Here is a 115,343-nt window from a genome sequence, read left to right as displayed (position 1 = left end):
ACCCGGCTCCGCGAGGCCGGCATGCGCGTGAAACTGCGCCACGCTCCCTCGGGTGATGTGCTCGGCTACACCGTGGCGCTACCCGGCGACCGCAACCGCGACCGCGAGCCGGTCTGGTTCGCGGGCTCCACCCTGGCTCCCGACCTGTCCCTGCCCCGTATCCGCCGCCGTCTCGCCAGTGGAAATCTCGGCGAGGATGCAGCGCCTGAGGCAACCGCCGGTCGGCCGGAGTGGTCACCGCCCGCCCGGGTACGACGCACCGCCACCAGCATCGCCGAGCGCGCCGCGATCGTCTTGGACAGTGGGGACGACGAAGCGGCAGCGCAACTCATTGGTGTCGGTGAACTCCTCGACGCCGTCGCCAAGACCTCTCCGGCCGCCACCCGAGCCGAAGTGTCGGCTGCTGCACGCGCCTTCGAACGCGCTACCCGCAGCCACGTCCGCGCCGAGAACGCCGACACCCGCGCGATCCGCTCGGCGGCACGGGGCATCATCCAGGCCGGCAGCGCCCTCGGCCGGGGCGAAGACGGCGGCACCACCGCCATGCTCCTCTCAACCCTCGTCCTGGTCGCCCTCGCAGCCGCCCGCTGGCACTCCGCCCACGGCCACGCCCAGCAGGCAGCCGCCTCCCGACAAACCGCAGAACACCTGCGCGCCGCCTACCACCAGGCCGCTACCGCGCCCCTGCAGGCCCTGCGCGACCACGGCCGCGCCATGCAAGAGCCCGAACGACGCAAGCACCAAGCCACGATCCGCGCAGCCCTCCCCACACAAGCAGGCGGTACCGACAACGAAGCGGACCAGGACGCATTGGCCGCCACCCTCGCCCAAGCCGAACAAGCAGGCCACGATCCCGAAGCGCTGCTCCAGCAGGCCATCGGCCAGCGTGAACTGGACAGCGCAGACGATGTGAACGACGTCCTGGTCTGGCGTCTGCGCCGACTTGCCCAGCTCCCCGCCCACCCCGGCGCAACGGCCCGCCACCCGCGGATCGCTCCCGGTCGCAACCAGCATGTGGCTGACCGGTCCGCCGGTCGCAGCACTCCTCCGGCAACTCAACGGGCTTCCGGAACGGACCCGCTCAATCGGCCACCGCGCCGATGACCCGGCCAGCCCGACAGGCTCAAGCCTCAGCCTGTCGGGCTGGCCGAAACCCATGGACAGCCGATCTCACCAGCTGTTATGGATGAAGAGAGCGACCTTGAACGGGAGATGACGCGCATGCCCAGAACAACCGACCGACGTGTCGAGCCGGACTGCGCCCCGCTTCCGGCCTGCCCAGCCAACAGTGATCCGCTGTTGCAGTTGCAGTACGAGGCACAGCCGCCCAGCGGACCGGGCGCCGTCCGTTGCGCCGGCTATCCGCGCGAACTGGCGATGCGGGGCATCCCCGTTGTCTGCACGGCCTGTAGGGCACGCCGGGACTGGCTCCTGATCAATCAGAGCCGCCACGTCTGGGTTCGATGCCGTTGCAGCAACCAGTGGCTGGAGCCCGAGATTACCCGTGCCGACTTCGACGCCATGCTCACGGGACCGCACTTGACGAGTTACCCCAGCCTTGAACAGGCGATGGTCGCGCTCGGATTCGACGGCGCATTCTCCGGCTCATACCTCGAATAATGAGCGAAGTTGCGTTGCATGCAACATTGGTAACGGGTCGGCGGATCTTCCCAGGGCCGCGCGCGTGGTGCTGGCGTCAAGTCGGGAAATCAGTAGATGGCGCCGGAGCTGACCGGCTACCGTGGGTGACTGGCAGACCTTCGGCCAACTAGCCGCTCACTCACCCAGTTGAGGACGATTGCATGCGCCTCGTCAACGTCAGCGTGAAGAACTTCAGGGGCCTCCAGGAAGCTACGCTTCCAGACCTTGGGTCGATTACGCTGCTCACCGGGCGAAACGGCACTGGTAAGTCGAACCTCCTGGAGGCCCTCCAGATCCTCACGGGGTGCTTGGGAGGCGGCCCATCGAGGCGATCGGTCTTCGACCTCATCCACCAGGGTGCTCGGACGGCGCACTTGGGCGTGGACTTCACTCTGAGCGTCTCGGAGTTCAATGACGTTGACCGATTCTGCCGTAGCCGGACCGGCCGCCCGGCACGAGAGCAGGAGTCCTATACCCGCGAGGTCGTCATTCATGAAACCGGTCGGCTCTCGGCGACGGGGTCGCAGGTCGCCCAAGCGCTCTTTGACCCAGCGTTTCAGGAGAGCCGACGCACGCCGAGCGTGCACATGGTGTCGACCGCCTGGGCTTATCCGGTAGGGCTGGCTACTGATCGTATCGATTCATCGGATGCGCTGTCGGCTGCCCTCGCCTCGCTCGATCACCGCTGCCTCAGGGACCGTCGCCATGACCGCGGGTCTCCCGGCGACTATTCCGAGGTGGTGGAGCGGTTCCGGCAGACCACTGGAATGCATCTGTCCGAACCGGACGTCACTCACGGCGTCAATCGCTTTCACGTTGACCTTGGCCGCGGACAGCGGCACGGCCTTTCAGGTCTGTCCAGCGGGGAACAAGGCTTGCTTCGCTTGCTGTGCGAGCTCTACGAGACCGCTGCGACCGGAGGCATCCTCCTCCTGGACGAGCCCGAAGTGCATCTACACCCCTCGTTTCAGAGCGCTCTGCTGAGTGCGGTGCGCGCCCTGTCGGGCCGAATGCAAACCCTGCTGGTCACCCACTCTCCCCAGATGGTTTCCGGTGTGCAGGGTGCGGACGTCTACGAGGTGCGGAAGGATCCGCCTCAGGCCCTTCGCCGCGTATCGGCGAGCGACCGCCTGAGGGTCTTCGGCAGCAGTAGAGCAGGTGCACTGACTGCTTCCGCGCGGCTGATCGTCGAGGGACCGAACGACAAGGACCGCCTTCGCGCGCTTTTCCCCGAAGAGACGGGGAAGATCCACATCGAGGTCGCTGGCAATCGCTCTAGTGTTATGGATCATTACAAGGTACTTGCCTCCGACGCGAACTTCGGATTGCGCCCGTGGCTTTGTTTGATCGACCGGGACTTGCTATCTGCAGCCGCCATTGTGCGTTACGCGGAGACGCACCCTCACCTGCATATCTGGCCCCGCCGGGCGCTTGAGAGCATGTTGCTCGATCCGCAACTACTGGCCGCGCTGTTGACGGACCTCGGACGGTCCGTGACGGTCCGCCAGGCGGAGGAGATGCTCTTCAATGCGGTTGATGGACTGAAGGCAAAGGTCAGCCCAGTCATGGTGAAGGAGGGGCTCAGCAAGCACGCACCGATGCCGCGCCTGGGTGCGGCCCAGACCATCGCCGAGTTCGAGGACTTTCATGCGCGCTGCGCCGATGTATACCTGAGCCGGCGTGACCAGGTCGCAGATGCCTTTCGACTCGCCAAGGCGGATGTGGAGGAGCGCTGGGCGGCTGAACGATTCGAACTCGTCGATCCCAAGGAGGCGATGGGTCGCCTGTCAAAGATCGTCAAGCTCAACCAGAGCGACCTCATCGGCGGCCTCATTCGCCGGGCGAGCGTGGACGCCGCCGCGCGCCCGAAGGGTCTGGAAGCGCTGCGGATCAGGCTGGAGGCACTGACCGGTAACGAGTGAACGAGTTTCCGGTAGCAGATGCCGCAGTACCGTTCAGGAGGGCGCCGACCATCGGTGCACACATAGCGGCATGCTTGAGCCTGTTGCTCCCTGATTCACGAACATCCTGATGCGCGGTGAAGCCGTCCCGCCGACTAGCAGCCCGGGACACGGCACGGTCCCGGAGCAGCACCGGTCTGCAGCAGAGCTGACGCAGTTGCTGGGTTAGGAATACGCCACTTCGGAATACGACCGCTCCGCCAGCTTGAGTAAGGGGACGTAGTTCCCAGCCCCCACAGGCTCCGGGCGCATCGCGAAGTGACGAGGAGCGCCACTTGAACATCGGTGGCGCTCCTCGTTATTGGGTCAGCCGCGCTTGCTGCGCTTGGGGAGATCTCCTCGGAAGTCGCAGCCGGGGCACTCGTTTTCGCCTTGAATGTGGCCCTCGTACCAGCCATGGGCAGCCGCGTGGAGGACGGCTTCGCGCCAGTTGGCCTCGCCGTTCTCGACCGAGGCGATGGCGTTGGCGACGATCACCCGCAGCACGGCCTCGTCGGGAGAAGGAAACGGCGGGGACGGCATCGGCGCATTGGTCATGGATCGAGCCTAGGGGCAGCGAGATTCAGCGGTCAGCCGGACGCCGTACGGGCTCGCTAGCTGGAGGTGTGGAGGTCGCTGCGGAATCCCCGGCCGAGAGGGGTCCAGTTGTGCAGGGTGGAGGGTCTCCATCTGGGTCGGTCCGGGATGGTGGTGTCGTCGGGTTCGGGCAGGCTGCCCCGGCTTTTGCGGCTGCGGGTGGCCTGAACGCTGATCCCCAAATGCGCGGCGACCTCCGGGTAGCCCCATAAGTGCTGGTCGTCGGCCATGGTCCCCTCCTGGTGTTGTGTCGGTGATGAGCGTACGCAATCGCCTGTTCGGCGGGCATGCGGCAAGGCCGCCCCTGCCGATGCCTGAATCCAGGATCGGTGTGGGGCGGCCTTTTGCGGGTGGGGTCAGCGCTCGGCGAGGTGGTTAAACAGGTCGAGGGCGGAGGTGGCGATCGAGAGGGCAGCGCACAGACCGGCCACCTCGTAGAGGGTGGGGTGGATCAGGCGGGGCCAGTCGTCGGGGGCGGAGGGCCAGGAGGCGAGGTGGACTTCGATGGCGGCCAGGCCCAGGTGAGCGGTGATGTTCCAGCCGGTGCGGGAGGCGGGCTCCCAGTACAGGCGGATGCGGCCGAGGGGGAGTCTGGGAGCGGGGGCCGGGAGCAAGGAGACGTCGAGTGGTCCGTCGGAGCGGTCGGAGATGCGCTGGACGAGCGCGCCTGCCGCACCGTCCGGCATGGGCCGCAGCGCAACGCTGTGCAGGGGGAGCGTTACGGCAGGTCGTGAGGGGTTCGGAATGAGGGGTCTCCTGTTGGGCGGGGGTGGGTCAGGTCCAGGCGAGGGCGTCGCGGACGGTTGCGGGCAGGTAGTCCTCTTGGCCGTCCTCGGCTATGAACGCGACGCCGTCGCGGACGATGACGTCGGTGCCGAGGTAGTGGGTGAAGGGCCAGTCGGGGTTGACGGCGAGGCGGACCAGCAGATCGGGGTTGAGGTCCTGGAGTTGGCGGAGCAGGTGGCCGACGGTCAGGTCCTGGGGCACGGGAACCTCCGGTGAAGGGGAAAGAGCGGATCGCGGTAGGGGCGTCAGGGCGTGTCGAGGCGAAGGAGGTCGCCGAGCACCTTCGGCCCCGGCGGGGTCGGCTTGGGGTGGCTCGCCAGGTGCCGTCTACGGGATTCGTTGACGTAGCCCTTACCGGCGTCCTTTATCTGCCAGTTGCCGCACGAACAGCGGGCCTGCGCGTAGGCGCGGCCGGGGCAGCCCTCTGTGAGTGGCTTGCCCGAGGTGGTGTGCTTATGTTCGGGCGGGCAGGTGGAGTCGTCGGCGTGGTGGGAGGTCAGCGGAGCACGATGCATCGTGGATCCCTTCCGAGAGGGGCGAGGGGGATGGGGGCCGGTCGGCCCGAAGACCGGGCCGACCGGTGGAAGGGTGGGATCAGGAGGACAACCGGTAGGAGCGGGCGAACGGAGTCGTGTCGCCGGTCTCCACGATCACCAGGCCATCCAGGGCAAGACGCTGAAGGGAGCTGCCGACACGCTCCTCGTTGAGACCGGTGGCCTTGCTGATCTGAGGGAGACCTGCCCCGGGGTGCTTCGCGAGGTGGACGACGACCTGGGTGTCGCGTCGGCGCAGGTAGTCCTGGAAGTTGCCTGCGGTGAAGGCCAGCGCCGCACCGCAGCGGGCCAGCGTGAAGGCGCGCGAGAACATCTCGGGGCCGGTGACGGCCTCGTGGACACCGATCGCGCCGATGGCCAAGCCGCCGATCCAGTGTGTAGTCCTGACGAGATCGTCGGAGTAGAGGGTCATCAGCGGTGACCTTTCAGGTGCATGAGCGGAAGGGCTGTCCGGCCGGATGGCGGAGCTGGTCAGCGGCAGGTGAACAGGGCAGGCGGGCGAGTTGAGCTGGCTCGCTTGCCGGTCGGTTCAGCTGGAGGGGTTGGCGATGAGGGCGGCGATGAACCCGGCGACGGCCTCGGAGGGGGTGTAGGGACCGAACTCCTGAACCCAGGGCTCGGCGTCGGTGGGGACCACTCGGACCTGCCAGACGATGTTCCGCTTCCAAGCGGCGGTGTCCTCGGGGAGCCAGCCGACGTAGACGCGGCCGTCCGGGCTGGTGCAGTGCACGTTGGCCTCCGGGGTGTCGACGATCGTCCAGCCGAGCGCGCCGACCAGTTCGAGCACCGGGCCCGCGCAGTGGTCGCAGGAGAGCCAAGCGCGCTCCTCCACGGCGGGGCGAACGACAGCGGGCAGGAGGGTGCTGGAGACGTTCACGACTAGGCGGTCCCTTCGTTGACCTGCGATTTTTCCCGACATCCGTACGTTGACATGCTGTGTGCCGAAGTACGTAGTCCATTGCCGAGGTTGGATGTCTGCCGTGGGCGAACTGCCCGCCGGAGGCCGGGAGGGGGAATGGATTGGTGCGGCCGGTTGTCGCTATGAAGCTGCGGCGCACGACCGTAGGGACCGAAGGGGGAAGCCGTGAGGGAGCCGAGCAGACGCTGGGACGGGGCCGCGATGGAGCGCAAGATCCGCAGCGCCGGGCGGGCGTGGACGGTCGGCGACATCGCGATGGTCTCCGACGGCCAGTGGGCGGTGCGCACGACCACCGCCGTTGACACCGGGCGCGATGACGACATGGCCGTGCAGATCCGGGCGGTGGATGGACGGCGTGTGGAGATGACGGTGGAGGAGCTGGCTCGTGCGGCGGGCTCGCAGGTTCTGGATCCCCGCCGCGACGAGGACAACTAGCCACTATCGGTGAGGCACGGCCCGGGCGACGGCTGGGCCGGCAACGATTGACGGGGCTTCCTGCGCGAGGGGTTGGCTCAGGGCGTGCGGTGCGTGCGTGGAGCGGGCGACGGCGGCCTGGGCCAGCCGGGCCGCCGGTGCTCGGTCCGCGGTCGCGGCGGATGCCCGGGCGTCGATGACATGGCTGATCGCCTGCAGGCCGGTGCGGCACTCGGCCTGGGCGACCCGCAAGTCCACCGCCGAGCTGGTGATCCGCCCCAGGTCGTAGAAGGCCGGCACCTGGCCAGGCCGGGTCAGGGCGTGCAGCCGGTCCTGCTGGACGGCGACGGCGTTGTCCGAAATGACGAGCGAACAGCGGATCCGCATCACGGCGCGCAAGAGCGGGTCCTGCACGGGGCGGCGCACGGCGAGGGATTCCAACTCGGCGATGGGGTGGTCCCAGGCTTTCTCGATCATGGCGTCGGCCTGGTCGAGGGCAGTGGCATCGGACATGGCTGGCTCCGGAGTGAGGAGAGAGTGGGTCAGCGGCGGTGCCCCGGACGCGAGGCCGGGGGAGTGCTGGGTACGTAGGAGGCGGGGTTAGAGGCGCGCGCGCCGGGAGCTGGAGGAGCCGTGGTGGAACGGGCGTTGGCGGCCTGGGCGCGTCGGACGTCCAAGGGAGTCGGTGCCGGAGCTTTGATCGCCGTTGCGGTGGCCTGTGGGGGAAGCCGGCGCAGATCGTCGCCGTAGCGGATGACCGGGGCGGGGTCGGTCAGCGCGGTGTTCATCGCGGCTACCAGGCTCTCAGGGGTGAGGGAGGAGGCGGTGGCGTACCACTGGTTGCCGTACGGACCGGCCAGGGTGAGCCACCGCTCTTTGTGACCGGTCATCTCGGCTTTGTGGTCGAGGTAATTGCGGCGTAGGTGCACCTCGGCCAAGCCGTCCGGGGAGCGGAAGGAGACGTTGTTCGTAGCGAAGCGGTGGCTCCAGCCTGCCGCTGCCAGCGGTGTACCCACATCGAGCGCGGCCAGCGTGCTGTTGCCGTAGTAGAGGTAGGCGTCAGGTCCCTCGGTGTAGGCGGCGGCGAGCGCGGTGGTGAAACCGGCGACGATCTCGGTCGGGGTGCTGTCCTGGAAGGTGACCAACCAGCGCGGCATCGCGAAAGGATCAGAGAACGCCGTGATCTTCCACAGGGCGTCATCGTCGCCTTCGGGCAGGTAGCCCAGGCGGACGGTCTGGTCCGGGGCGTTCACATACACGTTGCCCAGATCGTCGTGATTCAGCTTCCAACCCATGTCGAGCAGGGGTCGCAGGGCGGGATCGCCAGTGAAGGTCGATCCGGCGAGGTAGCGGGGGGTGACGTGGTATTCGCGCCACCGCTCAGAGTCCTGCTGATCAGACATGACATCTCCGTAAAGGGCGTGGTCAGTGGCGACGTGGCGTTGCGGGCCGGGGCGGATTCGCGGCGGCTGAAGCTGCGAGATCGACCACACGGGGCCCTGGGGGGTTCGGGGTGCGAGCCAGGGCGGCTGACCGGCGCGGGTCGGGAGCCTCATCGACGGGCTGGATTTCGACGTACGGCAGGTGTCGTTCGGGGATCTCGCCCCTGGTGCGCTCGACCGGTTCTGTGCTGGTGAGGGCGACTACGGCTGCCCGCACTAGGTGCAGGGGGGTGGCGCTGGTGAAAGCGGCATGCCAGCTCTCATCATCTGCCTGATCGACACCGCCGTACATCGACCACAGGGCATGCTCGGGCCCCTCGAGTTCGGTGTACGGGTCGAGATGGTTCTTGCGCAGGGCGAACGAGGCGTGTCCGTCAGGGGAGTCCTGGTACAGGTGCTGGGCGGTGTCGGTGGTCTCCCATCCGCAGGCGGCCAGCACGAGGGCGGGGCTGTTCGGTGACTGGTAATGGGGGCCGCCGGCCAGGAAGCCGTGATGAAGACTGGGCAGTCCCTTGGCGAGGGCCACGGTGAAGGCGGCAGTGATCTCGGGTGGGGTAGCGCGGGTGAAAGTCGCCGACCAGAGCGGTATGCCGAGCGGCTCGCGGTACTCCACGGCCTTCCACTCGTCATAACTGCCATCGGGCAGGCGGGCGATCTGGGCGTTCTGGTGTGGGCTGGTGAACATCTGGCCGCTGTCGGTGGCTGCTGTGGCCCAACCGTGCGCGGACAGGGTGGCGTAGATCTGTGCGTTGTCTCCGCGACCTGCGAGGTAGACGGGGCGGACCCGCAGAACGGCGTCTGGGGCGAGGGCGCCCGGAGCGGACGTGGTCACGGACATGAGGAACAACTCCTGGAGGAGGCGGCGGGGAGCGGGCCCGCGCGGCGTGGTCAGCCTTGGGCGCGGCGCGCGGGCCCGGAGAGGACGGGAGAGGGGCTGCGGATCTGTCCGGGGAAGCCATGCCGGTCACCGGCCGCGACCTGGGGCGGACCGGGCGGTGATGGACGCCGGCGCAGGGTCGCTGACTCCCGGAGCCGCTCCTGGGTGGCTGCGGCTGAGGGCGGCGGATACGCGCGGAGCCGCGGACCGCCCTTCTTGGAGGGCCGCCTCGCCTTGTGCGGTGAGGGATAGGAGCTGCCCCTGATACGGCGACGTGCTGGTGTCCTTGACCAGCAGTCCGTCTGCGACCAACCGTTCGGTTGTCTGGACCCAGACCTTCGGCCCATTGCCGGTCCCGTCGGAGAGGTAGAGGTCGTTGTCGTGCAGGGCGCTTTGGTGGAATCGCAGGCCGCCCGCTTCGACTGCCTCCAGGGCCGCGAGCTGCCGGCCTTTCGCCAGGGTCCAGTCGTCGTCCTGGCCCGGCTTCTGCTCGGGTGCGTGCTCCAGGACTGTTGCCGGTCCGGGCAGGGTTGCGTTCTGCCCTGGCAGCAGGCGCTGGTAGGTGGTCAGGGCGCGGCGGAGGTGTTCGTAGGCGGCACCCCGACGAGCGACGAGCAGCTCGATCTGGGGGCCCGTGGTGCGCAGAAGGCCGTCCGAGCCGCGCATATCGGCGCCGTCGCCCCGTGCGAGCGGTTCGAGGAGTTCGATCGCGGACCGAGCTGTGCGGGTCAGTTCTGCGTGCAGCTGGTCAACATCCTGGGCGGCTGCGGCGACCATCCTGCCGACGAGATCGAGCGGGTCGCGCAGCGGATGGCCGTCGCTCAGGGCCCAGGGGTCCTCGACCCCGAACGCCTCGGCGACGAGGTGAGTTCCGGGCTGTTCGGAGGGGTCGTGGGGGCTCAGGTGACTGCCCCCATGCGGGCGAGCAGGGAGCGGACCAAGGTGGGCAGGCTGTCGGGCTCCTCGCCGATCCAGGCATGGTTGGTGGCTTGTCCCAGCACGAACTGGGCGTCCTGATCTAGGCCGCTGGCGATCTCCAGGCAGGCGTCGGTGATGCGGGCGGCGGCCAGCAGCGACTGGGACAGCACCTGGACGTACTCCTCGGAGGGCAGCCCGGCCTCGTCTGCGGCGGTACGGATGGCGGCCAGTTCCAGCGCGCTGAACCCGAAGTCGAACGCGTCCCCGTGCCGTTCCTGGGGCGGGACTATGGGCAGTGCAGGGATCGGTGGAGTGGTGGGGATGCCCACGTGGGTGCAGATCTGGTCGACGCTGGCCGTCAGCTCGGCGAGGGATTCCGTCAGCCAGCCCAGTGCGGAGGCGTAGGAGGCCAGGGCGAACAGACCGGCGCTGCTGGCGGGGAGGGGTTCGGCGAGGAACCCTTCGAGCCGGTCGGTCAGCTCTCCGACTACCTGGGGGCCGGCAGACAGCATTCCCAGGACGGGGTGGAGGTAGGAGCGACTGGGCGGAGTGGGGTACTCGGTCAGCAGAATCCCGGAGACACTGCGCGCGGCCTCGGTGAGCAGCCCGGCCAGCTCAGCGCGGGCCACAGGGGTGTGGACGGCAGTCATCGCAGCGACGCCTTTCGAGAGTCGGTGGGAGCAGCCGTGCTGGCTGCAGCTGGGATCGCGGGCGCGGTCCTGGAGGTGAGCGCGTCCGCATGGGGGGAACGGGAGCGGGCAGCGTGAACACGGGCCTGGACCGCCGAAGAGGTCTCGTCGTTCTGCGCGAGGCCGGTGCGGAACTGGGCTGTGCGGTAGACCGCGTAGTCCTTGCGGGCCCCGGCCGCGACCAGGTACACCTCGCGGACGTGGACGGAGTCGGGAGGCGCGCTGCGGAATTGGACCACCAGCCGGTGGGTGGCGAACGTGGTGCCGGTGCCGAGGTAGATCTTGTGGAAGCCGTCGAGGCGTCCCTCCAGCCGTTTGGCGACCCGCTCCCCGTGGACCAGGTCCTGCAGGTGCAGCAACGCCTGGTCTCGGATCGGAGCGGGCAGCTCGCGCAGATCGGCGATGGCGTCGGGGTGCGCGGCGAAGGCGAGGCGGGCGCGGCTCACAGCGACCTGCCCGGAGCCGGACGCGGACCTACGGGCGGCGTGGTGCCTGTGGTGAGGCTGGCCTGCGGGTCTGGGACGGGTCCGGTGGAGCGGGACAGCGCGGCACGAGCGCGCAGGGCCGCCGCATCGCCGCGGTATTCGGGCGGCTCCGGCAGCGGCCCGTCGCGCTTATCCAGCCAGTCCCGGGCGGCGTGTGCGTCGTTGAAGGCGCCTTCGCGCATCGTGTAGGTGCTGGTGTTCAGGTCCCCCGTGTCGAGGAAGACCCGGATCGGCGCCTGGGCCGCGCCGGAGTCACGGACCAGGGTCCATGACTCGCACGGGTCATCCCAGCACTGGGAATCGAGAACCTCGTAGCGGTCCGCCGAGGCGCGGATCTGCTCCTCGACGCGAACGGTGAGGTCATCGGCCGGTGTCAGGAAGCCATCGCCCTGCCCGATTGCATCGGGCGGGCAGCCGCGCTCGATCAGCCACTTCTGTGCGAAGGGGACGCAGGCGTGGCTGGCGGTCTCGAAGGTGTACAGCCGCTCGTCGAGGTCCCGCTGGATCTTGATCGCGACGAGTTGCGGTTCTCCGGGTACCCCCCACGTCACCGAGCCGTCATGAGTCACGAGAAAGCTCTGCGAACGGGCCCCGTCGATGTGGTGCTCGGCTAGAACTGTCAGGTCCGAAGCCCACAGAAGGTTCCTGCTGCGTGCGGACTCGGGGTCGGCGGGATGGAAAGCAGCGAGGCCGAAATCGGTGTCCCTGTTCATGCGGTGGCCTCTTCCAGCTGGGGCGCCGGGGTGGTCAGCAGCCGGTGGTTGGGTCGGTTCGGGCTGGTGGTGCAGGCGGCGAACGGACCGTCGGGGGCCCGCAGGTGGGCCAGGGCCTGGTCGAGGTGGTCGCGGTGCCACGTCGAGGGGCCGGACAGGCCCGCTTCTGCGTCGGTGAGCTGCTGCCAGGCGAGCCACAGGGCGTGCAGCCGGGCGACGGCCTCAATGTGTTCGTGCCACTGCTCGCACCAGGGGCGGGTGGTGCTGATCTCTCGGCCGTAGACCGGCAGCAGTAGGTGGTTCACCCAGTTGCTGAGCGCCGCCAGTTCTACGGTGTGTGCGTCGCCGCCCAGGGCGAGGATGAACACCGAGGCGGGAGCGTCGAGCGTGACGACGTCACCGGTCGCTACTCCTGGGGCATCGCTGATGGGTGTGGGGGCGCCGGCCTCGGCGTCGAGGCGTTCGAGGGTGACACCGTGCTGGCGGACCTCGGCCATGGTCTTGGCCAGGGCGCTGACGAGGTCGTCGAGGTCCTCGTCGGGGACCCGGAAGGGTTCGGGAGCGCGGAAGGGTTCGGGGGTGGCGTGGACGGGTTCTGACATGGCGGTTCCAAGGGCTGGGAGTGGTCAGGGCGGGGCTCTCGGGGCTCTTCTGCAGGTCACGTCAGGACTCCGATCCGAGAGGGGGTGGCGTGGGAATGAGGATCCGGAGATTCCGGGATTTGGTGAGACCGGGAAACGGCGGTAGAAGCCGTTACGGCGTGCTGCACCGAGGGCAGCGGGGGAACGGAGCTGCCAGCAACTGGACGGCCCGGGTCGCCTGTTGCGGAACAACGCCGTTGCCGAGAGCGGTCAGTTGGGCGGGGCGGCCCAGCCCGGGGGTCTCGGTCACCCAGCCCGCCGGAAGGCCCTGCATCCACTCCACGAAGTCCGCGCGCAGGCGGCCTGCCGCGTCGGTGGGCGCCGGTGCGGGACGGGTGAGGTTCTCCCATCGGGTGATGGCGGCGGAATACGGACCCCACTGCCTGTCGTTTGCCCGGCCTCCGGTGCAGGCTCCTCCCAGAGAGGCAGGGGCACTGAGGTCAGGGTCGCGTTCCTGCTCGTGGTTGGGCGGTGTCCAGAGCTGCCTGTACCGCGCGTCCTCGGGGTCGGGAGCAGAGAGGCTGCTGCGGACGGGAGAGTCAGGTCGCCGTTGCCGTGCCGCTGGTTCGGCGAGCCTTTGATCCCGTCCGATGCCTTCGGGGTCGGCAGCAACAGCCACTCCACCTCGTCGGCCAGGTTCGGCCCGTGCCCGCCCTGTTTGCGCTTCGTCGGGTGCTGCGACCCGCCGTTGGTGCCGATGTTGCTCGTCGGGGTCTTGAGCAGGGCTTTCGGTGGGCCAGGCGGCGAGGAAGGCCCGCTCGCGGCGGTGCGGGGCTCCGACGTCGGAGGCACGAAGCACGAGCCAGCGCGCGTCGTACCGGAGGTCGGCCAGGGAGCCGAGTACGGCACCGAGTGCTCGCAAAGGAGGCTGGCCTGCGGTGTCTCCCAGACACCACGGGCAGAATTCCACGTCGCCAGGGGAACCGGCGGGCGAGGTGAGGAGGCCGCGGACATTCTCGATCACCACCAGGCAGGGGCGGAGGGCTTCGACCGCACGCGCGACGTGCAGCCACAACCCGGAGCGGGTGTGGGCGTTGAGCCCAGCTCGACGGCCGGCAACCGAGACGTCTTTGACAGGGGAAACCCGCCGTCAGGACGCACACCCGCGGAATCAGGTCCCAGTTGACGGCGGTGATGTCACCGAGGTTGGGCACACCGGGCCAGTGCCGGGCCAGGATGCGGGAGGCATCGGGGTTGATCTCCGCATGCCAGGCAGCCCGCCCGCCCACAGCGGCTTGGACGCCGAGGTCCAGGCCGCCGTACCCCGAGCACAGGCTGCCGATCAGCGGACCGCCCCGCAGGACGCCCACGTCAGCGGCCCTGTCGGCGGGTACTGGACGGTACCGGCAGCCCGGTGGCGACGGCCGCGGATGACTCTGGTGCGGCGGCGCGGCCACGGCCGGTGCTGCGGTGCAGGGCTACTTGCACGCGGTGCGGGTCGACCCGCAGGCGGGTGCTTGCGGCGTTGAGCCCGTCGGCGGTCTCCCGCAGCGCCTCGGAGGCGGTGTTGAGATTCTCCTCGATGACCGTGTCGGCGGACCGCAGAGCATCGCGCAGGTTGGGCGAATCCGGCCAGCGGGACGTCTCGTCGCGGAAGGCGACCTGTGTGTAGACGGCGCCGAGTGCGCTGATGGCTCGGCCGAGGGGATCAACGGCGCTGGCGAAGGCGCCAATGGCGCGGTGGCGTTGCGACCCGGTGGGGCCGGGCTGCACCGAGCGGAACAGCACTTCGTCGCTGAGATGGGTCACCAGGTCGCCGAGGCCGGAGAGCTGGCGGGAGACCGTGACGAGATCAAGATCTTGGTAAGGGGGCCCGTCCAACGGCAGCTGGGCCCGTACGGTGTCGCAGGCTGTGGCCAGAGCGGTCAGTGTGGTGGCGTCTTCGGCAGGATCGATGATCACGAATGGCTCCGTTGCTGGTGGGGGTGGTCAGGACTGGCGGCGGGAGGGGTACGGGTCGCAGGCCGGGCGCGAAGGGATTGCATGGTGGCGTCCGGCCGGGCCGGGTGCCCCGGTTGGCTTCGGGCCAGGGCCGCGTCGATCCGCGTAGCGGGCGGAGGGTCGCCCGGTGCTGGGCCGGGAGTTGCAGTGGGCTTGCCGGTGGCGGTTCGCCAGCGGGCCCGGACCTCGTCGAGCGGGCCCAGCGCGTGCAGGGCGTGGTTGATGAGCCGGCCTGGCGCCAGTGCCTCGTCCTGGGCCAGGGCCCTGATCGCGGCGGCGGAGGAGGCTGCCGTCCGGGTCAGCGAGGATCGCAGGGTCTGCTCGCCGAGGTACTCGGCCGATCCTGCGCCGAGTCCGTTGCAGATGTCGCGCAGCTGCTCGTCGGTGAGTGTGCCGTCGGTCAGATGGCCACGCCGTTGGGCCTCCCACAGCACGGTGAGGTGGTCAACGGGTTCGCCGCGATGGTGCAGCGCGCCAAGACAGCGGTAGAGCTGGTCGTGTCCGTGCCCGGCGAAGTCGGCGGGCCGTAGCCAGCCGACGACGTTGTCCATAGCGGGGGCCTGGTTCACCAGAACGGAGAGCAGGAACCGTTCGTCCTGGACTGTCTGCTCGGTAGCGGCCGATGCGGGCAGGACCGTTGCCGTCGAAGGCCCGACGGTTGCCAGGGGCCGGGGTTCGGTTCCCCAACGGCGAGCGAGGTCAGTGAGAACGTCAGCCAGAACATCCGCCTGGTGCAGCGCGCCGTCGACCTTGCCCTCCAGCACGTCCGCGCGTGCGGCCTGATGCAGACGGACGGCATGCTCGGTGACAGTGCGGTGAATGGCGCCCTCCAGCACCATCCGCCCATACACCGCCGCGTGCCCGGGACGCGGGCACGCCGCGATCAGCGTGTGGGCGTACCCGGCGCTGAGTCCGCGAACGTGCCGGCTGGCCTCAGCCACCGTGTCGGTCACCCACTCCACCGCCACTCCCTCCTCGGCGGCGGCGGTGTGGCCGTCGGCGTGGAGCTTGCGCATTGCGGCGAACAGCGCCCGGTGTGCGGGACGGTAGAAGTGGCCGGGATCGAGCCACGTGAGCGAGGCCAGCTGGCCCGGGTCAAGCAGGACGGCACCGAGGACCGCCTGCTCGGCCAGCAGAATGGGCTTCATCGTCGGCCCCGACGGCGCGACCCGCGCTTCTTAGGGTGTAGTTCAGCGACCGCCAGGTCGGCGGCTGTCATCGCGGCGGCGAATCGGTCCAGCTCGCGGGTGAAGGCCAGGTCAGTTGAGAGAACGGAGCCGCTGCCGGAGACCAGCCACCACTGGCCGTCGCGCCGTACGACAGACGAGCCGACCAAGCGATCGGAGCGGGTGATCGACGGGGCCGAAGTGTTCGGGGACATACGGACTCCTGAAGGAAGAGGGAGAGACCGGGAGCTCACGCTGCGAGGCCGGGGCCGTCGGCCGTCGAGGCGCCGGATGGACTCCGGCTCCCAGCCAGAGGACCTTCAGCGTCGGGGCGCTCATGCCGACAACCCGAAGTCGTCGCGGTCACGGGACTTGGCGAGAGCACGCGCGGTGATGGCCTTGGTCGCACGGGCCGAGGCTGGGCCGACCGTCTTGGCGGAGGGCTCCGTGTACCAGGGCCGGAGGTCGAGCATGGCCACCCGGATGCCGGTGGCGAGCAGTAGAGCCTTCCCCTTGGGCAGGGCACGGATGGCGTCGGGCGGCAGGATCCGCTCGGTGCGCATGCTCACCGAGGTGGACTTGCCGCTCTCGCTGGTCGACACGGACGTGGTCTGAACGTCGTGGTCACCGACCTGCCTGCTGAGGCGGTCGGCGAAGTCGGCGTCGTCGATGCCACTTCCGATGATCTTGATGGTGGCGGCGGACCACAGGGCGTCCATGCCGGCCTCGCCCCAGCACCGCTGGCCCTGCCGGTAGGACTGCAGGATCGTCATCGGGATGACCCCCCGCGAGCCGAGGTGGCTGTAGAGGTCGGGCAGGTCGGAGATCTTGCAGACGTTGGCGGCCTCGTCCAGGACGCACAGGGCGGGCGGGTCGAGCCGCCCGCCGGAGCGCTCGGCGACGACGACGGCCGCGCGCATCACGGCGTCGGCGGCTGCCGCGATGATCGCCGAGGCCGAGCCGCCGCCGTCCTTGCTGAGCAGGTACAGGGTGTCGCGGGAGGTGGCGAACGCGAACGGCTGGAACTCGGGCAGGAGCTTGGCCGGGGTGACCCAGGCGGCGACGTCCGCGTCGAGCAGGCAGCTCGCGTACTGCCGGGCGGTCTCATAGATGCCGTCCCGGGTTTCCGTCGCCCCGCTGACGGTGCCCTGGAGCTGGGCGGCGACCGCGTCGTGGCCAGCGTCGGTGAGCAGGTCGACCGGGGTGCGATCGGCGGGGGAGGCGAGCCAGGCCAGGACGTCGGTGATCGGGCGGCGGTGGCTGGCGGCAGCCAGGAACAGCGCGCCGAGCGTGTTGCTCGCCGCGGTGGACCAGAAATCGGAGCCGTTCGACTCGTCCACACTGGCGGCGACGAAGTGCCCGGCCAAACGTTTCGCCCCGGCCAGGTCGCGGGCGTCGGCCAGGATGTCCCACCACATCTCGCGGGGGTGGTGAGCGATCTGCTGGGGGTCGAGAGTCCAGATCGTGCCGACCTGAGCGCGAGCCTCGACCGTCGCGGTGAAGGCATCGTTCGCGGCCTTGTTGGAGGTCAGGAGCACCGGTCCGGGCGCCGCGAGGATCGCGGGGATCGCCAGTCCGGAGGTTTTGCCGGAGCGCGGCGCCATGATCGCGACGATCACGTCCTCCCACGAGGCACGGGCCTCGGCGCGGCCTGGGGAGAGGGTGCCGACGAGGATCCCGCGGTCGGCCGCGGCGACCTCATTCGCCTTGAGATCTGCCAGGCTCGGCCGCAGGCTCTGGGCCTTGGCGGTGATTTCCTTGTCCAGCAGCGGGGCGAGGTCGGCCTTCCGGGCGAGACCGTTGTTTGCTCCGCCGCGCAGCCGAAGCCACAGAACCAGGCCGAGGATGGTGAGGCTGGCGGACAGCAGGCCGGGGATGATCCGCGCGCCGACCAAGAGTGCAGTGGGGCTCAGGTGTGGCCACAGCGCGGCGGGATGAAGCAGCGCCTCGGTGGACTTGAACGGCGCCCCAGGACCCGTGCCGACGAGGGCGTTGGTGAGGTTGCCGCTCAGCCAGGCCAGGGAGCCGAAGGCGATGGCGATGGCGAGGAGGCCGAAGAGGAGGTAGAGGAGCGCGTCGGACCCGGCGGTGGTCGAGGGCGCGCTGGTACGCGGTGCGGGCATGGTTCGTCCAGGGAGTGAGCGCAGGCGGGCGATGGAGGTGGGGCGCGCGGCGCTCTTCTGCTGGTCATCGGTACAGTTCCTGTTCGGGTAGGTGATCGGTGGTGGGGATCATCGGGTGCGTGGCGACCGGGCAGGCGAGGCGCGGTTCGATGGCTCTGACGTGGTGGCGGAGGGTGTCGCGCGCCGGGCGGCGACGACCTGTGGGGAGGAGGTGCGGGCGGCGTGCTGCCGGGCTGTCTTCGGATCCGGGGCGACGGACGGTGCGGAATCGGCGAGGGGGCCGGCACCGAGGACGTCGCTGAGAAGTTCCCTGGTCCGTAGGACGTTCACCATCTCGTGGTGCCGGGAGTCGCTAAGTTCCGCAGGGCACGCGGCGACCAGGTCCTCGGCGATCTCCAACTGCTCCTGGGTGTCGCGGAGCATGACGTGGGCGGCGGACAACCGTGTCCACGCCTCGAAGGTCGGATTGTTGTGGGGGTCGTCGAAGTCCAGGCGGACACGTACCCAGTCGGCTGCGGCAGCGACGAGTTCGGTCAATTGCGGCAGGGCTCCGACCAGGGCACCGTTGACCTCCTCGATAACGCAGGCGACCTCACGTGGCGTCGCGGTCTCGTTGAGGCGGGCGATCATGCCCGGCACGGAGTACGGGTCGGCCGATGGATGGGGCAGATGGCGGACCTGCAGAGGCGTGTCGGAGAGCGGTGGCTTCCCGTGAGCGAGCCGGATGTTGTGGTGCATCGCGGCGCCAACGGCCTCACCGATGCTCGGATAGGACTCGGACACGGTTCCTCCTCGCTGGTTGTCCTGGACGGTGCGAGCCGGTGGGGAGCCCATGGCTGCGTGTGCTCCCCACCTGGCCTGGAGAGAACCTCGGCACTGTGTGTCTGCTGGCGCAGGCCGCAAGCGCTCGGATCACGGAGCGACCGCCAAGGTCAGACCCTCGGTGAGGGACGCGAGCCGCTTCTGGGCGGTAGAGGGGCTGTCGGCGGTGACGATGAACAGGCCGATCCGTGCGCTGTCGACGTCGCCCTCGGGCGGCAGAGCAACCTGGTCCCCGACCTCGCGCAGCCACGCCACCTGGTGCAGCCACGGGTTCTGGTCCGGGCCGGTTCGCAGATGGCGAGCGGTGAGAGTGCCGCTGGCCGGGGGATACAGAACCTGGATCGCGGCAGTGCCGTGTGCGGTAGGGACCAGATCGGGAGCGTTGCCGCAGGCGATGTCGGCGGCGATGCGGGGCAGGTCGAGGCCGGTGGTAAGGCGAACCAGCTTGCCGATCAGGTCGCCGCCGATCCGCGCGTTGACCTCGATGATCCGTGGACCGCTGGCGGTGAGGCGCATTTCCACGTGCTGGACGCCGTTGGCGATTCCCAGCGCGCGTACCGCCTCAACGGCGACGGGAGCCGCCTCAATCAGCAGCGGGTCGTCGGAGGAAACGGTATGGCCGACTTCCTCGAAGTACGGTGCGAAGGCCACCTCCTTGCGGGTGACGGTCACCGCCGTGCTGCGACCGTGCTGGGTGACGCACTCCACCGATATCTCGGGCCCGTCCAGGTACTCCTCAACGAGCACGCCGCTGCCCTCCGGCCCTTGCTCACTGGCCCCGGCCCCGGCGAACTCCCAGGCGTCAGGCAGCTCTTCGGGCCGGTCGACGCGGATCACGCCGATGCTTCCCGCGTGCGAGGACGGCTTGAGGACCACGGGGAAGCCCGTGAGCTGCGCGGCGGTCGTCGCCTGGGCCAGGGTGTCGACGCGGGTGGATACCGCGGACGGGACGCCGTGCTCGGCGAAGAGCCGGCGGCTGGTCGCCTTGTCCCGGCAGGCGTTCATCGATGCCACGGTGTTGCCGGGCAGCCCGAGACGGTCGGCGAGTGTTGCGGTCGGGACTAGGGCGTATTCGTCCCAGGTGACGGCTCCGGCGATGGAGTGGCGTTCGGCGAGCGCGAGACCGGCAGCGGTCACGGCGGCAGGATCGCGGATATCGGCGACCTCGTAGTCGACGATCAGGCACTGCGACCAGGTCGGCGGCTTGGCGTCGATCAGCAGGAGTGGGTGGGCGGCGGCTGCCTGCTCGACGCAGTAGCGGCGGAAGACAGGGTCAGTACCGCCGACGACGATCAGAACCGGACGGGTCGATCGGGACATGGGAAGCCTCCAGGAAGGGAGAAAGAAGGGTGGGAAGGAGCGGACCGTTGTGCGGCAGCCGTAGGTGGGCGCCGCTTTCACGAAGTGGTGGCCGTGGGCGCGATGGATCCGCTGGTACGCGGCGCGGGAGATTGGGTGTGCGGCGGGTCACAGGCAGCGCGGTGGCGGCGTAGGCCGGTGAAGCACGCGCCGAGCACGATGCCCTGCAGCACAGCGCACACCAGCATCAGGTGCGGAAGGCTTCCACTGGAGACGGCCGCGACCAGGACTCCGGCCAGGGGCAGCGGCAGCAGCACCAGGATGATCGTCACCGACAGGGTGGAGCCGAACGCCCTTGCCGGGATGAGGCGGCTGCGCAGCGTCCGCAGGACCACGGTCAACGCACCCTCGGCAGCCATCAGTACAGCCACCGCCGCGATGTAGGCGTAGAAGACCGGCGCCAGCGCGATAGCTAGGCAGGCTGCGGTGGACACGGCGGCGGCTACCGCGCCTACTGGCCACACGTGCCAGCGGTCGATGGCCCGACGGGCGGCCCAGACGGCGAGCAGGGAGGCGACTGCTGCCGCACTCCAGATCGCGCCGACGGCGGCGGGGGAGTGGCGGAACTGGTGGATGACCGTGATCGGAGCGGCAGCCTGCAGCACGCCGAAGGCCAGGTTCGACGAGGCCAGGCCTCCGATCAGCCAGACCAGCGCGGGTGTTCGGCGCAAGGTCTGCCATCCGATCAGCAGGCTGCTGGCTTCGAGGTGGTGATCTGCTTGAGGCCCGTGGTCTCGTGCGGTTGCGGCTGCGGTCAGGGCCAGCACGGCGACGACGGCTAGCAGTGCGCTGGGGCTGATCAGGAGCAACAGGCCGCCCAGGAGGGGACCGACGAGCATCGCGCCTTGATCAATGCCCGTCTGTACGGCCTGGACGCGATGGGCGTCCGAGCCCAGGCGACGGCTGGTGTCGGCACCGAGGGTTTCCACCGCCACGTAGGAGACCTCCGTCAGCAGCCCGGACGCGGCACCGAATCCCAGGACGACCAATGTGGTGGCCGTCCCGGCGGAGGGCAGGGCTATCAAGACCGCACCGGTCAGGGCGACGAGCGTGGCACGGACGAGGTTGGCTGTGCGGAAGATGCGGCCGGCACCGTAGCGGTCGACCAGGGACCCGGCGAAGGTGAAGGCGGCCAGCCGGGGTGTCCATTCCAGCAGGAACGCGATGCCGGTCAGAGCGGTGGACCCGGTGGTGATCAGGACCAGGAGCGGGATGGCGTAGGTGGCCGTCGCACTGGCCAGGGCATCGGTGGCCCGCATGAGATAGGTACGCGACACGTGATCCGACGAGGTACGGGAGGTGGGCATCGACAGCATCAGTGATCACCGGGCCCGTGGGCGGAGGCCCAGGGCGGGGGCCGCGGTCGTGGCCGCCGCGCTGCCCGGAGTCCGGTCGCTGGATTCTGGTGCCTGGGCGGCAGCGGGTGAGGTGGCGCGGGCCGCGCTGGTCACGGCCGTCGCGTAGTAGGTGGCGGTCTGCTCCTGGTAGCTGCGGCCGTGCAACGGGGAGGCACCGGCGAGGGCGCGCACCTGAGCGGGGGCACCGTCTAGTTCTTCGACGGCTGCGGTGAGGTGTTCGCAGGCGAGCGTGAAGCGGTCTGCCAGCTCGAAGGCGTCTTCGTCGAGATCAGTGATCGTCTCGGCGGCGGCTTCGAATGCCTCGTGCAGCCGGATCAGGACGCCGTCAGTGGGGTCCAGGAGATGGTCGACGGCGTGAGCTGCCACAGCGGGGTTCGCCGCGCCTTTGATCCGGTCGGTCAGCCGCAGGACCTTGCCGCCGGCCACCCGAAGCCCGTGAGGATCGGTGGGGGTGGTCAATCGGCTGGTGTCGAGATCCGGGTCAAGATCGACGCTGTAGCGGGCGGCCTGGAGCATCTCCGCCGCGTGGGAGGCGATGGCGGAGCGATCCGCCTGCGGGGTAGTGGTCGGCAGGCGATGACGGCGGCCGTGCCAGTCCTTGATCTGCTGAAACCCTGCGTGCTTGAGGAGTGTGGCGGACAGATCGTCGGTGGCCCCCTTGGCTGAGACGCTGCCACTGGGCTCGATGGCGATGGTGATGAACGGGGCAGGCACAAGGAACTCCTGAGCGACGGACGTGGGACCTCGGTGGCCCTGCGATCGGGCTGACACAGAGGATCCGGAGATTCCGCGATTTGGCTCGGCCGGAGTTGCCTGCTAGAAGCCCGGCGGGCAGGAGGCGCGGCCGGATGCGGCCGCCAAAGATGCAAGGTCAGATTGACCAACCGCCGGACCAGTCACGCAGGACGCCACCTCGCGGGTCACGACCACCGAGCGACGGTGCAGCTGCCACAGGATGGGCGGAAGGAATACCAAATTCCATATTCGAACTAGAATCGAACTATGGAGAACGGGCAAGGTGGATTGGCACCCGAGACCGGGCCTCTGGCGACCGTGCAGCTACCAGATGGCCAGAGTGTGAGGGCGATGATGATCCGGCGGATCCGGGACGCCGACGGGTCCTGGTGGTACCAGCTAAACGTGGCGCTTTGGGCTCGGGTCGAGACCCACCACCGGACCGCTGACCGGATCACGGGCGAACCAGCGCCTATCCTGTTCCTCGCCCCAGCTGCCACCGTCACACCCATCAAAGGCCAGGATTACCGGGGTGTCTCCACCTGGCGACACCCCGCCACCTTGCGCCGCACCTGCAGAAAGCGGCTGGAAGTCCCAGGAAAGTCCCAGGGGGATACCGGGGGTGATGGCCACCCTCCAGCTTTGCAGCGGCTCGCGACTGGCGAGAAACGTGGAGTCGGCGCGCCCGAGAATGGCACCCGTGCTAAGGCGGGGGCATGGCCTGCTACTCGGTCGAGAAGGCAAGTGAGCTGCCCCGAGTTTCGTAGCGGCCGGCTTGTGTGGTTTCAAGCGGCGTTCGTGGTCGCCTGGGATCGGTGGTGCTGGGCCTCGAATTCCTCGGGTGACAGGTAGTCGAGGGCGGAGTGTAGTCGCTCGATGTTGTACCAGCCGACCCACTGGACGACGGCGCGTTCTACCTGGTCAGCGTCCCGCCAGGACCCTTGGTGCTCGATCAGCTCGGCCTTGAACGAGCCGTTGAGGGCCTCGGCCATGGCATTGTCGTAGCTGTCCGCGACGGAGCCGACGGAGGCGGTCGCGCCGGCCTCCAGCAACCGTTCGCCGTAGCGGATTGATACGTATCGGGCGAGTTCAACCAGTCGTTGCAACACTGGGCTATTGCAGCAAGCGTAGCTGCTCTTCGAAGACCTCGGCTGGCGTCCGCCAACCGAGGACCTTGCGGGGCCGGTTGTTGATCGCCATGGCGACAGCTTCGAGGTCTGTGGACGACCACCGGGAGAGGTCAGTGCCCTTCGGGAAGTACTGGCGCAGTAGGCCGTTCGTGTTCTCGTTTGTCGGTCGTTGCCAGGGCGAGTGGGGATCGGCGAAGAACACCTTCGTCCCGGTTGCGACGGCGAACTGGGCGTGGCCCGAGAGTTCCTTTCCGCGGTCCCAGGTGAGGGTTTTGCGTAGCTGCTCGGGCAGCTGTGCCATCGATGCCGTAAGCGCCGTGTTCATCGCGATTGCGCCATAGCCCCCGAGCGAGGGTCCGTTCTTCACGGGCGGATTCTCGCTCCAGCCCTCGAGCCGAGGCAGGTGCACCAGGAGTGTGGAGCGGCTGCTGCGCTCGACGAGCGTGCCGATCGCGGATCGTCCCGTCCCGATGATCAGTCGGGTAGCGGGGACGCATTACTACGTCCCCGCCCCCTCAGAACCGTGCAAGCAGCTTTCACCGCACACGGCTCAAGCAAGCCCCAAAGGCTCGCCGGCAGGCAAAAGTGCTGGATCTGTCATATCGGCGGCTCTATTCCGCCGTTGACAATGGGTGTGGAGGAGACGGAGTCGTTGACCGTCCGGCGTGCTGCCATCCGGGAACGCGATGTATTGCTTGGAGATCGCCTTCCGGATGACTGCCCGCCACGTTTCCCATTCCTGCGGGCTTTGCGGCGGGTGGTCGGCGTGCAGTAGACGCCCTCCGCAGATCGGGCAACGGCCGTGTTGCGCCTGTAGTAGACGCACGGTCATAGCGTCGACTGGTAGAGGGGTTCCCTTGCGTCGCCGCTGAGCCCAATATGATTCCAGGGCAGGGTCGTCCGGGGACGCCTTCCCCTTGACCAGTTGGTGCCGGACTATCTTCGTCCAGGAGAACTTGAGCAGGTAGGCGCCGCTGTCGCGGTCACCGAAAACCCACCGGTCCATCCTGGCTTTGTTGAACCGGCCGAAGTACTTGGCGGATATCCAGTGCTTCGGCTTGTTCGGGTGGCTGTGCTTGGCCCACTTGTAAGCGAGCTTCCACATGTGATTGTCCAGCGCCGTGAATATCTCGCTGGACACCACCGTCCGGTAGTAGGCCGACCAACCCCGCACGATCGGATTGATCTTCTTAAGTACCGCACCGGCGTTGGCCCCTCGCAGGGCCACCATTTCGGTGCTGAGCCGTTCCCGGATCCGTCGCTGTGCCGCTTTGCTCGGCTTGATCAACAGTTTGCCGTGATAGCGGCGGACGTTGAATCCCAGGAAGTCGAATCCGCTCTCCGCGTGGACGATTAGTGTCTTGTCCTCATGGAAAGCGAGTCCCCTGGGCGTCAGCCATGCAGCCAGCCGTTTCTTGACCTGCTCGGCCTGTTCACGGCTGGTGCACATCGCGACGAAATCATCTGCGTACCTCACCAGTACAGGGCTACCGCTTTGCGCACTCCCGGCATCTCTGCCAGTGGTGTAATAGCGGACCCCTGCGGCTTCCTCCATTCCGTGCAGGGCCACGTTGAAGAGCAACGGGCTGATCACCCCACCCTGCGGAGTTCCCTCCTCGGTCGGGGCGAACCGGCCGCGATCAACAACCCCGGCCTTGAGCCACTGCCGGACCAGTCCCCGGGCGGGGAAGGTGCCGAGAGCGGCCATGAGCCGGGCGTGATCGATGCGGTCGAACGCCGCCGTCAGGTCCGCGTCGAGTACCCACGCACGCTGCGGGTTCTTCCCGTTGAGCGTGGAGTAGATGGCCCCGATCGCGTCGTGACAGCCGCGGCCGGGCCGGAAGCCGTACGACTTCGGCTCGAACCGCGCTTCCCACTCGGGTTCCAGTGCTCCCAATGCCACAGCTTGCAGGCACCGGTCAACAATCACGGGAATCCCGAGTCCGCGTTTCTTCGTGGTCCCCGGTTTGGGGATGAACACCCGCTTGACGGGCTTGGGAATCCACGGCCGGGCACGGTGCTGAACCCAGTGGGCCAATGCGGCCTTGGACTGGGAAAGCAGCACGACCTTTCCGTCGACTCCCGCCGTCGCGCGTCCCGCGTTGATCTCTGTGACCCGCCGTACGCTCAGGAGCGTGTTGGAGCGGGACCGGAGCATCAGCTTCTGCAAATTGCGGACCTTCTTCAGATCCCCTGCCTGCGATGCCGTGAAGATTCTCTGCCGCAGACGCCGTACGTCTTCCTCGACCCGCCGCCAGTCAATCGACGCCCAGTCCAAGTCTTCGCCCTCGGGTCCGTTCACCGGAACAGAAACAGCCGGAAGGGCCGGGGCCGGTCCGTCCGCTATCTGCATGGTGTCCAACTTGTCCCTCGGTTCCGTCGTCGTCGTTCAGTGATTCTGCACAGGCTCACCCGGCCCACGTCAGCACCCTTTCGGGTCCGGGTAGTTCACCCGTATCCGGACGGTTATGCGGGGCGACCGGCGGAGAGTCCGATCGTCTGCCCCGGGTTCCCGATTCCTTTCGGCTTCCGGCATTGGCTTCTTGGGCCGTCCTGTTCCCGCTGGGGAGTTGAGCCTTCCTCGCGGTCGGCTGACCGAGCCAAAGCGGCCCGGACCCCAATGGGGTTTCCACGTTCCACACGAATGAGATACGACCGGGTTGGGTGCTCCCTTTACCCCGAGGCGGCGGTGTCCACCTGGCCGGAGTGACCTCTACCAGCCAGCGCCTACCGCTTCTCAACGGCTAGCCATGCACCCCACTCACGCATTCCATCGGCGGGGCTTGGGATCACGAGGCATCATCGGGAGTTCATGTACTTCACCCGTCCGGCCTTCCCCTTGCCGGTAACTCCCGGATGGAACGGAAGTCCTTGGGCTTTCCCCTGAGCTTCGCACCACGCCGTTACCGGTATCGCACGTCAAGGGCGGGGACGGGTCATACGGACACGGACCCGTGACTGCACCTACAGCTTCATCAACTGCCTCTCCAATCGGTCAGTCCACTCAAATTCGTGCAACTTCGTGTCGCACAGTCTCCTTCCCAGTGTCCGGGAACCGCGCGGTCTGCGGCTTCGGCGGGGCGTTCGCTGAGGACGACGTCCGCGGTCACGTGCCCCTGCGGTTTGTTCTGCGACCGTGCGCGGGGAGTCCGCAGTGCCCGGCCGGTGCGCAGACATGCCACCAGTTCCCGCTTGAGCGCGCCGCGGCCTTCGATGAACAGCGCCTGGTAGATCGCTTCGTGGCTGATGCGCATGGACTCATCATCGGGGTAGTCGGCACGAAGCCGGTGCGAGATCTGTTCCGGGCTCCAGGCCGTCGCCCATCGCCTGTCCTGCCGATGCGGCTTGTTCAACCCCTTCCAGGCGCGCGTCTCAGGCCCCGTGATGATCGTGCCGTCGGGTCGATGGACACTGCCGGCGAGCCGATCCTGCACGTACTCGCGCAACCTGTCGTTGCCTGCGAGCTTGGCGGTCTTCGGACGCTTCGTGGCCTGCTGCGCTTTCCACTGCGCCACCAGGGCCCGGTAGACCGACTTGCCGCTCCGGGTCGCCGCGTTGCGGCGCAGTTCGCGTGAGATCGTTCCCGCGTCGCGTCCGATCCTGCGGGCGATCTCGCGCACGCCGAACTCCTGGGCGCGCAGCAGCGCAATCTCCTCACGCTCAGCGAACGACAGATAGCGGCCGGTGGGCTCGTCCAGGCTGATCGGTGGCATGCCGCCAGCGTGCCGGAACCACCGGGCTGCGACCGGACATGAAACGCCAACAGCCAGCGCGGCCTCTGCCGTCGTCACTCCCGACTCGATCCGCCGCCAGAAGCGGCGCTGCACCGCACGAGACGGCTCCGGCCGGCCCGGCGAACGCATCGACGGTCGCATCGCCCGATCCGCCGCCCACTGCCGACGCGCACCCGCAGGCACCTTCTGCTTCTGGTCTCGTCCCATCGCACACCTTCGTGATCAAGGTGTTGCGACGACCAGTTGAATCCGCCTCGCGAGCCGCGGTCGCTGTGATGAATCAGGCCCCAGCCCTTCTTGATCCCACGCCGCCACAAGGCCATCTCCAGGGCGTTGAGTGGGAGATCGGTGCGCATGTGGGTGGCGAGCTGCCATCCGACAATCATCCGTGAGTACACGTCCAGGACGAAGGCGACGTAGACCCAGCCCGACCAGGTGCGGATATAGGTGAGGTCGGCGACCCACAGCTGGTTGGGGCGGTGGGCGGTGAAGCGCCGGTTGACCAGGTCCGGCGGCCTGGGAGCGGATGGCTCGGGGATGGTGGTGCGGCGCCGCTGCCCGCGGATCGCACCTTCCAGGCCATCTGGTCGAGCTCCTTCGCGAAAAACACCGAGGCGGCTTTCAGGATCTCGTTCGCCCGCCGCAACTCGGCTATCTCCTTGCGGAGTTGCGTGAGCTCAGTTCGCTCGGTGCTGGTCAGAAGATCGGGCCGGCTGCCCTGGTCGGCCTCGGCCTGACGGACCCAGTTCCGCAGGGCTTCCTTGTGAATTCCAAGGTCACGGGCCACATGAGCCACTGGCCGTCCCGAGGTCTGGACCTCACGGATCGCTCGCTCACGCAGTTCATCGGGGTACTTCCTTGGTGCAGGCTCGGACCTGTGTTCTTCCATCAGGCAAGACGATCATGCCTGGCTTCGGGGCCGCTACAAAATCCGGTTCAGCTCAGTCTTTACCGGGCCGGGATGCGCCACGACATACGGGCCACAGCAAGACCATCAGATTCGTGACACCGCAGCGGAAGCCGGAAGGGCTGCCGAGTCGTGCAGTGACACTAGGTACTCACACCGCCGGCACAGGGGCCGGGCCTTGACGGCCACACTCGCACGAACGGGTGCGCACACGTGCTCAGCCGCATCGGGAGCCTCCTCCGTGGTGCCGGCGTACCGGCGGGAAGGCGAGAGGTTATCCAGTGATTCTGACTACCCCTCACTGTCCTCTGACGCTGTGGTGGACCCCGGTCACTCCATGTCGAGCACTCCGGCGATCTCCGGGCACAGCCGTGCGGAGAGCGCGATCATGTCATCGGAGAGAGCGACGACTTCATCGAGATACTCGGGGATGTTGTGGCGCCAGGTGCACAGCGCGGCGACGAGGCGGCTGACGCTCACCTGTCCGACGATCGCCTCCTTGTTACGGAGTAGGCGGAGGTGCCAACGCTTGCGGGGATTGGTCTCCTGTGCTGCGGCGAGCACCAGGGCGAGCAGTTCCTCCACCGACTCCTTGATCATCCACTGGGTGGTTTCCGCATCTCCGTCTATCGCGTAGGAGAGGGCCGAGCGTAGCCTGGCACGGTGCCGCATGAGGTGTAGGACCGCCAGGTAGCAGTGCAGACGATCGGCGCGCAGCGCCTCACGCCATGCCTGGGCGATGGAGGGATTGAGCAGGCCGTAGCCGACGCGCACCTCGTGTAGGAGAAGTCTGGTGTCCTCGTACAGGCGGGGGATGCGGGCCAGCGCGGCCGGCTCGTACAGCGCCTCGTCGAACCGCGATGTGGTCGTCGCGATCTGTTCGAGCGCTTCGGTGGCGAAGAATCGAACCTGCACCGAGCGGCCGACCCCCAGGGTGTAGCTCGCCGAGGTTGCGAGGGCTGCACCCGTCGTGGACGGACGCGTTCCCGAGCCGATCAGCAGCATGTCGAGAACCGAGTTCCGATGAGCAAGCCCGCCGTTCACAGACCCGGTCAGCAGCAAGGTATCGGACGGTCTGATCGCTGGCATCAGGTCCCCCAACTCTTCGAGGGTCATACCCCATGAGTCAAGGAAATCAGTGACTGTCGACCTGGCCGTTATGACGGATGGCCTCATCAATACGCCCCCCATCGTCGAGTAATGACAAGAAGTCCGTCCGGTCCTCAGGATATCTATGAAATCGCAGATCTCTTCGCGGTTGATCACAGAATAGGACCGCTTGAATTGCCGCTGGAAGGACAAAGCCCCCAAGTTAATACGGGAAGAGGATTTCAGTGGCCGTCGATCTTGTCAACCTCAATCCTTCGGTGAGGTGTCACGTCTGTGAGGCGATCAGTTCACCCCGGGTTGCCCTCGTGGGGAAGTGCGGGGGCGTCACGTGTCGCCGCGGGTCCCGGGTGGTGCGGGTCTTCTCCATTCTGGCTCCAACCGGGTCGGATGTTCAGGCCGGTCAACCCGGCGACGGGGTAGCCCTCCTGGGGGCTGCTGTCCTGGTCAAGTGAGGTCGCCCACGCTTGCTTGGGCAGGCGCGCGATGACCTTCCGGTCGGCGTCGGTGATGGTCCAGCCGGTGATGAAACCGCACGGTGCAGCGACGGGTACTCAGTGCGGCGAGGTGCGCGTGGAGTTCGTGGGTGGCCCCGGCGCCGTCGACACGAACGAGGATCTTGGCGGTGGTCTGGCCGGGGACCTGGGCAAGTGCGTCGGACGAGACCCGTAGATGGTCGGAGACGGTGTTGGAGCCGGCGTTGCCCGGACTCAGCCGTGTGGCCAGGCACCTGCCGGTGTTCGTGCGCCGCGCGGCCAGAGGCGATGGCCGAAGGTTCGCAGATCAGGGCACCTTTGGGGTCAACCCAGGTCATCGGCACGCGAACTCGGGCGAATGTCCGGGGCAACGATTGTGCGGTCTGCGGCGTTGCCAGGACATCGAACACCAAAGCCCCTCAATGATGATTGATCACCTATATGACACCACGGCAGTGAATATTGGACATGCTGTCCCCTATTCGCGTGATGTGGATCACAATCGAGTTGCTTGCCAATTTCTCTGGAGTGTTGTTGGTTTAGTTAAAAGTTGTCATCAGGTGTCTGCGAGGTGGCCCGCTTAAACGGGTTGCGGCCACAGAAATACAGGGTATAAGGGGGACGCTTGCCTGATTCAGCTGCTCATTCCTTGCCGCGCTTCCCTGCAGTCTGTCTGCTTCCTGAGAAACCGCCTCGGGTCATTCAGGTGTCGCTGGGAAATTCCGGCCCCGGATGTGCCCTATGAATCGAGACCGCCTGTCTGCGTGGCTGACTGCATGCGAGAAACTTCTCGGTGCCGGCTCGGTCAACGCTCCCCTAAGGCCCGGGCCGGGCAACGGCGGGACCAACGTCAGTCTGTTCCGGTCCAGGTGTGCTCCGGCCACGGTGCAGCCGACGACCGCCGCACAAGTGCGGCACGTGCTGCGCACGTTGAGCGAGGAGGCGCCGGGAGTATCCGTCTATCCCGTCAGTACAGGCCGGAACTGGGGCCTCGGGTCGGCGGAGCCCGTGGACGACGGTGCCGTCGTCCTCGATTTGTCACGCATGGACAGGATTCGATCTCTCGATATTGAGCTCGGCCTGGCCGTGGTTGAACCCGGAGTCACCCAGGGCCGGCTCGCCCGCGCCCTGCAGGACACCCCCGTGATGCTCAATGTGACGGCGTCGTCGGCGCACACTAGCGTTGTCGGCAATGCCCTAGACCGGGGCGTGGGCCTGCGCCGGCAGCGATGCGACGACATCATCGGCCTGGAGGTGGCACTCCCCGACGGCACCGAGGTTCGGGTGGGTGCCTGGCCGGACGAGGAGACCCCGCGGGCGCCCTATCCGCATGGGCTGGGACCCGGTCTTGTGCCCCTGTTCCTCCAGTCGAATCTGGGTGTCGTCACGGCGGCGGTCGTCAAGCTCCTGCCGAGACCGGAGCATTCCAGGGTGGTGGCCGTGCGCTTCGCCGTCGAGGATGTGGAGTCGGCCGTCGACGGGCTGCGGCACCTCTACACGCGGGGACTTGCCCATGGCGTCCTCAAGATCTACTCGGCATCCGCGGTGGGCGTCTACGGCGGGCCACCGCGCAGCGAGTACGTCGCCTATATCTGCGTCGACGGCGTGGCTTCCGTGGTGGCCGCCGCGCTGGCCGAGGTGGAGCGTGTGCTCGGTGACAGCGGTCTGTTCACCGATTTCCGCTACCTGTCACCGACGGACCAGGGTGCCGACGTGGTCGAGGACGTCGTACTACACGCTCTCATCGGTGATCCCAGCCGAAACGACGCCATGCTCCGGGCCATCTTCGGTGTCGACGCGCACGAGGTCGACGCCACTGGCGACCAGGGCTGGCTGTTCTTCCTCCCGATGATCCCCTTCACCGGCCGGGCTGTTGCCCAGGCGCGCGCGCTGCTCGACAAGGTGAGGGAGGCAACGGGCGTCGACTGCGGGATGACGGTCAACGCGATCACCACCGATTCGATCGACCTTGTCGTCAGCATCCGGTTCACCCGGAACTCCGGCGAGGCGGAGACCGCTCACAGAGCCCTGGATCTTCTGTACGAGTGGTTCCCCGCGCAGGGATTCGTGCCCTACCGGGTCGACATCGATCACATGGGCCGGGTGCCAGCCCTGCGCTCCCATCCGGGCCAGTCACGGCTGATGGAGCTGCTCAAGACCGCACTGGACCCGCAAAGCCTTATCTCACCTGGGCGATACCCGGCCTTCCCGCATCACTGATACCCGGAGACAGATCCGTGCCAACGGTCAGTACCCCCACGCGCTTTCCGTCCGACCTGGTGTCGGTGCGCGACCTGACGTCCGACCACGTACACGCGTTGTTCCAGACCGCCGAAGAACTGCGCGGCATGCCTCACCGGGAGCGTCGGCACATCCTTGACGGCACAATCCTCGGCGTCATGTTCTTCCAGCCCAGCACCCGGACCCGCTTGGGCTTCGAAGCCGCAGCGATGAGGCTCGGCGGACAGGTGCTCGGCTTCGCCGACGCGGCGACCACGCGGGCGGTCGAGTTCACCGCGGAGACACTGGAGGACACGGCCAAGGTGGTCGGCAACTTCTGCGACATCGCGGTAATGCGCCACTTCATGCCGGGCAGCGCCCGGCGAGCCGCGGCCGTGTGCTCCGTTCCGCTCATCAACGGAGGAGACGGTTCCAACGAGCACCCGACTCAGGCCCTGAGCGATGTCTGGCTGATGAGCGGGCGCCTGGGCGGCTTGGGCGGAGCGGTTATCGGAATCGTCGGCGACCCCGGCACCCGGGTGTTCCGCTCGCTTCTCCTCCTGCTTGCTGGCATGGGCGTCGGCAAGATCTTGTTCCTGGTGCCACCGGTTTTGCCTTTCGGGCTGGCAGGAGGAACGGACTTCGTGCACACGAGCCTGCCGCAGGATTTGCACAAGACCCTGAGCCGCCACGGCGTGGGGCTGGAATTTCGCTCGACTATCGACGAGCTGCTCGAAGAATGCGACGCGATCGAGATGATGCCCGTCGACATTCCCAGTCTGGAGGCGGACCCGAAGTCGCTGCAGAAGCACGGACACGCCACTCCGGAGCGTTTCCGGATGACCGCGGAGAAGATCGACCGTACCGGCTCGAAGGCACTGGTGCTCCACCCGGGACCACGCTCCGACGAACTTCATTCGGACACGGACGGCTTGGAAAACAGCCTCTACTTCGAGCAGGCATCGGAGTCGGTTTACCTCCGTATGGCCGTAATGGCCTCACTTCTCACGGAAAGTGTCTAGGGAAATGACGACAGCGCCGACCGTGTCCCTTCCCGCAGGGGATGATTACCTGGACGCAGACGAGATCATGAACCAGGTCCGCAAGGTCCTGCCTGTGATCAGGGCTCGCGCCTCCGAGGTGGAGGCGAACCGCCGACTTCCGCCTGATTTCGTGGACATGCTGCGGTCTACCGGTGTCTTCCGTATGAACGTGCCCCGCTCCTGGGGCGGTCCGGAAATGACCTCGTCGCAGCAGGTACGCATCATCGAGGAGATCGCCACGGCCGACGCCTCAACCGCCTGGTGCGCCATGATCGGAACCGATTCCGGCATCTATTCCGGGTTTCTGGACGACGACGTGGCCCGACGGCTCTTTCCTCGCCTCGACATGATCACCGCGGGTTGGGTCTTTCCCGCCGGCCGGGCCGAACGAGTCCCCGGTGGCTATCGGCTGAGCGGCCGCTGGCGATTCGGCAGTGGTTGTACGCACGCGGACTGGATCGTCGCAGGGTGCACCGTGTATGCGGACGGCGAGGTCCAGCTCACCTCCGACGGGAAACCGGAGTGGCGTATTTTCGTCGCCTCACCCGATGACTACGAGATCATCGACACGTGGCATACCACCGGGCTGCGGGGCAGCGGCAGCTGTGACTACGCCACCGAGGGCCTGTTCGTGCCCGAGGAACATTCCTTCAGTTTCTATGAGCCGAAGCGCAGCGGTCCTATCAACGCACGGGCCGACGCGGTCCTGCGCAAGATGTCGGGCGTGCCGCTCGGGGCGGCGCGTGCGGCGATTGACTATGCCCGCACCGTGGCCGCCGAGCGGGTGGCTGCCGGCCGGGGGCCGGCAGCCCGATTTTGGACCACGTTGAGCCGCTGCGAAATGGAACTGGGTGCCGCGCGGGCCTATGTCTACGAGTCGCTGGATCGCCAGTGGGAACGGCTGAGCCACGGTGAGCCGTTGACGGTCGAGGAGAGAATCGCCGTCTCGCTCTCCCGCTACCATGCCTTCCGAACCGGGCGCGCCGTTGTCGCCAGGTTGTGTGACCTCGTGGGCGGCGCGTCCGTCTACGCCGAACGCACGCCCCTGGAAAGGTATCTGCGCGATCTGACGACCGCCTGTCAGCACGCGGTCGCACAGGACGAGAACCTCGAGTTCGCGGGAGAGCTGATGCTCGGCGGTCACCCCAACGCGCCCTTCCTCTGATTCGTCTTCGGCTTCTGGCATAAGGGGTGGAAAAGCGTGTCCTCAGCTCTGAACGCACCCGACTCGACGTGTGAGAGTGACATCCAGCTCATACGGGAGGTCGCTGGCCAGATGATGGCAGGTATGAACACGCGGGTGGAACCGTTTCCGGCCACCCCCACGGGGTGGGCCGCAACGTACCGGATCCACGTCGCGGGCTCTGCCCCGGACAGGGTGGCGCGCGTGGTGAACCCGAGACTGTCCACGCCCGAGAGCATCCGTGCCGAGTTCGAACTGGCCCGGGAACTGGGCGCCGTGGGTATCGGGCCGGCGATCCTGTACGCCGACCACCGCACCGGGCTGGCCGTCATGGAGCATGCCCCGGGCGGGCATCTGACAGGATCGGCCACACCACGACAGGCGGAATGGACGGCCGATCTGCTCAAGCGGCTGCACGGTCTGCCGAACACCGGCCGGCCTCGTCTTCAGGACTCCAAGGTCTCCGAGTCTCTTGCGACGGCGCGTCAGCGGATCGACGCCCATCCGTCGCTCGACATCTATACCGAGGCAATCGGCCGGTATGCCGAGGCCAGCCAGTTCCTGAAGGAGACGACGCCGGTCGAGAAACTGTGCCACAACGACCTCAATCCCACGAATATACTGTTCGGGGAGTCACGTTCCTGGATGATCGATTTCGATCATATGGGACTTGGGGACGTTTTCTTCGACCTCGCCACGGTCATTCTCTCCCTGAGACTCCGGCCCGGCACCGAGGACCATTTCCTCCGGCATTACTTCCAGCGCCCGCCGACTGTTGCTGAATCGCGGCGACTTGAGTCGACGAAGAGCACCGTACTCCTCCGCTATGCGCTGATGACGCTGGCGCTGCTGCCGCTGTCCTTCGATTTTGCCAAGGCGGCGGTCAGCGAGAAGGAGCTGTCGCGACCGTTCGTCTTCCGGCGGAACAAGAACGAAAGTCATGAAGCAGCCGTCTACCGGCTCAGTCGGGCCTTCCTAGCCGGCGGTCTGAATTGGTAGTCCCACAGAAAAGAGAGTCGTATGCCCCTAATTGAGTTCGTCGGATACAGCCAGGGCGAAGCCATGGAGCGGGTGGAGAAGTACTCCCAGCTCTTCAAGGAACTGGACTTCGCCAACGACTACATCTTCGTCATCGATCAGGGGAGTAAGGTGATCGGGCTCAACGGCATCGAGCAGCCGCTGGTACGCGTGCGCAGCCGCTTCCCCGAGCGAAACGAGATCACCCAGAAGATCCTCGCTAAGTACGAGGACGTGGAGATGCTAACCATCACCTTCCAGCAGCGTGAAGCCGAATAGTTTTCGAACCGCGCGATACGAAGGGGCAGAAGGATGAGGATCTGCGGCATCAAGACCACTCACGACGGCGGAGTGGCATTGATCGACGACGGGAAGCTGATCTTCTCGTACGAGATGGAGAAGCTCGACAACCGTGAGCGCTTTGCGAAGATCGACGATCTCGGCATAGTCTTCGGCCTGCTCGCCGAGCACGGATACGCACCGGGCGACATCGACCACTTCGTCTTCGACGGCTGGTACAAGACCAAGAAGTCCTTGAAGTGGTTCGGCCAAGAGGTCGAGGTCACTCTGGCTCCGTACCGCCGGGGCCTGCTCGGCGACGACGTGTTCCAGGAGTACTCGGGCACCGTCGTGGACTTGGCGTACCTCAGTTACACGCACTACGCCGGCCACGTGGCCTCCGGCTACGCCACGAGCCCCTTCGCGCGCAGCGGCGTGGGCTCATATGTGCTGAGCTGGGACGCCTGGATGTTCCCCTATCTGTACTTCATAGACGGCGAGACGGGTAAGGCGCGCAACCTCGGGGTACTGTTCCATCTCATCGGCGACTCGTACTTCAGCCTGTGCCAGGGGTTCAAGCCCTTCGACGGGCCGATGAAGTTTCCGGAACCGCTCAGCCTCGCGGGCAAGATCATGGCGTACATCGCCCTCGGCACTCCACGGGCTGAGGCGATAATGCATCTGGACGGGCTGTCCACGGAGGCGTACCAGCACGCCAGGGCCGATCACCGGTCCGACGAGGACCACTTCTCCCAGCGGGACATGGGAGTGGACATCCTGGAGTACATGAAGCCGAGGGTCCGGCTGAACGGTGTCGAGGACGCGGACATGCTGGCCTCGGTGCATACGTTCCTTCAGGAGAAGCTGCTCGATGGGCTCAAGGAGAAGCTGGCCACCGAGTTGGACGGAACCCGGAATCTGACCATCGTGGGCGGCTGTGGTCTCAACATCAAGTGGAACAGCGCCATCCGTTCGTCCGGCCTGTTCGACTCGGTCTGGATCCCTCCGTTCCCGAACGACTCCGGCAGTGCCATCGGTACGGCGTGCGCTGCCATGCTCGCGCACACCGAGCACCGCGCTCTCGACTGGGACGTCTACTTGGGGCCAGCGCTCAAGGAGGTCCGGGTCCTCGACGGTTGGACGGCCGAGGAATGCCCCATCGAGGGCCTTGCGAAGGTCCTCCACGAGGAAGGCCAGCCCGTGGTCTTCCTCAACGGACGCGCCGAGCTCGGGCCCCGGGCGCTCGGCAACCGGAGCATCCTGGCTCCGGCCGTGGATGCGGCCATGAAACAGGTCCTCAACGAGGTCAAGCGCCGTGAGGACTACCGTCCCGTCGCGCCCATCTGCCTGGAACACCGGGCGGAGGAGATCTTCGCGCCGGGCACTCCGGACCCGTATATGATCTTCGATCACGAGGTGCGGGAGAGCTGGGTGTCCAGGGTGCCCGCCATCCGTCACCTCGACGGCACCGCGCGGCTGCAGACCGTCAACGCCGAGCAGAATCCGGATATCGCCCGGCTGCTGGAGGCCTATGAGCAGCTGAGCGGCATCCCGTTGCTGTGCAACACCAGCGCGAACCTCAATGGCTCCGGATTCTTCCCGGACGTCGAGAGCGCGATGCGCTGGGACCGTGTGGGCCGTGTCTGGTCCGACGGCGTGCTCTATTCCAAGGTCATTTGACGCGAGGTGGTCGGGCGGTCGTCACGATCGCCCGACCACCTTCGCATGTGGCGACCACCTTCGAAGTGAAAGGCGCAAGATGTCCAACATCATCATCACGCTGGGCCCGTCGACGAGCACCAAAGAGAGCATCGAGCGGGTTCTGGTGGCCGGTGCCGACGGCATCCGGTTTCCCGCCTCGAAGTTCTCGCCAGCTTCTCTGGCACAGCGGGCGCTGGAGATCGCGGATACAGCCCGCGCTCTTGGATGCAGCCCCGACCTGTACCTGGACCTTCCCGGTTCGAAGACCCGCTTTACCAACAACGACGGGTTCGACCTGGCCGGGCTCAGCCGGGTCCGGGTAAACTTCGCGGCGACCGCGGCGGACCGGGATGCCGAGCTGCCCGAGATAGGCCTCACCGGCACCCAAATGGGGCAACTGCTCGAACCCGGTGACGTGATGGTCGTCGGGGACGGCGAGGACGCTCTGAGGGTCACGGAGATGGCGGCCGACCACTGCGTCGCGGAGCCCCTCACTCAGGGCGTCCTGGGCAGGCGGCGCGGAGTTGTGGTGCAGGGCAAGGTGCCACCGGTCACCGCGCTGACCGACGACGACGTCGCGGCGCTCGCTGCCTTGCCCGCCACCATCTTCTCCGCAGTCATTCTGTCGTTCGTCGAATCGCCGGACACGATCGCACAGGCGAAGGCGATCATGGCGAAGTCAGGCGCAGGGGGCCCGCTGCCGGCCATCGTGGCCAAGATCGAGACCAAGCTAGGCGCGGAGGCGGTGGGAGAGATCGCGGAGGCTGCGGACGCGGTCTTGCTGGGGCGGGGCGATCTCCTTCTCGACGTGGGCGAGCTGGACTTCTACGACGTCGGGAAGTCGGTCATCAAGGAAACAGACCGGCGCGGTCGCCCCGTCATCGTCGGTACGCAGCTCCTGAACAGCCTCTCCGGATCCTGGCTGCCGAACCGTTCCGAACTCGCCTATGTCTCTCATCTGCTGGAGAAGGGCATCGACGGGCTGCTGCTCTCCCAGGAGACCACCATCGGCCACCAACCGGTGCGCACCATCGAGTTGCTGCGTCAGCTCACCGCCCGCTACGGCAAGGGCCGTCCCGAGACGCCGATGTTCCCGGCTCGGTGGGAAAGTCGGCCCTGAACCTTCGGGCCCCGTCTCAGCGCGCTACCACGGATATGAGAAGAAGGCACCCGCTATGTCGGCTCAAGGCAAGAAAGTCCATGGAATCCTGCTGGAGGGAATCAACTACAGCGGTAAGTCCACGGCCGCACGGCTACTCGCCGAGCGGCTCGCGGCACGTGGTGTGCCCCTTCTGCAGCGTCACTGTTACCTCGTCGAGTCGCCAGTCAGTGCGGAACTGCAGCAGCAGGCGTTCGGTTCCGTGACCGGCTGGCAGGACCGCGCCTTCCCGGACGCGGAACTGCTGCGATCGTTCAATGTCCGCAAGTCCGCCCAGATACTTTTCGACAGTGCTCTGGCGGCAGAGTCCGATGCCCTGGAGGGCTCGGTGGTGCTCCAGGACCGCCACTGGTTCACACAGTACTGCAGCAATGAGTTCTTCAACCCGGACGAAGGACTGCTCTCGAGGACGTGGGTGCGGCGGCACGCTCCCCGGTTCACCGTCCAGGTCTACCTCACCTGTTCCCAGGAGGAGCGGCAGCGCCGAGCCGGCGAGCGCACAGGACCCGAGAAGCACAGTCTGAATTCCTACCAGCGGGCCCATCTGGCCGAGTTGGGATTGTACGACGAGTTCTGTGTGAGCCTCATCGGGGACGACCCGTCGTGGCGTGTAATACATACCGATGACCTTTCCATCACCGCCGTGGTCGACGAGATCCTTGCGGCCTTCGATGCTGCTTCTCTAGTCGAGCCCAACCGGACGGGGGAACTGGCGTCATGGGCGTAGAGATTGAACGCAAGTATGTGGTCGTAAGCGACGGATGGCGATTGGTTGTAGACAGCGGCGAGCGTATGCGCCAGGGGTACTTGGCGGTGCCCGGCACCTGCTCGGTACGCGTACGCGTTTGCGGCGAGACGGCCTCGCTGTGCGTCAAAGGGGCTCGGCAGGGTGATTCCCGGAGCGAGTTTGAATACCCGGTTCCGCTCGAAGACGCCAACGAGATGCTTAGTGACCTGTGCGGTGACCGGCTGATCGACAAGACCCGCTACCGCTACCAAATCGACGGCTTCACGATCGAGGTGGACGAGTTCTCGGGCGCCAACGAAGGCCTGGTACTCGCCGAGGTGGAGCTTCCATGGAGGGGGGTGTCCCTTCCGGCCCTACCTGACTGGATCGGTCCGGATGTGACCGAGGATGACCGCTACTACAACTCGCATCTCAGCAGAAATTCCTACAGGGAGTGGGCGCTCCGTTCTCCTGAATGCTCGTGACGGCATGAGGAATGATCCAATGCATGATGCGCTTAGTAACGCCAGGGCCCGTGCGGCGATTGACGTGCTAATGAGAACGATCGACCGGCAGCTTCCTGCCGGCGAGGCGCAGTTCGCCATACTCGAAGCGGCGCTTCAGCTGCTTCGACTTAATGACCCTTCCTCGTCCAGGATCGACGTCGACGAAATCGACCTACTACGCGAGGCCCTTGGTGCGACAAGGGCGGCCGTCCTGGCGACTCACTACGCACTGGTCAGAACGACTGATGCCCACCGGATGCTGTGCTCAGACGACGCACCAGTCAACGTCCGCGCCCCCGATCTGCACGTCACGTCAGCGGAACGCGAGTGATGTGGCCAGCCGCAGGAAAGGCCCATGGGCCGAGTCGGCGCCTACACGTTACTCACCATGCCGAAACTACCTTGCTGAATGGCAACATGGTCACTCGCCCTATCGCATACGCAGTTCGGCGGTCGGCCGGGGATGCGATGCAGCTAACATCCGTACGTGCATCTTTGGGGGAATGCTCAAAATCTGGCGCCTGTCGGTGCTTCAAATTGGTGCCTCTGTATACAGGGAAGGACGGGTCACGTGCTGGATGAAACGGGTGCTGCTATTTACCTGATACCGGTGGACTCCTTGTTGCCGGCGGATTCACCGCGACTTGCAGGTCTGAGCGCCGACCACGTCCGTGTCCTGGCCGAGAGTGGAACCGAACTAGACCCGGTCCTCGTAGACCAGGACTCCGGTCGTGTGGTCGACGGCATGCACCGGTGGCAGGCGGCAATCGCCCGCGGCGATCGGAACATCGTTGTGCGCTACATCGAGGGTTCGGCGGACGATCTGTTCATTCGGTCTGTCGAGGCGAACAACAGGCACGGTCTTCCGCTGACCCTCAAGGACCGTAAGGCGGCGGTGGCGCGCATCCTCGCCTCTCATCCCCACTGGTCGGACCGGGCCATCGCTGCGGTGGTGGGGTTGTCGCCGAAGACCGTGGGGAGCGCGCGGCGGAGGCTTTCGACTGAGGAATCTCCTCACTCGAATAACGCTGCACGCATCGGTAGAGACGGCCGGGCGCGTCCCGCCGACATACCGAGGCGAAGAGAAAAAGCCCTGGTCCTGCTGGCGGAGCAGCCCAGCGCCACGCTGCGTGAGATCGCCGAAGGGGCCGGCCTTTCCATCAGCACGGTGCATCGCATGCGTCAAGGGGCGGGGACGCCCGATTCGGTGCGGCTCCCAGAGGGGCAACCGCCAGCTGCTGCCCCAAGCTCCGAACGGCCCGAGGCTCCCGATCGGATGCTCCGCGCCGCTGTGGCAACTCCTCAGGAGTCCCGCTTGGTGGCGGTGTCCCAGCTGCCCAGCGATCCGGACGCGGCCCTTGCGGCGCGGAGTCGCGCCATGCGTGTCCTAGCCAATGACCCGTCGCTGCGCTTTACGGACAGCGGTCGTGCACTCCTGCGCTGGCTCAACGGGCAGGCGCAGGAACTGGCAGCGGGTGAGCGGATCCTGGCGGAGATCCCGCCGCATTGTGTGCACGCCGTCGCCGAGGTGACGGGGCAATTCGCCAAGCAATGGGAGCAGCTGTCCGAGTCGCTGCAGGAGTTCGACCGGCAGAACGAGTCCGTGACGGCCCAGTGATGATGACCTTTAGGGCTTGCCGGGTATCAGCACGTCGGTTTGATCTTGGTTATGTCGGTGTCGAGGAAGCTGGCGACGTCTTCCGGTGTGTGGAAACGGGCTGTTGAGGCGGCAAGGTGAACACCGTGGGCGTCCAGGAGCGGGCGGACGTCTGTCGCGGCGCGGCTGATGATCATGGCGGTGGTGTTGAAGAGCTGGCCCGGAAGACCCATAGGCGCGAGTCTTCGCAGGTGACGCACGGTGGCCAGGACCCGCTCAGCTGAGGTGAGCATGGCTTCGGCACCTGCGCCAGGGGCAACCACGCGTTCGGGGCCTCGACGTGTGCGGAGGACTTGCTCACGCTGAACCTCAATCTCTGAAATCAGCGCGTCGATGCTCGGCCTGGCCGGGGAAGTCGTGCATCTTGACCCTCACGGGCTGCCACTCGTGCCCGGCGTTCTTGTAGTCGCCGATCAGTTCCTTCTTCTTGCTGTCCACACTGATCACCGGGTCACCGGAGTCCCTGTCGGAGTGCTGAGCCCCTTCGATGGTCTTGGCGTTGGCCTGCAAACGGAATCCTTCCTTCCGCAGCAGGCCGGCGACCGTGTCGGCGGAGATCCGATGGCCCTGCTGGGTCAGCTCCGCTGCCAGCTTCCGGGTCGACTTCGTCGTCTAGCGCAGCGGCGACATCGGGTCAGCCCGCTCGTCGGGCTCGACCAGCGCAAGCAGAGCCAGCCGTAGCCCTGGATCAAGATCCGCTGCCCTCTTCCGGCCACCACCAGGACGACGGCCCACCCCAACAGCACCTGGCCAGAATCCAGTTCGGCCGCTCCGCGCGAGACCGTTCCCTCGAAACCCCGGCCGCGGAGGTGACGAGTCGGGTCCCGCCATGCCCCAGCGACAGCGCTTCCGCCCCTATGGCGGCCAGCCGACACTGAGGCTCATCAAGATGCGGCAACAAGACCTGGAATTTCGCCGCCAGGACGTCCTCGGTCCCCTCCGGTCTCCCCGTACCAAAACAACGAGTCCAACAGCGGGAGACCACGACTTGTTTTCCGGCACTCACTTAGGGCGCGCAGAGAATTACCTTTTCGGTTTGGGGACTTGACTATGTAACTCAGCGAGCTGCCTGCCCATATACTGTTCCTCTGCCCGCCCTGAGCGAAGCCGCAGGATCCAGCCACGAATTCTTCGTCGTTCCTGACTGCTCTAAAAGCAATGGCGCCTCACCGTGGCGCAACTCAAGCGGGTAGCGGGAGGGTCGTGCCATGTCTCGAATCCTTCCGCGTGTTCGAGTCTTCATCAAACCCGGGGCGATTCACATCAGCCTATGCAGTACTCGTCGGCGGCTTCGAGGGCTTCGTCCAAGATGGCCAAGCCCTCGCGCGCCTCGGCCTCGGTCGTGGTGCACGGTGGGACAATGTGGATCCGGTTGTCGTGGGTTCTCGGCCAGAGTCCGAGCTGCTTGCAAGCGGTCGTGAGAGCCTTCATCGCCGAGGTGCCCGCGCCGGAGTTAGTGCTTACAAGCGGTTCGCGGGTAGCGCGATCGCGAACGAGTTCCAAAGCCCAGAAAACGCCAAGTCCTCTAACTTCGCCGACTGACGGGTGTCGCTCGGCGATTTTGGCAAGCTCCGGCCCGAGAACATTGCTGCCAAGAGTTCGAACGTTCTCTAGGATGCGTTCGTCCCTGAAGATTTCGATCGATGCGACCGCGCTGGCACACGCGAGGGGGTGGCCTTGATACGTTGACCCGCCCGGATAAATCCGATCGTCGAACGTCGCCGCGACCGACTCGGAAACGATGACGCCCCCGAGAGGGATGTAGCCGGAGTTCACACCCTTGGCGAAAGTGATCAGGTCCGGCGTGACATCCCAGTGTTGGATGGCGAACCATTCTCCACATCGCCCAAATCCGGCCATCACCTCGTCGGCGATCAGCACGATTCCGTGCTGATCACAAATTTCGCGGACGCCGGCGAGGTAACCCGGCGGCGGTACCAATATGCCATTGGCGCCTACAACCGGCTCGAGAATAATCGCTGCGATTGTGTGGCCGCCTTCCGCCATGATGGTGTCTCGCAGGTGCGTAAGCGCCCGATCAGCCTCTTGTTCGGGACTGTCGCTATGGAATGCGGAGCGATAGAGATACGGACCCCAGAAGTGCACGGTTCCGGGAACCGTGTGCGGTTCGGTCCCCCATCGTCGCCGGTCACCCGTAACACCGATGACGCCATGGGTCGCGCCGTGGTAACTGCGGTACATGGCGAGAATCTTTGATCTTCCTGTATGCACTCGCGCTATCCGTATGGCGTTCTCGTTTGCCTCTGCGCCGGCATTCGTGAAAAGGACACTGCGGAATCCTGGTCCGGCCAACTCGCAGATGAGGCGGGCGGCCTCTGAGCGAGCACCGTTGGCAAAGCCGGGCTGGATGGTGGTCATGCGTGCAGCGTAGTCCTGGATCGCTTTAATCAGCCGGGGGTGCTGATGGCCGATGTTGACATTTACCATTTGACTGGAGAAGTCTAGATAACGCTGGCCGTCATAGTCGAAGAAGTACGATCCTCCAGCCGACGCGATAGGCAACGGATCTATCTGTGCCTGCGTCGACCAGGAGTGGAAGACATGAGAGCGATCGAGCCGAAGGATGGTGGCCTTGTCGGCGGGAATGCCAGCGAGGGGATCGGCGAGTTCGTGCTTTTCGGTCATGGGCGCTTCCTTAGGGATCCGACGTCAAAATCGGCAGCCGAGGCAACCGCAAAGTAGCTTACCGTGGACCAGGTCCGCTGCGTCCCGCTCGAACTCCTCGCGGTAATTCTTCGGATTTGCCGCTACGGATCACTTCCCCTGCATGACGAAACCTCCGGCGCCCAGGTGTCGGCATTTGGGGGGTTGCTCCATGGGAACAGAAGGCGACAACCCGTCACATAAAGTGCTGAGCAGGCGAACCGCCCATGTCGAGAATTTTCACAGACTCTGCGTCCTTACCCTGGCGGCTGGCCAGTTCAGAGTGAGGATGGACAGGCTCACGATGCCAGCCGTTCTAAAACACCTTGATCATCCGGGGTCGTCTCTGTTTTCATCACTTGGGCAAGTCGGACAACGTGCCCACGTCGGGGCGACTATGACGTCCCGTCACGCGAGGACGCGCAAGCCTTGGAAACTGGCCGAGTCGGCGGTCAGAACGTACACTCGGTCGGCGGCTTCTCGTCGATCACTTCATGAGAAAAGAGGTAATTATGACTGACAGACTCAAGTCGGACCCTGACTCGACCAATGAAGTGCATGATTTCACGGAGTTCATCGACCAAGGGGAGTGTCGGTTGACACCAGTGATGACCCTCGACCCGCGCGCGGCGCAGGCCGTCGTCGAAGGACTCGGAAATCTGGTCCGCGCCGCACATACTTCTGGCACCGCAACTTCTCCTGACCGCGAGGGCATCGTACGCGCGCAGACATTCGAGGAGGGAGACGTCTACATGCTCGAGTCTCCCTTCACAGGATTTTTCGCCGACAGATACGTAATGGACTTTTTCGACGTAGCGTCGCGTGGAATATGCTCGCGCATGCACTTTCACACTGGACTTCGATTCGTTCGCATGATGACCGGGAACGAAACGTGCATTCAAGTGTCGAGTCTATCCCCGCTGAAGATCTTGGGCGGACCAGTTGGCGGTGATCCTATCGAAATCGAATCATTCACTGACAAGCTCCCTGATGGCTTCGGTGAATCAATTCGCTATAATGCAGTAGTTCCACCCAATACATGGGCAGATTTGCAGATCCCGCGCGGGACCTCGCATCAGTTCAATGCATTTGGACCCAATGCAATTATTGATTCAGTTCACCCCGAGGAGTCGATCGAAACCCTGAGAGAGGAGATGTCGGGTTTCCGCATGATGGCCCAGACCGTCTTCTTGGGTGCAGACAGCCCCAGCGCTGAACAGTGCGGGCCAATGTTGGAGACCTGGAACAGTCCGCTGCAGGAATAATTGACCTCGTATTCACCGTGGTTCATGAACGATTCGCAGAGGGTATCCTCGGACCGGTTTCGGTCTCGTATCATTGGACAAATTATGACTGTTTCAAATGAGGGCAGGTTGCTCATCGACCTGTGCCGGCGTCTGCTTCAACCCGACTCCGAAGTGAGTGCTCTGCCAGAACTCACGGAAGATCAGTGGGGACGCTTGCTCTACCTGGCTGCTTATCATCGTGTGGGCCCGATCCTCGGTTCGTTTGCTCGGTCCCTGAATGCGCCAAGGCATGTTGTGACGCTCCTCGAGACGTACTACCTCTATAACCGCGAACGTACCTGGCTGTATGCGCAGGAGATCGCAAGCATCACGAAGACTATGGCTGCTCACGATCTGGATGTGCTGGTCCGCAAGGGCGGTTATCTTGCCTATTCCATCTACCCAGAAGCTGCGCTCAGGGAGTTCAATGATCTTGACCTACTCATTCATGAATCCGATCGAGAGCGGGCTTCGGAAATTCTCGTGGAGATGGGCTATGCGCAAGGCGTGCTGACTACGGATGCTCGCGCCGTAAAGCCTCTAGCCCGTCGAACCGAGGTTTTCTGGCGACTAAACGCATCATCGCTTCCCGTCTTCATTCGACCGGCCGCCAATGACTACGTCAACCATTATCGCGTCGATCTCCGTTTCGGACTGCTCGAACCGGTTACCGGGAAGAGCCTCCCCATGGAGGACTGGTTTACAGAAGCTCAAACCGTTCACGCGTATGGAATATCGTCTCGAGTAGCATCTCGCGAGCATTTCCTAATCGACGTGGCAGTTCACCTGTATCGCGAAGCGATTGCCCTTACATCGATCGAGGCGAACAAGGACCTTCGATTGATGCGGTTCCTCGATATGGCGGCGATGTTCGTCAGTACGGATTCGCGGCCGGATGTGGCGCGTTTGGGCTCGTTGGTCGAAACGTACGATCTCTGTCGTGAAGTGTACTACGCATTGCACTTCACGGACCTACTGTTTCCGTCAATCATTCCGCAGGAGCTCATCACGAGGCTTCGCCCAGCCGACACGAACTATCTTGAGCAGTATGGCGAGATAGACCATGCCAAAGCGACGTGGCCGATGGACTTCATCACAAGGCTTTTCGATCCAAGCCGAAGCCGATTTGTCCAATCTCGTAGCGAGCTGCCCAGATGAACCGGGTTGTCTTTGGGGGTTGTCTCATGTAGTGAGTTTCCATGCAAATATCAATCTGAGACGAGCGGAACCTACGAATGAAGCGCTTGGCCGACAAGATTCTGTCCGACGACCCGCTGATCCGGTCGATGTCGTACCAGACGGCGCTGTCGGCGTTTGGCGAGGGCACGTTCCTGACCGGCGAGGCGGTCTTCTTCACCAAGATCGTAGGGCTGGAGGCGACCCAGGTCGGTGTCGGGCTTACGATCGCTGGGATCGCGACGTTCCTGGTCGCGGTGCCGCTGGGGAAAGCAGCGGACCGGTTCGGAACGCGGCGTACGTGGATCGTCGGGTCTTTCGTTCAGGCGTTGCTGTTCGCATCGTGGCTGCTCACTAGTGGGTTCTGGAGCTTCCTCGCCGTGACGGTTGCGCTCGAGCTGGTGCAGACATGGCTGCGGGCGGGGCGCAATGCGTACGCGCTCGACGCCTTCCCTCGCGAGGCCCGGGTGCGCTCGCTGGCGTACATGCGGGCCTCCCGCAATTTCGGCTACACCCTCGGCGCCGCCGCATGCGGACTTGCGCTGGCCAGCGACAACGAGACCGCGATCAAGGCGCTGCCGCTGGCCACCGCGGTAATCCTGCTGGCCAACACCTACTGGATCTCGCGCCTACCGAGGCTGGCCTCCGAAACGGCACGTCAGAAGGAGGAGTACGCAGCCCCGAAGGTCTCCGCGCTGAAGAACCGCCCCTTTCTGGTCACGATGGTCCTATGCGGGATCCTCGGTACGCACAGCGTGCTGCTCAACACTGTCGTCCCACTCTGGCTGATCACCCAGACCGACGCCCCGAAGGTACTGCTGGCCTGGCTCATCGGTACCAACACCGTGTTGGCGGTCGGGCTGCAGGTGCTCGCCGTGCGAGGGGTGCATGACGTGACCACGTCGTTGGCGGCGCAGCGACGCGGCGCAGCCTGCTTTATCGCATCCTGCGGGATTATCCTGATCACCCATGACACCGCTGGCTGGGCGACAATAGGTCTGGTTTGGCTCGGACACGTCGCCCTCACCGGTGCTGAGCTGTTCCAGTCCGCGGGCAAGTGGGGCTTCCACGCCGAGCTCACCTCAACTGAGCAGCGGGGGGAGTATCAGGGCGCTGCGCAGCTTGGCTACACCCTCGGTACGGTCTTCGCTCCCGCTACCTACACATTTCTAGCGACAGAGTGGGGTGCCGCCGGCTGGCTGTCGATCGCGGCGGTCATCCTGGCCGCCGCTGTCGGGATCCACCCGGCCGCGCGGTCCGCCGAGCGCTACCTGGCCCGTGCTCGGCAGTCGTCCGCCCCGGCAGGGGGAGCGGCTGCAGACCTGCCGAGAGGCGAGCCGCCTACATTGTGGCCTCATTCGACGTAGCCTTTACCGGAAAATCTCTGCAGTAGCTTGGCGGGTGTGACATCCGGAGCCGCGGAACAAGTAGTTCCTGAAAATTATGTATGTCGCGTTTGCGGCAAGGTACAGATGGGAGAAAGCGATGACGTCTGCGACAGGCGAACAGCACGTTAATATTGAGAGGCGGATACGGGAGATTCTGAGGCGAAACACTGCAATGCCTGATGTGATGGGGATTGACCGGGACGAGGATCTCCTCGCCGCTGGGCTGTCCTCACTGGAGACCGTCACTGTGATTCTATCGATCGAAAAGGAGTGGGCGATTCGATTTGACGAAGCTACTCTTTCGAGGCATATGTTCACTTCGCTTGAGACTCTCTGCGCAGCAGTCAATGAGCGTATCAATCTCGATCTTTCGTGACGGTCTGTCGACGGAGTCGACAGACCGTTCTGCATTCTCTGCGAGGTGATGGGCAGGCCGATGGCCCGACTGTCGGGGCATCGGCGGCCGGTTGTGACGAGTGCCCGGCTGCGGTGAACAAGCGAAGTCGCAGATGGCGGGGCTCCCAACACCTGGCGTTGCCGGTTAGGGCGCGCATTGGCATCCAGGCCGCCAGTTCGAGGGCGATCTGAACGATCTCGAGCCAGACTGGTTCTGGGCACTGTCGTGCAAAGGCAGGTTGCCCATGCCGGCCGACCGGGCGGCCCGGATCCGGTCCTATGTGCGGGCGCGTAGCCGGTGAACGCAGCTTGGGTTCGGCGATAGGCCGGCCGGAGGTGTTGGTGGCGACGCAGGCCGACGCTAATGGAACGCATCGGAGATGGCGTTCGGGATCCAGGAGGGCACGGTCCTGCCGATTGACCACATCGAAAGTGCTCTTCTCCTTGCAACTAACAGCACCCTCAGCAAGTCCTATCGTTGTAGGTCACGGGAACATTCCGTGCTTCTGATCAGCTCGTGGACATCCCCTGTGAAAGCGCGAAGTTAACGCCCGTGCGGTGTGACCCAATCGCGCCCCTGCGCATGATCGACATGATGGGCTAAACTTTCGGATCAACGGGGGCCGATTTGAACGGAATGTGCCGTAAGTAAGCTCCATTGATCATGAAGTGCATCTGCCGTACTAAATCCACCACGGCGCGGGGCGTCACTCGGGGACGATGCACATTCCCCATGGCGTAGGCGGAGGATTTTGCTGCACCAGCCATGGCGATACGTGCTATAACAACCTTCATGAAAAGCGAGATGCCCGAAGCCAGTTGGTCGACAGCGAACTTTCTAAAGGCCCATACGTACATGGGAGTTCCTTGGTCGCATGCTCTAGTCCCACGGCCTTCGTTGATCGAGCGTCTAGCGCACCAAGCGGAAGTACGGCGAGACGCACCAGCGATCACCGTTCTGCACCCCGCTCTCAATGACGACTCATGCTCCTACGCCCAACTGTGGGCGCGGGTGCTGGACAGGCAACTGGACCTTGCACGATCTGGCATTGGAGCCGCCGACGTTTGTGGGATCCAGGTCAGTAACTCAATAGAAAGCGTCGTGTCCATTCTCTCAGTCATCGCAGCTGGCGCCGTAGCACTATTGGTCGATGCGAATGAGCCAGAGGGGCGGTCGAACGCAATGATCGCGAGCGCGGCAACAGTTGACCTAAGACCTGGCTACGACCGGAGACGGATTCGTCCGCCAGGCACAACGCAGGGGCTCGCGGCCATGCATCACCCAGCCGTAATGGTCTTCACCACGGGGTCAACTGCAGCTTCCAAGGCGGTCACCCAGGCCCATTACTCGATCGTGCTCAATGCGTTGGCGGTCGCGCGCCACCACAGGATGACGCACTCCGACGTTCTTGCGTGCCCGCTGCCGATCTCGCATGTCAACGGTCTCGAATTCGGACTCTTCGCAACTTTGTTGCGCGGGGGGCACTGCCTCTTGTATGGAGAATTTGACCCGTTCCACTTCATCGACACCCTTCATCGTCATGCGGCTACGCTGGCAACAACAGTTCCGCCACTTCTGCGAGCCCTGTCGAGTATTCGAGAATGGCCCAACCTCGAACGTTTGCGTTATTTTGTGTCTGCAGCTTCTCCCCTGCCATCGGAGGTCCTGGAAGGAGTTCATGAGCGAGGCAAGTGTGTCGTTCAGGGTTACGGTCTTTCGGAAACCATGAACTTCTCGACCGTTATGCCCTACAAGGTTCATGCAGGCGTGCTCCATGGTTGTGAATTGTCAGCAACCTCGCCCTACATTCCGTCGGCCGGGTCGGCAATATTCGGAAACGAGATCGCAGTTCGAGGCGATGGATCTCCCACCCCCGCAGGAGAGGTCGGAGAGGTGGTTATTCGCGGACACTCGGTGATGTCGGGGTACGCGAATAATCCTACCGCTACCGAAAATGCTTTCGCCGATGGCTGGTTCCATACCGGCGACTTGGGGCTTATCGTGCCAAGCTCTGAGTACCCAGGGCATTCACTCTTGTACATTACGGGGAGAATCAAGAACGTTGTCAAGTGCGCCGGCGTCTCGATCTCGTTGGATGAACTAGACCGAGCTGTCCTGGAAATTTCAGGAGTGGACGATGCATGTGCGGCTTCACGGCCTGACGTACATCGCGGCGAGGCCGTGACTATATTCTATGTGACCAAACTGGATAATGAGTTGGATCAGCAACTTATTAGGGGGGCCTGCGCGCGGGTTGCTTCCCCATCTCTACTGGGATTGCGAATTGTGAGACTGCGAGCGATACCTCGGCTGCGCTCCGGGAAACCAAATCGGAGACAGTTGGCATCGCAAGCAGCGCAGATGCAGTGACATAGCGGACTCAATGAACCTATTCTCGCTTGCGTAGCGTAATTCTAAGGCTGCTATGCCGAGCCTCACGACCGTTTGGCTCGGACTCAATAGAGTCCATTTTAGGAGGTGCGGTGACTCGTAATCATGACGGTAGAAGCTTTGAGCGTCTAGTGTCCCAATACCGTCGATCAGCAGCCGAATTGCGTCCATCCGGATTTTGCCGCGACAGGGGATCTGGAAAGTTGTTGCTCACGGGGGTATCCGGATTCTTCGGGCGCAACCTGTTGAAGCAGATTGTGATAGCGATGCCCGATCAGGAAATCTACTGTTTGACGCGGGACGCCAGCGGATTTAGTTCCAGTATCAGTGGTATCGGTGCGACGGAGCAGATCCACCCTCTAGTCGGGGACTTGTCGTTGCCGCTTCTGGGCCTATCAGCGCGGGAGTGGAGGGAACTGAGCCGAGATGTGGCCACCATAGTGCACGCAGGAGCACTAGTGAATCACTTCCTTCCTTTTGAGCGGCTGGTCGAGACGAATGTGTCCGGAACTCTTGCGCTCCTCCGGATGGCAAGTGAATATCGTAATAAGCGCATTCACTTCATTTCGTCGATGTCCAGCTTGCGTCACAGTAACGCGAAGAACCGTGCAGATCGGGTGCCGCCCCAAGCCCCATCCGAAGGATATGCTCAATCGAAATGGTTGGCGGAGTGCCTAATCGAGATCTGCCAAACGGCAGGGTTTGATGTCAGCACATACCGTGTTGGTGGCCTAGGTCCAGACACGGAGACCGGCGAGGTAAATCTCAAGGACTCGCGATGGCTTACAATACGAGCCGCCCTCGAATCCGGGCTCTGGCCGACCTGTCATGGCGGTCCACGGTGGCTGCCAGTGGATGTGGCGGCAAAAATGGTAACAGGTATCATCGCAAATGATCCCGATCCAGCCGCGCGCTATCATCTTTTGGCGCCAAGCACACCTGCGTGGGAGACGGTTTTCGAAGAAATGATCCGTCTCGGATACAATCTTGACAAGGTTGACCGTGAGACGTGGTTTGACACGATGCGAGATCGTGCGAGGGTTCGCGACGAAACGTCGATGAAAGTCCTTGCACTGGGGTTGCCGCGCCAGGCCGAAGGTGAAAACGCTGCGCAAACTCAGGGCGGCGGTGTTGAATCTGTAGGGGGCGTGCATCCGGAATCGTGGAGACCAGAAAGTCTCCCTATCACGATTCGCTGGGCGGCTGAACGCGGTTTCCTTGAGCCTCGGGCTGCCCACCGAACTTGATTGGGTGATTTCGGGCTGTATGCCGGACAGCGTGTGGGTGGCTTCGGTAGTCCTGGTGGAGTGAGATATCCGCAGGGCGGCGGCTTGACCGACGCCGAGAGGGCCGGGCGGGAGCGGGTCCGGCCGTGACTGGCTTCGAGGGCGGCGAGAAGAACCGGGAGATCGCTGCCTCGTTGCGTGTCTCGGAGCAGTCGGTGGAACGCTGGCGGCGCCAGTGGCGCGAGGAGGGCTTGGCCGGGTTGGCGTCGAAGGGATCGCCTGGCCGGTCGCGACTGTCGGACAAGCAGATAGCCAGGCTGGCACGAGAGTTGGAGCGCGGCCCGCTGGCTCACGGATGGGCCGACCAGCGGTGGACGCTGGCCCGGGTGAAGACGATGATTGGCCGCCTGTTCCACGTCTCATACACCGTGGAGGGTACGTGGCGGCTGCTACGACGGCACGGCTGGTCTTGGCAGCAGCCCGCCCGGCGCGCGATCGAGCGCGACGACGACGCGGTGGAACTATGGAACGGGAGACCTGGCCGCGGGTAAGAGCACCGCGGCGGTGAACAACGCCTGGGTGGTCTTCGAGGACGAAGCCGGCCGGTCGATGACGCCGCCGCGAGCCAGAACCTGGGGCCGCCAGGGCAGCACCCCGTCGTCCGTGTACGCGGACGTGGCTCGGGCCGCGTCTCCATGGCGGGGATGAGCTGCTACAAACCCGGCGAGCGGTCCCGGCTGATCTACGCGATCCGCGAGTACCGGGGCCGCAACGACGACCCGAAGGGCTTCGACTGGAAGGACTATCGCAATTTGATCATCCGCGCCCACGCCCAGCTCGGCGGCCCGATCGTCCTGGTCTGGGACAACCTGCGCATGCACCTGGTCGCACCTCTGCGGGAGTTCTTCGAAGCCAATACCGCCTGGCTGACCGTGTTCCAGTTACCGACATATGCCCCGGACCTCAACCCGCAGGAAGGTATCTGGTCACTGGTCAAACGCGATATCGGCAACCTCGCCGCCGCCAACCTCGGCCAGATCACCCGCGCGGTGAAACGCAAGCTCAAAATGCTTCCGTACCGACCGGGGGCCATCGACGGCTGCCTGGCGGGCACCGGCCTGAACCTATCGGGGTAATCGTCAGAAGTCGCCGAAGAAGCGATTCCACCAGGTGGGCCGCTGAACGTGCGGGTGCAGTCGACTCGGCCCGTCGTAGTCGCTCTCCAGCAGTTCCTCGGGAACCACGACGTAGCCGAGCTCTTCTAGCGCCCGGTTGACCCTGGCGAGGTCAGCACCGTCCAGCTCACCCTCAGCCTGGGCGTTGCCCGTCCCGAGGAAGGCACCAGGATTGTCCGCGCACACCAGCGCCAGTGAGCCGAACTGGCTCACACAGACGACGATCCGGGTCCCGCACACAGTCGCGTCCCCGGGCACGCAAATACGTCCGTATTCGCTGGACTCCTGATTCTCCTGCCCGGCCACGGTCGTGCAGTGAGCTGCGAAGTCACCTTCGAGTCGGTCTACCAGCCCGAAGCGCACGGCGATCTCGCGACGGTCGAAGTCCCGCGGCCACTCCAGCCACTCGGGATCATCGGGGTCTGGTGCAGGTTCGGGTGACAGGTTCGGTCACGCGGCCTGGAGGGCCGGTGTGGTCATGACGGTCTCGAATTCGACGGGGGTCAGCCGGCCGAGTGCGGCTTGTCGGCGGCGGCGGTGGTAGGTCCGCTCGATCCAGGTCACGATCGCGATCCGCAGTTCCTCGCGGGTGGTCCAGCTCCGGCGGTTGAGGACGTTCTTCTGCAGCAGGCTGAAGAAGGACTCCATGGCCGCGTTGTCGCCGGCTGCCCCGACTCTCCCTATCGATCCGGCCATCCGGTGCCGGTCGAGCGCCCGGACGAATTTCCGGGACCGGAACTGCGATCCGCGATCGCTGTGCAGGATGCATCCGTGGACGTGCTCGCGCCGGGCCACGGCGTTGTCCAGGGCGGTCACGGCCAGGCGGGACTTCATCCGCGCTTCGATGGAGTAGCCCACGATCCTGTTGCTGAAGACATCCTTGATCGCGCAGAGATACAGCTTGCCGTCGCCGGTGGCATGTTCGGTGATGTCGGCGAGCCACAGCCGGTTCGGGCCGGTCGCGGTGAAGTTGCGGCTCACGAGATCGTCGTGCACCAGCAGGCCGGCCTTCCTGCCCCGGCCGCGCTTCTTACCGAACACGCTCCACCAGCGGTTGTCCCGGCAGATCCGCCACGCGGTCCGATCCCATCGCGGACCCGGCACCACGCGCTGCATCGGCCAGGAACCGGTAGCCGAACTCCGGGTCGTCGCGGTGGGCGTCGAACAGCGCGTTCGCGCGATAGGCCTCCTCCAGCACGGCGTCGGCCACCGGATTGTCGAGCCAGCGGCTGTCTGGCGAGCTGCAGCACCCGGCACGTCACCGTGACGGGCACCCCGTCCCCGGCCAGCTCCTTCACGAGCGGGTAGATCCTTTTCCCGGCAGATGCGCCTGCGACAAATAAGCCGCGGCCCGACGCAGGACCTCGTTCTCCTGCTCCAGCAACTTGATCCGCCGACGTGCTTCCCGCAGTTCCACGCTCTCCTGGCTGGAAGTTCCGGGCTTCGAGCCGTCATCGATGTCCGCCCGGCGCATCCACTTCCACAACGTCATCGGATGGACTCCGAAATCGGTAGCCACCTGCTCGACCGTCACACCCGGGCCACGGTTCCGCGCGACTCGCACGACGTCCTGGCGGAACTCTTCCGGATAAGGCTTGGGCACAGCGACATCCTTCCCACCTGCCCCGCAGGGCAAGCCACTTCAGATGTCACCCGATCGTGCGGCAGACCCTCGAGCTCATGTAGCAAGACCAGCAGATCCGCGTCGTCTTCGGTTATGCACTCATCCTGCCGTGGCGCCTACCCAGGAGCCAGCGTGGGCAACGCAATGCTCACCGCTTCCCGACATCACGCGTTCAAGTTCCGCACGTTGTAGGTGGGTTGACTCCGGTCACTCGTAGGATCGGGAGGCCCAGGGGCACTGGGTGTGGCTGTCAAGTTCATGCCGTTGGAGTGGCTTCTACTGATTGGCCGCCCGGTGCCCCGCGACGACTCGGCCACTGATTGGGATGCGCGCAACACGGTCGCTTGGTAAGGACACGCTGGCGAGGTCGTCTGCTGGGACCAGTACAGGAACGACTCCGGAGGTGGCCGTGCCCGAACTGTGGGCTGGAACAGACGCGGGCAAAGCCGAACACCACTGTGTAGTGCTCGACGCCGATGGCAAGCGCAGGCTGTCGCGGCGGGTGGCCAACGACGACACTGCCCTGCTCAAATTGATCGCCGATGTTCTCGTGCTGAGCGAGAGCGAGCCGGTGACCTGGGCTATCGACCTCAATGCCGGCGGGGCCGCGTTGATGATCGCGCTGCTGACCGACAACGGGCAGCAGGTCCTCTATATCCCAGGCCGCACCGTCCATCACGCTTCGGGCTCCTACCGGGGTGACGGGAAGACCGACGCGAAGGACGCCTTCGTCATCGCGGACCAGGCCCGCATGCGCCGGGACCTCCAGACACTGCACCGGGGGGACGACATTACCGTTGACCTGCGGATCCTGACCTCACGCCGCCTGGACCTGGCCGCGGACCGCACGAGAGCGATCAACCGGATGCGGGCCCAGATGCTGGAATAATTCCCGGCCCTGGAACGGGCCTTCGACTACAGCACCTCGAAGGCCTCGTTGGTTCTGCTGACCGGCTACCAGACCCCGGCCGCCCTACGACGTATCGGCAAGAACCGTCTCGCGACCTGGCTGAAGAACCGCACGGTCCGCAACTCCAAGCTCGTCGCGGCCTCCGCCATCCAAGCCGCCGAAGCTCAGCACACCGCCGTCGCCGGAGAGAGACTGGCCGCGGTTGTAGTGGCCAAGCTGGCGAGGGAGGTGATGGCCCTTGATGAGGAGATCGCCGAGACCGACGCCCAGATCGAGGCCCGGTTTCGCGACCACCCGCACGCCGCCGCCATCGTGAGCATGCCCGGCATCGGCGCAATTCTGGGCGCCGAGTTCGTCGCACATACCGGCGGCGACATGAGTGTCTTCGGCAGCCCCGACCGCCTCGCCGGCGTCGCCGGCCTGGCTCCGGTTCCGAAGGACTCGGGACGTATCAGCGGCAATATGCGCCAGCCTCGCCGCTACTGCCGGCGCCTGCTGCGTGTCTTCTACATATCCGCGCAGGTCGCGTCCCGATGCTGCCCCACCTCGAAGGCTTACTACGACCGCAAGAAAGCCGAGAACAAGACCCATAAGCAGGCTGTCATCGCCCTCGCGCGACGCCGTCTGAACGTCCTATGGGCCCTCATACGCGACGGCCGTACCTTCGAAACCACCCCGCCACTCAACCCGGTCGCCTTGGGCTGACACGCTCACAGCAAGTCACCAACCCGCGTTGACAACCTCATTGGGAATCAGTAGTGGTGAAGCAGCAGAACGGGTCGCGCGAGGATGAGAGCGTCATGTGGAAGGAGTAGACCTTCGCGATACCCATGTGGGCGAGGATCTTTCCTTCGTCTCCCCAGTCGACCTGGGCCCCGGAGATCATTTCAAACTGGCGGTGCATCGCCGCCAGTTCCTTGGATGTGATCCCGAGTTCCTCGGCGATCCTCGACCGGGCCGTCTGCGTAGAGTTTGACCCGCTGGTAGTTACCGGTGAAGCCGTACTGCTGGGCTAGCCGCTCGTGGATGACCGCGGCCTTCATCAGGACCTCGGCCCGGAGCATCGAGTCGACCACCGGCCCGAACTCGTCGATCACCCTCGCTCGCGACCGCCCGCTCGGCGACCGCCGCGGAGGCGTCGCCGGCCCCGGCGCCGACAGGTATTTGCGGACCGTCTTACGGTCCAGGCCGGTTTCCCTGGAGATCTCCGACAGGCTCATCGTCCCGGACTCCAGCAGACCACGAAAGCGCAGGAGCTCCAGCCAACGCTGCGGATCCAAGACCACTGCCAGCCCCCTCCGCCGCCCGAAATTGACCAAGCAGCAGAGTGCCGAGCAGTGGATCTCACCGCATCAGCAACCGTCCCTACTTATTCGTACGAGGCTGGGGACGCTCACGTGTACGCCGACACTCGTACGCCCGGATGCGGATTGGCGGGGTTCTCGCCAAGAAGCACTGGAGGATGGGAAGTTCGGCTGGGCGACGGTTACCTTCGGCTCCCGGGACTCCCTGGGGCTGATCGCTCTTCACGGGACGTCGTCGCACCCAGACCCTTCAGGGACTGGCGGGGCAGGCCGATTGCCGGTGATGAACGGCGTCGGTGAGCCGTGTGCGGGGAGAACCGCACGCACGGTTCGATGTGGTGGGGCTTGGAAACGGAGCATACGTACTATGCCACCTCGCCAGCCCCCGACCCTACCGTTGGGTCAGCTGGGTGGCTGAGCGAAGTTGTTCGAGGTCGTGTTGGCTGGTTGGTGGGCATGGTGAGGACCCGACGCGAGGTTGGGTTCTCCAGATCCTTGAGTCGAGGTGGGCAGGAGTCGCTGGTCGGCTCGGGGGGCAGGGCAGCGCGACCAGGCGGTGGAATGCGGCCGTGAGTTCATGTCGCCAGGGTCAGGTCGCCGATATTCGAAGGCGCAGGCGGCGGCCGCCGCGGATGATCCTGGCCGCGACGTGCAGGAATTCGGTAGCGGACTTTCTGGGTTCGGCGGTGGCGAGTTCGCGGTCCAGCAGGAGGAGGCGGGTCCAGGCGAGAAGGTCGAGGGCCGCGAGGCTGAGTTCGATTCAGGCGGCGCTGAAGGGGAAGCGGCGTGAAGGGGAAGCGGCCGAAGCCAGCGGACTTGCCGCACCGGATGTGGTCCTCAAGTGTGACGTGTGCCCGGTGGCGGACCTCCAGGAACTGCGCTGAGCCGGAGGCGAACGGGGCATTGGTGAGCACCTGGTGTCGCATGCCCTGGTCGCGGTCGAAGAGCGAGAGTTGGGCGCCGAGGTGGGGGCGTTCGCGGCGGGCGATGATGCGGGTGGCGTCCGGATAGCCGACAAGGTCCAGCATGCCGGTCAGTTCGGCGACCTCGGCGGAATCGCGCAGGGTGTCGTCCTGGTTCAGGGCGGGGTGCCAGAGCTGTTCGGGCAGGACTCGGATCGCGCGGCGGACCGGTACGGCGACCGTGTAGCCAACCGAGAAGAAGCTGCGGATTCCGCGTGTTCGCAGGTCTCGGACCTGGGTGAGGAAGGCCTTCGCGGATCCGGCGCTGTCGGTGCGGATGAGGATGTCGGTGCCGTGCCGGTTGGCGTCGGGGATCTGTGCGAGAGCGTCGTTAAGCCCTGTGATGTGATCGGCGGCGGTATTGGCTCCGGCGTTCCCGGGCCGAAGGCGCCCGGACAGGCCCTCGCCGGTGTTGGTTAAGAGACACAGCAGGGATGGAAGCCGAAGCCGCCTCTATAGGTGGGTGCGGCCTGGTCCTTGTCCGAATGGCAGGCGATCAGTGTGGCGTCGATGTCCAGGATCAGGCCGGGCATTTCCCGTCCGCCGGCTGTCGCTGCCGGGATGCCGCAGCGGGTCTCCGATGCCTGCAACCAGGCCACTTCTCGGGCCTGAGCGCGCGCTGAGCGCAGGCGGTCCAGTACGCTTTTGACGACGGACGACGGACGACGGACGACGGACGACGGACGACGGACGACGGACGACGGACGCCAGGTCGTCGGTGTCGAGGCGGACCGAACATCTCGCCCTGGTCGCGCAGCACGGCCAGATTCGTGATGCTCTCGCCGCCATCACCGCGAAGTCGGTGGCAACCCGGCCCGGGTCATGACCAGTTCCGCGTGGTCGGAGCGCCCCGAGCGCGGTGGAATGCGCGCTGGTCAGTCCGGTGACATCGGCGAGGCCAGCCAGCAACTGTGCCCCAGCGTGGCCGACCACCCCCGCACCGTCAGCGGAAATATGAAGCCTGGGACGTGAACCGATACCCTGCACGCAGAAAGTGCCTTCCATCTGGACCGGCAGAACCCCTCGACAAAGTTCATCGTCCCAGTACAGAAGGAACTTTCGTGCTATCGCTCATGATCCGGACCAAAGCCAAGTGAAACGGGCAGGCTAGTGAGGACGAGGTGGAGAAGCACCTTTAAGAGGCCGCGTCATGGTTCTATGAGGACGTCGCGTGGGCCGAGTAAGCCGTCATCTATTCGGGCAGGTTGGGCTCGCGATCCTTGCGGTCACGCTATGTCCCTGGATATCTGCGGCAATATCCGCTAAAAATTTCGATTAACACCCCACGCGACAGTTACCTTCAACTGGATCGGGATCCTAGCGATTCACGGCTAATTTCACGGCGAAATTCAAGACTAATCTAGCATGGAGGCTGAAAATGTTGATAAGTGATGATTTCTCAGAGTGCATTCGTGAAGTGAATTATGTGCGCGAATCATTGGGATCTAGAGCTACTTGGGTTAGCCCAGAGGCGCTGGCAGAGCTTGTCCAAAATCTCAAGAGAACTCGCTATCTTCGGCACCAGCCGATCGTTCAAGCTTTCATCAACGATGCACAGAACTTCTCGTCCGTCGGTCGATTGGTCGAGACGAAGCTACACATCAACGAGCGCAGAGATAATCAAATTTTTTCCCTTTTCAATGCCTCATATTTCCCTGCGCTTTCTCTTGATCATCTATTTTACGATGCGCTCCCTTCGAACGATTATCTCGTAGATCGATATGCAAGTAACACGCTTCCTGTCAACATGACGCAGATGTCGCAGGGGTTCCAATCCAGGGTTGTGGTAGCACTATTTCCCGAAAATCATTTGGATGGTAGCCAGGACGACGAAGATCTGATCTTCTATTTCATAGACAAGTTCGTAGAGCGTCATCAGCGGATTACGCGCAAGCTTATATCGTCCGTGATGGCCGAGGGCAGTTTCCCTAACTTGCGAAACGCGACAAAACTTGAGGTTGAGCAAGCTTCGTCCTGGTGGGTGCACCTCCACGAATACCATCATCGACATGGAGATATGCCCATACCCAATTTTCTCTCGGCGAAGAGCAGCAAGCCGCTGGCCGGCCTGGAAGAGCTGCGCGTAGACGTCTCCGCAATGTTGGTTTGCCTGCATGACGAGGACCTCTCTCGACGTGAGGCTACCTTGACCTTTGAGTACATTTTGGCGGAGCGCCTCCTTCGTTATGCCGTAGAAGGGATCCCGCGCCCTAATTACGATGCGGTTGCATCACAGCTACTCTTCAAATACCTTACTGAGCACGGGGGCATCAGCCTCAAAAATGGACGAATCAAGCTGCTGCCTCCCTTGCCTATCGTTCTATATCAATTCCTTGGCGAAATTACTGGAATTGAAAAGCTAATTCATCATGAATCTGTGGATCAAGTGCGAACTAGGCTGCTGTCCTTCACCAACGACTACACGGATTTCGACCCTGAGGCAAAGGATTATCGACACATTCCATTCTTTGCGGAAATCAAAGAGAAACTGGAAGTCTGATATCTGTTGTAGTAAGTCAATCCCTCGCGTGACCTGTCTGTCTTCGGTGGTGCTGACGCGGAGATGCAACTGGGGGTTGGCCTCACGGAACGACCTCTAGCACTAAGCGACATGCCCTGAAGCGACACGATTGAGAATGCTGAAAATATGCCGAATCGCCCGAATGTAATCATTGCCACGTCAGAGGGTTTGCCTGCAGCGCGTATTCTACAATCGCGTCGGGACTCTGAGATATGCCGAGCGGGAGATGTATCTCATGTCGTGAGCCTTCTTGCAGCTGGATTGTTCGGCACGGCATTCCTGTCTCTCGGTTCGGTAAGCACTGCCAACATCCTGTCAATAACTTCTGCTGCCCGCACAGGCCGGACGGGGATCGGTTTCATATTTGGATGGGCTGGAATCGAAATAGCAGAGCGTCATGCCGAAAAGCTGACTACATACGAGTGGCAGCATTCTAGGGATGCATTTATTTGGTCGGTGCAACCATTGGGCACTGTTCGTGATGTAAGCGGAGACGGGATCACTGTAGCAAGTGGACCGCGATCAGACCTTGAACGTCGATTGATGGAACGGCGCCGATTTACTGGACTTTGTGCCCACGGGGGGATCGGCATTGATATGCGCGTCGGGAGCGCCGTGGTTTGCAGTATGCTCCGGCGGGCACCTCGAGAGCTCGACAGTGCGTCCTGGACCTGCGCGCACCAAAACGGCCCCTGCGGGCGGAGCCAACCCGTTCAAGGTGGTGGTATCGCGCTACCGAATCGAGTGGCACCACAGGATATTGCTTCAGATGTCATTGTCCTTGACAGCTGTAGAGCACTTACGACCGGCTCCGGGCCGCGCGATGCAGGCGCCTCAGTTTCGGCAGGAATCGTGACGGGTCCTTATGGAAACGTGCTATTTACCAGTTTGGGCGCGACTGAGGGCATAGTAAGTGCACATCTACTGATACTGAATGATCTCCGATCTGGGAAGCCTGCTCACGTAGCTTGTTCACTACTCAATCGCGTTCATAGTCATGTCGGTAATACGTCACCGTGGCTCCTGATCGGCGATCCATTGGCAGTCGTTCCCGATGGTGATAGGCAGATTGGCGACGTCACCAATCAGCTCTGGAGCGTTTCGGAGTTCGAACAATCGGTATCCACCCCTACGGAACGGGCACTTCTACTGAATGGAGTTACAAAAAATCTGGAGAGGCGGCAAATCTGGGTTGAAGCAGTACCTGGGACTTGTCGGGCGATAGTCGTTGCAGAAGGACTTTCTGACAGCGACAAACCAGTAGCCTGCGACCCTCAAGATATTCCATTGTTCCGCACCATACAGGAAGAAGTATTCGCTACGCCAGGTATTTCATATTCGCTTCATGCGGTACGGAAGTCGAGCTTCTTCTTGGATGTACATGGAAAGGAAGATGGGGAACGCCTCAGCGCCGCGCTTGAAGATCGCCTAGAGGACATCGCTTCCACTCAGAGCGCTGGCCGGGCCGAGGTTCTGGTGAGCGGGGCGGCGGAAATGATCGCGGCCGCTGGCGAGAGGAGGGAGGCCCAGTGGGTGCAATTGCAGCGCGAGGTCGCTAATTACGGTGCCCTCCACGCGCGAACCAGTAATACGATGCGGACCGATCGGCATTCGGATCGGAAGGTTTTGGGCACAAACGGTGAAACTAGCGGAATAGTATGCCCCTACTGCGGAGATCCGGTATCGCGGACCAGATTGCAGATACCGGCGCTTGGCCACACAAGAAGCGAATTTTCTTGCTGGCAGTGCGATTTGATTTACGATGGCTCCGACAGGGGCGAACCTCTCGCGCTCGACGGACCCCTTGATATCCGGCTGGGTGAATCCGCGCACTACGAGCTGACCTGGCTTGGTGTAGACGGAGTACGGAAACCCCTACCCGGCGTTCGTGGGGCGGCGAAGCTAGCTGTCAAGGCGGTCCCGTGGGAGGTAGTAAGCCACTCTGAGACGGTGGACTTCTTGGGAGGAGTACCAAGTCTTACAATCCGGATCGACTCAGCCCCAATCGGTATCCACTACCTGATCGGGTCAGTTTCTTTGGCTGGGGAAATACATTCCCTCGCTCGTCCGATCCGTATCGTTCAGCCGTAAAGATTCTGCTGGTGGAGGCTGGTGCGGAGACCATGCGGCCTTTGTCCGGATCGCCGGCCCGATCGCAGAGGCCTGGGGCAGCCTCCGGTCCAGCTGACCGCAGCAATGGGGGACTGTAGATGAGCCAGCACCGAACTCTTTACCGTAATCGCGCTGCCACTGATGCCCGAGATTCAACGCGAAAGAGGGCATCAGCTGTCAACGAAGCGCCCACCATGGCACTGGGGGTCAATTTGTTTTCGCTGCGAAGGCAAACTACCATCCTCGGCTGGCTGGCCGAGAGCAGGGATCGTTCCGGGATCGCCAACGCTAGTTTCTGTATTCGCCCAACACCCGTCGTCTGTCCTCGCATCGCCCCACTCCGGCTGTCCGCCTTTACCGGGATCAGACCAAGCGGTTGGCTACGACTTTGAGCCAACCCATTCCAGAAACGCAAATCCTTCACCCAAATGCGCGTCCCTGCCAAAGCGCATTGTGCAAGAACTGCCTGAAAATTAATCTCGCTTTGACCCGCCAAGGCAACATTCGGCTACCCGCCTGAACGGTTGTTTGAGTGCAGTCGCCCGTGGCGTTCTGCAGCGCAACACCGCGGATCCGGACGCCATGGTGGCTGCCACTTTCCTCAAAAATGCACACAGAGCCTTATGGAGGCCGCCATGCATTCCGCCCTTAACGCTACTCTCGAGACCCGCACCCTCACCGGCATCTTCGCCGTCGCCGCGGCCCGGTTTCCCGACCGACCCGCAGTCTCCGACGAAGGGCAGACCCTCACATACACGGAGTTGGACCGGCGCTCCAGCGTTTTGGCCGGGCAGCTGCGGGAGCGGGGTATCGACTCTGAGGATCGAGTGGGCCTGTACCTGGACCGCTCCGTCGAGGTGTTCGTCGCAATTCTCGGCATCCTCAAAGCGGGCGCTGCCTATGTTGCCGTGGAGGTGCGCTACCCTGATGCGCGACGAGACTTCATGTTCGCCCACAGCGGAGCCAAGTTGATCATCACTCGGCCGGATTGGCAGGGCGCGTTGAGTCATTTGGGGGCGGAGATATTTCCGTTCCGCAGCCAACCGTCGAACGGTGTGGTGCATGCCCCAGCTGGCGGCCCGCTGCCATCGAGCGCCGCCAGCGTGCTTTTCACCTCAGGGTCGACCGGCTCACCCAAGGCCATCGTCCTAGAGCACGGCAATATTGTGTCTTTCGCCTGCAACCCGAGTCTTCCGCAGGTTCGTCCGGAGGACCGTACAGGCCAAATCTCTAGCCTGTCCTTCGACGCCTTCCATTTCGAGATGTGGACAACGCTTCTGCACGGCGCCGAGGTTGCTGTGCTACCTGACGTCCCCGAACTTCTTGCCGCCGACTTCCAGCGGGAGATGCGCCGACGTGGGATCACCACCATGCTAGTCCCGACGATGGTCGTCAACCATGTGGTGCGCGAGGACCGCGACGCCTTCGCTTCACTCCGCATTCTCCAAGCCGGAGGCGACGTACTCCTGCCGTCAGCTTGCCGGGACCTGTTGGCCGGCCGATTCCAGGGCGAGCTCTACAATCTCTACGGCCCGGCCGAGATCACCACGGCGTGTACCGCCCAGCGAGTGACCGATGCCGAGGCCACGCTCGACGCTATCCCAATCGGCCGCCCCCTCAATGGCGTTACCTTGTACATTCTCAAGCCCGACCTTCAGCCGGCAGCCCTGGGAGAGACGGGAGAATTGTTCGTCGGCGGACCCGGTGTGGCCCGCGGCTACCTCGACGCACCTGACCTAACCGACGAGCGCTTTTTGCCCAATCCCTGTGCAGCTGTGCCCTCCCGTCTGTACCGTACCGGCGATCTGGTGCGGGATCGCGGTGACGGTACCCTAGATTTCATCGGTCGCGGCGACTCCCAGGTCAAGGTTCGCGGCTATCGGGTCGAACCGGGAGAGGTGGAACGCGGCCTACTCCGCGATCAACGGGTCAATCAGGCTGTGGTGTTGGCCGCGGGTGAGGGCAACGACCGGCAATTGGTGGCCTTCGTCGTGCTGGACGAGGGCTTGTCGCTAAGGGAATTGCGCAACGGCGCCGAGGCAGATTTGCCCGATTTTATGGTGCCCAGCCACTTTATCGCTTTGAACAAGATCCCCGCGACCCAGAACGGCAAGCGGGACGTTGACGCTCTACGCCTGCTGCTGATCAGCTATCAGGAACGCCACGTAGGACAGACTTCGCCGGCAACCGAGAGCGAACGCTACCTCGCTGGGCTCTGGGAGGCATTGCTGGGTGTGGAAAATGTCGGCCGGAACGACGACTTTTTCACCTTGGGGGGACACTCGCTCCTAATCTTCCGAGTCCATACCAGAATTAAGCGAGAACTGGGCGTCGAGCTGGAGTACGAAGTTCTCCTTAGCAATTCAATCCTATCTGACCTGGCCTCCGTGCTTGATGCTGCCCGTGGTGAAGGTAAGTGATGACAACCCCGAGCACCAGCGCGCATATCGACCTGACTGACATCGACCTTTTTGTCGAGGGCCGTCATCACGAGGCTTTCTCCCGGTTGCGGGCCGAGGAGCCGGTGTACTGGAATAAGGGTGGGGACGGCAACAATTTTTGGGCCCTAACACGTTACGAGGATGTGCTCTGGGCCTACCGCGAGCACAGCCTGTTCAGCTCGGCGCGCGGCGCGATCCTCGGCGGCTCATTCCGCAGCGAAGACGATTCCGCGGGCGGAAAAATGCTCGTGGCTTCCGACCTTCCGAGGCACCGGCTACTCAAACAGCAGATTCACCCTGCCTTCTCCACGCACATAGTCGCTCGAGTCCGCGACCAGGTGCGTGCATTGGTGGATCGCGCGATCGAGCGCGCATTGGCTGAGGGTGGCTGTGATTTCGCCAGCGAGATCGCTACTGAACTGCCGGCTGGGGCCCTGATGGTCCTTCTCGGCGTCGGGCACAAGCAGGCACACGAATTGATCGGCCTGACCCGCCGCATGGTTGGCTTCAGGGACGAGACCTTCGTCGATCTAGGAAGCGACCAGCGGCTCCGCCTGGTCTGGCTCCAGGCCGAGATCTTTGAATTCTTCGTCGACATCCTAGAAGAGCGTCGCCGTTCGCCCCAAGAGGATTTCATCAGTGTGTTGCTCGGCGCGAAAATCAACGGCCGACCGCTGACGGAGGAAGAGATTTTCTACAACTGCATGAACCTTGCGGTGGGCGGTAACGAGACCTCCTCGTACACGGCTTGTAGCGGGCTTCAGGCGCTGATCGAGCATCCGGACGAGTACGACAGACTGCTTGTTGAGCCGGCGCTTATAGGGACGGGGATCGAGGAGATGATCCGATGGAGTTCGACCAACGCATATGTTCAGAGAGTCGCGCAGGCCAGCATGGTACGAGGTAGTGCGCAAATCAGCAAGGGTGATTCGGTCACATTGTGGAATGTCTCGGCCAACCGGGACGATGCACAATTTCCTGATGCCGACATATTCGATGTAGCGAGGACTCCCAATCGTCATCTTTCCTATGGTGCAGGTATCCATCGGTGCATCGGGGCGCCGGTGGCCCAGATAGAGTTGTCGTACTTGTTTGGGACGCTGCTTTCGAGGGGAATACGGTTCCGTTCAGGCGGGGCGCCACGCAAGTTGCGCTCCAACTTTATATTGGGAACCACTCATATGCCATTGGAAGTCCAATAGGGACCTTCGATCCGCTTGCCACGTCGCTATCGCGGAGTGACACCTAACATCCAGATTGAGGGAGGCGTGTCAGGGGAGCTCCAGGCGGTCGTTCGTCCAGCCCGCGCGCCCATGCCCTGCGGCACGGGTTGCGAGCTGACAGGGCGCGAGCCTGCATTGATGGAGACGCGATCGGTGAATGGGCCATATTCCGTCGAGAACTCGTTCGGCTGACACATCGATTCTAGGCGGCCTTTCAGCTAATGAGCGTATTGCAGAGATACTCAGCTTGATATCAGAGTAGCCCACCTACACCAAAGGCCCCGCCGAAAATCGAGGCGGCCGAGGAGGATTTTCAGCAATGTCTCCGCGCGGCAGTGTTCAGGACGCATGTCTTATTCACGAAATCTTTTCGCAGCGAGTCGTCGAGGCGCCCCAGGCGCCCGCACTGAAACATGGCAGCACCGTATTTACTTACGGCGATCTAGAGGTGGCGTCCAACCAGCTGGCGACGCGTCTGGAGAGAGCTGGTGTGGGTCCCGGCGATATCGTTCCGGTGCTCCTGCCCCGATCCATTGGGCTCGTGATTGCTTTTCTTGCCATCCTCAAACGCGGAGCCGCTTATGCGGCGCTTGACCCCGCGTGGCCGAGCGTACGGATCGACGCGCTCGTCAAGGTCATGGGAGCGGTGTGGACTATCACGGACAGGGCAGACCCCCCGGCCGGAACGGATGCCATTGCTCCTACCGAATACATTGGGGTAACTCACGCAGCAACCCCGGTGCGGGTCACCCCTCACGCGCCAGCGTCGGTGTTCTTCACCTCGGGCAGCACCGGGGCACCCAAGGGTGCGCTTACGCCACACAGCGGAACTGTACGGTTGTTCAAGGACTGCGAATTTGCTGACCTTGGTCAGGATACGGTAATGCCGCTCACAGCTGCTGTGCCCTGGGACGGCCTAACCCTGGAATTGTGGAGCGTTCTACTGAACGGCGGCTGCTCGGTCGTGGTTGACGAGCCGCACCTTCTGCCAGGTACTCTGCGTGAGCTTGTGTCGGCGGACGGGGTCAACTGTGTTTTTCTGACTCCGACCCTTTTCAATGTCTTCGTGGACGAGGATATCGAAGCTTTTGAGGGCGTCCGCCAGATTTTTGTTGCAGGTGAGAAAGTCTCGTCGCGGCATGTTGCCGCACTACTCCGGCGCTTTCCGGCGATCCGCGTGGTGCACGGCTACGGACCGGTCGAGGCCACGCTTTTTGTGACAACCCATCAGGTCCGCCCGGGAGATTGCGAGCTTAGCGAGGGCCTGCCCCTGGGCGAGGCCGTCCCCGCAACTGGCCTGCACATCTGGAATGGGGAGCGGCTGTGTCGTCTCGGTGAGATAGGGGAACTGTTGATCTCCGGAGCGGGACTGGCGGTCGGATACCTCGGTGACCCCGAGAAGACTGCGCAAAGCTTCCCCACCCTGGAGTTGGAGGGCGTCGCCACACGGGTATACCGCACAGGTGATCTGGTGCGGCGGACCGAAGAAGGACGGTTGCACTTCATCGGGCGAGCGGACCGACAGGTGAAGATCCGCGGACACCGGATCGAGCCGGGCGAGATCGAAGGGGTGGCCTGCTCGCTGTCTGGGGTCACACAGTGCAGCGTGGTGGCGCTGGGCAACGGATCTGGCGGCTACGGCGCTCTAGGGCTCGCCTTCACGGCAGTCGCCCATGGCCCCTCGGAAGAAGAATTGCTCTCATTCCTGGAACACCGCCTCCCAGGTTATCTGGTTCCTCGCGCGGCAGTCCGACTGACAGCCCTTCCCCTCAATGCGAATGGCAAGACCGATTCGAATGAGATCGTAAAGCTTCTCAAGAGTCGTCCTGTTGCGGCCCGGCGAACTCCTCATGTCGAGGAGCCGGCCGGTGAAACCGAACGCACGGTTGCTGGGGTCTTCGCCTCCGTGCTTGGCCTAGACCCAGTCCCGCTTGAGCAGAAATTCTTCGCCCTCGGAGGCACATCACTCGGCCTTGCAGCTGTATGCACCAGACTCTCCACCTCTCTCGGAAGGCCATTGCCAATCTCCGAGGTGATCCGGCATGCGTCCGTGCGTGAGCTGGCGCGGTGGATCGACGACCATGATATCTCGGCTGAACATCCGCTGGAGATCGGCCCGGGCGGGCCGGTCCCGCTCAGCGAGAGCCAGATGGCTTTCTGGACCCGACAGGCCATAAAACCCGGCGACCTCTCCGGGCTTTGCCTACTGGCGTGGCGCCTTGAGGGCGACATTAACGCTGTAGCACTGGAGGCTGCACTCGGCGATCTTGCAGCCCGCCACGAGTCACTCCACTCGGTCTACGGCCCAGACAACGAGTCGGATGCGCTGCAACTCGTTGCTGTCCCCTCGTACTCCTGTTCCGAGACGAACGAAGAGCGCTGCTTCAGTCTGCTCGCCCCGTGCGACAGCGAGGCAGAAGCCCTTCGGTCGCTGCAACAGACGCTCACACGACCGCTCGATCCGCAGCAGGGCGAAGTCTGGCGGGCGGGGTTCGTGCCCCTGGCGGGGACTTCTGGGTCGTTCTTCGGGTTCGCGTTCCACCACATCGCCTTTGACGGCCACTCGGAACCGGTGTTGCTTTCGGAACTCGCCACCGCGTACGCGGCCCGCGCGCAGGAAAGGGAACCCTTCTTTGACGTTGCTGCTCCGACTCTTCGCGGGGTACATCGCGAGATGCAGCAACTCGAGGAGCTGACTGACTCGGATGCTCACCGCATCTACTGGCAACGGGAGCTGACCGACACCCCTGCGTTGGCTCTACCCACGCCGCCTGGCGGGTCCCAGCCAGTTCAGAGCGCTGCCGACACTGTCAGCTTCCGGCTAAGCAACTCAGAGACCGACAAGGTGCACCACCTCGCGCGGAGGCACGCCACCACGCCGTTCACCGTCCTATTGGCCCTAAGTGTGACTACGCTTCGGGCGCTCACAGGGCAGGATGATTTCGCTGTCGGGGTGCCAGTGTCGAGGCGGAGCTCCAGTCTACTTGCGGCGGCCGTCGGCTGTTTGGTTGATACGGTCTGTGTGCGGTTCCCCGTGGCCTATGAGAACTGGGATGAGGCTATCCGCAACGTAGCCGAAGCGGCCACAGCAGCGCTTGCGCATCAGGCCATTCCTTTCGGCGAGGTCGTACGCTTGGTGAATCCGCCGAGGACCGTGCGGGATCCGATCTATCAGTTCCTATTCGTCTACCAGGACGCTCCAGCAGCCCATCTCGTTCTCGGATCGGCGCGCGCCGTGCCGGTCCGCCTGCAGGTTCCTGCGGGCGTCTGCGAGGTGGTGACGGAAGTATGGCCCCAGGCTGATGGGGGAATGGTTATCGACGTAACTTATCAGACGGACCGTGTATCCAATCGGTTCGCCTCGGATTTCCGCGACCACCTGCACAGAGCTTTGGATTGCACGGAATGACGCACCCTTTGAATGAGCCGACGATCCATGAGTCAGTGACCATATGACGTGTAATCTCAATTATCGCCGCTGATCTCTGGTATTCCCAGGATCGGAGGCTCCCCGCGCCGAGGCCGTCGATGTGCTGATCTGCACGTCGACGGCCAGGGCCAACTGGCCGAGGCAGCTGCAAGAACCTGTACGCCCTGGGCATCCGGAGTAATTCAGTGCGACTGCCCTGGGAGCGTGAATCGGCCGTCTAGTGTCTCGCGCTGCGAGTTCGTTGACGTAGTAGGCTCTCCAACATGGCGAAGATGGGGCGGCCGGTGGCCGAGTTGGTGTTGTCCGTGGACGGGTGAATGACGCTGGTGCGGTGGTCCCGACGGGCGAAGTTCTAGCAGGGGTTGGCTCAGCGGTGCCGGATCGTGCTGGGGTGCGCGGACGGCAAGTTGAACCGATAGGTCGCCGAGGAGCTTGCTATCTGGCCGCAGGGCGTGGGCAAGAGGCGGCGGCGCTTCCTGGAGCGCAGGTTGGAAGGGGCTAGGCTGTGTCAACTACGCGCGCTACTCAAACGCGGCGAGCGTCCACGCTGTGGCATTGAAGCCGAGGTCGAGCGGCTTCGAGAGATCTCCCGCGCGGAACACCTTCGCCAGTTGCCACAGGTCGAACAGCCCCTGGGCCACCAAGTAGTGGCGCTCATTCAGCAGGTCGACGCCGCCTGCATCTCGGTCGCTCAGCTCCCGGTAGCAACCGAGTAAGCGTTCCTCGCGCACCCGGATGCCGAGGTCATCACTGGCTTCCCGGGCCTGTCCGTACTGTCCGGAGCGCGGGTCCTCGCAGAAATCGGCGACGACCGCGGACGCTTCGCGGATGCCAGAGCGGTAAAGGCCTTGGCTGGCGCGGCTCCCGTTACCCGGGCATGGCCGCAGCCACGTCGTCGTCGCCCGAACGGTCAAGAATCAGCGTCTGGCCGCCGCCGGATACATGTGGGCCCTCGCCGCCCCTCGCACTGAGGCCCCACGCGCCCACTGCGACCGACGACGCGCCGGCGGAGAACGCCACACTGCGGCTTTCAGAAACCTGTTCAACAATTTGCCCGGCTGCCTCTACTACTGCCGACAGCACCGCACGCTGTTCGACCCCAACCGGGCCTTCGTAGCACCCGTGGCTCTCGCAGCCTGAGTACCTACTTGACCAACCGGGGACATGAGATGTCTCCGACTGCTTGGTGATCGAGCGGTCGCGGGTGGGGACCAGGGTGCCGTCCATGATCAGTACGGTGTCCTAGCGGAACCGCTTGCGCGGTTAGTGCGCGCAGCGGCCCGAGGCGGTCGACGGCCGACTTCGAGATGCCGAACGGCGGGGCGAGCTGGCGCATCGTCAAGTTCGTGCGTTAGTAGGCCGCGACCAGCTGGATGCGCTCCTCCAACGGCAGGCTCCACGACCGACCGCGATGCCCGCCGGCCACGGTCCCGCGGCGTACCGCAGTTCCCCGCTTACGCGGGCTAAGTCAGGTGAACGGGGCTGTTCGGGACGGCTCCGGCGCCGAGATCGCCCTTGCACATCAAGGTCATCTCATGTGTGATCAGCCGTTACGGGAGAATCTTCGCCCGGACCGTGGACGATGCTTGGTCGCTGGGACTGCTCGAGACCCAGATGGAGCTCGGCTTGCACACCTCGGGATCGGCTTCGCGCTGACCAACTTCACCCAGTGTTTCCTTGCCGTGGATTCCGACCTGCTTCAGCGGGTGACCAAGGCACCCGCTGATGGTGCGGACAGTCAGACCCCGAGAACCTGCGAATCCACCCACGCTGCTACCCTCGCCGAAGCCGCGTGATCAACCCTCGTGTCCAGTTTCCGGGGACCAGCCCGGAGTCGGCGGAGTACTTACTCGTCTGAAGGAGTCGAGATCCGGTAAGTCCCCGAGGGCTGGAAGTGTTGGCTTGCGACGTCTTTTCCGACAAGGTTGAGCTCGAGCGTCACAAGATCCCCTATGTCGCCTGGGCGGTTGGGGTTGCTGAGTCGGCCGTCGAGGCGTCGCGCGCGGGATAGTGCCGGCGAGCACAGGCAGTTTTTTGGGGCTGCATGAGGAGTCAGAGCAATGACTTTGGTCTGTTTGGGTTACCGGGCTGGCTTTGCGGCGGCGGCCCGTGAGCGAGGCATACCGCTGCATTTCGTGGTCGATCGGGTAAGGCCGGGGTTGGCCGACCATCAGTTCTCACTGGTCAGCGACCTAGGCGATGCTCAGCAGGTGCTACGAACCGTTCGGGCGGCCGTACCCGAGCCTGATGGGGCAGTCACCGGGAACGAGCGCGCCGTGTTCTCAGTCAACGTGCTGCGTTTGGCCTTCGGCCTGCCCGCGGCGTCCGACTTCGAGACGGTCATACGGTTCCGTGACAAGCAAGTGCAGAAGTCACTGCTCGGGGAGGTACGGCGTGCCACGTGCCGCTACGTGTTGAGTAGTGACAACTACGCAACGCTGTGTAGTGATCTGGGGTCGAGATTCGTGCTTAAGCCGGCGGACGGCTACGGCGCAAGAGCGACGGCATTGGTCAGCTCGTCCACGGACCTTGAGGCCTATAGGCGGCACAATCCTACGAGCGGTGACGTCGACCTGGTCGGCGAGTCGTATGTCCAGGGCGAGGAGTTCCATGTCGATGGCATCTGGCGGCGCGGCGCCGCAACGTGGATGACCGTCTCTCGCTACACCACGTTGAATATGAGCTGGGTCGAGGGTAGCGCCCCCGGCAGTGCGCCGCTCGCAGGGCAGCAGTTGCTGCTCGACGACGAGGCGCGGGCGATGACGCGGCGTGTGATGTCCGCCCTCGAGGCACCCGACTGCGTCTTTCACCTCGAGGGCTACGTGAGTTGTGATGGCACTGTGACCTTCGGCGAAGTCGCCTCACGGCCTGGAGGCCCCCTGATTCCGGAGATACTGGCGCGAACCTACGGTATCGACCTCTACGGTGCGGCCATCGATATTGCGCTCGGGCTTGAACCGGCCGCGTCGCTGAGCGACCGCGTCGCGTCGCCCGTCTATGGGTGCGCCCTCCTCACGCGTCACCCGGAGGACGCTGTTACCGAGAACGATTTGCTACAGCGGTTCGATTTGGACGAGTGCTACTACCCGCCCGGGGACAAAGGACGGACAGGGGTGTACGGCCATTGGGGGCACGCCTATGTCCACGGTGTCGATCACGATTCAGTAATGGCATCCCTGCGTGCCGTTGCCGCCTGCGCTGGAGGTCGTGAATGACAAGTGAAAGTCATGGCCTGGCGATGCCTGAGCGGGTCTTGGTCGTGGGTAGTCGAAAATCTGTAGCCGAGGAAGCGCTTGACGCCCTCGGCATTGCCAAGCGTGAGTACCTCGGCGACCTGCTGGGCGGAGACCCAACTGATCAAGTTTACCCCGAACTGGTAAAAACCGCCGACAGTTGGCAGGCGCGCAACGGCGCTGCGGGCGTTGTGGCGACGTCGGACGGCACCCTGATGACTGCAGCTCATCTGCGTTCGCGCTACGGACTGCCTGGGCCGGGTCTGGACGAAACGGCGGTAGGAACCAACAAGCTTCGGATGAGGCAGGCCACAGCCGGGGCGGTGCGAGCACCGCGAGCATGGTCAATACGTTCGTTTTTGGCGATGGGACCTGACGAGATCGGCGTCAACGACGTCGTTATCAAGCCGCTTACTTCGTCGTCCTCGCGTGGTGTGCAACGAATGAGTGTGCCTGCAGCACAGGAGTGGCTTACTGGAGCTACTGAGTTCTTCGTCGTGGAAGAAGCGATCCATGTCGAACAGGAACTTCACGCCGAGGGCCTGACGGTCAACGGGGAACTCGTGTGGTTGGAGTGTTCCGCCTACGACCGCCCGGTGCTGTCTGCGCGACGGGGGGTGCGCACATCGCTGATCCTGCCGGCGGCCGATCCTCGACGGGAGTCGCTGAGAGAGATGGCTCAGGCCGCGCTGACGGCAATGGCTGTCACTACAAGCGTCTTTCACATGGAGTTCCTGGTACAGAACGGGGAGCTCCACTTCGGAGAGGTCGGGTTGCGCCCTGCTGGCAGCGGCCTGGCCGAACTTCTCGACGTTACGCTCGGCTCCGGCTTGTGGAAAGCGCATATATCAGCCCAAGTAGGGGTGGAGCCGCGCGACGCCACCCCGACCCGGGCAGCACTGCCGCTGACCGGACTCGTGATGGCAAGGCTTGCGGAAGACGGCCGTGCGCCGTTGGCTCAAACCGATGCCGAGCGACTGCCTGGCATCATCGGCACGCGGCGCGGCAATTTGGCTCGGGGTCAGGTCCCTCCTCATCCATGCGCTTCGGAGTATGCAGTGTTCTTCACTGGTCTCGACCGTGCTGGCCTCGATGGCCTGGTCGGAGCGGTGAGGGGTCAGCGTGCCTGACTGCTGTGATAGTTCACGCCTGGCGCAGGGAAACTTGGTTACTGCCAGCCTCGGATGAGTCGCGGTTTGCCGGGTTGGTCCGAGAGGGCACGACAGGAGAACCCCCCTTATGACCAGCGCGAACGCCTCCGGCATAGACGCGGCACGGAGGCCGCAGTGACCACCGCCCATTCCCGATGGCGGCCATTGCGCACCACCTGATGGCGGTCGACCTCGTCACGCTGATCAACGAGCTCGGCGATGTACTGGTCGACCTCAGCCGCCAGCATCCGTCGAGCGCCCTCACGGACGATCTCGTCGATCAGGGAACCGAACTGGACTCGGTACTGCTGGGTTCCTCTTTCGTTGGGTATATGTCTTGGTTGCGGGCCCTCTGTGCGAGGGCGAGGATTGGGGCGGGCGCCTCCTGCTCGAACTCGCGCACCCACGCCACCATCTGGTCACCACGTCGGTGTTGGAGCAAGTCATGGAACGTGCGGGCGAGGTCACAGGCTCGTGCGATATCGAGGAAGGCCAGGCGCACGGTCAGGAGTTCGTCCTCCTCGCGGCGCGTCAGGGCACCGCGGGGCAGCTTGATCCATTTGGTGATCTTGCGTGGGCGGGGGACAGCGCCGCGGGCGGGTTTGACGGTGCCGGCCCGCAGTCCGGCGACGTAGTGGCGCACAGGCAGGTCACTGCCCTCGTCTACACGGTCACGGATCTCGAGATAGAGGTCAGCCGGGCTTGTCACACCATCGCTGAACCGCTCGGTAACGTAGGTGGTGTAGCACTCAAGCACCCCTTTTGGCGCGTCCCATGCGCGACGAGGCGAGCGGGTGTCGAGGTCGGTATCGCGGAAGCGGCGGCCGGTCGTGCGGTCCAGGTGCAGGTGGCGGGCGATCGCGGAGAAGAAGCATTTCTCCCGGAGCAGGTGGCGGATGTCGGAGTATCGGTCGACGGTGCGGAGGCCATCGTCGTGGGCGGCAGCGACGAGGGGCGCCCCCCGGGCCCACGACTACGAGGCCGGCGCCAGCTGTCCGGCCAGTGCGGCTACGGCTGCACCGTCGAGGGAGTCGACCGCGTGCAGCTCGGCGATGCCGGGGGCGCAGTGCAGGGCGGTGACGTCGGGCTCGAGGGACAGAGAGCGGCACAGGGCGTGTTCGCGGGCGCCGTTCCGACGACGAGGACCCTCCCGGGGTCAGCCTAACGAGGTCTTTGTGCGGGCCGATTAGGGGCCGGGGAGTAGCGACCTGTACGTTCCTCCAAGCCGGGGCGGCTGGGCTACTCGTTCGTGAACTCTTCCTTCACCGTCGCCCCGAGCTCCTTCACGATCAGTTCGTAGCCCGAGAGGGCCGATTCATTCAGGTCGGGGTCGTCGTCCTCGGGGATGTCGTCCTCGATGGAGACCGGGGGGGCGGTGTCCTGGGCGGGGCCCGTCGGTGCGGAGGCGGGGGCTACGGTGAGCGGGGCCGCCGGTGTGGGAGCGAATCCGGACCCCGATTCGGGTGCGGAGGCGGAGACGGTGGGCTGTGCGGGTACCGGGCGTTGCGTGGCCGGGCCGCTGCCGTAGCCGCTTGCCCCGCCTCCGCCGCCGTTGAAGCCTGTCGGGGCGGCCATCGCTGCGGAAACCGAGCCGCCGGATGGGTCGACGATCGCCTCGATCTTCCACTGGACGTCGAACTGCTCGGCCAGTGCCCGCTTCAGGACGTCCTCGCTGCCGCTGCTGGCGAAGTTGTCGCGGGCGCCAGCGTTGACGAAGCCTAGCTGGAGGGTCGTGCCATCGAAGCCGGCCACCTGGGCGTTTTGGCTGAGGAGGATCCAGGTGAAGCGGCGGCGATTCTTGACCGCTTCCAGGATGTTCGGCCAGAGCGTACGGGGGTCGAGGCCGCCACTCGGGGGTGCGGAGGAGGCGGGAGAGGGCGACTGGGGGAGGGATGGGGGCTGGGGCTGGCTGCCGCCCCCCGGGGCCGCGGTGGGCCAACCGCCGGGGTGTCGGCCGCTGCCGACCGGGCCTGCGATGGGCCAGGCGCCAGGGGTGAGGGCGAGGGACTGTGACTGGGGTTGGGGCTGCTGGGCGGTGGCGTGTGCGGGTGCCGACGGCTCCGGGGCCGTCAGCTGGGCAGCCGCCGGCGGGGACGTGGGAGCCACGGGGCCCGCAGGAGCCGCAGGGGTTACGGGAACCGCAGGAGCTTGGGCGACGGCCGCCGCGGGTGCGGGCGCTTCCTGGCCGTACGGCGCTGCGGCAGGCGTTCCCATGGCCCCGGGCGGTGTACCGCGACCGTTCGGTGCGCCGGATGCCCGTGCCGCCGCACGAGCGGCGGCCGGACCGCCGCCGGGCGGGACGGGAGGACCACTGGCGGAAGCGGTCTGCGCCGCACCCCCGTGGGCATCCGGACTCGGCAAGTACCCCATGGGGGGAATGCCGCCGCCGGCCGCGAAGCTCACCGTCCGTTCCAGGCGGTCTAGGCGGGCCATCATTGAGCGCTCGTCGCCGTAGGCGGCGGGGAGCACGATGCGGGCGCAGATGAGTTCGAGCAGGAGGCGGGGGGAGTTGGCACCGCGCATCTCGGTCAGGCCCTCGCTGACCAGGTTGGCTGCGCGGCTGAGCTCGGCGTCGCCGAAGGCGCTTGCCTGGGCCTGCATCCGCTCGATGACGTCGGCGGGGGCGTCGATGAGGCCCTTCTCTGCGGCGTCCGGCACAGCGGCGAGGATGACGAGGTCGCGCAGGCGCTCCAGCAGGTCGGTGGCGAAACGGCGCGGGTCGGTGCCCCCTTCGATGACGCGGTCCACCACCTCGAAGGCGGCGGCGCCGTCGCCGGTGGCGAAGGCCTCAACGACCGAGTCGAGGAGGGAACCGTCGGTGTAGCCGAGGAGGGAGGTGGCCATGGCGTACGTCACGCCGTCGGGCCCGGCAGCGGCGAGCAGCTGGTCCATGACGGACATGGCGTCACGCACGAAGCCGGCGCCGGCGCGGACCACGAGCGGCAGCACACCTTCCTCGACCGGGATGTTCTCACGCCCGCAGACCTCGCCGAGGTAATCGCGTAGGGTGCCGGGCGGCATGAGCCGGAACGGGTAGTGGTGGGTCCGCGACCGAATGGTTCCGATGACCTTCTCGGGCTCGGTCGTGGCGAAGATGAACTTGAGGTGCTCCGGGGGCTCCTCGACGACCTTTAGCAGCGCGTTGAACCCCGCCGACGAGACCATGTGGGCCTCGTCGATAATGTAGATCTTGTAACGGCTGCTCGCGGGGCCGAAGAATGCTTTCTCGCGCAGCTCACGGGCGTCGTCCACACCACCGTGGGAAGCGGCGTCGATCTCGATGACGTCGATTGAACCCGGCCCGTTCCTGGCCAGGTCCCGGCAGGACTGGCACTCGCCGCACGGGGTCGGCGTCGGCCCCTGCTCGCAGTTCAGGGACCGGGCCAGAATCCGCGCGCTGGTCGTCTTGCCACACCCACGCGGCCCGCTGAACAGGTACGCGTGATTCACCCGGTTGTTCCGCAGCGCCTGCGACAACGGGGCGGTAACCTGCTCCTGCCCGATGACCTCGGCGAACGACTCCGGGCGATAGCGGCGGTACAGCGCGAGAGGCGACACGCGTGCGAGCTTACAGGGGCTCACTGACATTGATACTCGTAGGCGGGTTCCGGTGGTCGTGGCTCTGCCACTGACTGACGCCCTGCTGGGTTGTCTTCGGGTTGTACCGTCCGGCTGCCGGGGCCTGTTCTCCATGGCTCCGGCCGGGCGGAACATGACCTGATAGCGCCTCTGTGTGTCAAGCGGCTTGGGCGAGGTGGTTCCGTTGGTCGCGTTTCATGATCCGGTCGACCACGTTGGACAGGCGTCGCTTGAGGGCTCGGCGGGCCTCCGAAGGCGTCTTGCCCTCGCTGATCTTGCGGAGGTAGTAGTCCTGCCCGGGCCCGCCGTCGCGGATCTGGCAGACGGCGATGGTGTGCAGCACCGAGTTCAGCGCGCGGTTGCCGCCGGTGTTGAGCCTGTGGCGGACGTTGTTGCCGCTGGAGGCATCCAGGGGTGCGCTGCCGGTGTAGCTGGCGAAGTGGTGCTCGGTGGGGAAGCGGCCGACGTCCCCGATGTGGCCGATGACCTTGGCGGCCAGGACGGTGCCCAGGCCCGGCAGGGTGGTCAGCGTGGTGCGGGTCGCGGCGACGGCCTCGCGCATTTCGGCTTCGTTGTCCTTGACCTGCCGGTCCAGTCGGCGCAGGTCGGCCAGCAGGTCACGGGCTATGTCCCGGCGGCAGTTGTCGGTGGCGGTGACCGGGCGGATGCCCTTTATCAAGGCGGCGGCCTTGTCGGCCGACAGTCCGGTGGGTGCTCCGCCGGGCAGGAGATCGCGCAGGACGGCGTGGAGCCGGTTCAGGACGCGGGTGCGTTCGTGGACCAGGTCGTCGCGCCGTTCGGTGAGCAGTCGCAGGATCGTGGTCTGGTCTTCCTGGACCACGGGTCGCAGGTCGTGGCGGAAGAGGGCGACCTGGGCGACGTGGAGGGCGTCCTTGGCATCGGTCTTGCGGTCTCCGCCGGTGGCCAGCAGCCGGGCTCGGGCCGAAAGGGTGGAGGGCACGTCGACCACGCTCTCGCCCGCGGCTGCCAGCTGCTGGGCGAGCGAGCGGCCCAGGCCGCCGGCACCCTCGACCGCGAAACGGCGTTCGGGCCACTGCTCGCACCAGCGCATCAGCTGGCGGAACGTGCCCGCGTTGACGACGAACCGGCGCTGGGCCACCTGATGGCCTGCGGCGTCCACGGCGACGGCGGTGTGGGACGACTTGTGGGGATCGACACCGATCAGGATCACAGGCTGCTGCCCTCGCACTCGATGAGACGGGAAGGGAAGTGCGGTGGGCACCCTGACTTGAAGTCACTGCGTCACCCTCATGCCTCTGTCGAGCCACGCCGCGCGGGTGTCGGCCAGCGGCGGCACGCTATCAGTGAGCCAGCCCGAGGGCGGCAAGGAGCACTGCGGGCCCATGCCGACCGACACCCTGGACGCTACGGCTGCAGACCGAGCGTCTGGGGTCAATTCAACAAGTCAGGAGCTTGGCCAGAAGCCCCCTCAATGTCCTGTCTGCCCCACCCGACCGGGTGCCGCCTCCGGCTAGGAAGGCACCTCCAGCATGACAGCAGCAGGCAGAGCAGGCACGGTCGGTCAGGGTGTGTTCAGCGGCGTGGACTCCCACGCCGCCACCATCCACGTCGCGGTCGTCACCGACAACGGCGGGCACCTCGCCGATGCCGAATTCCCCACCACCACCGGACACACGGCAGCCCTCGCGTTCCTGAGCGCCCACGGAAACGTGAGCGCGATCGGCGTGGAAGGCACCGCATCCTACGGAACCGGCTTCACCCGCGCCGCCCGCGCCGACGGCCTGACCGTCGTCGAGGTCAACCGCCCCGACCGCGCCGAACGCCGCCGCAGCGGCAAATCAGACCCCATCGACGCCTACGCCGCCGCCCGCGCCGCGCTGTCCGGGCGCGCATCGAGCGCACCCAAGGACGACACCGTCACCGCGTCCGCGCCCCCCACAACGCTGCCCGGTCCGCGGTCAAAGCCTGCACCGCCGCGATGAACCAGATCGGGCACGTCCTCATCAGTGCGCCCGACACCATCCGGGCCCGCTACCGGACGCTGCACGGCAAACTGCTGATCGAGGCCCTTGCACGCCTGCGTCCCACGGGAGACGCCATCTACAACGCCGTCCTGACCGCCTTGGAGAGCCTGGCCCGACGCGTCCAGGCCCTGGCCGCCGAGCACCAGGAACTCACGGCCACGCTGGACGACGCCGTCACCGAGCTCAACCCTGGCCTGCGGGCCGCTCACGGCGTCAGCCCTGACGCCGCGGCCCAGCTGCTGATCACCGCGGGCGGCAACCCCGACCGCTTCCGCGCCGAGGCATCGTTCGCAGCTCTGTGCGGTGTCGCGACAGTGGGCTGCCTCCAGCGGCAGGACCACCCGCCACCGCCTCTCACGCGGCGGCGACCGCGCTGCCAACGCTGCCCTCTACCGGATAGCACTCGTCCGCATGGCCAGCGACCGCCGCACCCGCGACTACGTGGCCTGGCAGACCGCGGCCGGCCGGACGAGAAGGAGATCATCCGGCTTCTCAAACGCGCCATCGCCCGGGAAGCGTTCTGCTACCTGACCACCACCGTCGCAGTCTCCGAGATCGCGGACCTGCGGCCCACACGCCAGGCCAAGAACATCACCCTCACCGCCGTCGCCCACCACTTCGGCGTCTGGCCCGCGGTCATCTCCTGCATGGAACGCGGCACCCGCCGCGACGACCACCTCGCCAACGCCTACGGCGACTGGCTCACCGCCGCTTGACAGCCAATTGGAGTTCAACTAAGACCGCGTGCGGCCGTATCATCAGCACGAGGAGCGAGTTCAAGGCGACTTCCACACTCTGTACAAGAGGAGATCAACAACTACAACGCGTAGTCGTCTCACGAACTTGTGCCAGACCCTCCGGAGCGACGTTACAGGCACGGTCGGTCGTGGAGCCTGCCGTTGGAGGACCACATCCTGCTGGTCGCGGCCCACTAGCGCACGAAACTTGACGATGCGCCAGGTTCCCCCGCGATTCGGCATCTCGAAGTCGGCCGCCGACCGCGGCTCTAGTCGAGCTCCGCTTTGATCCGGCGCCCGTCCGGTGACCAGGCAGGTGCGGATGGGAAGGTCCGGGATTCACCGGCCCCAACTCGTCGGCGCAGATCACCGTCGAACCGACGGGCGGGTAGGTGTAGAGGCCGGTGATCCTTATCTTTTTGGGACGAAGTCCGGGTCCTTCGAACGTGTCCAGGGCCGGGTGCGGCGCCAGCGCACGTCCTAGGCGAGCAGGATGCGCCTGACCTGCGAGCGACCCACCTCGATCCCCTCGGCCCGCGCCGCCGCGGCCAGGGAATCCAGAGTCCACTCGGGTGTCTCGGACTCGTCGAAGGCCACGGCTCCCTGACCGGCTCCCACATCAGCCGCCCAGGCGGCACGGTCTTGGCCAGAGCAATGGACCTCGACCGTTCCTCCTCGGTGATCCGCCGCCTGCGGTCATGACCGCCCAGATCATCCAGCCCTTGCAGGCCCGAACGGTTGAAGCGGTGGAGCCAGCACCGGACCGTTTCCTCGTTGCAGTCCATTTCCACGGCGATCGCTGGCACCCGTTCCTGAGCCCTGCGGCGTTTGGCTCTCCGGGGTCGTGGTCGTGCAGGGGGAGTGGTGGGGCGGAAACCGTTCAACGCGCACAGCCGTGTGACCGAGGTCGTGCCGCGTCTGGCTGAGGTCGAGGCGGATGTACAGAACTTCGTCGAGTCCCACATGGAGACGATGCTGGGCGTCACGTTCCTGGCGAGCGAGTACGTCATCGGCTGCGCTGACGGCACGTTGTTGTGACCTGCAGGTGCAGGTCGGCGGGAGTTCACACGACCGCATGAGAAATTCATCGTTCAGTCGGGAATCCCGAAGCTTTGGCTGTATCCCTTACGCATGCGCCAATTCTGTGAACCGAGCGGCCGATGACTCTTGCTGTCGTCCGCAATCTGGCCTCGGCCCGAGCGTTGCGTACCGCGGAGGAGATCGAGGTCGTTGAACAGGAGACCGTCGATCAATACGCGTTGGCGAGGACTGCCGCCGGCCTGACCGATGGCTACATCGGAGGTAACCGGACGATGGTGATCTTCTTCGTAAAATATACCTCGGGTAGCTATAGTGAAGTAGTGCAGACACCCGAGCGCGACCCCGTGATCGGCCCCTGCGATCGTGTGTCGCATGGGTGAACTGGTTGAACGGGTCGATGAGTACGACCACGTCGTGTCGGTCGTCAGCCGGGGAGAGGCAATTCGGCAACGCTGGCTGCACCGCATCGCGACAATCGTGTGCCGCGACGGCGCCGGGCGGATCCTCGTACACCGTCGTCCGGACGAGGTATCCCGCTTCCCCGGGCAATTCAACTGGATGCTCGGCGGCGCCGTCGAAGTTGGCGAGTCGTACGAGGAGGCCGCAGCCAGGGAACTGGCGGAGGAGCTCGGGGTTCGTGCTGATCCCCGCTTCGTGCTCAAGTTCCTGTGCGACGGCGCGATCAGCCCCTACTGGCTGGGCCTCCATGAAGCCGTGATCACAGCACCGGTTCAGCCCAACCCCCAGGAAGTCGCCTGGTTCGATTGGCTGACCGAGGCTGAACTCGAAGAGACCGTCCGCCGCTCCGAGTTCGTCCCGGATGCCCGCGAGGCGTTCGACCGATATCGAGCCACGGGCGCCCCGATCCACCCCCTCGGTTAGGCCCAGCATCGCTCCACTGCCCTTCGGTTCATGGGGATCAAAGACGTCGGTATTCGTGAACTCGCGGATCTTTCAGTGTATCCGGGCATCTGTGTCGGATAGTGAGAATTCGTGCTGGTAAAGCAGGTGTTGCAAGATGAATGATCGTCCGGCGACCCTCTAGCCTCGATCTTTCGTGATCGGCCGTCAGCCTCGGTTGGCGGCCGTTTCTCGTTCGGGATCGGAGTGTGGGCGGGCCGATGGCCCGATGTCGCGTCGGGTGGGCGCCGGTTTCCACGGTTCCGGTAGGTGGTTCTTCTGCTCGGCGGGTTGGGTTGGTGCTGGTCAGGTGGGGTTCGGGAGAGTGTCGAGCCGGTGGACCGCGTCTGTGATCACGTCGGTCCAGGGCCAGTGCCGTGCGAATCTGAGGTGTCGGCGGCGGGCGGTGGTGACGAGCTGGGCGGCGGCGGAGAACAGCCGTAGCCGCAGGCGGCGGGGCTCCCAGAGCCGGGGTTTGCCGGTCAGCGCGAGCATCGGCAGCCAGGCCAGCAGGTCGAGCGCGAGGGAGACGATCTCCAGCCAGATCCGGTTCTGCGCGGCATCGTGCAGGGGCAGGTTGCGCAGGCCGGTGGCCCGCGCGTTTCGAATACGGTCTTCGGCCCGTGCTCGCCTGCGGTGCCGCAGCTCCAGGTCCGCGATCTTTCCGTCTGCGGTGTTGGTGGCGAAGGCGGTGAGGCGTAGTCCGTCGGCGTTGGTGAGGCGCAACTGGGCTCCGGGGTGGGGCCGTTCCTTGCGGACGATCAGCCGCATCCCCTTCGGCCAGCCCTTGAGGACGTCTCCGTCGAGCTCGGCGGTCCAGGCCCCTTCGCGGATCTCCCCACCGGGCTCGATCGCGGGCGTCCAGGCGGAGGCCGGGACCTTCAGCACGGCCTGATGGATCTGCTCGGTGATGGTCATCCCGACCGAATACGACAGCCACCGTCCTCGTTTCGAGAGCCAGGCGAGGAACTCATGGGTGCCGCCCGCGGAGTCGGTACGGATCAGTGTGCTGCGGCCCCGCCGGTACTTTTTGGGGAGCTGGGCCAGGGCAAGTTGCGTGGCGGTGACGTGGTCGGCGGCGGTATTGGATCCTGCGTTCCCCGGCCTCAGCAGAGCTGCCACCGGTTCTCCGGTGCCGCCGCTGCCGTGGTCGACGAAGCCCATCAGCGGGTGGTGGCCAAAGGTCTTCTTCCAGGTCGCGGCCGCATCCTGCTTCTCGGAGTGCGCGAGCATCAGCACTCCGTCCAGGTCCACGATCACCTCTCCCGTGGCGTCCGGTGATGAGGTGCGGGCCAACTTCCATACGCGTTGCCGTACTTCGGCCCGCGCGGAGCGGATCGCGACCAGAGCCCTTGGTCCGGAAGCGGCGAGAGCATCGATGAGACGAGAGACGGTGGGGTCGGAGGCCACCGGACCGAACACGGCCGGCTCGGCCCGCAGTACGCCAACATCGGCCAGGCAGTCCCCGCCGAGCGCGACCGCCAGGGCCACATCCAGCAGGATCTTGCCCGGATCATGCACCGCCCTCGGCCGCCGCCCCGGAGCCAACGCCGCCGATATCGCCGTGTCCAGGCCGGTCTTGCGGGCGGTCTCGACCAGCAGCACCCCGCCGGCCTGTGAAACCACCCCCTGACCGCCGCCCTCGATACGGACACGAGGGTAGGACCCGATACGCTTCTTCACCTGAGGAGTGCTTCTTTCCACGCGACGACCTGGACCCTAGACAAGTCCCATCGTTACAGGTCAGGGGCACTCTTCGCGTTTCCGATCACGCATCGGACAACCCGCCTCGTGAAAGCCCGAGGCTAGAGCCCACGGCCACGGTTGAGGTGCGCGAGGGCATCCATCGGCATCCGGATCTCCGATCTCGCCTACGGCTACGCGCTCACCGGGCGCACTCACCGCTAATTGCGGGCGGAGGCCCCCTTCGCCTCTGGTGGGCCACCCACCAACTGGACGCCGCGAGACCTCACCGTCCGTGGGGTGTGCGAGGCGCGAACAACCCGGACCCTACCGTGCTTCCCCGGCGCTGGGTCGTCGAACGCACCCTCGGTTGGCTCATGCAGCACCGCCGCCTTGCCCGCGACTACGAAGCCCTCCCGCACCGCTCCGAAGCCATGATCCACATCGCAGCCATCAACCTCATGATCCGCCGGCTCACCGCCGAAAACACACTCACTTGGCGGGGCGCCTGACTCTAAATGAAACGGACAACATAGAACCAAACGCCCACTTAGAGGTCGTTTTCATCTTAGGTGCCCTGATTTTGGGCGATTATCTCTTCTCGTGACGCGGTGTGTATGGGTCGGTGGAGGTGGTTCTTGCTAGCGGGACTGGTGGTGTGATTGCTGGGGTAGAGGTTGGCCTGCGCCTGTCTCATTCCAGGACGCCCGGGTATGCCCGTGCTTCGACGCGACAAGATGCACGCCTGGGCGCACGCCCCTTGGCGGCGGTATGACCGGGCTATGACAGAACGTCGCGCGTATCCAAGTGATCTGTCCGATGCCCGCTGGGAGTTGATTGAGCCGGTGCTGGCCGCCTGGCGCTTCGAACGTCGCGGCCGGGCCCTGGATTTCGGCCGACCACCACGGCATGATCTGCGCGAGATCATGAACGCGATCTTGTATGTGGACCGCACGGGCTGCCAGTGGGCATACCTCCCGCACGACTTCCCGCCGCATCAAAGCGTCTACGGCTACTTCGCCAACTGGCAGAAGGACGGTGTCTTCGCCCAGCTCAACGGTCTCCTCAGGGAGCTGGTGCGACGGCAGGAGGGCCGCAAAGCCGCTCCATCCGCCGGGATAATCGACGCGCAGAGCGTCAAGACCTCCACGAGTGTCCCCGCCAGAAGCCAGGGCATCGACGCGGGCAAGAAGACATCCGATGCGAAGAACGTGTCAAGCTGCGAGGGTGAGACGGGGTTCTGGCGAGGTCGGGAAGGCTACGTTCTCGTTGAACGGGACGCGGTGAGTCAGGCAGTGGTGTAGGCAGCCGATCATTCGATTGAAGAGGTTCCTCTGGGCGGCCGTGTGCCGGTCTCCCCCCTCACGTCGGCGGTCATAGTGAGCCCGTGCTCCGTCTGAGTGGGCCATCGCTGAGAAGGCCCACATGTAGCCGACTCCGGCCAGGCGCTGGTTTTTCACCCTGCGGGCCGCGACGGACACGCTCTTGCCGGAGGCCCGGGTGACCGGCGCGGAACCTGCGTACGCCTTCAGTCCTCTGGCATCGGCGAACCGAGTCCTGTCGTCGCCGATCTCGGCCAGGACCCGAGCCCCGCTGAGCGGACCCAGCCCTGGGAAACTGGTGATGATGCTGGCATCAGCATGTGCCTCAAACGCCTGCACTGCAGCTTCGGCAAGATCATCGGCGCTCGTGCAGGCGGCTTCCAACTGCCGGAGCAGCGCGAGTGCCTGGCGACCCATTGCCTCCTCGACCAGGGGTCGATGGCGCATCTGCGTTGCGCGAAGCGCGCTGTGCAGACGCTCGATCTCCCTGTCGATGGTGTTCTTGCGGCCGGCCTTCTTCAGCACGGCTCGCAGCTGCGTCCTGGTCAGTTTGGCCGCTTGGCGCGGAGCCGGCGCCGCGGCCAGGAGAGCCCGGGCTATGGGGTGATAGATGCCCTCGCGGCGGTTTCCGACGGCGGCCAGGTAGCTGGGGAAGTACTCGCGCAGGTGGGAGGTCAGCTTGTTGCCGGCCTGCGTTCGGTCCCAGACGGCGTTCTGCTGTGCGCGGGCAAGGACGGCGACGGCCTGGGCCACCTCCGAGTCGGCGGGAAGCATGCGGTGCGCGGCCGCGTCGGTGCGGAGAATGTTCGCCAGGACCATGGCGTCCAAGTGGTCGGACTTCTTCCGGGAGACCGCGTGACGGTCCCGGTATCGTGCGGCGGCCATCGGGTTGATGGCGTAGACGGGGCGGCCGGTTGCCCGAAGGCAGGCGACCAGAAGTCCGCGGGAGGTCTCAATAGCTACGGGGATGGGATCCTGCGGACTATCGCCATGCTCGGCGAGCATCTGAAGCAGCTGGTCGAACCCTTCCGCGGAGTCATCGATGCGAGCCCGGGCCAGCAGCGAACCCGTTTCGTCGACGACGGCTATGTCGTGGTGGTCGCTGGCCCAGTCGATGCCGCAGAACGCTCTCACTCGCCTCACCCTTCTCATCGAACCTGTGTTGCGGCTGGTCACAGCCATGCAGGGCATGCGTCTCTCTAATGGAAGGGCTCGATGGCCCGACATCCGATTAGCCGTTCATGACCCCAGCGACCTGCGGGGCCCTCGGTCTTGGTCGGAGCTGTTGGCTCCCGAGCGCGTAAGAGGTAGTCCCCGCAGGGGGCTTGGACCACGATCATCATCGGTGACCAAGGGTTTGCTCTCGATGCCAACGGCAAGCGCCAGCACACGTCAGTCTTCTTTGAGGGCTCACGGCCCCGATCGTCGGTGGACGTTGTGCTGACGCCAGCGGTCGGTATCGAGGCGCTTCACCGGGCTCAGCTACCGCCCATTAGATCGTGGGCCGCAAGCGCAGCATCCTCACCGACACCCTCGGCCTGCTGCTGGCGGTGCTGGTCACCGCGGCCAGCGTCCAAGACTCCACCGCCGGCCGGACTCTCCTGGAGCAGGCTGCTGCCAACCACCCCGGCCTGCGCAAGGTCTGGGTCGACGGCGGCTACCGCAAGCATTTCGTCGAGCACGCCGCCACCTTCGGAGTCGACGCCGAAATCGTCCAACGCACACCCGGGACCAGGGGATTTACCCCTATCCCGAAGCGCTGGGCGGTGGAGCGCACCTACGGCTGGCTGATGCTGCACCGCCGCCTGGCCCGCGACTACGAAACCCACCCACACCGCTCCGAGGCCATGATCCACCTCGCCATGACCGACCTCATGGCCCGCCGCCTCGCCGGCGAGAACACCATCTCCTGGCGTGACCCGGCAGCAGCACACCAAAGCCGTATTCAGGGATGAAATCACGGGACGAAACGACCTCTTACGGGGTCTGTGGGTCAGCGGTTGCGGGAGAACGCGATGCGTGGATCCGGCGCACTGGCTGCGGGGGCCGAGATGGCGGGGGCGGGGACCGGCGTCTTGCCGGGGAGTCCGGCGCGGGCGGGGCTGGCGGCGAGCGCGGCGGCGTTCATGACGGGAAACCTGGGATCCGCGCTGCTCTGGGCGCGGTCTTGGCGCGCTGTGGCGGCAGGAGCTGGTGGGCGGTGCGCGGCAATGTCCTGGGCGAGACGCGTGTGTACGGCTACCCGCAGATCGGCCCGGTTCATGGACACCGTGGCCCGTGCCACCGCGCCCAGGGCCGCGCCGCGGTCGGTTTCGCGGGGCAGCGTGTAGATGTCGAGTCGCTGGTCGTGCTGCCAGCCGTGCGTTTCGAGGAGCTGACCGCCGCGGAAGGCGTTGTCGGCGGTGGCGGCGACGATGCCGAGCTGGGGGTGTTCGGCGAACGCCACGTGGGGCTCGGCGCGCTGGGAGCGGTCACGCACGGGATGTGCGTCGGCGGACAGCTCGGGGTCGTATGCGGCATCCGCTTCGACCTGGTAGCCGGCCTTGCGCAGAATCGCGACGGCCCGCGTCGCCCTGCCCTGCCCATCGCGCTGCTGATCAGCGAGCGCGTACAGGGCGGGCTCGTTGGGGACGGGGCGGAAGTCGAAGCCGTTCAGCATCCAGGCGCTTGCGGCCAGGTGCTTGGGGTTGCTGGCGACGATGCCGAAGTCAGGGTGGTGGCCGATCGCGATGTCGGGCAGCAGGTCGTGCTCGGAGGTGGGCATGGCGGATCCATTCGGAAGGGAGCTGAACGAGGAAGGGGGCGGGGGCGGGCGGGGTTCTGCGGGTGCGGGTCATCGCGGGATCTCCAGGAAGGGGCACGGTCAGCGACCGGTAGCGGACGAGGAACGGACGGCGTTCTGCGGAACGGCTGGCGGACCGTATCGGTCGGGAGGCATCGGGTCGGTGTGCGCAGGTGAGGTCGCGTAGGCGGCCTGCTGTAGTGCGGTGGGCTCGGGCGGTCCGGGGACGGGCGTACGGAGGAACTGGCAGGTCGTGCTCACCTCGGTGGTGATGTCTCCGAGGGCTTCGGCGGCTGCGACGAGCCGGTGCCACAGTGCGTAGGCCGGTTCGTCCTCGTGGTAGGCCTGGACGCGGCTCTCGAAGTGCCGGGACACCGCCCACAGGACTGACGTTGCTTCGGCCAGGGCACCGCCCTTCGGGTCGAAGTAGGCCGCGATCAGCTGGGCCACCTGCTCCCAGGTCTCGGCGTCCTCCACCTGCTCGGACAATTCGCGCAGCGCGGTCCGTGCCACCTGGGCGTGATCGGGAACAGACATCGGGGACTCTCCTGATGGTCAGCGGCGGCGATGGGCCACAGGCGTCGTACTGCCCGGCAGTGTTACGGCCGACGGGGTGGCCGGCAGGCGAGTGCCGGCACGGCTGGGGGAGGAAGCGGCGGCGGCCTGCGCCCGGCGAATCGCTTCCCCGGGCGCGGTGGGAGCGTGGCGAACGGCTGCGCTTTGTGACCGCTGGGGGTGGCCGGTGTGTCGGTCGGCCAGGTCACCGCGCAGGGAACGGATCTCCAGGGCGTAGGTGTCCAGCTGCTTGGTGAGGTAGCGCAGCCGGTTCGCGTAGTGAGGATCGGCCGGTTCGCCCAAGCCCTGCCACCAGTCGGCCGTCGCGTTGAGGACATCCGCGACGGCGTGCAGGACTCCGTCGTCCGGGGCCGTCAGCTCGCTCAGGGCAGCGACGACCTCGCGGGTATGACCGGCAGTGGTGATGGTCTGAGAGAGGGAGCCGATCCGGCTACCGGCACTCAACTCGTCGTGGGTGCGCACCGGCAGGCTGCGATCGAGCAGGCGGGGATCGCAGGAGACGTCGAAACCCTCGCCCCGCACGATGCCTACGGCGCGGGTGACCGCCTGGCGCTGCTCGTGCGGGTCGGTCATACCAGTGGGAAGCCGGTGATAGAACTCGCGGAACAACACGGGTACGAAGCCCGCACGGTGGAGTGCCGCGTCGGCCGCCCTTTCCCGACCCGACCCGGCCCCGGTTCGGGCCGGGGCGGCAGGCCGAGCTGGTCCAGGCGGATGTCGATGCGCGCGAGCAGGGGCGCGATGCTGCCGCCGTACCGGGCGTCGGAACCGCCCGGCTCGGAGTCGTAGAGCACGTCGTGGGGGAACGCGTCGTCCGGGTGTCCGCGGGTCGCCGTCCAGCCCCCGGGGTACCCAGGAGGGTGGTTGGTGGCCGGCTCCTGGGGCGGGGAAATGATCAGGACGCTGCCGTCGGGAAGGTCCGCGCGCACGATGCGGTCGCTCAGGCCGTATTCAACGGAGCAGGTCAGACCACGTTCACGCAAGGGATCGATCAGGTGGGTGTAGGGGTACCCCGGGCCATCCGGCCGGGGGGAGGGGCCGGTGGTGCGGGCGGTGACGTGGGGGCCCTCACGCTGAAAGGTGACCGTGATCCGGTCGGGATACATGGCGACTCCTATGTGGCTGAACTGTCCGGCAGTGTGTGGCGAACAGCCGCAGCCGAGTGGTGGTGTGGGCGGATGGTGGGTCCAGGATGTGGCTGTGGCGCGGTTTGGCCCGGCCGGACATGGGTGATATTCGGAACGTCAGCGCGGGCGGCGTATGGCATCCGAACTCGGCCTGCCCGGTGAGGCCGATGCACTGGGTGGGGCGTTGTGGAGCGTGGGCGCGGAGCGGGCGAGGGCCGCCTGCAAACGCTGTTCGGATTCGGAGGGTTTGCTGTCAGTCCGTCCGGTCAGGTGCTGGGCGGCACGCACCAAGGCCAGCCTGCTTCCCCCCAGTTCGTCGGCGTGGTGCCAGCCCTCGGCGTTGCGGAAACTCCCGTTCCCGGTTCTGGTAGATCTCCTGCACCCAGGGCAGCGAGGCTGTGAGCTGCGCCGTGGTCTCCTGCCAGTCGCGTTGGAGCTGAGCCGCCCCTTCGAGATGGGTTCCGATCTCGCGCAGGCGCCGCAGGTCGGCGCTGATCGGCCCGTCGAAGTAGTCGGCCGCGGTTGCCGCAGCCTGGACGCTGGCGAGTACGGCGGGTCCGTGCGCGAGGAACATCTCGACGTGCTCCCAAGCAGCTGCGTCGCGTGCCACCTTGCCCTCGGCTTAGCCGATTTCGTCGACTGGCCAGCCGTCCTGGTCGCAGAAGGAATCCGAGACCGCATCCCAGCGGGCCGTTGCCTGCTGGATGCCTTCGGCTGCGGCGGTCAACGCCCGGATCCGCACCGGCCACACCGCCTATTCGTACCGGGGGAGGAAGCGGCGAGCGATGTCGGTTGCGGCCCGGACGGGGTCGGCGCCGACCACGATGGCCCTCGGCGCGTTCGCGTCACCGACCGAGTCCTTGCCCAGCCCTGCAGGAGCCAGCGCTCCGACGATGAACTCCGCACCCCGCTGCGGATGGGTAGTGACGAGCAGACGATCGTTGCCAGCGGTCATGACGGCGGCCCGATGGGGCCGATACTCGGAGATGGCCCATTCCAGCGTTTGGTCATCCCATACCTCGTGGAACGGATCCTCCCAGTCGGGGCGGGGATCTGGGCGGTGGGCAGTGGCGGCCCAGGTGCCAGGCAGGCGTGCGGCGATCTGGGCTGCGAAGCGAACAAGGTCGGGATGGGCGGGCGAGTGGGGCATGTGGGTGCACTCCTGTTTCAGAATTGCCGCCGATGCTCGGGCAGGGCTGGTCGTGGGGTTGGCTCGCTAGGCGATGCGGGAGGTGCGGGCGCTCTTGGGTTCGCGGTGGTGCCGGTCCCGCTGGATGCAGGGGTCAGTAGCGCTTTGAACAACCGCACTTCTCCGGGGCGGCACCGGGACAGGGAAGCGGGCAGTTGGAGTGAACTCACGGGGTTTTCACCGCATCCGGGCGTCAGTGTCGAACAGTTGGCGCTCGGCTGGGTGGAGGATGTGTTGCGTGATGAAGCTCCGACCTGCGACTTTCCACAGCCCACGGCCTTTGGTGAGGGCGGAGACGGCCTGGGTTTCGACGCCGGTCAGGCCAAGTAGGGAGGCTGCGGCGGCGAGCTGGTCGGGTTCTTGGCGGTAGATGATCCGGGTGGAGCAGTCGGCCAGGAGCCCCTCGGCCAGGACTCGGCCGCGTGAGCCGGCACTGCCTGCGGAGAGCAGGTCGGACAGGCGGTGGATCACCATCAGGTTGGCGATGCCGAGGCCGCGGGAGAGCTTCCACTGGGACTGCATGCGCTCCAGAAGACCGACGTGACGCATCACGCGCCATGCCTCGTCATAGATCACCCAGCGCCTGCCTCCGTCGGGGTCGGAGAGGGCGGATTCCATCCAGGCGCTCGCGCAGGTCATGGCCAGGACCAGTGCGGTGTCGTCGCCGGAGCCGCCGAGGCGGGACAGGTCGATGGACAGCATCGGTGTGGTCGGGTCGAAGGCCACGGTGCTGGGGGCGTCGAACATGCCGGACAGGTCGCCGTGGACGAGGCGGCGTACGGCGTGCGCGAGGTCTTGGGCTGCGGGTCCGATGCGTCCGGTCTGGTCGCCGAGGGCTTGGTCGAGGCGTTCGGGGGAACCGAGGATGTGGGCGATGTCGCCGAGCAGCGGCACGGTGCCGCGTGCTGCCGCGTCGGTGACGACCACGTCCAGGGCCAGGTCCAGGGCGGTGTGTTCCATGGGCAGCAGGTCCCGCTTGAGGACGGTGCGCGCGAGGCCGGCTAGGAGCAGAAGGCGCCGCTTGCGGATCTCGGTCGACCAGTCCTCTTCCCGTACCGAGGCGGGGCGGGCCGGGGCGTCCAACGGGTTAAGGCGGCCGGGCAGCCCCGGGCCCAGGGCGATGGTGTAGCCGCCGAGCGCGTGCGCGACGGTTGTCCATTCGCCCTTGGGGTCGCAGGGCACGTAGACCCGGTAGCCGTGGGCGATCGCCCGCATTGCGATGGACTTGGCCAGCGCGGACTTGCCCATGCCAATGATCCCGGCGAGCACCGCGTTGGGGTTGGTGAACCCTTCGATGCGCCCGCTGCTGTAGAGGGAGAACGGGTCGTAGCAGAATGCGGCCTCGGCGTGGACGTCGCGGCCGATGTAGATGCCGTCCGAGCCCAGGCCGCCCTCGGCGAGAAACGGATAGGCGCCGGAGACGGTGGCGGTGGTCATCCGGTGAGCGGGCAGAGCGAGCTTGCCACCGCGCGCCGAGGAGGGGCCGGGGCGCCCGGACAGGGGGTAGGTGGGCCGTAGGTCCGGATCGAAGGTCTCCTGGTCGCGGCTCGTGGTCGGGGTTTCGGCGAGGCGGGCCTGGCGGCGGGCGGTGGCGAAACCGGCACGGGCGGCTCGCTGCTCGGCGCGCGAGGACTTGCGGGGGACGAACAGGTGGGAGGCGCTGGCGCGAGTCCGGGGCATGAACGTTTCTCCGGTGCGGTGTCGAGGTCAGTAGCGGACGAGGCCGGTGAACGGCGCCTGGAGGTCCGCTGGGGTGGTCTGGCGGCGGACCAGGTGCGCGGTGCGCTGGTGGCGCTGGCAGATGGTCAGCTCCGGAGCGCCCTCTGGCACCCGGGCCCGGCACGCTTCGCGGTCGGGGATCTCGCCCGATTCGGTTCGGGGAGCCGCGTGGTAGGCGGTGTGGACGTGTTCGGCGGCCTGCCAGATCCGGGTCCGGGCCACGCGCAGCTGGTTGCCTTCGATCGGGACGAGTTGCCCGGTGCGGGCGGTATGGGCGTCGAACAGGCCGTGCAGGGAGATGAGGTGGGCGTGCAGGGTGTCAAGCTCGGCGCGGGTGGTGACCAGCGGACCGCCGGGGACGTTGAGTGTGCGGTGGAAGTCGAGTGCGGCGGTGGCGAAGGGCACGAAGTCCTGCGCGGTCGGGGTGGCGGTGCGGGACATGGAGGTGCCCTTTCGAAGCGGGGTAGTGGCCGGTTAGGCGGCGAGGGTGAGGGGCATGGCGGCGGCGGTGAAGGCTTCGGCCTGCTGCCAGGTGAGCGGGCGCAGGTCGAGCTGGGCTCCGACCGCCGCGGTCTCCACCACGGCGCAGGCGGAGCGCAGTTGCTCTTCGGAGTCGGCGGAGACGGTCATCAGGCCGGTCAGGGCGACATCGGCGTGGCCGGCGATGAGCTGGCGTTCGCGGGTCTTGATGTCCTGGTACTCGATCGAGTCGGCCTCGGAGTCGACCTGGCCGCGCCGGGCCCGTTCGGCGGCGTCCGCGATCACGGACGACTTCTTGCGCTGGACATCGCGCAGCGCGGCATCCAGGCCCTTCGGCGCGTAGGACAGCGACATCGTCCGCCGCACCCCGGCGGTGAACAGCAACTGGTGCAGGAAGCCCGCGCTGGTCTCGATGCGGGGCCAGTTCTCCACCCAGTACGTGGTGTGGAACGCGGTGTCGGTCGCGATGTGGTCGGCCTTCTCAACGACGACCACGGGGCCGGCAGCCGCAGGGTCGGCGGCGGGGCGGCCAGAGGCGGACCAGCGGTCGAGGGCCGCACCGGAGGCGGGGTCGTAGGCGGTCCGGACGACGGCCGCGATCTCGGTTGCCGACAGCCAGCCGGTGGGGTTGAGTCCCGCGGTGCGGGCAGCCTGGTCGAACGTCGAGGTCAGCTGGGACAGGACGCTGAACCCTCCGGTCAGGCCGCCACCGGCCTGGTTGATCAACCGGCGTGCGGCCTTGGCATCCAGGGAAATCGCGACGTACGCCTCGTGCGGGGCGGCGGCCGGTCCGGCGGAGGCGATCAGCTCGCTGTAGATCTTCCCTGCCATCGGGGCGTGGGGGTTGCCGTGCTCGGCCCAGTACCGGCGCAGCGCGTCGCCGGAGTCCGGCACGGTGCGCTCGATGACCTGGATCCGGGCGACCTGCCCGGTGCGTGCCAGCGCGGCCAGCGCGCGACCCCACCCGGAGACGTTGCGGTTCTGGGTGACGGGGTCGAGTAGGGCGTAGGCGCGGGAGGAGACCTTGACGACGGCGGTCAGTGTTCCGGTGTGCGGGTTGTGGACCGCGCCGTATCGGCGGTCGGGGGCGGTGACCACGCGCAGGCTGGCGGCGGTGCCGGGCAGGTGCAGCAGACCCTCGCGCACCGGGCGGTGCGCGGGACGGGTCAGCCAGATCAGCTGACCGCGCAACCGACGCAGCAGGTAGCGGGTGACGATCGGTGCCCAGTCGGCCAAGGACCTGCCGCGGTGGAGGAGGAAGACGCCCAGGGCGATGGCGGCCCACAGGGGGATGAGTTCAAGCGCGCCGACCACACCACTGGTGAGGATGACGGCGAGCAGCAGCAGACCGGTGAGGCCCACGACGAGCAGCTGCGGGACGGTCAGGCCGAGCAGGACGCCGCGGCGGGAGCGGTGGGGGAACTTCACGGTGGCCGCGGCTACGGCCTGGAGGTTGTCGGGCATGGCGGTTCCAAACAGTGGGAACGGGCGGGGAAGGGCACGGGCGCGGCGCTCTTCTGGAGGTCATCGAGGGACTCCGTTGTGGGGGAGTGGGGGCGGGCTGCACGTTGGTGCGCTGCAGCCCGCCCCCGGGGTGGTGGTTAGGACCCGGACGGTGGCTGGGTGGGGAAGACCCAGCTCGTGGGGGACGGGGAGCCGGTCGCTGGCGGACCGGTTTCGGGCGTGGGCGGTGCCATAGCGGGCTGGGCGGTAGGTCCGCCATCAGGGCTTTCGGCAGGTCGGTTGATCAGCGGCGGGAGGCCGGGGCGCTGGATGAGGGGCTGGCCCTTGTCACCCGGTGCGCCCGGGTCTTCGCCGAAGCGGAAGTTGGTCTGGGGCTGCGGCGGTCCGGGGTCGATGCCCTCTTCGCTGGTGTTGCCGGAGGGGTCGATGCCGGAGGCGACGCCATCGGCGCCGGTGCCGGGGACCTGGCTGGGTCCCTGGGGGGCGGGGGTGCCGGTGCTGGCCTGCATGGCGAGGCTGCCCGCGGTCTTGGCTGCTCCGGCGGCGACAGCTATCCCGGCGACGCCGGTGCGATGCAGGTCGTCGTGGCCGCTGCCGTCGGTGGCCCAGTGCACGAACTTGTAGGTGGTGTACGGGCAGAGCAGCACCAGGATCATGACGACGATGCCGGCCATCGCGTCGGACAGGGCGGCCATGCCGTCCTGCGGGTCCGACTTGCCCATCGCGGAGACGCCGATCAGGAAGACCACCGTCATCAGGAGCTTCGAGACGACCAGGGTGGCGGTGGCTTCGATCCAGCCCCGCCGCCAGCGTTTGGCGACCTCCCAGCCGCCGCCGGATCCGGCGAAGACCGCGAGGGCGACCAGGACCAGGACGCCGACCTTGCGGGCGACCATGACGCCCCAGTACATGAACGCGCCGATCGCGCAGCCCACGGCGACCACGGCTGGGACCGTCCAGCCCAGGCCGTACATCGCCCCCAGTTCGTTGACCTTGATGACGCGGCGGATCGCGTCGTCGGTGGAGGTGTTGGCTGCTTGGAACAACCCGTCGGACAGTGCGTCGACCACGGTGATGGCCACCGAGGTGAAGGCGATGGCGCAGAAGGAGAACAGGACGCCGGTCATCGTGCCGATGACGGCTTGGGCGAGGGCGCGTTCGTCGCGTCGCCAGGCGGCGGACATCAGCTGCAGGCAGAACGTGCCCACGGTCAGGGCGAGACCGATGGGTAGCAGCAGCTCGTAGTTCTCGCGGAACCACGGGGCGTTGAGGTTGATGGCGGTGGTTTCGTTGACGGCCTTGGCCGCGAGGTCGGCGGCGCTGGCCGCCAGTTCTCCTGCGGATTTCGCGATCCACGCGCCGATGCCGTCGGTGACGGTTCCCGCGGGGTTGCTGACGAAATCGACGGCGTCGCAGACGCTGCCCATCAGGGGGAGGTCACAGACTCCCATGGCAGTACCTCCTTTCTGTTCGGGGCGGGGTCAGGGCGCGACGGCCGGCAGGACACCGGCCAGGGCGCAGGGCTGCGAGGGGCGGCACTGGACCGCGAGGGTGATCACGCGATTTTCAGCACCACCGGTGGGTGATCCGGTCCAGGCGATGGCCTGCTTGCCGGAGACCGTCACGGCGTAGACGTACGCGGTGGTGATCGCGCCGGGATCCGCCTGCAGGGTCCGGGTGAACGCTTCGGGGAAGTGACCCTCGTTCACGGTGGCGGTGGCGTGCTGGCCGTTGTCGGCCATCCGCCCCCACAGCACTGGAGAGACAACCAGTCGATCGACCGAAGCCGCATCGGCGTACTTGGCCTCGCCGGTCAACCAGTTGTGCAGGGCAGCCAGGAGCTCCGGCTGGGACGAGGAGCGGGTGTCGTAGGACCACAGCGCAACGGCTGCCGCTTTCCCGAAGACGATCGGATCGTGTGTGGACGGCGGCACAGGCAGCACAGCCCGGCTCCCGGCCGTGGGCGCCGATGACCCAGTGCCCGACGGGGAGACAGACGGAGAACTCGACTGCTGTGCAGGGACCTTGGATTCGTTCCGGCCGTCGCGGGTGAGGTAGGCACCCAGTCCGGCGAGGACGACGAGGACGGCCAAGAGGGCGGTGCCGAGCAGCGCCCGGCGGCGCACGCGTGATGCGCCGCCGGCCTCATCGCTGGAGGAAACGGAGGAGAGGAAGCGTTTCTTCATCAGTGGACCTGCGTTCCCAGGTTCGAGAAGAACACGACCACGCCGTTCGCCGCGCCCAGCAGGAGGGCTGCGGCCGAAGCGACGAGCACGCCCTTCTTCCCGTTGGCTTCAGCTTGGTGACCGCCGGAGTGGTGGCCCCAAGCCCACACGCACCCACTGACCGCGAGGGCACCGACCACGGCGACCAGCCCGAACAGGTTGATCGAGCCGATCACCTGCTTGAGAACCGACAGTCCTGGCAGTCCGCCCTCGTTGGGCTTGATTCCGGGGTCATAGGCGAGCTGTAGGGCCTTGTCAGCGAGATACATAGGGAATTCCAGTTCGAATGAGGGCGCGCCAAAGCCCGGGAGGGGCGGTGCGGCAGTGCGGTGAAGGGGGAGGGAGGGAAGCGCCGTCAGAGGAGTCGGCGGGCCGCGAGGATCTGCGGCTTCCAGGAGGCGAGGGTCGAGATCTTGACCACGTCGCCGGTGTGCGGGGCCTGGATGATCAGGCCCGAGCCGATGAACATGCCTACGTGCTCGGGGACTTGGGCGGTGCCCTCGGTGAACAGCAGATCGCCGGGCCGCAGCGCATCGACCGACACCGCGTGACCCTCGGTGACCTGCGTATAGGTTGTCCGGGTCAGGGTGATCCCGGCCGCTTTGTAGGCCCCTTGCATCAGCGAGGAGCAGTCACAGCGGCCCATCGGGTCCGGCCCGTGGGAGTCCGTGCAGGTGCCGCCCCATTGGTATGGAGTGCCGAGTTGGCCCATGGCCCAGCGGATCGCCGTTTGCACCTTCGGTGGCGCGTCTGCCGGGATGACGTATTCGGCGGGCACTGACCCGGCAGGGATGGTTCCGAAGTCGTGCCAGTCACTCCCCGTGCCACAACCGGTTCCGGTACTACCGGCAGCAGGCGGAGCACCAGAACCTGTGGGACTGGGCGAGGGCGAGTCGCCGCTGGGGCTGAGCAGCGGAGCAATCGCCGTCTGCAGCGCCGTGGCCAGTGGCTCCCACTTGGCGTACGCGTTGGGGAAGCCGGAGCGCTGCACCGCCTGGGCGGCTTGGGTGACCGTCATCGACTCCCACCCAGACACCTCCTTCAGGGCCGTGTAGAAGCTGGTGCTGGCGTGTACCGGGTCGAGAATCTGCGCCGCGGTTCCCCACTCCTGCGACGGGCGCTGTTGGAACAGCCCCAGGCTGTCGCGGTCGCCGTAGGTCAGGTTGTGCAGGCCGCTCTCCTGCAAAGCTGTCGCCAGGGCCACGATCTGCCCTCGTACCGGGAGGTGCATCGCGACACCGGTGGCCTGGATGGTCTTGACATATGGAATCTGCTCCGCCGGTTCGTCCAAGCCGGCAACAGCGACGGTGCCCTTGCCGCCGCCGTTCAGGATCGCCGTCACCTGCTCGGCCACGGCCGCGGCATCCACATCCTGTGCACCGTCGCTGTGGCATGAGGCGGAGGCGCTTCCGGCTGCGATGGCCAGGATCGGAACAGCGAAGAGCATCGGTACTGCGGCGAGCAGCCCGACTGCGGCTCCAGCGGTCTTGCTCATCGCCGCTGTCCCGTGCCGGGGCGAACAGCGCGGGCGAACGGTGGTGGGTTGGGGCGTGGGTGTGTCAGGGCGTGCAGCATCGCTGCGGCTCCTTGCGGGGTTGTAGGAGGCGCGGTGCCGGCTCCTCGTGCAAAGCCGCCGGCACCGCGCCGGTGTGAATCCGCCCCACGGGGGCGGGCCCGGGTCAGAGGAGTTGGTAGCTCCCGGACGCCGGTCTCAGATCCTGCGCGGCAGCCAGCCGCGCTCGTAATCTCCGCCGGTACACAGGACCTCCTCAACGGGCGGGAACAGGGAAATGAACGTGACCTCCGCACCGCTCATATGGACGCGGCAACACAAAAGAACACAGGTCAACCGGGGTGGAGTTGGGTTCCGACTCGGTGACGTGGCCAGACAGTAGACGCGAATTCCGGTCGCGCCAAACGAGCCCTCGAAGGACCCCGGCCGCTCAACGGCGCTGCCGGAAAAACCGGCTAACCTCCGGCGCAGCCCCACACCGAAGGAGATCCGTCGGGACACCCTTCGCAGGGGAAACACCCGTCTATGCCCTGAAAGAGGCCCTGCACATGAGCTACACGCTGCATCGAGGCGACGCTCTTACCGTGCTCAAGTCCCTGCCCGACGAGAGCGTCCACGCCGTCATCACCGACCCGCCGTACAACTCCGGCGGACGCACCAGTTCGGACCGCACCGGCCGCACCGCACGCGCCAAGTACGTCACCAGCAATTCCGCGCACGACCTGCAGAACTTCCCCGGCGAGAACCGCGACCAGCGTTCCTACCGCTCCTGGCTGACCGAACTGCTCACCGAGGCGTACCGGGCCTCGACTGAGCACGCGGTCGCCATGGTCTTCACCGACTGGCGCCAGGAGCCGACCACCTCCGACGCCCTGCAGATGTCGGGGTGGACCTGGAGCGGCACCATCCCTTGGATCAAGCCCGCCAGCCGGCCCCGCAAGGGCGGGCCGAAGCAGGACTCCGAGTTCATCATCTGGGGTGTTAAGGGCTCCCTCGACAACACCCGCGACCTCTACCTGCCCGGTCACTACATCGCCTCCCAGCCTCGCAAGGGACGGGTCCACATCACCCAGAAGCCCGTCGAGGTCATGCAGCAGCTCGTCCAGGTCTGTCCCGAGGGCGGAACCGTCCTCGACCCCTTCGCCGGCAGCGGCTCCACGGGCGTCGCCGCCCTGCGCGAGGGCCGGCAGTTCGTGGGCGTCGAGCTGTCCTCGCACTACGCCGACGTCGCCGAGCGCAGGCTCCGCGCGGAGCTGACCCAGGACGACTTCGACCTGGCAGGACCGGAGGCATGAGCATGAGACCGACCAGACCGGGGCCGAGTGACCACAAACGCAAAAGGGCGGCTGGAGCATCGAGAAACCGATGCACCAGCCGCCCTCTCCGTTGCGTCAGGCCGCCTCGAACGCCCGGCGAATCAACGGCTCAGCCTTCTCCAGGTCGGCCGCCGAGGTGATTCGCACCTCCAGGTCGCCCGTTCCGAGATGACCGATGCCACGCATGTCACGGGAGAAGCCCTCGTCCAGCTCGACCGTGTCCGGGTCGACTCTGAGGTAGACCAGGATCGCCGCGTGCTTCGGCCGGAAGATCACCGAGGCAAGGTTCACCATCCGCCGGTAGGCGACGTAGTGCCGCAGCGGCGCCACCTCCACCTCGCCCCACGCGGTGAGGGCCTCATCCAACTCTGCGGGTGCCGATTAATCATCCGGGCTGGTCAAGCGACATGTTGGTACTCGTGGAGGGTTCCGCCGAGTCGGTCTTGTCGGCGGACCTTCAGGTGCCTGATGTGTCCTGGCACGCTGATCGGCTCGGGTAGTGGGCGGAGTGGGGCGGCTTGCTTCAGGGCGCGGTGCGGTCGGTGCTGGTTGTAGAAGGTCTCGAACTCTCGGAGCGCGTGCAGAAGGTGGCTCTGGTTCCAGATCAGTGTTCTGTCGAGGAGTTCGCGCCGGCAGGTCTGGATCCAGCGCTCCATGATGGAGTTCATGCGCGGTATCCGGACGCCGCTCCTGACGATCCCGAATCGGGCGTCGGCGAGCACGGCGTCGAAGGCGGCCGTGAACTTGGAGTCGCGGTCGCGGATCAAGAAGCTGGCCTTGCTGCCGGCGTCTTCGAGGTCCATGACGAGGTTGCGTCCGAGCTGCACGACCCATTGTGCGGTGGGGTGTGCGGTTGCGCCCAGGATCCGGATGCGCCGGGTGGAGTGCTCGATGACGGCGAAGACGTACAGGTGTGCACCGGTGAGGGTGCGGGTTTCGAAGAAGTCGCAGGCGAGCAGGGCGCCGGCCTGCTCGCGAAGGAAGTCGGCCCACGTCATTGTCGCTCGTTCCGGCGCGGGTGGGATGCCGTGCTCCTTGAGGATCTCCCAGACGGTGGAGGCTGCGACCCTGATGCCCAGAGCGGCGAGTTCGCCGTGGATGCGGCGGTATCCCCACGAGGGGTTCTCGCGGGCGAGGCGCAGGACCAGGGCGCGGATCGAGCGGATCGTGGGTGGGCGTCCACGCCGCTTCGGTACGCAGGTCGCAGCATGGCGCCGTTTGAGCAGGTTGCGGTGCCAGCGCAGGACAGTTTCTGGACGTACAAGCAGCAGGAGTTGGCGGAGCTTGCCCATCGGGAGATGGTGGAGCAGACCGGCGAGGATTGCGCGATCGGTGTCGGTGAAGGCGGGCTTGCCGACCTGGCGTTGCAGGATCAGCAGCTGGTGCCGCAGAGCGAGGATCTCGATGTCCTTGTCGCGGTCGCTCATCGGCAGCAGCCGAAGGAAGGCGAAGGCGTTGATCGCGGCGAGGTAGGCCAGGCGGAGCAGCACGACAGATCATGATGCCCTCTGCGCACAGAGTGGGTGAGGGCGTCGGTCCGAGGAGCAGGGAGCTCCGGAGGCCAGCGATCAAGGCCGTGACCTGGGCGGATGAATTATCGGCACCCGCAGTGTCAGGCACTGATCCGCATCGATTCCGGCTGTGGCACTCCACGAGTTGGTGGTTTGGCTGGCCAGCGCGGCTGGTAGCTGTCGCCCTCAGTTGGTATGACTATCACCGATCACATCCGGCCCGCCGTCCATAAGTCGGGCTCCCACGCCATCGTCAACGGCGGAAGGGCCACAGCGAAAGTTTGGCACGAGGCCTGGCGAGGACCCTGCGGACCATGTCCTTGGGAATGTCGTGGCGGTGCCGGCCGTAGTAGATCTCTGCGTGCACCTCGTCGGGCGTGAACCTGGGGTTTTCCGCTGCGACCTGGCGGATGTATCGGGTCTTGGCGTCGTCGAGTCCGCTATCGGTCGGTGGGGTGCGGCGCCGGACGGGCCGACGAATGCGACGACCAGAATTGTCAGAGTAGACCACGCGCACTTCCCCCAAGCGTCGTCGGATGATCCGACGCTAGGCGAGCGGAGCGTTGCAGGTCCATGACTGATCGTGCGCAACTATGACCGTCCGCTGGCGGGGTTCTGCCAAGCCCTAAGCTGTCGGCTGCGTTCCGACCAGTAGCGCTTCAGTCGCAGGGGAGGTTCAGGTCACGGCAACCGTTCATGTCGCGGTCCTGGACCCCTTGCCGATGTTCCGCCGTGGCGTCGCAGCGTCATTGTCGAGCCTGGGGCACCTAGTAGAGGAGCCTGCGAACGTCGAAGCCTGGTTACGCGAACGTCCGGGCGGGGTGGTGCTGTTGACCGTCCGCTCCGAAGAGGACCTGGATCGGCTGGCCGCTCTCTGCTGCCTGCGACCCCGCCCACTCGTCGTCGCGCTGCCCTCCGCCGACGATGCCTCCCTGGGCGTGCGAGCAATGCGGGCCGGTGCCCGGTCGGTGGTGGCGCGCGAGGCGTCGGTGTCGGCGCTCCAACGGACGGTATCCGCGACCCTTGCCGGCGAGGCCGTCATGCCGGCCGATGTGGCCGATCTCTTGGTGGCCGGCCGGGCCCCACGCGGGTCGGCTCCCTCCGCGGAGCAAATCCTCTGGTTGCGCCGGCTCTCCGATGGTTGGACCATGACCCGGTTGGCCTTGGAGACCGGCTACTCGGAGCGAGCGATGTACCGGCTGCTCCGGGCCTTCTACCAGAATATCGGCGTCAGTACCCGCCTAGAGGCGATCATGCTGGCGCACGACAAGGGCTGGTTCGAGAGCTAACCGGCGCGCCCTGGTCGCATGCGCGCCAGCTCCGTGAGTACCGGCTCGAGGTGTGCGTCTCTATTGGCCAAGGTCTCCACCATGAACCTCAGCCGGTCGTCCAGCCCGGGCGTCCGCTCAGCCGGCTCCGGCCGTGCCCGACGGAACGCCTCTAGCGCCGTCGCAGGTTCTGCACCGTCGACGAGGACCGAAAAACACTGGGCGATCCCAGTGAAGTCCCATGCGGCCAGGTCGTTCGCATCCGCCCTGGTGCGATTGCTCGTCTCGTCGTGGAGTTGCTGGAAGAGATCCCTCGCAGTCCCAGGAAGGTCTGAGCGGTGCGCGATGATCCCCCGCAGAGCGAGTTCCGCGGTTTCCTTGCCGGCTACCCGGTAGCGGGCCGACTCCTCGATCGCCTTTCGGGCCGCAGGGAGATCGTCCATGTGTACGTGAGTGAGTGCCAGTACGGTGAGCGACCGTCCCAGATTGATCGGATCTCGGTGATCGCGCGCGATGGCGATTGCCCGCTCGACCGCCGATCGCGCCTCGCTGTATCTGCCCTGATAGAGGTACAGCTCGGCCGTCGAGCTGAGCAGGTCCGCCTGCACCGAGGGATCGGGGCGGGCCGTGACCAGCTCGTCGCACCTGGCTAGCATCGTCAGCGCGTCTCGGATTTCGTTCAGCTCGGCGTACCACCGTGTCAGCCGCAGCGCGGCGCTGGACGCCAGTTCGGGATCGGCCTCGCGGGCCACTCGGAAAGCCGAGAGGGCATCGGTGATCGCGCGCCGATAGTTGCCCTGCCGCTGTCGGCAGTCGGCCAATCCGATCAATGCGGCGGCACGGTCGCCGCCGTCGTCGTCCTCGCCGGCCAACGCCAACGCCCATCCGTAGCGCTTCTCAGCCTCCGCGAGGTGGCCATGTTCCCAGAACATGACGCCCATGCCGATGTGGATGCGGCGTATCGCTTCACGATTCTGCTCCTCCTTGGCGATAGCGAGCGCGGCCTTGTAAGCCGACAGAGCAGAGGGGAAATCGCCGCTGTACGAGTAGATGTTCCCTAGTCCGGCGAGGTTCACCATCTCGCCTTCTCGATCGTCACCGAGCCGACCACGCACGGCTTCCCGCTGGGTACGCAGCTCGGCGCCGCCGCCCCAGAGGTGCACCAGTTCGTCCATCGACTCGATGAGGCTGTGCGCGTACTCGGGTAATCCGGCCCGGAGCCAGACGTCGACGCGTGCGAAGTGGACGTCCAGGTCGACCATACCGTGGACGTCGTCTTCGTCCTTCTGCATGCTTTGCAACACCCCGGCCGCTCGCAGGAGGAGGTCGCGTCGAGTCGGCGGCTCGCCCTCGTCCGCCCATCGATCACCAGCGGCCAGGCGGCTGAGGACCGCCCCGATCTCGCTCTTTCGCAGGTACCGGCGGCCGTCCCGGCGCTCCAGGACGAGACCGGCCGCTACAAGCGCCCGCAAGGCCGGCTCAATCCGTGTCGCCGGCACATACGGCTCCAGGATGCCGATGATGGCTTCGGTGCCGGCCGGAAGGCCGAGCGCGGCCAGACCCTCCGCCGCCCGCTGCTGTTCAGCGGGAAGGCGGTCGACGAACTTGTGTACCAAGCGCTGGTGCACCTCGCTCGCCGGCACAGAAGACAACCACGCTCCGATCTCATGGACCTGTAGCCCCGGCGGATCGCTGCTGAGGACCGCATAGAGCACCTCGGCGAGCCGCGGGTTGCCCGCCAGACGACCGTGAATGCGCCGCAGATCCTCCTCCGGCAGGACGGCCAGGCCATACTTTCCGGTCGGATCAAGTACGGCGAAATACTCCCGCAGAGACGGTGGTTTGAGTCCCCTGAGGCTGACATGGAACGCTTTCTCCGTCCACGCCACGCCCGTCGTCGCCTCGGGCACGTGCTGCGTCACGAAAACGACCTTGACGAGGGGGTCCGGCCGACCTTGCACGGCCTCCAGCGCAAGGTCGAGCTCTGAGTCGCGCAGAGCGTGCCCATCGTTGAGGAGGTTCTCCGCCGAGTCGATCACGATCACCGGCCGGAAGCCACCAGTTCCGTCAAGGCCATCCAGGGCGATCTCCAGGCGTGCCCGCGCGAACGGGCCGGCTACCTGCCCCGACCCGGGTGGCTCGATGTCCTCGATCAGGGTCGGCACACCGATCTCCCCGTACGGTGTGGCGTCGTGCCAGCGTACCGCCGAGGACTCGTCGTCCGGATCGGCCCAGCCCAAGTCAGCGAGCACCTCGCGCACCAGCGCCGTCTTGCCTATCCCGGCCGGGCCGCTGACCACGATGACGGAGGTGGCCTGATCGTCCAGCGCCGCGCGGAGACGCCTCCGCTGATCCGTGCGGTTGACGAAGACGGATCCGCCACGCGTCGGCCGACCGGTTGCCCGTGTCGCCACCGTGCCAGTCGCCCCGAGGACCTCTGCCGCGTCGAAGGGCTTAGGCAGGGCTGCCTGTGAGTCCATCGGCCCGAGCAGAACCCGGGTAAGCCGGCCTGCCAACCGTGCGCACCAGCGACGAGCATCCGGTGTGCCGGCCGTGTATGCGCTGTGCAGCATCGCCTGGGCGAGTAGGGACACCTTCAGCTGCTTATACCATTGCTCCGAATCCCAGCTCTTCCCTATAACGAACTGACGTGTAGGCTCCCGAAGCGCGTCAATGATCTTTCGAACCTTCGCGGGCATGCCGTCGTCGAGGCGCCCGTCGTGCTTGTCACGCTCCAGATAGGTGAGAAACGTCGACCGGCTGTCCGGAGAGGACGCCCCGATCTCGCGCCAGCAGAGCGAGATCAGCAGGGTGGCGAGATCCCGGCTCAGCGGCGCCCGCGCGTTGTAGGTGGCGAGATCGATCAGCCGGAAGCCAGCCGGATCGACGGTCCCGTCGTGCCTGGGTACGAGGACGTTGTCTCCGTGCAGATCGCCGTGTGTCCGGCCCACCAGATAGTCGATCTTCCTTCGTGTCGCGGGTGTGTCCTCGTCGAACAGCCGCCATGGGTTGGGCAGCGGCTCCTTCTCGTCCGGCAGCTTCAGGAAGGCAGGCTCGAGCAGACCGCGATGTTGCGCCCAACCGCGTAGCCACCCGCCAACCTTGAAGCTGTCGCCTAGTTCGCACTTCAGCAGCTCAGCCACCGTCGACTGCTCGCTGTCGTACCAGTCACCAGTCCACCCGAAGAGCATCTCGCCCCAGATCGTCTTGCAGGCGTCAGCAAGTTGATCGAGTTCCACAATCCCCAGCGGAATGCCGTCGGCAATGGACTGGCCGATGACGAGGACGCCCTGGGGACATGTAACCGGCGGAAAGGCGATCTCGGTGAGGTGCCGTTGGCGGAATTCCGTGGGCGCCTCCTGCAAGGCCGCAGAGTGGAGCCCACCCTCACGTTGGCGGTTCACCGGCACCGGGGGACAGAATTTGATCACGCACCAACGTGGTTTGGGCGGCCCCTTGACGTTAGCCAACTGCGCCTTCGCCAGCCGCGCCCCCGTGTAGCCGCGACGGCGTGTCTCGATGCTGCCGCTACGGATCTCAAGGCCATTTTCGAGCAGAGACTCGATGATTGCCGACGCGACGGCAGCGTTTCCGAACTCGCGAGTGAGCTCCTCCAGGGTGGTCATGACCGAGGGAACCTCAATTCCAGCTCTTGCATCCTGATCTGGAAATCGCCCTTGTCCTGGTCGTGGTAACGCCGGAAGTACCAGGTCGGCAGGCGCGGCTGGAGCCGCCTCATCTGATAGAGCGTGTCCTGCACCTGGCGGGCGAAACAGGTCAGCGCGCCCGGTGTGGCGATCACCGGCAACGTGGGGTCGTCAATGACCGCACGCACCAACCCAAGGACGCGCAGCCGCTCATGAATGCTCGCCTTCTGCGTGCGATACATCCCCAGACACAGGAGCAACAGGCCGAGCGAGGGAACGAACCACCCGGTAACCAGCTGACTTACCGTCGCGGCGGTGGCGAGGGTAAGCAGGACACCCGCCGTGGACCACAACACCAGCACACCGAGCATCAGCTGGGCGAAGCGAAGCCGAATCCGGGATCCCCAGGCCAGGTTCTGTTCCAGGCAGAAGAGCACGTCGTAGGGCGCGGCAGCGTCTGCCACGAGGTAGTAGTCCCGCAGCCGGTCCTCGCCGCCGCGAAAGCGCCGGCTGAGTCGGCTCACCTCGTCGTCGCCGATCCGGCTGCCGACCGCGACGCTGTTCCACGGCAGGCCAAGTACGTCGGCGTCAAACATCTCTTGAAGAGTCGCGGCGATCCGCAGGTATCGCTCGGCCCAAGGCGCCATCCATCCCATGTAGAGCGCGGCCCAGAGAGTGCCACCGAGGGTGATTGCGGTGCCGTACCGCGAACCCGAGCCCGCCAGGAGGCCGGCGGCTGCCAAGGCGATCGAAACGCCCAAGCTCAGCGTCTGCGCCCGCTGGTTGCGGAGGTGAGCCACGGCGATGGCTTTGAGTACGCGCATGGCTGCGACGCTCTCCTGCCGGTCCGAAATGGGATGAGTGGTCGTCAACGTCTCCCCCGTCTGCAGATCTACGTAGTGAGTTTCACACGTCTGGTATCCCAAGCGGTACGGTCAGTTGTCTCCGCTAACTGACGGTGTGCCCGCCACGGGCCCCACATACCGCTGCAGGCGTGGGACTTCGAGTGCCGCCCCCACCCACCTCCGGCCGTCTCGGCAAGGCCTCTGCGTGCGAGGACGCCCAGGCGAGGGCGGGTTCGTGGACGCCGGGGCTGGCAGCATCGAGGTGTCGCCATGGGTGCGTGGCGTGCTTGCGCTGGCGTACTGAGCGAGATGCTGGTCTACCCAGCGAGGATGGGTGCCCGGTTCATGATGGCCCGGCTGGTACCGGTCTCCCGGCACAGGTTTTGTTGGGAGCGGCCTACTCGGCGCCAGTGACGGTCAGACCCCAACGGAGCTTCGTGGCGGTCCAGTCAGAGGCGTACCGAAAGCCAACACCTCCAAGGCCCTTGATCAATCCCGTGAGGTCGTTGGCTGCGATTGTTCCGGCGCAGCAGGACCTTTGGTGTGGGCAGCAGGCTGCGGGCGGCGCGGAACAGCAGCGACGCGATCATCACCTCAGCATTGCAGTCAACGCTGACAGCCACGGGCAGGGCCGCTCATCTGCAGCGATGACTCCCGGAGCGGTACAGCTGCAGGGCCGGTGATCCCGTAGCGCCCTCTCACAGGCGTCTCACGGACGGAGCGTCATGGAGTCGGAGCAGCCGTCATGGCGGTGCCCGTGGAACAGGACCTGACCTGGGTGATCGGGACTGCACCGGACCCGCGGATACGGTCCGTCAGGCTCGGACGCTGGGGGTCAAGGGGTCGCAGGTTCAAATCCTGTCGTCCCGACGGTGTTTGCGCAGGTCAGAGGCCGTCTCCGCATTGCGGAGGCGGCCTCTGATGTCTGTATTGTCGGATCTCAAATGTGAGAGCTTGTGAGAGGCGCGGTGTGCTGCCGTCTTTCCGCAGGTCAGGGCCCCTTCGGGTGGGGATTCACTTGATTCGTTGCAGGTAACCACCGGGTGGCGATCCAAGCCGTGGACGCTCTCAACGGCTCCCGCTAGGAAGCCCGTTGGCTTTGGGACAGAGTTTCTCTACTAGATCAGGGCGTCTCGCTCCGCTCGCCGCAGGCCCGTAGCTCCGAACCTCTCAGGGTCTGCAAGGCAGTCTTCGCCGCCATGTCTGCGCCACCGGCGGACCGCGCCGGTCGCCGTCTGCGCCGACAAGGTGGGGGAAACACAGGTCCGGGGCAGGGTCAGGAGCGGCGACGTGATTGCAGGGCGTGAACGCCCAGACGATGCCCTCCGGTGGGGGTGCTCAGACCCTGGGATAGCGGAAACCCGGATGGCGACCCCGGGCAGCTCGTACAGCAGCGCGATGATCACCAGCGCAGCATCCTAGCTCCCACCACTAGCTCAGAGCAGCGCCCACCTGCAGCGATGACTTTACGAGCCCGACACGTGCGCGGAGGTCGGCATCGTGTGATCACAGTTGCTGCACTTCGCTGGGAAACCGGTGGCCGGAAATGAGATCCGGAGCCTACGGCCGCAGTCGGGCAAGACGGCGGGAGGGTATCGGCCTTGCGACGCATTTCCTCCGCATCACCCGCTCCCTGATCATGCTGCCGTCAGCCGCTTGAGGCAGTGGGACGGGTCGGCGCTGGACCTCTATTGAAGGGCCTGCTCGTATAGCAGGGTCATGGCTTCGTGGTCATGCCGCGGCCGCGCGGTGCGGCCGTCCGCCTCGATCACGGAGTGGGCCGTTTCGAGCCAGTGCGGGTCCAGCGGTCGACCCGCCCTACGCCATTGCTGTCCGACCACGTCGAGGTAGCGATGGCGGGTGCCCGGCGAGCGTGGGCTGAGGCTGTGCAGGCAGATCCACAGTGCCTCGCTGTGGCAGGCGGAGAACGACTCGCCCGTCTCCCACAACTCCACCAGTACCTGTGCGGCGGAGCGTGCCCGGCCGCTTTTCACCCCGGCGAAACTGGTGAGGAGGACTCCGTCACCGGCGTCCACCAGGCCCCGGGCGAAGTTCAGCAGCGCGTCGGTGTCCTCGTCACACAGCAGGTCGGCGTCGTGAACCAGACGGCTGTGGTCGCGGTGACGCCAACCGCAGAAGTCACGGTAGCGGTGGGAGGGTCCCCAGCCCTGGCTCCAGTACACATCCGGGGCGGAAGGGGGTGTGCGGGTGACCGGATCCGCACAGTCGGTCAGAGGCCGCTCGTCGTCAGCGGGGTCGAGGCGCCGCACCTGGATCTCACGGCGCTCGCCCTGCCACACCCGCCGCACGTCTACCAGGCCGGCGAACGCGGTCCACTCCGACGGCAGCATCTGAGACTTGAACAGCAAAGCGATGCCGCGCCACGCGGCCACCGGGTCGCGGGCGTCCGGGAAGAGATCGCACCCCGTTACATGCCTGTCCAAGGCGTGCACCAGCAGGAGGAGGTTCGCGGCGTACAGCGCATGCCGTGCGGGAATGGTGCGTGGGGCCGGACGGTAGTCGGTGTAGACATCCGCTATGCGTTCCTGCATCGCTTCCCTGAACAAGGACAGGAGCAGCGACAGCGTCTCGTCCGCCACGTGGCCCGCACGGTCGTGCAGCCCCTGCTCGAGGAAGCCGAGGAGGTAACGGCCGGTACACAGCGCGGAGAACGACAACAACGCATGCAGGAAGGTGTCGTCGAGTGCCGGCTTTCGGACGCGGCCAGCCTGCGCCCGCTCCGATTCCGCCAAGGCGGTCAGCTCGCTGACGATGAGCCGGGCTGCAAGGTACTCGCCGAAGGTGGCATGCAGGAACTCGTAGGAGTGCAGTGTCTCGGCATCGCGAAGGGCCTCGGTCCGGTGGACGAAGAAGAAGCGTCCGACGGTCACTTGGCCGCGGCTGAGGCCTGCTCGCAGCCCCGCGTCCGCCGCGGGGAGCGACTCCTCTGGCAGCAGCGCCTTGAGGTCGGTGTCGAGTTCGTCACCCGTGACCCATTGGCGTCCGCGGTTGGCCATGGCCAGCGCGGCCACCGACAGCCGCAGCAGTTCGAGTTCGACCGCCTTCGCTATCGCTTGCTCCGAAAGCGATGGCCCGTGCTTGATGACCTCGCGCCGGGCGAAGCGCGCGAGGAGCCTTTCGTAGAGCTCGTAACTGGCCAGGTGATGGTGGGTCTGTCCCTGGAACGCGTTGTCCTCAGCATCGTAGAGGGCGAGCAGCAGCAGCAGTAGTGGTTGACTGGCCAAGTCGGGTTGGACGAGGGCGTGGTGTGGTGTCAGCGGCAGCAGACCGCGATCGGCGAAGTAGGCGGCGTTGCGGCCGTTCCAGATCTGCAACCATTGGGTGGTCTGGCGGGGGGTGAAGGGCTCGATTCGGATGGCGACGCCGTCGGGAGTCAGCCGGGCCCGGTCCGCGACCGCTGTCCGACTGGTGACCAGGACGGCGAGCGGCCGGCCGCAGCCGACCTCCCGGCGCTGGAAGTCGGCGACTCGTTCCATGTAGTCGGACTGGTTCAGGCCGGTCGCCTGCAGGAGTTCGTCGAAGCCGTCGAGCAGCACCACAGGCAGCGCGTTCCCGGCGGCACGCACCAGGTCCGGCCAGTCGAGGCGCTCGCCGGTGGACTGTCGCACTGCTGTTTCGATCTGCCGCTGGATGTCGGCGTCCGCAGGGACCGCGCGCAGAGTGACCCGGACCACGAGGAAGTCGGCAGCGGGCAAACTGGCGGCCAGGACCTTCGTCAGGAGGGACTTGCCAGCGCCGGGCTGTCCCAGCAGGAGTACAGGTGCGGCGACGGCCTGGGGCGCGGTGAGGAAATCAGCAAGGAAGGCGTCGAGCCCCGGTCGAACGTCACGGGCCGCCCACTCCTCCTCGACTGTCAGGTCGTCGCCTGTGGTGAACTCACGGATCCGGAAGTCTGGACTCAGATAGGCCTCGCGCAGGGTGGGGATGGCCATCCCATCGGCGCCCTCCTCAACGCCCAGCACCGGAGCATCCAGCGCAGCGGCGCCGGCATGGCCCAGTCCCGCGAGCCGTGCGGGCGGAACGCCGCCCTCGGCGAGGCGGGTGACGATGTCGGTCAGGCTCCGCACGCTCTCGCGGGTCGCCCGGTGATCCGTGCGGTCCGTCCAAAACGTCAGCTCAGTGAATTGTGCCGCCAGTTGGCGGTACAGCTCCTCATAGCGGACCAGCGCTCTGTCCAGCACCTGGCCCTCGAACAGGTCCTGGGTCCGCTGCCGGTCCGCTGCGTTCAGGGTGTCCCAGACCGCGCAGCCGGCCACGAAGGCGCTCATCCGCCGGGATGCCGCGTGGTAGAAGTCGCGGAGGGCAAGGAGTGTGGACTCATAGGGCTGGTGGGGGGCAGGTAACGGCACCCCGGTGCGCAACAAGTGGTCGGCCACGTCTACCAGCCGCCTGTCCAGTGGTGCGTCGCCTGTTGCCAGCCGCACCGCGTCCAACCGGCCGACGGTGAGTTGGCCGACGTCGAAGGGGAAGGGGGTCTCCGCAAGCGCCTCGCCGTACGCCGCCACGACGATCACCGCGTGCGCGGCGGCGAGGCGCTCGGTGCGGCCGAACCGGCCCAGACCGCTCAAGCGCTCGCCAAGCCCGCTGACCAGCGATCTGCTGAGTGAAATGATCTGCGATTCAGCCCCGAACAAGCCAAGAACCAGGCCCGGTACGGGCCCTGCGGTAATGGTCAGCGCCTCTCCGACCGCCCCTTCCAGAGCGGCCGCCACCGGCCCGCTACCCCCGAGCAGTCGGACGGCGTCGGCGTATCGCAGCGGTCTGGACATCCCATCATCCCCCAATTCACGCGTATCCCGCCTCATCCATACCCCGGCGCGTACATCAACACCGGACTCGTCGTCCCACATCGCAAACGGCCGGGCCGGGCGCTGTTGCCGGGTGAGGAGACCGACAATGCTGAGCACCGAAAACTCCGCGCCCGCGTCGAGCACGCCTTCGCCCGCATGAAGAACTACAAGATCCTCCGGGACTGCCGACAGCGCGGCGACGGACTCCACCACGCTGTACAAGCCGTAGCCCCATGCACAACCTCGCCCTCGCCGCTTGACCAAGACCCTCCGCAAATGAGCCCTGACCTGTCCATACGCGGAGATCTGCAACGCGCTTCAGAGCGGGGCCAGGGGTCGTGGTGTACAGGTGATTGAGGCGAGTCGCCACGCCGACGTCGCTGTGGTGGGTGCGTTCCATCCGGCTGGTCAGTTCGTCACGCTCGCGCTCGAGGCGGGCCACTCGCTCGATCTGATCCCGCACGTAGAGTTCAGGGAGTCATCGATGCGGGCGAGGTACTCCTCTAGGCGTGCCTCGCCTGCGGCTGGCCAGCGGATGGCGTCGGCGTGGTCGGTGATGTACGACGAGGCGGCTGCGCGAACGGCACTCCCGGTCAGCACCTACTTCCTCAAACGCCAACTGACCCTGCACGGTGTCAGCTTCGACCGGGTCCGCGCCGACCGTGTCCTCAGCGAGGCTCTCGCCACCGGAGCCGACCCAGTCCACCTGAGCACGCTGTTCGACCTCTCCGAGACCACGCCGTGAAGTACGCGATCCCCGCCCGGTAACTCCTCTTCGAACCGATCAGGAGCCGAACCGAAAGTCACAACCCGGCACAACGGCAGGTAACAGCCCGAGTTCCCACGGAGAACCTTTCAGAGATCCTGAACTCCAGGCCGAGCCGGGACCAGGGGCTTCGCCCCGATCCCGAAAACGGTGGGCTGTCGAGTAGACCTATGGAAGGCCCATGCTCCACCGGCGTCTCGCGCGTGACTACGAAACCCTTCCCACCGCTGCGAAGCCGTGATCCACCTGCCATGGCCGACCTCATGGTCCGCCGCCTCACCGGCGAGAGCAGGCCAGGGCAGATTTTCGTGCCGATGGGGGGCAGGCATACTGCTCCCTACCGGCACGATCAGAAAGTGCGTCAGGGCACGGAAGGTGCAGGAGTACGGGCATGCGAAGGGACCGCTCACCGGTGGGCACCTGCGACCTGTGCGCCGACGGCTCACCGAGGGGTGCCAGCTGGGCGTCGTCCCGGACTCCTCCGTGATCCACGCCCAGAGCCCGGCGCGCGACGGCCGGCGACTGGTCGTCGCCTGCTCCCCCGAGCACCTGGCCGTCCTGCGGCAGGAGTACCGCAACCGTCCGTATGTGCCCGAGGAGCTGTGGGCCGGGCAGATCGACCGCGCACTGGCACCTCAGCCCCAGGCGCTCACCCGTGATGACCTGAAGGCGGCCCCCGGCCTCAGCCACCTGGAAATCCAGCGCGCCCTGGCCTGGAAGAGGCACCGCGACCGGCGACGTACGAGCAAGACCCGCAAACACCCGAAGTCGGTTGAAGGACCCGACCGTCCATCTGATCCCTTGCCGGTGCTGCCGCTGCCGCTGCCGGTGCGGGTCGGACGGCGCGGCGGCTTGTGGAGTGGGGTGAACACCCTACCGTCCGTCGATGGGGTCGGTCGGACCTCCGGAGGGTCCTGGTAGGCCCTGCTGCGCCCACTCCGGCTGCCTCAATGTGGAAGGTGGGACCGGTTCCCGCCGGGTCGTGTCGCCCCCTGATCCATCTGCCGAGAAGACGTGAGACCGTGCAGCACCGCACCGTACGAGATGTCATGACCCACCAGGTTGTGAGCGCCGACGCAGAGTGTTCCTTCAAGGAGCTTGTCGGCATGCTGGCCGACAACGACATCAGCGCTGTGCCGGTGGTCGATGGCCAGGGCAGGCCGGTCGGTGTCGTCTCCGAGGGGGATCTGCTGCAGAATCAGGCCTCCCGGCCGGACCCGCTGGGGCACCGGCAGCTCGCCGGCCCCTCGGGCCGGACAGGTGTCCAGCCCGAGACCGCCGTCGGCCTGATGTCGTGGTCCGGCTCTCGGAGAGCGTCGACGGGGTGGTGAACGTCCACGATCTGATGCTCTTCGACGTCGACGACGCCCCGGCCCCCCTGGAACCGTCGGCCGCGCTGCCGGCGACCCCGTGACCGTTCTCGCATCCGCACCGCGGGCCACCGGTTCCGGAATCACCGCGGCGGCCGGCCGGTCCGGCGACGACGCCCTCCGGGCGGCGGATACGACGCGCGACGGTCTGTCGGCGCGCGAGGCGGCCGAACGGCTGCGCACCTGGGGGCCGAATGCGGTCACCTCCCACCGGGCCAGGCTGCCGGCGGTGCTGTGGCGTCAGCTGCGCTCTCCCTTGCTGGGGCTGCTGCTCGCGGCGGCGACGGCCTCCTACTTCGTCGGGCAACGCGGTGATGCCGTGATCATCGGCGCCATCGTGGCCCTGTCGGTGGGGCTCGGCTTCGTGAACGAGTACCGCGCGGAGAAGGCCGCCGAGGCGCTGCACGGCCAGATCCACCACCAGGCGGTGGCGCTGCGGGACGGAAACCCCTGCAAGGTCGACGTCACCGAGCTGGTGCCGGGCGATGTGGTCGAGCTGAGGCTCGGGGAGATCGTTCCGGCCGACATCCGGCTTCTTGACGTCGTCAGTCTGGAGTGCGACGAGTCGGTCCTGACGGGTGAGTCGCTTCCGCTGCCCAAGGGCACGTCCGCGGTGCCGTCCGGTACTCCGCTGGCCGAGTTGTCGGGCTGCGCTCTGATGGGCACGGTCGTGCATGCCGGCAGCGGCCGGGGAGTGGTGGTGACCACCGGCGCCGCTACGGAGTTCGGGAAGATCGCGGCGGGCCTGGGCACGCACCAGTTGGAGACCGAGTTCCAAGTCGGACTGCGCCGGTTCTCGATGTTGCTGGTCTACGTCGCGGGTGCGCTGACCACGTCGATCTTCGCCGTCAACGTCCTGCTGCACAAACCGCTTCTGGAAGCGCTGTTGTTCTCGCTGGCGATCGCCGTCGGGATCACGCCGCAGTTGCTGCCGGCCGTGGTGTCGACGAGTCTGGCCGCCGGGTCCCGGCGGATGAGCCGACGGAAGGTGCTGGTCAAGCGGCTGGTGTGCATCGAGGACCTCGGGGACGTCGATGTGCTGTTCACCGACAAGACGGGCACGCTGACCGAAGGCCGGATCGACTTCATGCGGGCGCTGCCCGCCGACGGCTCCACGGCGGACGAGTTGCTGCGCTGGGGACTGTTGTGCACGGAGAGCGGCGGTGCGGGCGGTCCGGCGGTGGGAGGCAATCCGCTGGACGCGGCCCTGTGGGAGTCGGCCGCGTCGCAGAGCCTGCGCGGGACCCTGGCGGGCAGTACTCGGCTCGGTTTGCTGCCGTTCGACCACGACCGGCGCATGGTCTCCGCCGTGGTGCGTGACAGCGCGGGTGTGACGACGCTGGTCACCAAGGGCGCTCCTGAGAGCGTGCTGGAGCGCTGCGTGGACGTACCCGACGCGGCCCGCGAAGCGCTGGCCGCCGAGTTCGCCGCAGGGAACCGCGTGGTCGCCGTGGCCACTCGTACCCCGGTGGGTGAGGAACGGCCCACTGCCGTGGATGAACGAGGCCTGCGTCTCGCCGGCCTGTTGGTCTTCCTCGACCCGCCCAAACCCGACGCGGCCGCGGCGCTGCTGAGGCTGGCCGGTCTCGGGATCACGGTCAAAGTCGTCACGGGGGACAATCCCGCGGTCGCGGTCAAGGTCTGCGACGACCTCGGACTGCCGGCCGGACGGGGGCTGACCGGTGTGGATCTCGACGCGCTGGACGACGCCGAACTCGCCGCGGCGATCGTGCGCACCACCGTCTTCGCCCGGGTCAGCCCTGAGCACAAGGCACGTATCGTCCGGATCCAGCGGACGACCGGCGGTGACGTCGCGTTCCTGGGCGACGGCGTCAACGACGCGCTGGCTCTGCACGCCGCCGACGTGGGCATCTCCGTGGAGTCCG

95 protein-coding genes and 20 pseudogenes (1 of these 115 running past the window's edge) are annotated in these 115,343 nt (G+C 65.8%); 46 read left to right on the top strand and 69 right to left on the bottom strand.

Annotation, left to right across the window (positions count from 1 at the left end):
- The 3 genes from C6N31_RS24515 to C6N31_RS24505 form a co-directional block, all read left to right on the top strand.
- A protein-coding gene (locus C6N31_RS24515) for a relaxase/mobilization nuclease domain-containing protein (protein ID WP_198358208.1) crosses the window boundary here: on the top strand, positions 1-1,104 show its 3' portion. 651 nt of this gene lie to the left of the window's left edge; only the last 1,104 of its 1,755 coding nucleotides appear in the window; its start codon lies beyond the left edge, outside the window; its stop codon occupies positions 1,102-1,104.
- A gap of 78 nt (positions 1,105-1,182) precedes the next feature.
- A complete protein-coding gene (locus C6N31_RS24510) occupies positions 1,183-1,620 on the top strand; it encodes a hypothetical protein (RefSeq protein WP_232485584.1) in 438 nt (145 codons plus the stop codon).
- A 182-nt stretch (positions 1,621-1,802) separates the two neighbouring features.
- On the top strand, positions 1,803-3,563 hold the full coding sequence (locus C6N31_RS24505; protein WP_198358207.1) for an ATP-dependent nuclease: 1,761 nt from the start codon (positions 1,803-1,805) through the stop codon (positions 3,561-3,563).
- A gap of 345 nt (positions 3,564-3,908) precedes the next feature.
- Here C6N31_RS24505 and C6N31_RS24500 read toward each other — a convergent pair whose 3' ends face one another.
- The 7 genes from C6N31_RS24500 to C6N31_RS24470 all read right to left on the bottom strand — a co-directional run bounded on the left by C6N31_RS24500 (position 3,909) and on the right by C6N31_RS24470 (position 6,395).
- Entirely contained in the window at positions 3,909-4,139 is a 231-nt protein-coding gene (locus C6N31_RS24500) for a hypothetical protein (RefSeq protein WP_198358206.1), read from the bottom strand.
- 56 nt (positions 4,140-4,195) lie between these two features.
- A complete protein-coding gene (locus tag C6N31_RS24495) occupies positions 4,196-4,408 on the bottom strand; it encodes a MarR family transcriptional regulator (protein ID WP_198358205.1) in 213 nt (70 codons plus the stop codon).
- A gap of 126 nt (positions 4,409-4,534) precedes the next feature.
- Positions 4,535-4,864 carry an esterase gene (locus tag C6N31_RS24490; protein WP_198358204.1) on the bottom strand — a complete coding sequence of 110 codons (330 nt, stop codon included), beginning with the start codon at positions 4,862-4,864 and terminating at the stop codon, positions 4,535-4,537.
- Positions 4,865-4,952: 88 nt separating this feature from the next.
- Positions 4,953-5,165 carry a hypothetical protein gene (locus C6N31_RS24485; protein ID WP_198358203.1) on the bottom strand — a complete coding sequence of 71 codons (213 nt, stop codon included), beginning with the start codon at positions 5,163-5,165 and terminating at the stop codon, positions 4,953-4,955.
- A gap of 44 nt (positions 5,166-5,209) precedes the next feature.
- Positions 5,210-5,479, bottom strand: a complete 270-nt coding sequence (locus C6N31_RS24480) for a hypothetical protein (RefSeq protein ID WP_198358202.1) — start codon at positions 5,477-5,479, stop codon at positions 5,210-5,212.
- A 79-nt stretch (positions 5,480-5,558) separates the two neighbouring features.
- Complete coding sequence (locus tag C6N31_RS24475; RefSeq protein ID WP_198358201.1) at positions 5,559-5,930, bottom strand: MarR family transcriptional regulator; 372 nt, start codon at positions 5,928-5,930, stop codon at positions 5,559-5,561.
- A gap of 117 nt (positions 5,931-6,047) precedes the next feature.
- On the bottom strand, positions 6,048-6,395 hold the full coding sequence (locus C6N31_RS24470) for an SPDY domain-containing protein (protein WP_198358200.1): 348 nt from the start codon (positions 6,393-6,395) through the stop codon (positions 6,048-6,050).
- Between the two features lie 207 nt (positions 6,396-6,602).
- On the opposite strand from C6N31_RS24470, the gene C6N31_RS24465 reads away from it, so the two are divergent.
- Positions 6,603-6,872, top strand: coding sequence for a hypothetical protein (locus tag C6N31_RS24465; protein ID WP_198358199.1), 270 nt, complete (start codon positions 6,603-6,605; stop codon positions 6,870-6,872).
- Between the two features lie 3 nt (positions 6,873-6,875).
- Here the strand turns inward: C6N31_RS24465 and C6N31_RS24460 are convergent, their stop codons facing one another.
- The 25 genes and pseudogenes from C6N31_RS24460 to C6N31_RS24350 form a co-directional block, all read right to left on the bottom strand.
- Positions 6,876-7,364, bottom strand: a complete 489-nt coding sequence (locus C6N31_RS24460) for a hypothetical protein (RefSeq protein WP_198358198.1) — start codon at positions 7,362-7,364, stop codon at positions 6,876-6,878.
- A 29-nt stretch (positions 7,365-7,393) separates the two neighbouring features.
- A complete protein-coding gene (locus tag C6N31_RS24455; RefSeq protein ID WP_198358197.1) occupies positions 7,394-8,254 on the bottom strand; it encodes an SPDY domain-containing protein in 861 nt (286 codons plus the stop codon).
- Between the two features lie 22 nt (positions 8,255-8,276).
- The gene (locus C6N31_RS24450) at positions 8,277-9,131 is read right to left on the bottom strand and encodes an SPDY domain-containing protein (protein ID WP_198358196.1); all 855 of its coding nucleotides are present in this window, start codon (positions 9,129-9,131) and stop codon (positions 8,277-8,279) included.
- A gap of 126 nt (positions 9,132-9,257) precedes the next feature.
- Positions 9,258-9,947 (bottom strand): large ATP-binding protein, encoded by a 690-nt coding sequence (locus C6N31_RS24445; protein ID WP_198358195.1) that lies wholly within the window; start codon positions 9,945-9,947, stop codon positions 9,258-9,260.
- A gap of 122 nt (positions 9,948-10,069) precedes the next feature.
- Positions 10,070-10,738: a hypothetical protein gene (locus tag C6N31_RS24440; RefSeq protein WP_198358194.1), complete on the bottom strand. Its 669-nt coding sequence runs from the start codon at positions 10,736-10,738 to the stop codon at positions 10,070-10,072.
- Positions 10,735-11,223 (bottom strand): hypothetical protein, encoded by a 489-nt coding sequence (locus tag C6N31_RS24435; RefSeq protein ID WP_198358193.1) that lies wholly within the window; start codon positions 11,221-11,223, stop codon positions 10,735-10,737. Before C6N31_RS24435 ends, C6N31_RS24440 begins: the two co-directional genes overlap by 4 nt.
- On the bottom strand, positions 11,220-11,975 hold the full coding sequence (locus tag C6N31_RS24430) for a glycosyl hydrolase (protein ID WP_198358192.1): 756 nt from the start codon (positions 11,973-11,975) through the stop codon (positions 11,220-11,222). The genes C6N31_RS24435 and C6N31_RS24430 overlap by 4 nt, the downstream gene beginning before the upstream one ends.
- Complete coding sequence (locus C6N31_RS24425) at positions 11,972-12,577, bottom strand: DUF4913 domain-containing protein (RefSeq protein ID WP_198358191.1); 606 nt, start codon at positions 12,575-12,577, stop codon at positions 11,972-11,974. The genes C6N31_RS24430 and C6N31_RS24425 overlap by 4 nt, the downstream gene beginning before the upstream one ends.
- Positions 12,578-12,728: 151 nt before the next feature.
- A complete protein-coding gene (locus C6N31_RS46155; RefSeq protein ID WP_368860185.1) occupies positions 12,729-13,631 on the bottom strand; it encodes a DNA cytosine methyltransferase in 903 nt (300 codons plus the stop codon).
- A gap of 118 nt (positions 13,632-13,749) precedes the next feature.
- Positions 13,750-13,845, bottom strand: a pseudogene (locus C6N31_RS46150) (DNA cytosine methyltransferase); the annotation flags it as partial.
- Positions 13,846-13,927: 82 nt separating this feature from the next.
- Complete coding sequence (locus C6N31_RS24415; RefSeq protein ID WP_198358190.1) at positions 13,928-14,518, bottom strand: hypothetical protein; 591 nt, start codon at positions 14,516-14,518, stop codon at positions 13,928-13,930.
- Positions 14,515-15,705 (bottom strand): DnaB-like helicase N-terminal domain-containing protein, encoded by a 1,191-nt coding sequence (locus tag C6N31_RS24410; protein ID WP_198358189.1) that lies wholly within the window; start codon positions 15,703-15,705, stop codon positions 14,515-14,517. The genes C6N31_RS24415 and C6N31_RS24410 overlap by 4 nt, the downstream gene beginning before the upstream one ends.
- The gene (locus C6N31_RS24405) at positions 15,702-15,938 is read right to left on the bottom strand and encodes a hypothetical protein (protein ID WP_232485583.1); all 237 of its coding nucleotides are present in this window, start codon (positions 15,936-15,938) and stop codon (positions 15,702-15,704) included. The genes C6N31_RS24410 and C6N31_RS24405 overlap by 4 nt, the downstream gene beginning before the upstream one ends.
- 120 nt (positions 15,939-16,058) lie before the next feature.
- Entirely contained in the window at positions 16,059-17,846 is a 1,788-nt protein-coding gene (locus tag C6N31_RS24400) for a type IV secretory system conjugative DNA transfer family protein (RefSeq protein ID WP_198358188.1), read from the bottom strand.
- A gap of 108 nt (positions 17,847-17,954) precedes the next feature.
- Positions 17,955-18,629, bottom strand: coding sequence for a hypothetical protein (locus C6N31_RS24395; protein ID WP_198358187.1), 675 nt, complete (start codon positions 18,627-18,629; stop codon positions 17,955-17,957).
- Positions 18,630-18,758: 129 nt separating this feature from the next.
- Positions 18,759-19,988 (bottom strand): ATP-grasp domain-containing protein, encoded by a 1,230-nt coding sequence (locus tag C6N31_RS24390; RefSeq protein WP_198358186.1) that lies wholly within the window; start codon positions 19,986-19,988, stop codon positions 18,759-18,761.
- Between the two features lie 77 nt (positions 19,989-20,065).
- Entirely contained in the window at positions 20,066-21,343 is a 1,278-nt protein-coding gene (locus tag C6N31_RS24385) for an MFS transporter (RefSeq protein ID WP_438817430.1), read from the bottom strand.
- A 6-nt stretch (positions 21,344-21,349) separates the two neighbouring features.
- Positions 21,350-22,099 (bottom strand): hypothetical protein, encoded by a 750-nt coding sequence (locus C6N31_RS24380; RefSeq protein ID WP_198358185.1) that lies wholly within the window; start codon positions 22,097-22,099, stop codon positions 21,350-21,352.
- A gap of 806 nt (positions 22,100-22,905) precedes the next feature.
- On the bottom strand, positions 22,906-23,229 hold the full coding sequence (locus C6N31_RS24375; protein ID WP_198358184.1) for an integrase core domain-containing protein: 324 nt from the start codon (positions 23,227-23,229) through the stop codon (positions 22,906-22,908).
- Between the two features lie 4 nt (positions 23,230-23,233).
- Positions 23,234-23,728, bottom strand: a pseudogene (locus tag C6N31_RS24370) (IS30 family transposase); the annotation flags it as partial.
- A gap of 72 nt (positions 23,729-23,800) precedes the next feature.
- Positions 23,801-25,603 carry a group II intron reverse transcriptase/maturase gene (gene ltrA, locus C6N31_RS24365; RefSeq protein ID WP_198358183.1) on the bottom strand — a complete coding sequence of 601 codons (1,803 nt, stop codon included), beginning with the start codon at positions 25,601-25,603 and terminating at the stop codon, positions 23,801-23,803.
- A gap of 679 nt (positions 25,604-26,282) precedes the next feature.
- Positions 26,283-27,125 (bottom strand): annotated as a pseudogene (locus C6N31_RS24360) (transposase); the annotation flags it as partial.
- On the bottom strand, positions 27,038-27,427 hold the full coding sequence (locus C6N31_RS46145) for a DDE-type integrase/transposase/recombinase (RefSeq protein ID WP_368860186.1): 390 nt from the start codon (positions 27,425-27,427) through the stop codon (positions 27,038-27,040). The pseudogene C6N31_RS24360 and the gene C6N31_RS46145, both read right to left, overlap by 88 nt.
- A complete protein-coding gene (locus C6N31_RS46140) occupies positions 27,367-27,873 on the bottom strand; it encodes a transposase (RefSeq protein WP_368860184.1) in 507 nt (168 codons plus the stop codon). Before C6N31_RS46140 ends, C6N31_RS46145 begins: the two co-directional genes overlap by 61 nt.
- A gap of 348 nt (positions 27,874-28,221) precedes the next feature.
- Positions 28,222-29,007, bottom strand: coding sequence for a hypothetical protein (locus C6N31_RS24350; RefSeq protein ID WP_198358182.1), 786 nt, complete (start codon positions 29,005-29,007; stop codon positions 28,222-28,224).
- Positions 29,008-30,359: 1,352 nt separating this feature from the next.
- Here C6N31_RS24350 and C6N31_RS24345 point away from each other — a divergent pair.
- The 11 genes from C6N31_RS24345 (at position 30,360) to C6N31_RS24295 (ending at position 40,927) form a co-directional block, all read left to right on the top strand.
- Positions 30,360-31,694: an FAD-binding oxidoreductase gene (locus tag C6N31_RS24345; RefSeq protein ID WP_198358181.1), complete on the top strand. Its 1,335-nt coding sequence runs from the start codon at positions 30,360-30,362 to the stop codon at positions 31,692-31,694.
- A 17-nt stretch (positions 31,695-31,711) separates the two neighbouring features.
- Positions 31,712-32,716: an aspartate/ornithine carbamoyltransferase family protein gene (locus C6N31_RS24340; RefSeq protein WP_198358180.1), complete on the top strand. Its 1,005-nt coding sequence runs from the start codon at positions 31,712-31,714 to the stop codon at positions 32,714-32,716.
- A gap of 4 nt (positions 32,717-32,720) precedes the next feature.
- On the top strand, positions 32,721-33,902 hold the full coding sequence (locus C6N31_RS24335) for an acyl-CoA dehydrogenase family protein (RefSeq protein WP_198358179.1): 1,182 nt from the start codon (positions 32,721-32,723) through the stop codon (positions 33,900-33,902).
- Positions 33,903-34,025: 123 nt separating this feature from the next.
- Positions 34,026-34,919 carry a phosphotransferase gene (locus tag C6N31_RS24330; protein WP_198358178.1) on the top strand — a complete coding sequence of 298 codons (894 nt, stop codon included), beginning with the start codon at positions 34,026-34,028 and terminating at the stop codon, positions 34,917-34,919.
- Between the two features lie 21 nt (positions 34,920-34,940).
- On the top strand, positions 34,941-35,216 hold the full coding sequence (locus C6N31_RS24325) for a hypothetical protein (RefSeq protein WP_198358177.1): 276 nt from the start codon (positions 34,941-34,943) through the stop codon (positions 35,214-35,216).
- A gap of 33 nt (positions 35,217-35,249) precedes the next feature.
- On the top strand, positions 35,250-36,896 hold the full coding sequence (locus C6N31_RS24320; protein ID WP_198358176.1) for a carbamoyltransferase N-terminal domain-containing protein: 1,647 nt from the start codon (positions 35,250-35,252) through the stop codon (positions 36,894-36,896).
- Complete coding sequence (locus C6N31_RS24315) at positions 36,856-38,037, top strand: pyruvate kinase (RefSeq protein WP_307811536.1); 1,182 nt, start codon at positions 36,856-36,858, stop codon at positions 38,035-38,037. The genes C6N31_RS24320 and C6N31_RS24315 overlap by 41 nt, the downstream gene beginning before the upstream one ends.
- A 55-nt stretch (positions 38,038-38,092) precedes the next feature.
- Entirely contained in the window at positions 38,093-38,803 is a 711-nt protein-coding gene (locus C6N31_RS24310; protein ID WP_198358174.1) for a hypothetical protein, read from the top strand.
- Entirely contained in the window at positions 38,794-39,288 is a 495-nt protein-coding gene (locus C6N31_RS24305) for a CYTH domain-containing protein (protein WP_198358173.1), read from the top strand. The genes C6N31_RS24310 and C6N31_RS24305 overlap by 10 nt, the downstream gene beginning before the upstream one ends.
- Positions 39,289-39,358: 70 nt before the next feature.
- Positions 39,359-39,640, top strand: coding sequence for a hypothetical protein (locus C6N31_RS24300; protein ID WP_198358172.1), 282 nt, complete (start codon positions 39,359-39,361; stop codon positions 39,638-39,640).
- Positions 39,641-39,880: 240 nt separating this feature from the next.
- Positions 39,881-40,927: a ParB/RepB/Spo0J family partition protein gene (locus tag C6N31_RS24295; protein ID WP_198358171.1), complete on the top strand. Its 1,047-nt coding sequence runs from the start codon at positions 39,881-39,883 to the stop codon at positions 40,925-40,927.
- Positions 40,928-40,953: 26 nt separating this feature from the next.
- On the opposite strand, the gene C6N31_RS44130 is transcribed toward C6N31_RS24295, so the two are convergent.
- The 3 genes and pseudogenes from C6N31_RS44130 to C6N31_RS24285 all read right to left on the bottom strand — a co-directional run bounded on the left by C6N31_RS44130 (position 40,954) and on the right by C6N31_RS24285 (position 43,612).
- Complete coding sequence (locus tag C6N31_RS44130) at positions 40,954-41,199, bottom strand: hypothetical protein (RefSeq protein ID WP_232485581.1); 246 nt, start codon at positions 41,197-41,199, stop codon at positions 40,954-40,956.
- Between the two features lie 115 nt (positions 41,200-41,314).
- Positions 41,315-41,888 (bottom strand): annotated as a pseudogene (locus C6N31_RS44125) (ISAzo13-like element transposase-related protein); the annotation flags it as partial.
- Positions 41,889-42,229: 341 nt separating this feature from the next.
- Positions 42,230-43,612 carry an aspartate aminotransferase family protein gene (locus C6N31_RS24285; protein ID WP_198358170.1) on the bottom strand — a complete coding sequence of 461 codons (1,383 nt, stop codon included), beginning with the start codon at positions 43,610-43,612 and terminating at the stop codon, positions 42,230-42,232.
- Between the two features lie 530 nt (positions 43,613-44,142).
- Here C6N31_RS24285 and C6N31_RS24280 point away from each other — a divergent pair.
- The 4 genes from C6N31_RS24280 (at position 44,143) to C6N31_RS24265 (ending at position 47,856) form a co-directional block, all read left to right on the top strand.
- Positions 44,143-44,895 (top strand): hypothetical protein, encoded by a 753-nt coding sequence (locus tag C6N31_RS24280; protein WP_198358169.1) that lies wholly within the window; start codon positions 44,143-44,145, stop codon positions 44,893-44,895.
- A gap of 108 nt (positions 44,896-45,003) precedes the next feature.
- On the top strand, positions 45,004-46,074 hold the full coding sequence (locus C6N31_RS24275) for a nucleotidyltransferase family protein (protein WP_198358168.1): 1,071 nt from the start codon (positions 45,004-45,006) through the stop codon (positions 46,072-46,074).
- A gap of 86 nt (positions 46,075-46,160) precedes the next feature.
- Positions 46,161-47,459 carry an MFS transporter gene (locus C6N31_RS24270; RefSeq protein WP_232485580.1) on the top strand — a complete coding sequence of 433 codons (1,299 nt, stop codon included), beginning with the start codon at positions 46,161-46,163 and terminating at the stop codon, positions 47,457-47,459.
- 118 nt (positions 47,460-47,577) lie between these two features.
- A complete protein-coding gene (locus C6N31_RS24265) occupies positions 47,578-47,856 on the top strand; it encodes a phosphopantetheine-binding protein (protein WP_198358167.1) in 279 nt (92 codons plus the stop codon).
- Positions 47,857-47,936: 80 nt separating this feature from the next.
- Here the strand turns inward: C6N31_RS24265 and C6N31_RS24260 are convergent.
- A pseudogene (locus C6N31_RS24260) lies at positions 47,937-48,229 on the bottom strand (transposase); the annotation flags it as partial.
- A gap of 247 nt (positions 48,230-48,476) precedes the next feature.
- Positions 48,477-48,734 (bottom strand): hypothetical protein, encoded by a 258-nt coding sequence (locus C6N31_RS24255; RefSeq protein ID WP_198358166.1) that lies wholly within the window; start codon positions 48,732-48,734, stop codon positions 48,477-48,479.
- Between C6N31_RS24255 and C6N31_RS24250 the strand changes: the two genes are divergently transcribed.
- The 3 genes and pseudogenes from C6N31_RS24250 to C6N31_RS46970 all read left to right on the top strand — a co-directional run bounded on the left by C6N31_RS24250 (position 48,643) and on the right by C6N31_RS46970 (position 52,630).
- Positions 48,643-50,247, top strand: coding sequence for a class I adenylate-forming enzyme family protein (locus tag C6N31_RS24250; protein WP_306665010.1), 1,605 nt, complete (start codon positions 48,643-48,645; stop codon positions 50,245-50,247). The two genes, C6N31_RS24255 and C6N31_RS24250, sit on opposite strands and share 92 nt — an antisense overlap.
- 113 nt (positions 50,248-50,360) lie before the next feature.
- Positions 50,361-51,515 carry an SDR family oxidoreductase gene (locus C6N31_RS24245; RefSeq protein WP_198358164.1) on the top strand — a complete coding sequence of 385 codons (1,155 nt, stop codon included), beginning with the start codon at positions 50,361-50,363 and terminating at the stop codon, positions 51,513-51,515.
- Between the two features lie 60 nt (positions 51,516-51,575).
- Positions 51,576-52,630, top strand: a pseudogene (locus C6N31_RS46970) (IS630 family transposase).
- A gap of 3 nt (positions 52,631-52,633) precedes the next feature.
- On the opposite strand, the gene C6N31_RS44120 reads toward C6N31_RS46970, so the two are convergent.
- Complete coding sequence (locus C6N31_RS44120) at positions 52,634-52,882, bottom strand: hypothetical protein (protein WP_232485578.1); 249 nt, start codon at positions 52,880-52,882, stop codon at positions 52,634-52,636.
- Positions 52,883-53,119: 237 nt separating this feature from the next.
- Positions 53,120-54,272: pseudogene (locus C6N31_RS24225) on the bottom strand (IS3 family transposase).
- A 430-nt stretch (positions 54,273-54,702) separates the two neighbouring features.
- Here C6N31_RS24225 and C6N31_RS24220 point away from each other — a divergent pair.
- Positions 54,703-55,908 (top strand): annotated as a pseudogene (locus C6N31_RS24220) (IS110 family RNA-guided transposase).
- A gap of 37 nt (positions 55,909-55,945) precedes the next feature.
- On the opposite strand, the gene C6N31_RS46965 reads toward C6N31_RS24220, so the two are convergent.
- The 3 genes and pseudogenes from C6N31_RS46965 to C6N31_RS44115 form a co-directional block, all read right to left on the bottom strand.
- Positions 55,946-56,107, bottom strand: coding sequence for a hypothetical protein (locus C6N31_RS46965; protein WP_438817429.1), 162 nt, complete (start codon positions 56,105-56,107; stop codon positions 55,946-55,948).
- Positions 56,091-56,489, bottom strand: coding sequence for a hypothetical protein (locus tag C6N31_RS24215; protein ID WP_438817428.1), 399 nt, complete (start codon positions 56,487-56,489; stop codon positions 56,091-56,093). Before C6N31_RS24215 ends, C6N31_RS46965 begins: the two co-directional genes overlap by 17 nt.
- 610 nt (positions 56,490-57,099) lie before the next feature.
- Positions 57,100-58,474, bottom strand: a pseudogene (locus C6N31_RS44115) (transposase); the annotation flags it as partial.
- Between the two features lie 373 nt (positions 58,475-58,847).
- Between C6N31_RS44115 and C6N31_RS24205 the strand changes: the two are divergent.
- The 5 genes from C6N31_RS24205 (at position 58,848) to C6N31_RS44110 (ending at position 70,167) form a co-directional block, all read left to right on the top strand.
- Entirely contained in the window at positions 58,848-59,969 is a 1,122-nt protein-coding gene (locus C6N31_RS24205) for a DUF6421 family protein (protein ID WP_198358163.1), read from the top strand.
- A 2,768-nt stretch (positions 59,970-62,737) separates the two neighbouring features.
- Positions 62,738-64,522, top strand: a complete 1,785-nt coding sequence (locus C6N31_RS24200; protein WP_198358162.1) for a non-ribosomal peptide synthetase — start codon at positions 62,738-62,740, stop codon at positions 64,520-64,522.
- Complete coding sequence (locus C6N31_RS24195) at positions 64,522-65,745, top strand: cytochrome P450 (protein WP_198358161.1); 1,224 nt, start codon at positions 64,522-64,524, stop codon at positions 65,743-65,745. The genes C6N31_RS24200 and C6N31_RS24195 overlap by 1 nt, the downstream gene beginning before the upstream one ends.
- A gap of 340 nt (positions 65,746-66,085) precedes the next feature.
- Positions 66,086-69,175 carry a non-ribosomal peptide synthetase gene (locus tag C6N31_RS24190; protein ID WP_198358160.1) on the top strand — a complete coding sequence of 1,030 codons (3,090 nt, stop codon included), beginning with the start codon at positions 66,086-66,088 and terminating at the stop codon, positions 69,173-69,175.
- A 767-nt stretch (positions 69,176-69,942) separates the two neighbouring features.
- Positions 69,943-70,167, top strand: coding sequence for a transposase (locus tag C6N31_RS44110; RefSeq protein WP_307811538.1), 225 nt, complete (start codon positions 69,943-69,945; stop codon positions 70,165-70,167).
- A 202-nt stretch (positions 70,168-70,369) separates the two neighbouring features.
- Here the strand turns inward: C6N31_RS44110 and C6N31_RS44105 are convergent.
- Positions 70,370-70,706 (bottom strand): annotated as a pseudogene (locus C6N31_RS44105) (transposase family protein); the annotation flags it as partial.
- Positions 70,707-71,256: 550 nt separating this feature from the next.
- Between C6N31_RS44105 and C6N31_RS24180 the strand changes: the two are divergent.
- Both C6N31_RS24180 and C6N31_RS24175 read left to right on the top strand, forming a co-directional pair.
- On the top strand, positions 71,257-72,411 hold the full coding sequence (locus tag C6N31_RS24180; RefSeq protein ID WP_198358159.1) for an ATP-grasp domain-containing protein: 1,155 nt from the start codon (positions 71,257-71,259) through the stop codon (positions 72,409-72,411).
- On the top strand, positions 72,408-73,559 hold the full coding sequence (locus C6N31_RS24175; protein ID WP_198358158.1) for an ATP-grasp domain-containing protein: 1,152 nt from the start codon (positions 72,408-72,410) through the stop codon (positions 73,557-73,559). The genes C6N31_RS24180 and C6N31_RS24175 overlap by 4 nt, the downstream gene beginning before the upstream one ends.
- Before the next feature lie 122 nt (positions 73,560-73,681).
- On the opposite strand, the pseudogene C6N31_RS44100 reads toward C6N31_RS24175, so the two are convergent.
- The 5 genes and pseudogenes from C6N31_RS44100 to C6N31_RS24160 all read right to left on the bottom strand — a co-directional run.
- A pseudogene (locus C6N31_RS44100) lies at positions 73,682-73,912 on the bottom strand (IS256 family transposase); the annotation flags it as partial.
- Positions 73,861-74,337, bottom strand: coding sequence for a hypothetical protein (locus C6N31_RS24170; protein ID WP_198358157.1), 477 nt, complete (start codon positions 74,335-74,337; stop codon positions 73,861-73,863). The gene C6N31_RS24170 and the pseudogene C6N31_RS44100, both read right to left, overlap by 52 nt.
- Before the next feature lie 174 nt (positions 74,338-74,511).
- A pseudogene (locus tag C6N31_RS44095) lies at positions 74,512-74,732 on the bottom strand (phosphoribosylamine--glycine ligase); the annotation flags it as partial.
- Positions 74,733-74,819: 87 nt separating this feature from the next.
- A complete protein-coding gene (locus C6N31_RS24165) occupies positions 74,820-77,138 on the bottom strand; it encodes a DNA polymerase III subunit gamma and tau (RefSeq protein ID WP_198358156.1) in 2,319 nt (772 codons plus the stop codon).
- 178 nt (positions 77,139-77,316) lie between these two features.
- Positions 77,317-78,351, bottom strand: coding sequence for an IS110 family RNA-guided transposase (locus C6N31_RS24160; RefSeq protein WP_307811534.1), 1,035 nt, complete (start codon positions 78,349-78,351; stop codon positions 77,317-77,319).
- Positions 78,352-78,670: 319 nt separating this feature from the next.
- On the opposite strand from C6N31_RS24160, the gene C6N31_RS44090 reads away from it, so the two are divergent.
- Both C6N31_RS44090 and C6N31_RS46960 read left to right on the top strand, forming a co-directional pair.
- Positions 78,671-79,123 carry an IS110 family transposase gene (locus C6N31_RS44090; RefSeq protein ID WP_232485576.1) on the top strand — a complete coding sequence of 151 codons (453 nt, stop codon included), beginning with the start codon at positions 78,671-78,673 and terminating at the stop codon, positions 79,121-79,123.
- Positions 79,120-79,881 (top strand): transposase, encoded by a 762-nt coding sequence (locus C6N31_RS46960; RefSeq protein WP_438817427.1) that lies wholly within the window; start codon positions 79,120-79,122, stop codon positions 79,879-79,881. Before C6N31_RS44090 ends, C6N31_RS46960 begins: the two co-directional genes overlap by 4 nt.
- A 746-nt stretch (positions 79,882-80,627) precedes the next feature.
- Here C6N31_RS46960 and C6N31_RS45950 read toward each other — a convergent pair.
- A pseudogene (locus tag C6N31_RS45950) lies at positions 80,628-80,687 on the bottom strand (helix-turn-helix domain-containing protein); the annotation flags it as partial.
- Between the two features lie 112 nt (positions 80,688-80,799).
- Between C6N31_RS45950 and C6N31_RS45945 the strand changes: the two are divergent.
- The 3 genes and pseudogenes from C6N31_RS45945 to C6N31_RS24135 all read left to right on the top strand — a co-directional run.
- Positions 80,800-80,928 (top strand): annotated as a pseudogene (locus C6N31_RS45945) (transporter); the annotation flags it as partial.
- Positions 80,929-81,062: 134 nt separating this feature from the next.
- Positions 81,063-81,323, top strand: coding sequence for a hypothetical protein (locus tag C6N31_RS24140; RefSeq protein ID WP_198358154.1), 261 nt, complete (start codon positions 81,063-81,065; stop codon positions 81,321-81,323).
- Entirely contained in the window at positions 81,316-81,825 is a 510-nt protein-coding gene (locus tag C6N31_RS24135; RefSeq protein WP_198358153.1) for an NUDIX hydrolase, read from the top strand. Before C6N31_RS24140 ends, C6N31_RS24135 begins: the two co-directional genes overlap by 8 nt.
- Positions 81,826-82,149: 324 nt before the next feature.
- On the opposite strand, the gene C6N31_RS24130 is transcribed toward C6N31_RS24135, so the two are convergent.
- Positions 82,150-83,526, bottom strand: coding sequence for an IS1380 family transposase (locus tag C6N31_RS24130; RefSeq protein ID WP_198358152.1), 1,377 nt, complete (start codon positions 83,524-83,526; stop codon positions 82,150-82,152).
- Between the two features lie 332 nt (positions 83,527-83,858).
- On the opposite strand from C6N31_RS24130, the pseudogene C6N31_RS24125 reads away from it, so the two are divergent.
- Both C6N31_RS24125 and C6N31_RS24120 read left to right on the top strand, forming a co-directional pair.
- Positions 83,859-84,038 (top strand): annotated as a pseudogene (locus tag C6N31_RS24125) (transposase); the annotation flags it as partial.
- 270 nt (positions 84,039-84,308) lie between these two features.
- Positions 84,309-84,719: pseudogene (locus C6N31_RS24120) on the top strand (transposase); the annotation flags it as partial.
- A 21-nt stretch (positions 84,720-84,740) separates the two neighbouring features.
- Here C6N31_RS24120 and C6N31_RS24115 read toward each other — a convergent pair.
- Positions 84,741-86,000, bottom strand: coding sequence for an IS110 family RNA-guided transposase (locus C6N31_RS24115; RefSeq protein ID WP_198358232.1), 1,260 nt, complete (start codon positions 85,998-86,000; stop codon positions 84,741-84,743).
- A 344-nt stretch (positions 86,001-86,344) separates the two neighbouring features.
- On the opposite strand from C6N31_RS24115, the pseudogene C6N31_RS24110 reads away from it, so the two are divergent.
- Positions 86,345-86,803: pseudogene (locus C6N31_RS24110) on the top strand (transposase); the annotation flags it as partial.
- A 38-nt stretch (positions 86,804-86,841) separates the two neighbouring features.
- Here C6N31_RS24110 and C6N31_RS24105 read toward each other — a convergent pair.
- The 13 genes from C6N31_RS24105 to C6N31_RS24045 form a co-directional block, all read right to left on the bottom strand.
- A complete protein-coding gene (locus C6N31_RS24105; protein ID WP_198358151.1) occupies positions 86,842-87,612 on the bottom strand; it encodes a hypothetical protein in 771 nt (256 codons plus the stop codon).
- A gap of 99 nt (positions 87,613-87,711) precedes the next feature.
- The gene (locus C6N31_RS24100) at positions 87,712-88,167 is read right to left on the bottom strand and encodes a hypothetical protein (RefSeq protein WP_198358150.1); all 456 of its coding nucleotides are present in this window, start codon (positions 88,165-88,167) and stop codon (positions 87,712-87,714) included.
- Between the two features lie 18 nt (positions 88,168-88,185).
- Entirely contained in the window at positions 88,186-88,779 is a 594-nt protein-coding gene (locus tag C6N31_RS24095) for a hypothetical protein (RefSeq protein ID WP_198358149.1), read from the bottom strand.
- Positions 88,776-89,312 (bottom strand): hypothetical protein, encoded by a 537-nt coding sequence (locus C6N31_RS24090; protein WP_198358148.1) that lies wholly within the window; start codon positions 89,310-89,312, stop codon positions 88,776-88,778. Before C6N31_RS24090 ends, C6N31_RS24095 begins: the two co-directional genes overlap by 4 nt.
- A gap of 274 nt (positions 89,313-89,586) precedes the next feature.
- Positions 89,587-89,907, bottom strand: a complete 321-nt coding sequence (locus C6N31_RS44075) for a hypothetical protein (RefSeq protein ID WP_232485575.1) — start codon at positions 89,905-89,907, stop codon at positions 89,587-89,589.
- 180 nt (positions 89,908-90,087) lie between these two features.
- Positions 90,088-90,483 (bottom strand): hypothetical protein, encoded by a 396-nt coding sequence (locus C6N31_RS24080; protein ID WP_198358147.1) that lies wholly within the window; start codon positions 90,481-90,483, stop codon positions 90,088-90,090.
- A 216-nt stretch (positions 90,484-90,699) separates the two neighbouring features.
- Positions 90,700-92,202: a putative type IV secretion/conjugal transfer ATPase gene (locus C6N31_RS24075; protein ID WP_198358146.1), complete on the bottom strand. Its 1,503-nt coding sequence runs from the start codon at positions 92,200-92,202 to the stop codon at positions 90,700-90,702.
- A 27-nt stretch (positions 92,203-92,229) separates the two neighbouring features.
- On the bottom strand, positions 92,230-92,682 hold the full coding sequence (locus C6N31_RS24070; RefSeq protein WP_198358145.1) for a DUF6238 family protein: 453 nt from the start codon (positions 92,680-92,682) through the stop codon (positions 92,230-92,232).
- 33 nt (positions 92,683-92,715) lie between these two features.
- Positions 92,716-94,185: an SCO6880 family protein gene (locus C6N31_RS24065; RefSeq protein WP_198358144.1), complete on the bottom strand. Its 1,470-nt coding sequence runs from the start codon at positions 94,183-94,185 to the stop codon at positions 92,716-92,718.
- Positions 94,186-94,322: 137 nt separating this feature from the next.
- The gene (locus tag C6N31_RS24060; RefSeq protein ID WP_198358143.1) at positions 94,323-95,636 is read right to left on the bottom strand and encodes an SCO6881 family protein; all 1,314 of its coding nucleotides are present in this window, start codon (positions 95,634-95,636) and stop codon (positions 94,323-94,325) included.
- A gap of 30 nt (positions 95,637-95,666) precedes the next feature.
- The gene (locus C6N31_RS24055) at positions 95,667-96,371 is read right to left on the bottom strand and encodes a hypothetical protein (protein WP_198358142.1); all 705 of its coding nucleotides are present in this window, start codon (positions 96,369-96,371) and stop codon (positions 95,667-95,669) included.
- Positions 96,371-96,679: a DUF6112 family protein gene (locus C6N31_RS24050; RefSeq protein WP_198358141.1), complete on the bottom strand. Its 309-nt coding sequence runs from the start codon at positions 96,677-96,679 to the stop codon at positions 96,371-96,373. The genes C6N31_RS24055 and C6N31_RS24050 overlap by 1 nt, the downstream gene beginning before the upstream one ends.
- 86 nt (positions 96,680-96,765) lie before the next feature.
- Positions 96,766-97,905, bottom strand: a complete 1,140-nt coding sequence (locus C6N31_RS24045) for a C40 family peptidase (protein WP_198358140.1) — start codon at positions 97,903-97,905, stop codon at positions 96,766-96,768.
- Between the two features lie 566 nt (positions 97,906-98,471).
- Here C6N31_RS24045 and C6N31_RS24040 point away from each other — a divergent pair.
- A complete protein-coding gene (locus tag C6N31_RS24040; protein WP_198358139.1) occupies positions 98,472-99,218 on the top strand; it encodes a DNA-methyltransferase in 747 nt (248 codons plus the stop codon).
- A 96-nt stretch (positions 99,219-99,314) separates the two neighbouring features.
- Here the strand turns inward: C6N31_RS24040 and C6N31_RS24035 are convergent.
- Together C6N31_RS24035 and C6N31_RS24030 are read right to left on the bottom strand one after the other, a co-directional pair.
- Positions 99,315-99,611: pseudogene (locus C6N31_RS24035) on the bottom strand (DUF5655 domain-containing protein); the annotation flags it as partial.
- Positions 99,612-99,637: 26 nt separating this feature from the next.
- Positions 99,638-100,729 carry an integrase core domain-containing protein gene (locus C6N31_RS24030; protein WP_198358138.1) on the bottom strand — a complete coding sequence of 364 codons (1,092 nt, stop codon included), beginning with the start codon at positions 100,727-100,729 and terminating at the stop codon, positions 99,638-99,640.
- Between the two features lie 845 nt (positions 100,730-101,574).
- Between C6N31_RS24030 and C6N31_RS24025 the strand changes: the two genes are divergently transcribed.
- Entirely contained in the window at positions 101,575-102,039 is a 465-nt protein-coding gene (locus C6N31_RS24025; RefSeq protein ID WP_198358137.1) for a response regulator transcription factor, read from the top strand.
- Here the strand turns inward: C6N31_RS24025 and C6N31_RS24020 are convergent.
- From C6N31_RS24020 to C6N31_RS46955, 3 genes are all read right to left on the bottom strand, one after another.
- Positions 102,036-105,644, bottom strand: coding sequence for a tetratricopeptide repeat protein (locus tag C6N31_RS24020; RefSeq protein WP_198358136.1), 3,609 nt, complete (start codon positions 105,642-105,644; stop codon positions 102,036-102,038). The genes C6N31_RS24025 and C6N31_RS24020 overlap by 4 nt on opposite strands.
- The gene (locus C6N31_RS24015) at positions 105,641-106,537 is read right to left on the bottom strand and encodes an S-4TM family putative pore-forming effector (RefSeq protein ID WP_269770811.1); all 897 of its coding nucleotides are present in this window, start codon (positions 106,535-106,537) and stop codon (positions 105,641-105,643) included. Before C6N31_RS24015 ends, C6N31_RS24020 begins: the two co-directional genes overlap by 4 nt.
- 1,661 nt (positions 106,538-108,198) lie before the next feature.
- The gene (locus C6N31_RS46955; protein ID WP_438817431.1) at positions 108,199-111,300 is read right to left on the bottom strand and encodes an NACHT domain-containing protein; all 3,102 of its coding nucleotides are present in this window, start codon (positions 111,298-111,300) and stop codon (positions 108,199-108,201) included.
- Positions 111,301-111,345: 45 nt separating this feature from the next.
- On the opposite strand from C6N31_RS46955, the pseudogene C6N31_RS24010 reads away from it, so the two are divergent.
- The 6 genes and pseudogenes from C6N31_RS24010 to C6N31_RS23990 all read left to right on the top strand — a co-directional run.
- Positions 111,346-111,581, top strand: a pseudogene (locus C6N31_RS24010) (transposase family protein); the annotation flags it as partial.
- 89 nt (positions 111,582-111,670) lie between these two features.
- Entirely contained in the window at positions 111,671-112,066 is a 396-nt protein-coding gene (locus tag C6N31_RS24005; RefSeq protein ID WP_198358243.1) for a hypothetical protein, read from the top strand.
- 138 nt (positions 112,067-112,204) lie between these two features.
- A pseudogene (locus tag C6N31_RS45645) lies at positions 112,205-112,377 on the top strand (transposase family protein); the annotation flags it as partial.
- A 139-nt stretch (positions 112,378-112,516) separates the two neighbouring features.
- Positions 112,517-113,008, top strand: a complete 492-nt coding sequence (locus tag C6N31_RS24000) for a hypothetical protein (protein WP_198358134.1) — start codon at positions 112,517-112,519, stop codon at positions 113,006-113,008.
- 29 nt (positions 113,009-113,037) lie between these two features.
- Positions 113,038-113,418: a CBS domain-containing protein gene (locus tag C6N31_RS23995; RefSeq protein WP_306665008.1), complete on the top strand. Its 381-nt coding sequence runs from the start codon at positions 113,038-113,040 to the stop codon at positions 113,416-113,418.
- Between the two features lie 79 nt (positions 113,419-113,497).
- Positions 113,498-115,343 (top strand): cation-translocating P-type ATPase (locus tag C6N31_RS23990; RefSeq protein WP_307811532.1); only part of this gene is annotated, 1,846 nt, incomplete at its 3' end.

It is taken from the genome of Streptomyces fildesensis, from assembly GCF_016107395.1.
GTDB classification, from domain to species: Bacteria; Actinomycetota; Actinomycetes; order Streptomycetales; family Streptomycetaceae; genus Actinacidiphila; species Actinacidiphila fildesensis.
Note: the sequence above shows the minus strand (reverse complement) of the source record. Positions and strands in the feature narration are given on the sequence as shown.

Bases quoted from the DNA above. Each gene is read 5' to 3' on its own strand.
- C6N31_RS24325 (WP_198358177.1), top strand. From the start codon at position 34,941: ATGCCCCTAATTGAGTTCGTCGGATACAGCCAGGGCGAAGCCATGGAG.
- C6N31_RS24045 (WP_198358140.1), bottom strand. From the start codon at position 97,905: ATGAGCAAGACCGCTGGAGCCGCAGTCGGGCTGCTCGCCGCAGTACCG.
- C6N31_RS24490 (WP_198358204.1), bottom strand. From the start codon at position 4,864: ATGCCGGACGGTGCGGCAGGCGCGCTCGTCCAGCGCATCTCCGACCGC.
- C6N31_RS24460 (WP_198358198.1), bottom strand. From the start codon at position 7,364: ATGTCCGATGCCACTGCCCTCGACCAGGCCGACGCCATGATCGAGAAA.
- C6N31_RS24175 (WP_198358158.1), top strand. From the start codon at position 72,408: ATGACAAGTGAAAGTCATGGCCTGGCGATGCCTGAGCGGGTCTTGGTC.
- ltrA (WP_198358183.1), bottom strand. From the start codon at position 25,603: ATGCAGATAGCGGACGGACCGGCCCCGGCCCTTCCGGCTGTTTCTGTT.
- C6N31_RS24250 (WP_306665010.1), top strand. From the start codon at position 48,643: ATGGCGATACGTGCTATAACAACCTTCATGAAAAGCGAGATGCCCGAA.
- C6N31_RS24080 (WP_198358147.1), bottom strand. From the start codon at position 90,483: ATGCCCCACTCGCCCGCCCATCCCGACCTTGTTCGCTTCGCAGCCCAG.
- C6N31_RS24450 (WP_198358196.1), bottom strand. From the start codon at position 9,131: ATGTCCGTGACCACGTCCGCTCCGGGCGCCCTCGCCCCAGACGCCGTT.
- C6N31_RS24400 (WP_198358188.1), bottom strand. From the start codon at position 17,846: ATGCCCGCACCGCGTACCAGCGCGCCCTCGACCACCGCCGGGTCCGAC.
- C6N31_RS24180 (WP_198358159.1), top strand. From the start codon at position 71,257: ATGACTTTGGTCTGTTTGGGTTACCGGGCTGGCTTTGCGGCGGCGGCC.
- C6N31_RS24090 (WP_198358148.1), bottom strand. From the start codon at position 89,312: ATGTATCCCGACCGGATCACGGTCACCTTTCAGCGTGAGGGCCCCCAC.
- C6N31_RS24190 (WP_198358160.1), top strand. From the start codon at position 66,086: ATGTCTCCGCGCGGCAGTGTTCAGGACGCATGTCTTATTCACGAAATC.
- C6N31_RS24335 (WP_198358179.1), top strand. From the start codon at position 32,721: ATGACGACAGCGCCGACCGTGTCCCTTCCCGCAGGGGATGATTACCTG.
- C6N31_RS24070 (WP_198358145.1), bottom strand. From the start codon at position 92,682: ATGTCCCGCACCGCCACCCCGACCGCGCAGGACTTCGTGCCCTTCGCC.
- C6N31_RS24140 (WP_198358154.1), top strand. From the start codon at position 81,063: ATGACTCTTGCTGTCGTCCGCAATCTGGCCTCGGCCCGAGCGTTGCGT.
- C6N31_RS24350 (WP_198358182.1), bottom strand. From the start codon at position 29,007: ATGACCCTCGAAGAGTTGGGGGACCTGATGCCAGCGATCAGACCGTCC.
- C6N31_RS24320 (WP_198358176.1), top strand. From the start codon at position 35,250: ATGAGGATCTGCGGCATCAAGACCACTCACGACGGCGGAGTGGCATTG.
- C6N31_RS24330 (WP_198358178.1), top strand. From the start codon at position 34,026: ATGAACACGCGGGTGGAACCGTTTCCGGCCACCCCCACGGGGTGGGCC.
- C6N31_RS24075 (WP_198358146.1), bottom strand. From the start codon at position 92,202: ATGCCCCGGACTCGCGCCAGCGCCTCCCACCTGTTCGTCCCCCGCAAG.
- C6N31_RS24430 (WP_198358192.1), bottom strand. From the start codon at position 11,975: ATGAACAGGGACACCGATTTCGGCCTCGCTGCTTTCCATCCCGCCGAC.
- C6N31_RS24455 (WP_198358197.1), bottom strand. From the start codon at position 8,254: ATGTCTGATCAGCAGGACTCTGAGCGGTGGCGCGAATACCACGTCACC.
- C6N31_RS24510 (WP_232485584.1), top strand. From the start codon at position 1,183: ATGGATGAAGAGAGCGACCTTGAACGGGAGATGACGCGCATGCCCAGA.
- C6N31_RS24300 (WP_198358172.1), top strand. From the start codon at position 39,359: ATGAGAACGATCGACCGGCAGCTTCCTGCCGGCGAGGCGCAGTTCGCC.
- C6N31_RS46960 (WP_438817427.1), top strand. From the start codon at position 79,120: ATGAACCAGATCGGGCACGTCCTCATCAGTGCGCCCGACACCATCCGG.
- C6N31_RS24505 (WP_198358207.1), top strand. From the start codon at position 1,803: ATGCGCCTCGTCAACGTCAGCGTGAAGAACTTCAGGGGCCTCCAGGAA.
- C6N31_RS24065 (WP_198358144.1), bottom strand. From the start codon at position 94,185: ATGCCCGACAACCTCCAGGCCGTAGCCGCGGCCACCGTGAAGTTCCCC.
- C6N31_RS24410 (WP_198358189.1), bottom strand. From the start codon at position 15,705: ATGAAGCCCATTCTGCTGGCCGAGCAGGCGGTCCTCGGTGCCGTCCTG.
- C6N31_RS24050 (WP_198358141.1), bottom strand. From the start codon at position 96,679: ATGTATCTCGCTGACAAGGCCCTACAGCTCGCCTATGACCCCGGAATC.
- C6N31_RS24055 (WP_198358142.1), bottom strand. From the start codon at position 96,371: ATGAAGAAACGCTTCCTCTCCTCCGTTTCCTCCAGCGATGAGGCCGGC.
- C6N31_RS24495 (WP_198358205.1), bottom strand. From the start codon at position 4,408: ATGGCCGACGACCAGCACTTATGGGGCTACCCGGAGGTCGCCGCGCAT.
- C6N31_RS24020 (WP_198358136.1), bottom strand. From the start codon at position 105,644: ATGACCACCCTGGAGGAGCTCACTCGCGAGTTCGGAAACGCTGCCGTC.
- C6N31_RS24475 (WP_198358201.1), bottom strand. From the start codon at position 5,930: ATGACCCTCTACTCCGACGATCTCGTCAGGACTACACACTGGATCGGC.
- C6N31_RS24135 (WP_198358153.1), top strand. From the start codon at position 81,316: ATGGGTGAACTGGTTGAACGGGTCGATGAGTACGACCACGTCGTGTCG.
- C6N31_RS24255 (WP_198358166.1), bottom strand. From the start codon at position 48,734: ATGTACGTATGGGCCTTTAGAAAGTTCGCTGTCGACCAACTGGCTTCG.
- C6N31_RS24205 (WP_198358163.1), top strand. From the start codon at position 58,848: ATGTTGATAAGTGATGATTTCTCAGAGTGCATTCGTGAAGTGAATTAT.
- C6N31_RS24500 (WP_198358206.1), bottom strand. From the start codon at position 4,139: ATGACCAATGCGCCGATGCCGTCCCCGCCGTTTCCTTCTCCCGACGAG.
- C6N31_RS24060 (WP_198358143.1), bottom strand. From the start codon at position 95,636: ATGGGAGTCTGTGACCTCCCCCTGATGGGCAGCGTCTGCGACGCCGTC.
- C6N31_RS24385 (WP_438817430.1), bottom strand. From the start codon at position 21,343: ATGCTGTCGATGCCCACCTCCCGTACCTCGTCGGATCACGTGTCGCGT.
- C6N31_RS24480 (WP_198358202.1), bottom strand. From the start codon at position 5,479: ATGCATCGTGCTCCGCTGACCTCCCACCACGCCGACGACTCCACCTGC.
- C6N31_RS23995 (WP_306665008.1), top strand. From the start codon at position 113,038: ATGTGGAAGGTGGGACCGGTTCCCGCCGGGTCGTGTCGCCCCCTGATC.
- C6N31_RS24115 (WP_198358232.1), bottom strand. From the start codon at position 86,000: ATGAGAAGGGTGAGGCGAGTGAGAGCGTTCTGCGGCATCGACTGGGCC.
- C6N31_RS24390 (WP_198358186.1), bottom strand. From the start codon at position 19,988: ATGTCCCGATCGACCCGTCCGGTTCTGATCGTCGTCGGCGGTACTGAC.
- C6N31_RS24280 (WP_198358169.1), top strand. From the start codon at position 44,143: ATGACTGACAGACTCAAGTCGGACCCTGACTCGACCAATGAAGTGCAT.
- C6N31_RS44130 (WP_232485581.1), bottom strand. From the start codon at position 41,199: ATGCTCACCTCAGCTGAGCGGGTCCTGGCCACCGTGCGTCACCTGCGA.
- C6N31_RS24105 (WP_198358151.1), bottom strand. From the start codon at position 87,612: ATGCCCACCTCCGAGCACGACCTGCTGCCCGACATCGCGATCGGCCAC.
- C6N31_RS24285 (WP_198358170.1), bottom strand. From the start codon at position 43,612: ATGACCGAAAAGCACGAACTCGCCGATCCCCTCGCTGGCATTCCCGCC.
- C6N31_RS46955 (WP_438817431.1), bottom strand. From the start codon at position 111,300: ATGTCCAGACCGCTGCGATACGCCGACGCCGTCCGACTGCTCGGGGGT.
- C6N31_RS24310 (WP_198358174.1), top strand. From the start codon at position 38,093: ATGTCGGCTCAAGGCAAGAAAGTCCATGGAATCCTGCTGGAGGGAATC.
- C6N31_RS24040 (WP_198358139.1), top strand. From the start codon at position 98,472: ATGAGCTACACGCTGCATCGAGGCGACGCTCTTACCGTGCTCAAGTCC.
- C6N31_RS24265 (WP_198358167.1), top strand. From the start codon at position 47,578: ATGACGTCTGCGACAGGCGAACAGCACGTTAATATTGAGAGGCGGATA.
- C6N31_RS44090 (WP_232485576.1), top strand. From the start codon at position 78,671: ATGACAGCAGCAGGCAGAGCAGGCACGGTCGGTCAGGGTGTGTTCAGC.
- C6N31_RS24100 (WP_198358150.1), bottom strand. From the start codon at position 88,167: ATGTCTGTTCCCGATCACGCCCAGGTGGCACGGACCGCGCTGCGCGAA.
- C6N31_RS24095 (WP_198358149.1), bottom strand. From the start codon at position 88,779: ATGACCGACCCGCACGAGCAGCGCCAGGCGGTCACCCGCGCCGTAGGC.
- C6N31_RS24445 (WP_198358195.1), bottom strand. From the start codon at position 9,947: ATGGTCGCCGCAGCCGCCCAGGATGTTGACCAGCTGCACGCAGAACTG.
- C6N31_RS24305 (WP_198358173.1), top strand. From the start codon at position 38,794: ATGGGCGTAGAGATTGAACGCAAGTATGTGGTCGTAAGCGACGGATGG.
- C6N31_RS44075 (WP_232485575.1), bottom strand. From the start codon at position 89,907: ATGTTCCTCGCGCACGGACCCGCCGTACTCGCCAGCGTCCAGGCTGCG.
- C6N31_RS24440 (WP_198358194.1), bottom strand. From the start codon at position 10,738: ATGACTGCCGTCCACACCCCTGTGGCCCGCGCTGAGCTGGCCGGGCTG.
- C6N31_RS24195 (WP_198358161.1), top strand. From the start codon at position 64,522: ATGACAACCCCGAGCACCAGCGCGCATATCGACCTGACTGACATCGAC.
- C6N31_RS46965 (WP_438817429.1), bottom strand. From the start codon at position 56,107: ATGCACCGCCAGTTTGAAATGATCTCCGGGGCCCAGGTCGACTGGGGA.
- C6N31_RS24200 (WP_198358162.1), top strand. From the start codon at position 62,738: ATGCATTCCGCCCTTAACGCTACTCTCGAGACCCGCACCCTCACCGGC.
- C6N31_RS46140 (WP_368860184.1), bottom strand. From the start codon at position 27,873: ATGGAAGAACACAGGTCCGAGCCTGCACCAAGGAAGTACCCCGATGAA.
- C6N31_RS24405 (WP_232485583.1), bottom strand. From the start codon at position 15,938: ATGTCCCCGAACACTTCGGCCCCGTCGATCACCCGCTCCGATCGCTTG.
- C6N31_RS24425 (WP_198358191.1), bottom strand. From the start codon at position 12,577: ATGTCAGAACCCGTCCACGCCACCCCCGAACCCTTCCGCGCTCCCGAA.